This window comes from Burkholderia sp. IT-111MI5 (assembly GCF_949752865.1).
GTDB lineage: Bacteria > Pseudomonadota > Gammaproteobacteria > Burkholderiales > Burkholderiaceae > Burkholderia > Burkholderia pyrrocinia_C.
Genome location: NZ_CATKIF010000013.1, coordinates 1 through 111,736, shown reverse-complemented (window position 1 = coordinate 111,736; position 111,736 = coordinate 1). Strand labels below are relative to the sequence as shown.

The window sequence follows — 111,736 nt, the reverse complement described above, 5'->3', positions numbered from 1 at the left end:
AGAACGGTCTCGATACTGATCACCTCTCTGCCGGTGCCAGAGACGTAGTCATGCAACGCTTGCGCAAGGCGCATCGCCTCGATTCGCCCGCGCGGCACTCCCCTCGCCTTAAGTTTGCGGGCGAAAGCTTCAACATCGTCTGTCGGCATCATCGTGCTCTTCGTAATTTCCATTTGGATTCCTTAATTTTGTAAATTGACATCCATCGAATTCTCATCGACTTCGACTACGTCACAACTTTCCCAGAAGCGGTTCCGCCTCGATCAGCCAAGCTCTGATATTTGCGTCACGGGGCTGATGGGTAGACAGAAGCCATCGTTGTATCGCTTGTAGATTCACCCCCCTCGATCAACGCACGGACAAGATCGGCTCTCCAGTACAGCCGACGATTTGCCGCTTTCCGTGGAATTACATTTAAATAGCAGCCGAAGTTGCAATATGCCTTGCGCAGAGTCTGAGGACGGAGACCAAGGAAATCTGCAGCCTCTTCAGTCGTGAGGTATTCACGCCCGTTCGAAGCTGGGGAAGTGTGTATCGAGGTGTCGTTCCGGGAACGAGCAGATTCGATCTCATCGGAACAGTTGTCGGCGTAGTGGACAACCGGACGCGGCGGCTCAATTACAGGTTGACGGCGATCAGGAATGGTCGCTGGCTTGATGGCGTTCTGGCGCATCTATCGCTCCTAGCAAAGTACGAAACAAGAGGGGTTTCGCGCCGCAAGAGCTGGGTGTAGATCAACTTCATTCGATCTAGATCGTCCCAGATCACTTGCGATCAGCTTGGAGCGAAGCTTACCGATCTCGCCTCGAATATAGAGCCTTATGTCTGGTTATGTTGGTTTATGTATTGCGACTTACGGATTACCCGCATCCGGCTCTGCATGTCGTCGATCGTAAACGACTGAGTCTTACCTTTACGGTTCATCCAATAGACCTCTTGTCCGTCGTCGCTTACCCCCATGAGTGGTATGGGCGGTGGAGCCTGTTTGGCGAGGTTCGCAAGCGCAAATAGCATGGAATGAACATCGTTTCGGTCGCGCGCGGCCTCCCACGCCCTAACGAGAACCTCAGCCAACATCCCGCGAAATCGAGGAGGTTCGTCCGCCCGAGGTTGCACGCGCGCAGAATTCAGAGATGGGACGAGTTCCTGCTCGACTATAGGAAGCACCGACACCAGCGTGTTCGGAATTCGTTGCACCAGGAGAAAGTCGATGAGTTCGTCTGGATCGAAACCGATCAATCGGATCCGCGGAGTCGTCGGCAGATCACGGAACCGCGGGGCAGACGAAGGCTCATGGGCCGACCAGCGCGAACCATTGAACATGGCTTGGCGACGTTGCGCTTCGCGCGCCGAGGACTCCCATTTCGCCATGTCCGCCAGAAGCGCTAGCCCCTCTTCGCGCGCCGCGGTACTCTGCCAATAGGTTTCCCCTCTTCCAGTCGTCACGTCGAACCAGCGCAAGCGGTGACCAGCCGGTGTGTTGGCAATGTTCACGCCAAGTATGTCGGCTGCTCGTGAGGTTCGAAATAGCTGTTTGCGGGAAGTTGCAGCAACTCTTGCTTCAAAGGCGGCAACATCCCCCAGCTCCTTGTCCGCCAGTACAACCTGATCGAGTTCATTATCCGAAATTTGGATGCAATTGGCGACCATCTGTATCGTTTCGGATAAAGACAGAAAATTGCGATAGAGAGACTCTCGCTCCCCCATCCTCTTCCGTTCACCTGCCTCTGCTCTAGCGGCAGCAATGCGTTCTTGTTGCGATTTTGTATCTGTCATGGCCCCGTCGTCGCATTGGAATAATTGGCGGCGCCGGGTCGGCACCGTCATCCACGGATTTTACGTGTGCCAAACTAACAATGAGACGAGCTACGGTCGGCCAGCGAGCGTCTTCTCGCTGGCAGCAGCAAGTGCGCTTGGGGACGGGTAGCGCTCAAGCAGATCGAGCACCGCAGGATGGTCGAGGCGCGGTCCGAGAACTCGCTCGAGCGCCGGATGGATTTGAGTAAGCAAGCCGCGAATGCGGTTGCTGGTCTGCGTGACCTGAGCGGCGAGGTCGTCATCGAAGCCGCACAGCATGGTGAGCTCGGCGAGTTGCTCGTCGGCCAGTCGAAGCGAGCGCAGCGTATGCGGCATCGAGCGAGCGGCTTCGGCGATGATCGCGGCATCGCGGGCATCGGTCTTGGCTTCGCCAGTGTGCAGATCGGCAATGCGGCGCATGGCCAGTCCGGGTAGATAGGCGACGAGTACGCCCTCAGCTCGGGCGACGGCTACAGGAAGTGCACCGATGGTGGAAGGCTGATCGACGACGAATAGCGTGGATCAAGGCAGACCGAAAATGCCTACACAACACCTACACCGAACTCATAAAACAAAAAGCCCAGCCATGTAGGCTGGGCTAAGTGCTTGTTTTATATGGTGCCGGCTGCAGGACTCGAACCCGCCACCTGATGATTACAAATCAACTGCTCTACCAGATGAGCTAAGCCGGCGTAAGCGCGAGATTCTACCTCATTTCACGATCTTGAGGCGAGGTCTGCTGCCGCCTTTCGAGCCGTCGCCGTCGGTTTTCGGCGGTTCGTCGGCACCTTCGGAGGGTTCCTCGTTCGCGCCGCTGTCGGCGACCGGCGTCAGCGTGGCCGAAGACTCGTCGCGCTGCACGTCATCCGCCTGCGCGGCTTCATCGTCGAACGTGCCCGAATCCTCACCTTCGCCCGCGACCGCATCGACCTGGAACGCCATCCCCTGCCCGTTCTCGCGCGCATAGATCGCGAGCACGTTGGCAACCGGAATCTCGATCTTGTGCGCCTTCCCGGAGAACCGGGCAGTGAACTCGATCCACTCGTTGCCCATCTGCAACTGGCTCGTCGCCTCGAAGCTGATGTTGAGCACGATCTCGCCGTCACGCACGAACTGACGCGGCACGCGCGTCGAGTTGTCGACCCTCACCGCGATATGCGGCGTGTAACCGTTATCGGTGCACCACTCGTACAACGCGCGCAGCAGATAAGGCTTCGTTGAAATCTCTTGCATCACAATCCTCGAACCCGGAGCGGGCGCGCGGCACGCCGCGCCGCCCGCTCCGTCTTGCCTTCATTGCATCATCAACGACGCATGACCTTTTCGGACGGCGTCAGTGCTTCGATATAGGCCGGACGGCTGAAGATCCGCTCCGCGTACTTCATCAGCGGCGCAGCGTTCTTCGACAGCTCGATGCCGTAGTGATCCAGACGCCACAGCAGCGGCGCGATCGCGACGTCGAGCATCGAGAACTCCTCGCCGAGCATGTACTTGTTCTTCACGAAGATCGGCGCGAGCTGCGTCAGGCGATCGCGGATCGCGAGGCGTGCCTTCTCGTGATTCTTCTCCGCTGCCTTGCCCTTCTCGTTCTCGAGCGTGCTGACGTGAACGAACAGCTCCTTCTCGAAGTTGAGCAGGAACAGGCGCGCGCGTGCGCGCTGCACGGGGTCGGCCGGCATCAGTTGCGGATGCGGGAAGCGCTCGTCGATGTACTCGTTGATGATGTTCGATTCGTACAGGATCAGGTCGCGCTCGACCAGGATCGGCACCTGACCGTACGGGTTCATCACCGAAATGTCTTCCGGCTTGTTGAACAGGTCGACGTCACGGATTTCGAAGTCCATGCCCTTCTCGAACAGCACCAGCCGGCAACGCTGGGAGAACGGGCAAGTTGTGCCGGAATACAGAACCATCATATTTGCGTTTCCTCAAAAAAGCCGAGGGCCGGCACGCGGCGAAACCCCTTTCACGGGTTCCGCGTTGCGCCGGCCCCACGCCGGTCAGGCGTGTTTACTTGATATCTTTCCAGTACGCGGCATTGAGCCGCCAGGCCAGGAAAGTCAGGACACCGAGAAAGACCAGCACCCACACGCCGAGGCGCTTGCGGGTCTGCTGGGCCGGCTCGGACATCCATGTCATATAGGCCACCAGGTCGGCAACCGCAGCGTCGTAGTCCGGCGACGACAGCGTCCCCGGCGTGACCTGCTGGAAGCCGACGAGCGTGTGGACCTTCTCGCCCGTCTCCTCGTCCGTCTTGTCTTCGAATTTGGCAATGCGCTGCCCCTGCAGTTGCCACAATACATGGGGCATGCCGACGTTCTCGAACACCGCGTTGTTCCAGCCGGTCGGCCGCGTATCGTCACGGTAGAAACTCCGCAGATACGTATACAGCCAGTCGCGGCCGCGCGCGCGCTCCACGACCGACAGGTCGGGCGGCGAGGTGCCGAGCCAGTTCTTCGCGTCTTCGGGCCGCATCGCGACGGACATCGTGTTCCCGACCTTGTCGGTCGTGAACAGGAGATTCGTTTCGATCTCCTTCTGGGATATGCCCAGATCCGTCAGACGGTTGTAGCGCATCAGGTTCGCGCTGTGGCAGTTCAGGCAATAGTTTACAAACAATTGCGCGCCGTGCTGAAGCGAAACGAGATTTTCCGTGTTATCGGGCGCCCGGTCGAGCGGAAAATTACCTTCCGCCCGCACGGCCGGCGCCGCCAGCAGCGCACACGCGGTCGCCCCGATAAGCGCGAGTGTCGAAAGCAGTTTCTTCATGTCGTTCTCTCCTCGCTCACGTTAATGGGGCTTGAAGCGCACCCGCTCCGGCGGCTGCTTGAACGTGCCAAGCGGCGTCCAGACGGGCATGCCGAGGAAGAACGCGAAGTAGATCAGCGCGCAGGCCTGCGCGATCAGCGTCGCAGCCGGCGATGGCGGCCGCGTGCCGAGGAACGCGAGGGTCAGGAACGCCGCGACGAAGATCCCGAGGAACACCTTGTGGAACAGCGGCCGGTAGCGGATCGACTTCACCGGGCTGCGGTCGAGCCACGGCAGGAAGAACAGCGTGATCACCGCCGAGCCCATCACGACGACGCCCCAGAACTTCGACTCCGTCAGGTACATGAACACGACGATCGCCGCGGCCAGCACCGGCAGCCCGGCCTTCCACTTGCCGCGTGCGCGGATCAGCGCAAGCACGCCGAGCACCGCGATCACGATCATCAGCACGAGCTTGAACGGGTCGGTGGTCGCGCGCAGCATCGCGTAGAACGCGGTGAAGTACCAGACCGGCGCGATCTCGGGCGGCGTCTGCAGCGGGTTCGCCGGGACGAAGTTGTTCGCCTCGAGGAAGTAGCCGCCCATCTCCGGCGAGAAGAACACGATCAGCGCGAACACCATCAGGAACACGCACACGCCGAGGAAATCGTGCACCGAGTAGTACGGATGGAACGGAATGCCGTCGAGCGGAATGCCGTTCTCATCCTTCTTCGCCTTGATCTCGATGCCGTCCGGATTATTCGACCCCACTTCGTGCAGCGCGACGAGGTGCGCGATCACGAGGCCGACCAGCACCAGCGGAATCGCGATCACGTGGAACGCGAAGAAGCGGTTCAGCGTGACGTCGGACACGACGTAGTCGCCGCGAATCCACAGCGACAGGTCCGGGCCGACGAACGGGATCGCCGAGAACAGGTTCACGATCACCTGCGCGCCCCAGAACGACATCTGGCCCCACGGCAGCAGATAGCCGAAGAACGCCTCGGCCATCAGGCACAGGAAGATCGCGCAGCCGAAGATCCACACGAGCTCGCGCGGCTTGCGGTACGACCCGTACAGCAGCCCGCGGAACATGTGCAGGTAGACGACCACGAAGAACATCGACGCACCGGTCGAGTGCATGTAGCGAATCAGCCAGCCCCACGGCACCTCGCGCATGATGTACTCGACCGACGCGAACGCGAGCGTCGAGTCGGGCTTGTAGTTCATCGTCAGGAAGATGCCCGTGACGATCTGGTTGACGAGCACGAGCAGCGCGAGGGAGCCGAAGAAGTACCAGAAGTTGAAGTTCTTCGGCGCGTAGTACTCGGAAACGTGCTTCTTCCACGTGGACGTGAGCGGGAAGCGCTGGTCGATCCAGCCGGTGAGACCTGTCGTGGAGACTTCCTTGTTGTCGGCGGCCATCACGCTTCTCCTTTCTCGTCCTTGCCGATCACGAGGGTCGTCGCCGACGTGAACATGTAGGGCGGGATGTCGAGATTCTGAGGCGCCGGCTTGTTCTTGAACACACGGCCGGCGAGGTCGTAGGTCGAACCGTGGCACGGGCACAGGAAACCGCCCGGCCAGTCGTCCGGCAGGTTCGGCTGCGGCCCCGGCGTGAAGCGTTGGCTAGGCGTGCAGCCGAGGTGCGTACATACGGCCATCACGACGAGAATGTTCTTGCGATCGGTCCGCGCGCGATATTCGTTCGCGCAATACGCGGGCAACGGCATCGAATACGGGGACTTCGTGGTCGGATCGGCCACTTCCTTGTCGGCCTTGACCACGTCGGCCAGCATCGAATCGGTGCGATTCAGGATCCAGACGGGCTTGCCGCGCCACGGCACGGTGACCATCTCGCCGGGCTTCAGGCTGCTGATGTCGACCTCGACCGGTGCACCGGCCGCTTTCGCTTTCGCGGACGGCGCAAGCGACGCCGCGAAAGGTATGACGGTGGCTACGCCTCCCACGCCACCTGCTACGGATGTCGCAATCAGCCAGGTACGGCGGCCGCTGTCGACGCGTTTCTCTTCCTTGTCTCGCATCACACGCCCCACTTCTGAGTTGGATTTTCCGTCACGACTTTCCATTCCGCCGCTAGTTTGCTCGAATGGAGTCGTCATTTACAAGGCCCGGAGATGAAAATCCCTTCGAAGTGTTTGATAGTTAAGGGTTATCCCCCACTATCGGAGCGATTAAATCATTCCTCTTTTAAGCGCCTGCTACATTTCGGAATTTCGATGCGCTGCCGCAAATCCGGCGTTCAGACCGGATTATGAATATCGATAAAAAGGTGTTCGAGATCGAATTCTTCCGACAAGTGGGCGCCAAGCGCCTGGATTCCGTAACGTTCGGTCGCATGGTGCCCTGCCGCAACGAACGCGACACCGCTTTCGGCGGCCGTGTGCGTCACGTATTCGGACACCTCGCCCGTCAGGAACACGTCCGCGCCGGCGTCGATCGCCGCGTCGAAATAGCTCTGCGCAGCACCCGTGCACCACGCGATGCGGCGCAATTGCAGGTCCGGATCGCCGAACACGAGCGGCGTGCGGCCGAGCGTGCGCTCGACCTTCGCGACGAAGTGCTCGAGCGTGACGGGCATCGGCAGCGTCGCCATCCAGCCGAGGTCGCCGTCGCCGAAACGCTGCTCGCCGATCAGCCCGAGCTTCTCGCCGAGCTGCGCGTTGTTGCCGAATTCGGGATGCGCGTCGAGCGGCAGGTGGAACGCGAACAGGTTCAGGTCGTTCGCGAGCAGCAGCTTCAGGCGCTGGTACTTGCGGCCCGTGATCTGCGGCGCCTCATTGCGCCAGAAATAGCCGTGATGGACGAGCACGGCATCTGCCCCCCATTCGAGCGCGGCTTCGAGGAACGCGAGCGACGCCGTCACGCCGGTGGCGATCTTCTCGATCTTGCGGCGCCCTTCGACCTGGAGACCGTTCGGGCAATAGTCCTTGAAGCGCGCGGTTTCAAGGGTATTGTTCAAGTACAATTCAAGTTCGATCCGATCCATATAAACCTCTAATCCATTCAGATGCTTAGACGCTTCTGGCTGTTCTTCGCGCAGGCGGTTACCGTGCTGCTCGCGCTGATGTTCATCGTCGTGACGCTCAAGCCGCAATGGCTGCAACGGCAAGGACAGCTCGGCAAGCAGCTCGCGACGCCGATCGTTGCGCTGCGGGAAGTCGCGCCGGGCATCGGCGGCGCGCCGGCGACCACGTCGTACGCCGAAGCCGCGCAGAAGGCGATGCCGGCCGTCGTCAACGTATTCTCCAGCAAGGACGGCTCGCTGCCGCCCGACCCGCGCGCGAAAGATCCGCTGTTCCGCTACTTCTTCGGCGACCGCAACGCCCGCAAGCAGCAGGACGAACCGGCAGCCAACCTTGGCTCGGGCGTTATCGTGAGCCCTGAAGGTTACATTCTAACGAACCAGCACGTCGTGGACGGCGCCGACCAGATCGAGGTCGCGCTCGCCGACGGGCGCACGGCCACGGCGAAGGTGATCGGCAGCGATCCTGAGACCGACCTCGCCGTGCTGAAGATCAACATGACGAACCTGCCGACGATCACGCTCGGCCGCTCCGACCAGTCGCGGGTCGGCGACGTCGTGCTCGCGATCGGCAACCCGTTCGGAGTCGGCCAGACGGTTACGATGGGGATCATCAGCGCGCTCGGCCGCAACCACCTCGGCATCAACACGTTCGAGAACTTCATCCAGACCGACGCACCGATCAACCCCGGCAACTCGGGCGGCGCGCTGGTCGACGTGAACGGCAACCTGCTCGGCATCAACACGGCGATCTACTCGCGCTCGGGCGGCTCGCTCGGCATCGGCTTCGCGATTCCGGTATCGACTGCGCGCACCGTGCTCGAAAGCATCATCACGACGGGTTCGGTCACGCGCGGCTGGATCGGCGTCGAGCCGCAGGACGTCACGCCGGAGATCGCCGAGTCGTTCGGGCTCCAGCAGAAATCGGGCGCGATCGTCGCGGGCGTGCTGCAGGGCGGCCCGGCCGACAAGGCCGGTATCAAGCCGGGCGACATCCTGGTCACGGTCAACGGCGAGGAAATCACCGATACGACGAAGCTGCTGAACGTCGTCGCGCAGATCAAGCCGGGCACGCCGACCAAGGTGCACGTCGTGCGCAAGGGCAAGGAGTTCGACGTGAACGTCGTGATCGGCAAGCGCCCGCCGCCGCCGAAGCAGGCGCTCGACGAACAGGACAGTGATACCGAATGACGTTCGGCGGGCGGCGCGTCGACGCGTGCCGCCCGCCAACGGAAATGAAAAAAGGGCAGCCGGTGGCTGCCCTTTTGCTTTGCATCGAAGACCTTGTTGCCGCGGACATGGCTTCAACGCCCGCTTTCCCGCCCACAACGCCACCGGGCCGCACAGGCATGGCCGGAAGAAGGCCATCCGCCGCGCGCTGCCCGGCGCACCGTCGTCAACTCGCGGCTTCGCCGTTCTCCGCCTCGCCCTCTTCGGCCCGCTTTTTCGGTACGAAGAACCGCGCGGCCAGGATCCCGGCCTCGTACAGCACGATCAGCGGCAGCGCGAGCATCAGTTGCGAGAACACGTCCGGCGGTGTGACGACCGCGGCGACGACGAACGCGCCGACGATCACGTACGGCCGGATCTCCTTCAGCTTCTTCACCGTCAGCACGCCCATCCGGACGAGCAGCACGACGACGATCGGCACCTCGAACGTGACCCCGAACGCGATGAACATCCCGAGCACGAAGCTCAGATAGTTGTCGATGTCGGTCGTCATCTCGGCGCCGAGCGGCGCGTTGTAGTGCGCCATCACGCGGAAGATCGTCGGGAACACGAAGAAGTACGCGAACGCCATCCCGCACAGGAACAGGAAGTAGCTGCTGCCGACGAGCGGCACGACGAGCTTCTTCTCGTGCTGGTACAGCCCCGGCGCGACGAACGCCCAGATCTGGTACAGCACGACCGGCAGCGCGATCACGAGCGCGACGAGCATCGTGACCTTCATCGGCACGAAGAACGAGCCGGTGACGTCGGTGACGATCATCTTGCCGTCCTTCGGCAGGTTCTGCATCAGCGGCCGCGCGAGCAGCTTGAAGATGTCGGGCGCCCAGTAGACGAGCCCGAGGAACACGACGATCACGGCCAGCCCCGCGCGAATGATGCGATCGCGAAGCTCGACGAGATGGGAAATGAAGGTTTCTTCCGGGGCGTCGCCCGGGTTCTGCTGGGGGTCGCTCACACCGGCCCTCGGTAGGATTGACGAGCGAGCATGCGCTCGACTCAGAAGAAGCGCGTCGGCCGGCGCAGGCTGGCCGGCTGGTGGCGCGCGACACGCGCGGCGCCCGACTGCACGTGCGTGCGGCGGGTGATCGCGCGCTTGTACCAGACAGGCGTCGCCGCCTGCTTGACACGCCAATTGCGGCGCTTCGGCGCGAGCGCGGCCGTACTGCCGCGCCACGACGGCGCCGCCGGCGTATCGGAACCGTACGACCCGGCATCGCCGGAAGCGTCGTTAAGACCGCCGACCGCGGAATGCCACGTGTCGTTCAGTTCCTTCTCGTGCTCGCGCAGGTTGTCGTGAATCGTCGTCTCGACATTGCGCGCGGCCGACTCGAAATCGGTCTTCATCGTCCGCAGCGCGTCGAGTTCGATTTCGCGCGAGACCTCGGCCTTCACGTCGTTGATGTACCGCTGCGCGCGGCCGAACAATGCGCCTGCCGTACGCGCGACGCGCGGCAGGCGCTCGGGGCCGAGCACCACGAGCGCGACGACGCCGATCAGCGCCATCTTCGTAAGACCGAGATCCAGCATCGCGAATGTCTGTCAGCGTGCCGGCGTTACGCCTTGTTCGAATCGGAACGCGTCGTTTCCTTCGCGTTGACGTCGACCGAGCCCGAGCGCGGCAGTTGCTGCGCGTCGGCCGGCGTTTCGCCTTCCTTCATGCCGTCCTTGAAGCCCTTAACCGCGCTGCCGAGATCGTTGCCGATGTTGCGCAGCTTCTTCGTACCGAAAACCAGCGCGACGATCAGCAGCACGATCAGCCAGTGCCAAATGCTCAATCCACCCATGATGAAACCTCTCCTCAACCACGCCGCTGCGCGGCGCAAATCGCCGGCGACGCGCCGGCTTCGACTATCGATGCGGGGAAAACGCCCCGCGCCGTCAACCCATCCGATGCCACGGACGCGGGCCGGCCAGGATATGCGCGTGCAGGTGGTAAACCTCCTGCCCGCCGCCGGGGCCCGTGTTGATCACCGTGCGAAAACCGGTTTCGCCTCCCGTATACGCGACGCCGAGCTGGTCGGCGAGGCGCGCGACGAACAACATCAGCCGGCCGAGCATCGGCGCATCGCCGTCGCTCACCGCCGACAGCGTCGGCAGGTGCCGACGCGGAATCACGAGCACGTGCGTCTCGGCCGCCGGGCGGATGTCGCGGAACGCGACGAATTCGTCGTCCTCGTGCACCTTCGTGCTCGGGATCTCGCCTGCCGCGATCTTGCAGAACAGGCAATTCGGATCGTGACTCATGTTGCTCCTGCGAAACGCCCGCCGCGGCCGGTCAGAACCACGCCTGCGGATCGAGCGTCTTGTTGTCGTTCAGGTACAGCCAACCTTTGATGATACGGTACAGCGTCCAAATCCATGTGACAAACATCACTGCGAATCCGACCACCACGAACGCCAGCGCGAACCCGATCACATAGGCGATCAGCGCGCGCCAGAACGTGCGGATCTGCCACTCGAAGTGATCGGCGTACGGCGTGCCGGCCACATCACCGCGCTTCACGTAGTTGATGATGATCGCGATGATGCCCGTGACGCCGCCCGTCAGCCAATGAAACGCATAGAGGCCATAGAGCACGTGAGTCAGCGTGCGCAACCCGTTCAGGCGTTCGGCGTCCGCGGCCCCCGGCACCGACGGCGGCGGAAACTGGCTTGGCGTATCGGTCATGATGCTACCCCCGTTAGATGACAATTCTTACAGCTTACCGCACTGTCGCCACCGCGGCGGGCCGATGCGTGTCACCCGCCGTTTTCCTCGCGCTCGCGGCGCTTGCGCAGCGCCTTCTCCTCGATGCCCGACAACCCTTCGCGGCGCTCGAGCTCGGCGATCACGTCGGCCGGGCTCAGGTCGAAGTGCGACAGCATCACGAGGCAGTGGAACCACAGGTCGGCCACCTCGCCGACGAGCGCGGTCGGCGCGCCGCCCTGGCGCACGTCTTTCGCGGCCAGCACGACTTCCGTCGCCTCTTCGCCGATTTTCTTCAGCACCGCGTCGTCGCCCTTGTGGAACAGGCGCGATACGTACGATTGATCGGGGTCGCCGCCCTTGCGGCTATCGATCACGGCCGCGAGGCGCAGCAGCGTGTCTTCGGTCGATTGCGTCATTTGTAGATGTGTTCGGGATCTTTCAGCACCGGTTCGACCGCGACCCAGTCGCCGTCGTCGACGGTGCCCTCGAATTTCTGGAAGAAGCACGAATGCCGGCCGGTGTGGCACGCGATGCCCGACACCTGCTCGACCTTCAGCAGCACGACGTCCTCGTCGCAGTCGAGCCGCACCTCGTGCACGTGCTGCACGTGGCCCGACTCCTCGCCCTTGAACCACAGGCGCTTGCGCGAGCGCGAATAGTAGACCGCGCGCTGCGTCTCGATCGTCTTCGCCAGCGCCTCGCGGTTCATCCACGCGAACATCAGCACGTCGTTCGTCGATGCTTCCTGTGCGATCACCGGCACGAGGCCGTGGTCGTCCCAGCGGACCTTGTCGAGCCACGCGGGCAGGGATTTCGTTTCCGTATTCATCACAGCCTCACCGGGATGCCCTGGTCGGCCATGAAGCGCTTCGCCTCGCCGACCGTGTGCTCGCCGTAGTGGAAGATGCTCGCGGCCAGCACCGCGTCGGCACGGCCGTCCTTGATGCCGTCCGCGAGATCCTGCAGCGAGCCGACGCCGCCCGATGCGATCACCGGCACCGGCACCGCGTCCGACACGCCGCGCGTGAGCGCGAGGTCGAAACCCGATTTCGTGCCGTCGCGGTCCATGCTCGTGAGCAGGATCTCGCCCGCGCCGAGCTCGGCCATCTTGCGCGCCCATTCGATCGCGTCGAGGCCCGTGCCCTTGCGGCCGCCGTGCGTGAACACTTCCCAGCGCGGCGTCTCGCCGTCGGCCGATACGCGCTTCGCGTCGATCGCGACGACGATGCACTGCGAGCCGTACTTGTCGGCCGCGTCGCGCACGAGTTGCGGGTTCGCGACCGCCGACGAATTCATGCTGACCTTGTCCGCGCCCGCATTCAGCAGGCGCCGCACGTCCTCGACGGCGCGCACGCCGCCGCCGACGGTCAGCGGAATGAACACCTGCGACGCCACCGCCTCGATGATCGGCAGGATCAGGTCGCGCTGGTCGGACGTCGCGGTGATGTCGAGGAACGTCAGTTCGTCGGCGCCCTGGTCGTCGTAACGGCGGGCGATTTCGACGGGGTCGCCCGCGTCGCGCAGCTCGACGAAATTGACGCCCTTGACGACACGCCCGGCGGTCACGTCCAGGCAGGGGATGATGCGTTTAGCTAGAGCCATGATGTTGCGCCAAATGCCGCGATGGGACGGCCGGTTACGGAAGCCTCGCGCGAGGCTTCCGGTCGGGGCCGCCCTGCGGGCAGCCCCGGCGAACGGGACAACCGCGCTTACGCGTTGTCGAGCTCGCCGTTCAGTTCGTCCGCGCGCTTTTGCGCGGCCGCGAAATCGAGATCGCCGGAGTAGATCGCACGGCCGCAGATCACGCCTTCGACGCCGTGCTCTTCCACTTCGCACAGGTTCTCGATGTCCGTGAGGTTCGACAGGCCGCCGCTCGCGATCACCGGAATGCCGACCGCCTGCGCAAGCTTCACGGTCGCCTCGATGTTGATGCCCTGCAGCATCCCGTCGCGGCCGATGTCCGTGTAGACGATCGACTCGACGCCGTAGTCCTCGAACTTCTGCGCGAGATCGATCACTTCGTGGCCCGTCAGCTTGCTCCAGCCGTCGGTCGCGACCTTGCCGTCCTTCGCATCCAGCCCGACGATGATGTTGCCGGCGAACGCGGTGCATGCGTCCTGCAGGAAGCCCGGATCCTTCACGGCCGCCGTGCCGATGATCACGTAGGACAGGCCCGCGTCGAGATACTTCTCGATCGTCTCGAGGCTGCGGATGCCGCCGCCGAGCTGTACGGGGATTTCATCGCCGACTTCGTCGAGGATCGCTTCGATCGCCTCGAGATTCTTCGGCTTGCCGGCGAACGCGCCGTTCAGGTCGACCAGATGGAGCCGCCGGGCGCCGAGATCGACCCATTTGCGGGCCATCGCCGCCGGGTCCTCGGAGAAAATCGTGGCCTGGTCCATATCGCCCTGTTTCAGGCGCACACACTGACCGTCTTTGAGATCGATGGCCGGAATCAGCAACATAGCAATCGGGTATCGTCGTGGAGGAAGAAAAGAATCCGGCGCGTACCGGCCAATCCGGTACCGCGCCGTCTCGCTAGTTTAGTACAACTCTTTCGGCGCTTAGGCGCGCGAGCCCCGCAAGACGGGCCTCTCCGGCCCGCCGATTGTGACACGCACGCGACGTTCACGGTTTCCAGTGTACGAAGTTGCGATACAGACGCAACCCGACCTCCGCGCTTTTCTCGGGGTGAAATTGGGTCGCGAAGAGGTTATCCCGCGCGACCGCGGACGTAAACGGCGCACCGTAGGCCGTTTCGCCGACCGTATGCGCCGGGTTGTCCGGCGTCACGTAATAGCTGTGCACGAAGTAGAAATACGCGTCGTCGGGCACGCCGTCCCACAGCGGGTGCGGCTGCGTCTGACGCACGCGGTTCCAGCCCATCTGCGGCACCTTGAAGCGCGAGCCGTCGTCCTGCAGCCGGCCGTCGAGCTCGAAGCGCACGACCTTGCCCGGCAGCAGGCCGAGGCCCTTCGTGTCGCCCTCCGCGCTCCAGTCGAACAGCATCTGCTCGCCGACGCACACGCCGAGCAGCGGCTTCGTGCGCGACGCCTCGATCACGGCCTCCTGCAGGCCCGATTCGCCGAGGCAGCGCATGCAGTCGGGCATCGCGCCCTGGCCGGGCAGCACGACGCGGTCGGCCGCGCGAATCGCGGCCGGCGTGTCGACGATCGCCACGTCGGCGGCCGGTTCGGCCTTCTTGAGCGCCTGCGCGACCGAGCGCAGGTTGCCCATCCCATAATCCACAATCGCAATCGAAGTTTTCATCTCAGTGCAGGCAGTAGCGCCCTCAGTCCATTGACGATGAATTCCACCGCCAGCGCCGACAGCATCAGACCCATCAGCCGCGTGGCGATGTTGATGCCCGTGCGGCCGATCCAGTTCGCGATCGGCTCGGCGAGCCGCATCGCGACGAAACACAGCAAAGCCAGGACCGCGCCGATCGCAATCAGCCCCGCCCGCTCATACCAGTGACGCGAGTTCGCCGCATAGATGATCACCGTGCTGATCGAGCCGGGGCCCGTGAGCAGCGGAATCGCCAGCGGCACGACCGCGATGTTGTCCTTCAGCTCGGCCTCGTGGCGCTCCTCCGGCGTCGATCGCGTGTTGCCGATCTGCGCGTTCAGCATGTTGATCGCCATCAGCAGCATGATGATCCCGCCGCCCACTTCGAGCGAGCCGACCGAAATGCCGAAGAAGTCGATGATCTGCTGCCCGAGCAGCGTCGTCACCGTCATCACGCAGAACACCGACACCGACGCGATCCGGATCGTGCGGCGCCGCTCGATGTCCGTCTGCTGCGCCGTCAGGCTCAGGAAGAACGGCACCGCGCCGATCGGATTGATCAGCGCAAGCAGCGAAATGAACGATTTGAGCAGATCCATCGCAAGCCGGCGCGCGCGCCGAAGCCGTGAGGTTGTCCTTGGCGTCCGTCCGTTCGGAAGTTCAGAGGCTGCCCTTCGTCGACGGGATCTGCCCCGCCGCACGCTCGTCCAGCTCCACCGCCGCGCGCAGCGCACGGCCGAAAGCCTTGAACACCGTCTCGAGCTGATGGTGCGCGTTGATCCCGCGCAGGTTGTCGATGTGCAGCGTGACGCCCGCGTGGTTCACGAAACCGCGGAAGAACTCGATCGACAGGTCGACGTCGAACGTGCCGATCCGCGCACGCGTGAACGGCACGTGGAATTCGAGGCCCGGCCGGCCCGAGAAGTCGATCACGACGCGCGACAGCGCCTCGTCGAGCGGCACGTACGAATGGCCGTAGCGGCGAATGCCCTTGCGGTCGCCGATCGCCTTCGCGACGGCCTGCCCGAGCGTGATGCCGACATCCTCGACCGTGTGGTGGTCGTCGATATGCGTGTCGCCATGCGCTTCGACCTCGAGATCGACCAGACCGTGTCGCGCGATCTGGTCGAGCATATGGTCGAGAAACGGCACGCCGGTGGCCAGCTTCTGCCGGCCGGTGCCGTCGAGATCGAGCTTCACACGGATCTGCGTTTCGCTGGTATTGCGAACGACTTCCGCCACACGCATGGCAATTCCTTGATTGAGTCTGATGTAAATGGGGATTGATCGTCGCGCGCCGCCGCGCCCTGGGCTCAACCGGGCAGCGCGAGTTTCAAAGCGGCCAGCAGGCGGGCGTTTTCGTCGGGAGAACCGACGGTCAGCCGCACGCATTCGGCCAGTAACGGATGCATTTTACTCACGTTTTTGACCAGCACCCGCTCGGTGAGCAGCGCGTCGAACACGGCGGCCGCGTCCGGCACGCGCACCAGCAGGAAATTGCCGGCGCTCGGGAACACCGTCGCGCCCGGCAGCGCGGCCACGGCCTGCGCGAGGCGCGTGCGTTCCGCGCGCAGTTCGGCCGCCTGCGCGTCGAGCACGTCGAGGTGGTCGAGCAGGAAATCGGCGGTCGCCTGGGTCAGCACGTTGATGTTGTAAGGCGGGCGCACCTTGTCGAATTCGGTCAGCCACGCGTGCCGCCCGACCAGATAACCGAGGCGGATGCCCGCGAGGCCGAGCTTCGACACCGTGCGCATCACGACGACGTTGTCGAATTCGGCGGCGCGCGGCAGCCACGAGCGCTCGGCGAACGGCTGGTACGCCTCGTCGATCACGATCAGGCTGTGCCGCGCGGCCGCGACGATCCGCTCGACGTCGGCATCGTCGTACAGCGTGCCGGTCGGGTTGTTCGGGTACGCGAGATAGACGATCGCCGGGCGGTGCTCGGCGATCGCCGCGAGCATCGCGTCGACGTCGAGCGTCAGGTCGGCCTTCAGCGGCACGCCGACGAATTCGAGCTGCGCGAGCTTCGCGGACAGTTCATACATCACGAAGCCCGGCACCGGCGCGAGCACCTTCGCGCCCGGCTGCGCGCACGCGACCGAGATCATGCTGATGATTTCGTCCGACCCGTTGCCGAGCAGCACGTCGCATGCGGCCGGCACGCCCATCGCGTGGCGCAGCTTGTCGAGCAGCGCGGCCGGGCGCGGTGCCGGATAGCGGTTCAGCGCGACCTGCGCGAGACGCTCGCCGAGCGCCGCGGCGAGCGGTTCGGGCAGCGGATACGGGTTCTCCATCGCGTCGAGCTTCACGAACCCGCTCGCGTCCGGCACCGGGTAGCTCGTCATCGCGAGCACGTCGCGGCGGATGATGTCTTGTGGCGTCGTCATGGTTTCAAGCCGGCGTGCGTCGCGCCGGCATCAAATGGTCGGCAAGGCGGCGGCTGCCGCCCTGCGCTGCGTCTCCTCAACCGGGGGCGGCGCGTCGGCGCCCGCCCCGGCCCCGCGCAGAGCGCGCGGGTTACCCCTTCATCCGGAATTCGGCGCTCTTCGCGTGCGCCTGCAGCCCCTCGCCGTACGCGAGTTCGGACGCGATCTCGCCGAGCGTCTGCGCGCCTTCGGCGCTGACCTCGATCAGGCTCGAGCGCTTGATGAAGTCGTACACGCCGAGCGGCGACGAGAAGCGCGCGGTGCGCGACGTCGGCAGCACGTGGTTCGGGCCCGCGCAGTAGTCGCCGAGACTCTCGCTCGTGTAGCGGCCGAGGAAGATCGCGCCCGCGTGGCGGATCTGCTGGCCCCATTGCTGCGGCTCCAGTGCCGAGATTTCCAGGTGCTCGGGCGCGATGTCGTTCGCGATCCGGCATGCCTCGGCCATGTCGCGCACCTTGATCAGCGCGCCGCGGCCTTCGAGCGACGCGCGGATCACGTCCTGGCGCGGCATCGACGGCAGCAGCTCGTTGATCGCCTTCTCGACGCGCTCGAGGAACGCGGCGTCCGGGCACAGCAGGATCGACTGCGCGAGTTCGTCGTGCTCGGCCTGCGAAAACAGGTCCATCGCGACCCAGTTCGGATCGGTCGTGCCGTCGCACAGCACGAGGATTTCCGACGGCCCCGCGATCATGTCGATGCCGACCGTGCCGAACACGCGGCGCTTCGCCGACGCGACATACGCATTGCCGGGCCCGCAGATCTTGTCGACGGGCGGCACCGTTGCCGTGCCGTACGCGAGCGCGCCGACCGCCTGCGCGCCGCCGATCGTGAACACGCGATCGACGCCGCCGAGCAGCGCCGCGGCGAGCACGAGGTCGTTCTTCACGCCGTCCGGCGTCGGCACGACCATCACGATCTCGCCGACGCCCGCGACGCGCGCGGGAATCGCGTTCATCAGCACCGACGACGGATACGCGGCCTTTCCGCCCGGCACGTACAGGCCGACGCGGTCGAGCGGCGTGACCTTCTGGCCGAGCACCGTGCCGTCGCTTTCCGTGTATTGCCAGCTATGCGTGCCGCACTCGATCTTCTGCTTCTCGTGGTACGCGCGCACGCGCGCCGCGGCCGCTTCCAGCGCCGCGCGCGCCTTCGGCGCGAGGCCGTCGAGCGCCGTCTGCAGTTCATCCTGCGGCAGTTCGAGCGCGGCGACGCTGTCCGCGTTCAGCCGGTCGAAACGGTTCGTGTACTCGAGCACCGCGGCGTCGCCGCGCGATTTCACGTCGGCGAGTATCTGCGCGACCGATTGCTCGATCGCCTCGTCTTCGCTCGCTTCGAATGCGAGCACCGCACGCAGCGCGGCGTCGAAGCCGTCGCTCGTCGAATCGAGTTTGCGGATGGTGATGGCCATGGGAGTTCCGTTACGGTGATGCGCTCAACCGCCATTCTGCGACGCGCGTTCGAACGCGTCGAGGATCGGCTTGAGCGCCGCGCGCTTCAACTTCAGCGCAGCCTGGTTCACGACGAGGCGCGACGAGATCGCCATGATCTCCTCGACCTCGACCAGATTGTTCGCCTTCAGTGTGCCGCCCGAGCTGACGAGGTCGACGATCGCGTCGGCCAGGCCGACCAGCGGCGCGAGTTCCATCGAGCCGTACAGCTTGATCAGGTCGACGTGCACGCCCTTCGCCGCGAAGTGCTCGCGCGCCGTTTCGACGTACTTCGTCGCGACCCGCAGGCGCGCGCCCTGGCGCACCGCGTTCGCATAGTCGAAGCCGGCCGGCACGGCCACCGACATCCGGCAGCGCGCAATGTTCAGATCGATCGGCTGGTACAGGCCCGAGCCGCCGTGCTCGACCAGCACGTCCTTGCCGGCCACGCCGAAATCGGCCGCGCCGTATTCGACATAGGTCGGCACGTCGCTCGCGCGCACGATGATCACGCGCAGGTTCGGGTCGGTCGTCGGCAGGATCAGCTTGCGCGACGTTTCCGGATCCTCGGCCACCTGCACGCCGGCTGCGGCGAGCAGCGGCAGGGTTTCCTCGAAAATCCGGCCCTTCGACAGGGCGAGGGTCAGCGGCACGCTCATGCTTGGCTCCCGGAGAGGCGGCGCACGTTCGCGCCGACGGCGGTCAGTTTGGCTTCCATGCGGTCGTAACCGCGGTCCAGGTGATAGATGCGGTCGACGATCGTTTCGCCGTCGGCACGCAGCCCGGCGATCACGAGGCTCGCCGACGCGCGCAGGTCGGTCGCCATCACGTTCGCGCCCGACAGTTTCTCGACGCCCGTCACGAGCGCGGTGTTGCCGTCGATCGTGATGTTCGCGCCGAGCCGGTTCAGCTCCTGCACGTGCATGAAGCGGTTCTCGAAAATCGTCTCGACGACCTGCGCGGTGCCCGTCGCGACCGTATTGAGGGCCATGAACTGCGCCTGCATGTCGGTCGGGAACGCCGGGTATTCCGACGTGCGGATCGTCACCGCCGACGGCCGGCGGTCCATCTTCACGCGCAGCCAGCTGTCGCCTTCCTCGATCGATACGCCGGCTTCGCGCAGCTTGTCGATCACCGCGTCGAGGATATGCGGGCGCACGCCCGTCAGCATCACGTCGCCGCCCGCCGCCGCGACCGCGCACAGGAACGTGCCGGCCTCGATGCGGTCGGGAATCACCGAATGGCGCGCGCCGTGCAGGCGCTCGACGCCCTGGATCACGAGGCGATCGGTGCCGATGCCGTCGATTTTCGCGCCCATCCCGACCAGCAAGTGTGCGAGATCGCTCACTTCCGGTTCGCGGGCCGCGTTCTCGATCACCGTTTCGCCGTCCGCGAGCGTCGCGGCCATCAGCAGGTTTTCCGTCCCCGTCACCGTGATCATGTCGGTCACGATGCGCGCGCCCTTCAGGCGCTTCGCGCGCGCTTCGATGAAGCCGTGCTCGATGCTGATCTCGGCGCCCATCGCCTGCAGGCCCTTGATGTGCTGGTCGACCGGACGCGCGCCGATCGCGCAGCCGCCCGGCAGCGACACCTTCGCCTCGCCGAAGCGCGCGAGCAGCGGCCCGAGCACCAGGATCGACGCGCGCATCGTCTTCACGAGCTCGTACGGCGCCACGAGGTTGTCGACGCGCGACGCGTCGAGCTGCACGCGGCAGCCGTCGGTCTCGCTCTTCACGCCCATCTGGTTCAGCACCTTCAGCGTGGTGCGCACGTCCTTGAGGTTCGGCACGTTGTCGAGATCGACCGGATCGGCGGTGAGCAGCCCCGCGCACAGGATCGGCAGCGCGGCGTTCTTCGCGCCCGACACGACGATCTCGCCGGACAGGCGGCGGCCGCCTTCGATCGCGAGCTTGTCCATCCCATGTCCCTGCAATTCCCCGTTGGCGGCCGGGTGTGCCGTGGCGACGCTCTGGACGGCGTCGCGCTCGTTGACGGTGACTTGCACTCAGTGAATTCCGGTTATGCGTTCTGCCATTCGGCGGGCGTCAGCGTCTTCATGCTGAGCGCGTGGATTTCCTGCTTCATGCGATCGCCGAGCGCCGCATAGACGAGCTGGTGCCGCTGGATCGGCCGCTTGCCTTCGAAGGCCGCCGACACGATCGTCGCGAAGAAATGCTGGCCGTCGCCTTCGACTTCCAGATGCGTGCAGGCGAGACCGCCGGCGATGTATTGCTTGACCTGTTCGGGAGTCGGCAACATGGTGTAAGGCTCCTGTCGGCGCGCGCCGCCCCGGGGCGGCCGCTGCCTGTCGATATCAATGACGCAGTTTGTAGCCGGTCGCGAGCAGCCGCATCGCGACCATCGCGAGCAGCACGAAGAAACCGGCAACGATCGCGAGGCTCGCGAACGGGTTGATGTCGGACGCGCCGAAGAACCCGAAGCGGAAGCCGTCGATCATGTAGAAAAACGGATTGAGACGCGAGATCTCGCGCCACACGGGCGGCAGCGAGTGCGTCGAATAGAACACGCCGGACAGAAACGTCAGCGGCATGATCAGGAAGTTCTGGAACGCGGCGAGCTGGTCGAACTTCTCGGCCCAGATCCCGGCGATCAAGCCGAGCGTGCCGAGGATCGCCGAGCCGAGCAGCGCGAACGCAATGATGAACAGCGGCGCCGCGAAATGCATCGGGATAAACCAGATCGTCACGACGAATACGCCCGCGCCGACCGCGAGCCCGCGCACGACGGACGCGAGCACGTACGCGCCGAAGATGTCGCGGTACGACAGCGGCGGCAGCAGCATGAACACCAGGTTGCCGGTGATCTTCGACTGGATCAGCGACGACGAGCTGTTCGCGAACGCGTTCTGCAGCACGCTCATCATCACGAGGCCCGGCACGAGAAAGCTCACGTACTCGACGCCCGGATACACCTCGACGCGGCCCGACAGCGCTTGGCCGAAGATCGTCAGATACAGCAGCGCCGTCACGATCGGCGCGCACACGGTCTGGAACGACACCTTCCAGAAGCGCAGCAGTTCCTTGTAGAACAGCGTTTGAAAACCGCTCATGCCAGACCCTCGATCACCTCGGCCCCGTTCATCACCTGGACGAACACATCCTCGAGGTCGGCCTTGCGGACCTCGATCTCGTCGAACGTGCAGCCCGCCGCGCGGCACTGCGCGAGGATGCGTTCGACATCGTCGTAGCTCGTGAGGCGCAGCAGGTGCTCGCCCGGCGCGCGTGCGGCCGGATCGGTCTCCAGCCCGCGCAGCTCGGCCGGCAGCGCGCCGGTCGCCAGGCGCAGGTAGAGTTGCAGCCCCGCGAAGCGGCGCAGCAGCGCGTCGGTGCGGTCGAGCGCGACCACTTCGCCACGGCGCAGCATCGCGATGCGGTCGCACAGCGACTCGGCTTCCTCGAGGTAATGGGTGGTCAGCACGATCGTGTGACCCTCGCGGTTCAGGCGCGAGATGAATTTCCACAGCGTCTGGCGCAATTCGACGTCGACGCCGGCGGTCGGCTCGTCGAGCACGATCACCGGCGGCCGGTGCACGAGCGCCTGCGCGACGAGCACGCGGCGCTTCATCCCGCCCGACAGCGCGCGCATGTTCGCATCGGCCTTCTCGGTGAGGTCGAGATTGGCCATCACTTCGTCGATCCAGTCGTCGTTGCGACGCAGCCCGAAATAGCCGGACTGGATGCGCAGCGTCTCGCGGACGGTGAAGAACGGGTCGAAAACGAGTTCCTGCGGCACGACGCCGAGTGCGCGGCGCGCACCACGGAAGTCCTTGACGACGTCGTGGCCAAGCACCGAGATACTGCCTTCGTCGGCCCGGGCAAGCCCGGCGAGGATGCTGATGAGCGTGGTCTTGCCTGCGCCGTTGGGGCCGAGCAGACCGAAAAACTCGCCTTCCTCGACCGACAGGCTGACGCCCTTGAGCGCCTGAAGCGACTTGTAGCGCTTCTTGACGTGACGGATTTCTATGGCTGACATGACTGTGCGCGACGCAATGGCCGCGACGCCTATTCTGTGCTTGCTGCGAAAGAAAATGGGGGCCGGACGCCGATTGGCTGCCCCGCAAAACGCTTGATTATAGGGCAAACCGGCTGGTGGAGCCGGCGCAGAAGGCGCGCGGCCTGAAGCTTGCACGCGCCGGCTGGCGCGGCAGGCTCCGGTCGGACAGCGTCAATGTCGCTCGGCGCCTTCGATGAGCGCGTCGACGCCATAGGCGCGCGCGAGGCTGGCGAGCTTCGGGGGGAGATTGAGGATGTCGAGGGTCGCGCCGCGCGATTTGGCGGCGCGTTGCCATGCAAGCAGCACGGCGAGCGCGGACGAATCGAACTGCGTCAGCGCCGCGCAATCGACGGCGGTCGCACCCGCGCCGACGCGCGCAAGACCGTCCGCGAGCGCGGACTTCGCGCTCGCGACGGTCAGCGAGGAGCCGGCTTCGAAGCCGCTCACGACGCTTGCTTGCCGGAGGCAAGCTGCTGGTTGCGCTGCGTCAGGAACTGGATCAGGCCGTCCACGCCGCTTTGCTGGATCTTCTCGTTGAACTGCTGCTGGTACGTCTGGATCAGCCACGCGCCGAGCACGTTCAGGTCATACACCTTCCAGCCGTTCGACGACTTGTACAGGCGGTAATCGATCTGGACCGGCTGGCCGTTGTTCATCGCGACCGTCTTGACCACGACGTCGGTATCGGCCGGATCCGCGCGGAACGGCGGGTACTGGATCTGCTGGTCCGGCTTCAGCTGCGCGAGCGCGCCCGAATACGTGCGGATCAGCAGCAGCTTGAACTGCTCCTGAATCTGCTGCTGCTGCTCGGCCGTCGCCGTGCGCCAGTTGCGGCCCATCGCGAGCTGCGTGGTGCGGCGGAAATCGGTGTACGGCAGGATGTCCTTGTTGACGATCGTAATGATGCGATTGGTGTCGCCCTGCTTGATCGTCTGCTGCTTGACTTCGTCGAGCACTTGCTGCGTCGCCGTCTTGATCAGCGCCTGCGGGTTCGACTGGTCGACTTGCGCGTGAGCTGCGCCGCCGAACGAGAACAGCGCCGCGAAAACGGGGATCAGGAACAGTTTTTTCATCATAGTGACCTGCATGAATGAGTCGATGCAAAGATTGGAGAAGGTAGCTTACGCGCAAGTTCGCGTGCGCTACCGACTGAATCGTTTCCGGCTGTAACGAATGTAAATCCGTCAGTGCAGCCGGATGCTCGGGAAGCGGAACCCGCCCGGAGACGGCGGCGCCACCTGCATCGCCGGCACGTTCGTTTCGCTGGCCGGGTTCGGCGAAACGGCCGCGCCCGATGCCGGGGCAGCAACCGCCGTGCCCGATGCGCCCGCCGGTGCCACCGCACCACCCACCGCCGCTGCACCCGCCGAACCGGCCGCGCCGGCCGCCGCCGGTGCCGCGCCGTCGTCCGGCAGGTCGTACTTCGGCAGCGCATCGTTGCTTGCCGTCGAGCCTGCCTCGCCGCGCGCGTTGTCGATCAGCATCTGGCGGCGCTGCAGGTACGCGTTGCGCACGAACGAATACTTGTCGAGCGCCGCGGCGTCCAGCACGTCGCCCGCGCCGAGCAGGTTCGAGCGCGTGTTGACGAGATTCACGCCGAACAGGCCCCAGCTCAGGCCGTCCGGCTTCACATAGGTCAGCGGGTTGCCGACGTAGTCGACACCGAGGCCGGCCGTGTCGCGCACCGTGCTCGGGCCGAGCAGCGGCAGCACGAGATACGGGCCCGACGGCACGCCGTAGCGGCCCATCGTGACCCCGAAGTCGGCCGTGTGTTTCGGCAGCTTCGCGATCGTCGCGACGTCGAACAGGCCGCCGACGCCGAACACCGTGTTGATCACGACGCGCATGATGTCGCCGACGCCGTCCGCGATCCGCAACTGCACGATGTTGTTGGCGGCGACGTAGACGTCGCCGATGTTCGAGAAGAAGTTCGTCACGCTGTCGCGCACCGGCTGCGGCACGACCTTCTGGTAACCCTGCGCGACCGGCTTCAGCGCGTACGTGTCGACCGTGTCGTTGAACTTGTACATCGTCCGGTTGAAGCCTTCGAGCGGATCGCCCTTGGTCGGCGTCTGCACGGTCGCGCAACCGCTCAACGCGGCGACTGCCGCCACCGCGAGCGCGGCGTGCCTGATGCGGATCGTCTGCATGGTCATTCCCCTCTTGTATTCTCTCGTGTGGTTATTGCGCTGCCGAACCGGACGCAGCGGACACGGCGGACGCCGGCACCGCCACCGGAGCGGGCGCGGCCGACGCGCCGGCTGCCGGCTTCGCGCCGCCCGCATCGGCGGCCTTGCTGTACAGGAACTGGCCGATCAGGTTCTCGAGCACGATCGCCGACTGCGTCATCGTGATCGTGTCGCCTGCCTTCAGCATTTCGGTGTCGCCGCCCGGATCGAGGCCGATATATTGCTCGCCGAGCAGGCCCGACGTCAGGATCTTCGCCGACGAATCCTTCGGGAACTGATACTGGCCGTCGACATCGATCGTCACGAGCGCCTGGTAGGTGTTCGTGTCGAAGCCGATCGACTTCACGCGGCCGACCACGACGCCGGCACTCTTCACGGCCGCGCGCGGCTTCAGCCCGCCGATATTGTCGAATTTCATCCTCACCGCATAGGTCGGCTGAAACGACAGCGAGCTCATGTTGCCGACCTTCAGCGCCAGGAACAGCACCGCAAGGAAGCCCACCACCACGAACAGGCCGACCCAGAAGTCGAGAGCAGTCTTTTTCATCGTCATCCCAAAATATGGCTTGGCTGAGGCCTAGCTGAACATCAGCGCGGTCAGCAGGAAATCGAGGCCGAGTACGGCGAGCGACGCGAACACGACCGTCTTGGTGGTCGCGCGCGACACGCCCTCGGGCGTGGGCTTCGCTTCATACCCCTGGTACAGCGCAATGAAGGTCACGGCGAACCCGAACACGATGCTCTTCAGCACGCCGTTGCCGACGTCGGCCCAGACCTCGACCCCGCCCTGCATCTGCGACCAGAACGCGCCCGGATCGACGCCGATCAGCACGACGCCGACGAAGTAGCCGCCGAGCACGCCGACCGCGTTGAAGATCGCGGCCAGGAACGGCATCGCGATGATGCCCGCCCACATGCGCGGCGCGATCACCGTCTTGATCGGGTCGACCGCCATCATCTCGAGCGCGGTGAGCTGCTCGCCGGCCTTCATCAGGCCGATCTCGGCGGTGAGCGACGTGCCCGCCCGGCCCGCGAACAGCAGCGCGGTGACGACCGGCCCAAGCTCGCGCACGAGCGACAGCGCGACCAGCAGGCCGAGCGCCTGCTCGGATCCGTAGCGGTTCAGCGTGTAATACCCCTGCAGGCCGAGCACGAAGCCGACGAACAGCCCCGACACGGCAATGATCACGAACGAATAGTTGCCGAGGAAGTGGATCTGCTTCGTGACAAGCCGCGGCCGGCGCAGCAGCGGGAAGAATTCCAGCACGAGGCGCACGAACAGGCGCGTGCCGTAGCCCGTGCGCTCGAGGCCGCCGATGACGTAACGTCCGATCGCGCTGATCATGCGCGCCCTCCGCCGAGCCCGAAATCCGCTGCAAGCGGCGGGCTCGTGTAATGAAATTTGAACGGGCCGTCCGGCGCGCCGTCGATGAACTGCCGCACGCTCGGGTCGGTCGACGCGCGCAGCTCGTCGGGCGTGCCCTGCGCGAGCACGCCGCCGTTGGCCAGGAAATACACGTAGTCGGCGATCGCGAACGATTCCGGCACATCGTGCGTGACGAGGATCGACGTCGCGCCGAGTGCCTGGTTCAGCGTGCGGATCAGGTTTGCGGTGATGCCGAGCGAGATCGGATCGAGGCCCGCGAACGGTTCGTCGTACATGATGAGCTGCGGATCGAGCGCGATCGCGCGCGCTAGCGCGATGCGGCGCGCCATCCCGCCCGACACCTCGGACGGCATCAGGTCGCGCGCGCCGCGCAGGCCGACCGCGTTGAGCTTCATCAGCACGAGGTCGCGGATCAGGTCTTCGGGCAGGTCGGTGTGCTCGCGCAGCGCGAACGCGACGTTCTCGAACACCGACATGTCGGTGAACAGCGCGCCGAACTGGAACAGCATGCCCATCTTGCGGCGCAGCGCATACAGGCCGTCGCGCGTTTGCGCGCCGACATCGGCGCCGTCGAACAGCACCTGGCCACGGCGCGCGCGCACGAGGCCGCCGATCAGGCGCAGCACGGTCGTCTTGCCGCAACCCGACCCGCCCATGACCGCGACGACCTGCCCGCGCCCGAAACGCAGGTTCAGGTTGGACAGGACGAGGCGGTCGCCGTAGCCAAAGTCGACATCGCGAAGTTCCAGCAGGGTCTCGGTAGGAGTGGGGCTCACGGAGCTGACAGTCCTTTTACGCAGAACGCCGAATTATAGGGCCTGCATTGGAATGATGTCGTGACGCCGTTCCGGGCCCTGCGGTCAATGATTGTCAAATTGTCCGGGAAAACATTGCTGCAATGCAATAAGCGCTGTTCGATAGTCGGCTGCTCCCGTGACCGCACTGACCACCGCGACGCTGCCGACGCCCGTCGCCAGCACGCCCGGCAGCCTGTCGAGCCCCACTCCGCCGATCGCGACGAGCGGCGTCCGCGCGCCCGCGAAGCGCGCGTAGCGGGCAATCCGTGCGAGGCCCTGCGGCGGCGCGGCAACTGCCTTGGTCGCGGTCGCGTACACGGGGCCGAGCGCGAGATAGCTCGGGCGCTCGTGCAGCGCCCGCAATATTTCGTAATAACCATGGCTCGACAGCCCGAGCCGCAGGCCCGCGCGCGCGATCGCGGCCAGATCGGCCGTCTCGAGGTCTTCCTGACCCAGATGAACGCCGTACGCGCCTTCATCTGCAGCGATCTGCCAGTGATCGTTGATGAACACGCGCGCATCGGGATAACGACGCCCGGCCGCGGCCGCGCGCGCGATTTCCCGGCGCAGCGCGTCCGGCGCCGCGCCTTTCACGCGCAGTTGCACGGTCCGCACGCCGCAATCGAGCACACGTTCGACCCATTCGGCGTCCGGCACGACCGGATAGAGGCCGAGCTGCGCCGGGCATGGCGCGAACGCGGGCTCGGGCGCGGCCGGCAGCCCGGCGACGCGCGGGAACCGCGCGGCGTCGACCGGCCACGCGTCGGCCGCGCGCGTCTCGTCGCCGTCGCGCCACGCCAGCGCGAGCACCAGTGCGTCGACCGGCGCGAAGCCGCAATCGAGGAATGCGGCGAGCGCCGCGATCCAGTCGTCCGCGAGCGGATGCGCGGCGTCGAGCGCGTAGCGCGCGCCCGCCGCATGCAGCGCCGCGCCCTGCTCGTCGAATTCGATCGCGACCGCATCGGGCGACGCCGGCCGCGACGCGGCCGACGCGCGCGCCTGCGCGGTACGGTCGCCGGCCGACACGATCAGCACGTCGCCGTCGGCCGGCATGTCGGGCGCCGCCATGCAAAGCCGCCACGGTGCCGCAGTGCCCGGCCAGTCGCCGAGCCGTGCGCGAATCCGCTCGGCCGCTTCGGCCAGTTCATCGGCCGGCGGCCAGAATGTGTCGGCGAAACGCGCGCTCATGCGTCGCCCCCGTCCTGGTGCCAGAACGGCATCCCGACGACCGGCGTGCTCGCGTGCGCGGTTTCGCGTGCGTCCATCGGCCCGGCGAGATACGCGGCACGGCCGGCCTCGACGCCCTGCGCAAACGCGCGCGCCATGATCTCGGGGTGCGTGGCCTGCGACACGGCCGTGTTCAGCAGCACGCCGTCGAAACCCCACTCCATCACCTGGCACGCGTGCGACGGCACGCCGAGCCCCGCGTCGACGATCAGCGGCACGTCGGGCAACCGCTCGCGCAGCACGCGCAAGCCGTACGGGTTCACAACGCCCTTGCCCGTGCCGATCGGCGCGCCCCACGGCATCAGCGCCTCGCAGCCGACGTCGAGCAGGCGCCGGCCGATCACGAGATCCTCGGTGCAGTACGGCAGCACCTTGAAACCGTCCTTCACCAGTTGCGCGGCGGCCTCGATCAGCCCGACCGGGTCGGGCTGCAGCGTGTAGTCGTCGCCGATCAGCTCGAGCTTGATCCAGTCGGTGCCGAACACCTCGCGCGCCATGTGCGCGGTCGTCACGGCCTCGGCGACGGTCTGGCAGCCGGCCGTGTTCGGCAGCAGCGGCACCGCGTGGCGCTTGAGCAGGTCGAAGAAGCCGGCTTCGGCCGTGCCGCCCGTCATCTGGCGGCGCAGCGCGACCGTCACCATCCCCGGCCGCGACGCGGCGATCGAATCGGACAGCGACTGCAGCGACGGATAGCGCGACGTGCCGAGCAGCACGCGGCTCGCGAAGGTTTCGCCGTACAGCGTCAGCGCGTCGGCGGATGTGAGGGACGTCATGTCGTTTTCCTGGAAATGCGGGGACGAACCGGCGGCGCTCAGCCGCCCGCGACGGGGTGCACGACGTCGAGCTTGTCGCCCGCCGCGAGCGCGCGCGCCGCATGCTGCGTGCGCGCGACGAAGTTGCCGTTCAGCGCGACCGCGTACGGCGGACGCGCGCCGTACGCGGCGAGCGCGTCGGCCACCGTCGCGCCGTCGGGCAGCGTCAGGGTCTGTTGGTTGATCTGGATATCCATGAGGCTTGGTCGGATTCGGTCGGCGGCGCGCGTCAGGCCGGCTGGCGCGCGTCGTTGCGGTGATGAAGGAGCGTCGGCCAGCGCGCGGCAGCGCGCCACGCGGCAAACGCGTCGGCATCGCCGAACGCGCCGCCGAGTGCGGCTTCGGCGAACGCCGCCGCCGCGTGCGCGACTTCCGGCGCGATCATGAAGCCGTGCCGGTACAGGCCGTTGACGGCGAGCGTCGACGCGCCGTCCCAGATCACCGCCGGGCGATGATCGGGCAGCGTCGGCCGGCACTGCGCATTGAGTTCGAGGATGCGCGCCTCGCCGAACGCCGGATGCACGGAGAACGCCGCGCTCAGCAGTTCGAGCGCGGAGCGCACGCTGACGGGCGACATGTCCTCGCCCTCCACCTCGGTCGCGCCGATTACGTAGAGATCGTCCTGCTTCGGCGCGATATACAGCGGATAGCGCGGATGCAGCAGCCGCACGGGCCGGGTGAGCCCGATGCCGGGCGCATGCACGCGCGCGACTTCGCCGCGGATGCCGCGCAGCGCGGGCAGCGCGGATTTCGCGCCGAGCCCGCGGCAATCGATCGTGAAATGCGCGGCGGGCAGGTTCGCGTCGTCGATCGCGACGTGCCAGTGCAGCTCGACGCCGCGCTCGGCGAGGCCCGCCGCGAGCGCGCGCAGCGCCTGGCGGTTGTCGAGCTGGCCTTCGCGCGGCAGCAGCAGGCCGCGCGCGAAGCGACCCGCGAGCGCGGGCTCCGCCGCATCGACCTGTGCGCCCGCGAGCGTCACGAAGCCGCCGTCGAACAGGTCGGCCGGCGCGTTCGCGCGCACCCGCCGCTCGAACAGCGGCGCCTCCGCACGGTCCGCGTGATGCCAGACGACGAGCGTGCCGTGATGCTGGAAGAAGACGGGTTCGGGCAGCTCGGCGAGCCACTGCGGCCAGCGTGCGAGCGACGCGACGCCGAGCTCGGTGATCAGCAACTCCGCGCTCGCCGCTTCCGCGAGCGGCGCGAGCATCGCGGCCGCGATCCACGCGGCCGACTGCTCGCCGTCCGGGCCGCCGCGCTCGTAGAGCGCGACGCGATGCCCGTCGCCCGCGAGCCGCCATGCGATCAGGCGGCCGACGAGACCGCCGCCGAGCACCGCGAAATCGGGCCGTGCGGGCCGTGAATCCTGGACGTTCATCGCGCACGCTCCTCGCGAACCGCGCGGGCGCGCACGACGAACGTCGACGCACACGCGCCGCCCCGTGCGAACGCACGCGACATCGGGCCGGGAGCCATGCAAAAGACTGAAGATTGTGCGGTCATCATTCCTTCCGTAACGCGCAATGCGCGTACCCAAAGGACGAAACCGGCAGCAAAGGCCGGCCGGGCGGGACTCGGGCGCTGACCATGTGGGATGGCAGCCAGCGCGGCCCGGCGGGATCAGAAACTTCCCTCGCCGGTATTACCCGGATCGGGTGCGAAGGGTCTTTCTCAGCCTCGCCGCACCGCGCTGAACTTCCGCCGGCCGCATGCAAAGCACCCCTGTTTCGTCGTCGGCCATTAGACCATAAAAGCGGAAAGCGCCGCAAACTGTCCCCCTGCGGCAAATTCGCCGGCGCGCTGCGCCGCTCTGGCACAATGCCCGCAGGCCGGCCGCGCGAGCGGCCGGTTGCCGCGTCACCGCCGGCCCTTAAGCGCCGTTTAAGACGCGCGGGCGACCATCCGCAACGCCTGCCGTCAGTCGGCGCCTCGCCCCGGCATGCCGTATCGCGGCGCGCACCCGGCTTCGCCCGGCCCGCGCGCCGGCTACTCATCAGGAAGCACATGACCCAATCGATCGACCCCGTCCGCTCCGCCGCCTCCGACGCGCCGCAGGACGAGCGCCCGGTATCCGCATGGAGCCTCATCAAGCCCTACTGGGTATCGTCCGAATGGAAAGTCGCGTGGGGGCTGCTGGTCACGATCATCGCGATCAACCTCTGCGTGGTGTGGATCAACGTCCGGCTGAACAAGTGGAACGCCGAGTTCTACAACGCGCTGCAGTCGAAGGACGTCCACGACTTCCCGCACCTGCTGATGCAGTTCTCCGCACTCGCGTTCGCGTTCATCATCCTCGCGGTGTACGGCCGCTACCTGCGGCAGATGCTCGGCTTCCGCTGGCGCCAGTGGCTCACCGACCGTTTTCTCGGCCAGTGGCTCGGCGATCGCGCGTTCTACCGGATCGAACGCGACCGCCTCGCGGACAACCCCGACCAGCGGATCACCGACGATCTCCAGTCGTTCTCGACCACGACGCTCGCGCTGTCGCTCGACCTGCTGTCGACGGTCGTCACGCTCGTGTCGTTCATCACGATCCTGTGGTCGCTCGCCGGTGCGCTGACGTTCACGCTCGGCGCCACGCCGATCTCGATTCCCGGCTACATGGTGTGGGCGGCCGCGCTGTACGCGGTGGTCGGCTCGCTGATCATCCAGAAGGTCGGCCATCCGCTCGTGTCGATCAACTACCAGCAGCAGCGCGTCGAGGCCGATTTCCGCTTCGGGCTGATCCGCGTGCGCGAGAACGCCGAGCAGATCGCGTTCTACGACGGCGAGAAAACCGAGACCGGCAACGCGCAAAACCTCTTCATGCGCATCCGCGACAACTGGTGGCGCGTGATGAAGTACACGAAGCGCCTCACGTTCGTGCTGAGCTTCTACGGGCAGATCGCGATCATCTTCCCGCTCGTCGTCGCCGCGCCGCGGTACTTCGCGGGCGCGTTCTCGTTCGGCGTGCTGATGCAGATCTCGTCCGCGTTCGGCACCGTCAGCGATTCGTTCTCGTGGTTCATCAACAGCTACTCGACCCTCGTCGAATGGCGCGCCACCGTCAACCGTCTGCGCGAATTCAAGCGCGTGATGGGCACGTCGCACCTGAAGGAAAGCCTGTCGCCCGCGACCGAGCACGGCGGCATCAACCTGCACTACGTCGACGCGGCCAAGCTGTCGACGTCGTCGCTCAAGCTCGCGCTGCCGAACGGCAACGCGCTCGCGGACATCGGCAACGTGACGATCGAGCCGGGTTCGCGCTGGCTCGTGATCGGCAAGTCGGGTTCCGGCAAGAGCACGTTCATGCGCGCGCTCGCGGGCCTGTGGCCGTTCGGCGACGGCGCGATCGACGCGCCGGTGGGCGCGCGGATGATGTTCGTGCCGCAGACGAGCTATTTGCCGATCGGCACGTTGAAGGCCGCGCTCACCTACCCGGCGACACCCGACACGTTCAGCGACGACGCGTGCCGCGACGCGCTGCGCGCATGCCGCCTCGAGGATTACGTCGAGCGCCTCGACGAAACCGCGCACTGGACACGCGTGCTGTCGCCGGGCGAGCAGCAACGCCTTGCCGGCGCACGCGTGCTGCTGCACAAGCCCGACTTCCTGTTCCTCGACGAAGCGACCAGCGCGCTCGACGCCGACAACGAGGCACGCCTGTACCACCTGTTCGCCGAACGGCTGCCGAAAGCCGCGATCGTCAGCATCGCGCATCGCGAGTCGCTGGCCGCGTTCCACGTCGGCACGATCAACGTCGAGCGCGTAAACGCCGGCGACAAGGTGGCTGCGTGAGCGCACGCGCCGCGCACATCGTGCGGATCGTGCTGATCACCGGCGCAGGCTCGGGGATCGGCGCGGCGCTCGCGCGGCGGCTCGCGGCGCCCGGCATCGCGCTGGCGCTGCACGCGCGCGGCGCCGACGAGGCGGCACGGGCCCGGCTCGCCGAAGTCGAACGCGCCTGCACGGCGGCCGGCGCGCAATGCATCACGCTCACCGGCGATCTCGCCGAGCCGGGCGTCGCGGCCACGCTCGTCAACGCAACCGCCACGCGCTTCGGCGGGCTCGACCAGCTCGTCGCGAATGCGGGCTTCGCCGCGCGGCAGGCCTTTTCCGATCTTTCCGCGGACACGCTCGCGTCCGCCTTCGCGGCGATGCCCGGCGCGTTCTCCGCGCTCGCGGGCCGCGCGCGGCCGCTGCTCGAAGCGTCGGCCGCGCCGCGGATCGTCGCGCTCAGTTCGTTCGTCGCGCACCGCTACCGCGCCGATGCGCCGTTCGCGGCCACCGCCGCCGCGAAAGCCGCGCTCGAGTCGCTGGTGCGCACCGCGGCCGCCGAATTCGCCGCGCGCGGCATCACCGTCAACGCGGTCGCGCCCGGCTTCACGCGCAAGGACCACGGGCCGAGCGCCGGCAACGCCGCCGCGTGGGCGCAGGCCGAACAGGCGACACCGCTCGGCCGGATCGCCGAACCCGACGATGTCGCCGCATTGATCGCGTTCCTGCTGTCGGACGCGGCGCGGCAGATCACCGGCCAGGTCATCCACGTCGACGGCGGCCTGACGCTCTGAAGCGGCATCGCCCCCTCCTTCCCGTCTACCCGCTTTCCCGCACGAACCTGCATCGGCCTTTTTGGCCGGCCGCATCGCGACCGTAAAATAACCGCCACGCGGCAGCGCGATACGAGACGAGAGGGGGCGGCAAGCATGCAGGCATTCCAGTGGTTCAACGAATTGTCGTCGCGCGAGCGCAAGACGCTGTACGCCGGATTCGGCGGCTACGCGGTCGATGCGTTCGACTTCATGATCTACTCGTTCCTGATCCCGACGCTGATCGCCACGTGGGGAATGACGAAGAGCGAGGCCGGGATGATCGCGACGAGTTCGCTGATCTCGTCGGCAGTCGGCGGCTGGGCCGCCGGCATCCTCGCCGACCGCTACGGCCGCGTGCGCGTGCTGCAGTGGACGATCGCGACGTTCGCGCTGTTCACGTGCCTGTCCGGTTTCACGCATTCGTTCTGGCAGCTGCTCGCGACGCGCACGCTGCAGGGCTTCGGTTTCGGCGGCGAATGGTCGGTCGTGACGATCATGATGGCCGAGACGATCCGCTCGCCCGAGCATCGCGCGAAGGCCGTCGGCACCGTGCAAAGCAGCTGGTCGTTCGGCTGGGCCGCGGCCGCGATCCTGTACTGGGCGTTCTTCGCGCTGCTGCCCGAGCAGGTCGCGTGGCGCGCATGCTTCTGGATCGGCATCGTGCCCGCGCTGTGGATCCTGTACATCCGCCGCAACGTCAGCGATCCCGACATCTACACGGCCACGCGCCGCGCCCGCGACGAAGGCCGCGTGTCGGGCCACTTCCTCGAGATCTTCTCGCCGCCGCACCTGCGCGCGACGCTGTTCGGCAGCGCGCTGTGCACCGGGATGCTCGGTGGCTACTACGCGATCACGACGTGGCTGCCCACCTACCTGAAAACCGTCCGCCACCTGTCCGTGTTCAACACGAGCGGTTATCTCGTCGTGCTGATCGTCGGCTCGTTCGTCGGCTACGTGGTCGGTGCGATCCTGTCCGACCGGCTCGGCCGCCGCGCGTCGTTCATCCTGTTCGCGATCGGCTCGTTCTCGCTCGGCATGGCGTACACGATGCTGCCGATCACCGATACCGCGATGCTGCTGCTCGGCTTCCCGCTCGGCATCGTCGTGCAGGGGATCTTCGCGGGCGTCGGCGCGTATCTGTCGGAGCTGTATCCGGGTGCGATCCGCGGCTCGGGCCAGGGCTTCTGCTACAACCTCGGCCGCGGGCTCGGCTCGTTCTTCCCGATCCTCGTCGGCTCGCTTTCGCAATCGATGTCGCTCGTGAAGGCGATCGGCCTCGTCGCGGGCGGCGGCTACCTGCTCGTGATCGTCGCCGCGCTCGTGCTGCCGGAAACGCGCGGCAAGTCGCTCGTCGACGATCCGGCCGTCGCGTCGTGAGCGCCCTCTTCGTTCCGGAAACCGCATGCACGTGATCGTTCTCGGCGCCGGCGTGATCGGCGTCACCACCGCGTGGCACCTGCGCGAAGCTGGCTGCGACGTCACCGTGATCGAGCGCGAGGCCGACGTCGCACAGGCGACGAGCCTCGGCAACGCGGGCGTGATCGCGCCCGGCTACGTGACGCCGTGGGCCGCGCCGGGAATGCCCGGCAAGATCATCAAGTACCTGTTCAAGCCCGCTTCGCCGCTGATCTTCCGGCCGACGCTCGACGCCGCGCAGTGGCGCTGGATCGCGCGCTGGCTGCGCGAATGCGAGTTCGAGCGGTTCCGCGTGAACAAGCAGCGCATGCAGCGCATCGCGTATTACAGCCGCGCGTGCCTGCATGCGTTTCGCGACCGTTATCCGTTCGACTACGGCGCGAGTCGCGGCTACCTGCAACTGTTGCGCGGCGCATTCGACGTCGAGATGGTGCAGCCCGCGCTGAAGGTGCTGCGCGATGCCGGCATCGCGTTTCGCGAACTCGACGCGGCCGGCTGCACGGCGATCGAGCCGGGCCTGCGCTGGGCACGGCAGGCGCCCGTCTGCGGCATCTACCTGCCCGACGACGAAGCCGGCGACTGCGCACGCTTCACGCGCGAACTGCGCGCGCTGTGCGAAGCGAATGGCGTCACGTTCCGCTTTCGCACCGCGATCCGCGCGCTCGACGTCGCCGGCAACAGCGTGCGCGGCGTGAGGATCGATTCACTGGACGAAGGCGCCGCCGCACGAAGTGATGCCCCGCTCGCCGCCGACGCGATCGTCGTCGCGCTCGGCGTCGACAGCGCCGGCCTGCTGCGGCCGCACGGCATCGACGTGCCGCTGTATCCGGTGAAAGGCTACTCGGCGACGCTCGCGGTCGTCGACGATGAAAAGGCGCCGCACGCCGCGCTGATGGACGAATCGCTGAAGACGGCGATCACGCGCTTCGGCCCGACGCTGCGCGTCGCGGGCACCGCGGAGCTCGGCAACCGGCACGCGGCGCTGCGGCAGCAGGCGCTCGATACGCTGATGAAGGTGCTCGACGACTGGTTCCCGCACGCGGCCGATCGCGCATCGGCGCGTTTCTGGGTCGGCCGCCGGCCAATGACGCCCGACGGGCCGCCGCTGCTCGGCGCGAGCGGGATCGACGGGCTCTGGCTCAACGTCGGCCACGGCTCGACGGGCTGGGCGATGTCGATGGGTTCGGGCAAGGTGGTCGCGAATCTCGTCACCGGACGCGAGCCGGAGATCGACCTGTCGGGCCTGACGCTCGCGCGCTACGGCCGGTAGGCTCGGCGCCGGGCGACACCGTCGACGCGATGCGCTGGCGCGATACGCGCAGCCATCGCCATGCATCGCGAGCACCGCTCACCGCACCGCCCGGCCGTCCGCCCATGCGATCGGCGCCGATACGATCGGCCGATGCGACACACCCTCGTGCGACAGCCGGCTTTCGAACAGCGTCAGCGCTTCGATGCGCAGCACGACCGGCCGCCCGGGCGCGCCGCCGTGCGCGGGCTGTCCGACCGCGTCACGCGGCAGCCGCGCGAGCGTCACGTGCGGCCTGAACGGCCGCCGGTCGACCGGCACGCCGAGTTCAGCCAGCAGCGCCGCCAGCCCGGCATTCAGCGCGACGCAGGCCGGATCGGCCTCGAGTTCCGCGACGATCAGCCTCGCGCGCGGCAGGCTCGGCCACCACGCGATCCGCTCGACCGGCAGCAGCGGCAGCGCATGCGCGGCTGCGAGCGCGGGCAGGTGCGCGGCCAGCGCGTCGCACCGTTCCCGTTCGATCGCGCCGATGAACGCGAGCGTCAGGTGCAGTTGCGCGGGCAGCGTGCGCCGCGCACCGCGGGTGACCGGCAACGCGTGCAGTGCGTCGCGCGACACCGCATCGGGCATCAGCGCGACGAACGCACGGAGCCGGTCGCCGTTCATGACTCGCTCACCGCGGCACGCGGCGCGCTCGCCGCTTCGGCCGAAACCGGACGCTGCGGCAGCGGACCGTGCTCGCCCCACACGTCGGCCGGCAGCACGCGCGCGAGTTCCGGGATCGTGTTGCGCGTGAACACCGGATCGGCGATACCTGCCGCGCGCTGGCGGCGATAGTCGGCCCACGCGGCGTGCGCATACTTGCCGAGCGCGAGGATCGCGATCAGGTTGACGATCGCCATCAGCCCCATGCTCGTATCGGCCATCGCCCACACGAGCGGCAGTTGCCCGACGCTGCCGAACATCACCATCCCGAGCACCGCGACGCGAAACAGCGGCAGCACGCCGCGCCGCTTCGTGATGAATTCGACGTTGCCTTCCGCATACGCGTAGTTGCCGATCACCGACGAGAACGCGAGGAAGAAGATCGCGACGGCCATGTAGATGCCGCCCCAGTCGCCGACGTGGCTCGAGATCGCGCGCTGCGTGAGCGCCGCGCCTTCCATGCCGGTGCCGAGCTCGTACTGGCCCGACAGCAGGATCACGAACGCGGTCGCGCTGCAGATCACGATCGTGTCGACGAACACGCCGAGCATCTGGATCAGCCCCTGCGTGACGGGGTGCCGCGTGCTCGCGGTCGCGGCCGCGTTCGGCGCGCTGCCCATCCCTGCTTCGTTCGAGAACAGCCCGCGCTTCACGCCGATCGCGATCGCCTGGCTGACCGCATATCCCGTCAGGCCGCCCGCCGCCTGCTCGAGGCCGAATGCGCTCTTCACGATCAGCGCGATCACGTCCGGCACCAATGCGATGTGCGTCGCGACCGCGTAGACCGCGAGCCCGAGATAGCCGATCGCCATCAGCGGCACGATCACCTGCGCGACCGTCGCGATGCGGCGGATGCCGCCGAAGATGATCGGCGCGCTCAGCAGCACGAGACCGAGGCCGACCGTCTCGCGGCTCCAGCCGAATGACGTATGGAACGCATCGGCGATCGCATTGGCCTGCACCGCGTTGAACACGAAGCCGAACGCGAGGATCAGCGACAGCGAGAACAGCACGCCGAAGCCGCGCGAACGCAGGCCGGTCTGGATGTAGTAAGCGGGGCCGCCGCGATAGCTGCCGTCCGGGTGCGACACCTTGAAGATCTGCGCGAGCGTCGCCTCGACGAACGCGGACGACATCCCGACCAGCGCCGTCATCCACATCCAGAAGATCGCCCCCGGCCCGCCGACCGTCAGCGCGACCGCGACGCCGGCGATGTTGCCGGTGCCGACGCGGCTCGCGAGCCCGGTCGCGAACGCCTGGAACGACGAGATGCTGCCCGGCTCGCCCTTGCTGCCGACCAGTTTCATGCTGAGGAATAGCGCCTTCAGCTGGATCATCCGGAACCGCACCGTGAACCACACACCGGCACCGAGCAGCAGCGCAATCAGCACGTAGTTCCACAACACGCCGTTGACGGCGTCGATCAGCCCATGCACGAATGCTTCCATCCAGAGTCCTTGTAAATAGAGTCAGTCACATGCGACCACCGCGAACGCGGCCCGAGGGGCGACATGATATGACAGTTTTCAAGGATTATTACAAAACGAAAGGATATGAGATGTCGAAAAATCGCGGCTGGATGTCATCAGGTTAGACGACACTTCGCGAAATTGCGTGTTGTCGGCGCGACCATACAACCGAACTTGGCAGCAGGTTCGCTCACTCGGCTGGAAAATCCGGACGTCGAAATATCTTTCAGATGCCGCTCGCCCGACACCAGACCCGGACACCGTTCCGGATCGCCGAAACGGGGTGCGAGGGGGATTCAACTTCACCGACCAGAACAATCTCCGGACGCGCTCATGATCTCGACCTTCACTCGCCACGCCATTCGTCTCGTACTGATTCTCGGCGCTTCAGCCATCGCGCTCGTCGTGTTGTTCCTCGTCGTCGGGACTGCCAGATACGAGCGGGACGACGGCTATTGTCCCGACGCCTCCGTCGCGGAACTCGAGGCGAAAATTCTCACGTTCGTCAAAGTGCACGGCATCGATCCGGACGCAATCGAATTCGCCGGCATGCCCCGCTACCATGCCGACAAGCTCGGCTGGTGGGCATTCGATCTGAAGTCGCGCGAAGCAAGCTACGTGGCTACGATCGATTGCGAGCATCGCGTCACGGGCTTCGGGAAGATTCAAATGTTTCCGCTCAACCCGGCAGCGCCGATGCAATGACGTCGCTCGCCGGCCGGCATCGAACCGCATGCGGTCGGTCCATCGCCGCCCGCCGGCCCCACAAAAAAACCGGGCGCCCTTTCGGACGCCCGGCTCTCGTCGAAACCCGCTCGCGGTATTCAGCTCAGCGCGGCAGTTCCGAATGCCCCATCAGGTACGCATCGACCGAGCGCGCGCACTGGCGGCCTTCGCGGATCGCCCACACCACCAGCGACTGGCCGCGACGCATGTCGCCTGCCGCGAACACCTTGTCGACCGACGTGTAGTACGAACGATCGCCTTCGGTCGCCGCACGCGCATTGCCGCGCGCGTCCTTCGCGACGCCGAACGCGTCGAGCACGGGCGCTGCCGGCTGCGTGAAGCCCATCGCGAGCAGCACGAGATCGGCCTTCATCTCGAACTCGGAGCCCGGCACCTCCTGCATCTTGCCGTCCTTCCACTCGACGCGCACCGCGATCAGCTTCTCGACCTTGCCGTTCTTGCCTTCGAGACGCTTCGTCGCGACCGCCCAGTCGCGCTCGCAGCCTTCCTCGTGCGACGACGACGTGCGCAGCTTGATCGGCCAGTACGGCCACACCAGCGGCTTGTTTTCCTCTTCCGGCGGCTGCGGCAGCAGTTCGAACTGCGTGACCTGCTTCGCACCGTGACGGTTCGACGTGCCGACGCAGTCCGAACCCGTATCGCCGCCGCCGATCACGATCACGTGCTTGCCCTTCGCGAGCAGCTGGTCGACGAGCTTGTCGCCCGCGTTCACGCGGTTCTGCTGCGGCAGGAAGTCCATCGCGAAATGAACGCCCGCGAGCTCGCGGCCCGGCACCGGCAGGTCGCGCGGCGTTTCCGAACCGCCGGCGATCACGACCGCGTCGAATTCTTCCTTCAGCGTGTCCGGCGAAATGGTTTCCTTCGCGAGGCTGCCGATCGACTCGGGCAGCGGATCCTTGCCGATGAACACGCTGGTGCGGAACGTCACGCCTTCCGCTTCCATCTGGCGCATGCGGCGGTCGATCAGCCACTTCTCGAGCTTGAAGTCGGGAATCCCGTAGCGCAGCAGGCCGCCGACACGGTCGTTCTTCTCGAACACCGTCACGTCGTGGCCCGCGCGCGCGAGCTGCTGCGCGGCGGCGAGGCCCGCAGGGCCCGAGCCGACGACGGCAACCTTCTTGCCTGTCTTGTGCGCAGCCGGCTCAGGCTTCACCCAGCCTTCCGCCCAGGCCTTGTCGATGATCGCGTGCTCGATCGACTTGATGCCGACCGGGTCTTCGTTGATCCCGAGCGTACACGCGGCCTCGCACGGCGCCGGGCAGATGCGGCCCGTGAATTCCGGGAAGTTGTTGGTCGAGTGCAGGACTTCGATCGCCTGCTGCCAGTCCTGGCGGTAAACGAGATCGTTGAAGTCCGGGATGATGTTGTTGACCGGGCAGCCGTTGTTGCAGAACGGGATGCCGCAATCCATGCAGCGCGCGCCCTGGACCTTCGCGTCCGCGTCGGTCAGTGCCGCGACGAATTCCTTGTAGTGCTTCACGCGCGTGAGCGGTGCTTCGTACGCCTCGTGGCGGCGTTCGAACTCCAGAAAACCGGTTGCCTTGCCCATAAGGTGCTCTTCTGTTCGGTGTATCGGGTGGGGGAGCCGCGCGCGGCAATCATGCGCGCGCGGCATTCGCTATGTCGTTCGTCGCTCAGGCGGCCAGCACTTCCTTCGCCGCCTTCTTCGCACCGATCTCGCCCAGCGCGCGCTTGTATTCGTGCGGGAACACCTTCACGAACTGGCGGCGCGCCGCGTCCCAGTTTTCCAGCAGCGACTTCGCGCGCGGCGAACCCGTGAACTGGAAATGACGCTCGACGAGCCCCTTGAGCAGCGCTTCGTCCGTCGTGCCTGCGTGCCAGAGTGCGCGATCGACCGTGCGCTCCTGCTCGGCCTGCTGCAGCACCGGCTCGAGCGCGACCATCGACTTGTTGCACTTCGCCGCGAACATGCCTTCCGGATCGTAGATGTACGCGAGGCCGCCCGACATGCCGGCCGCGAAGTTGCGCCCCGTCTCGCCGAGCACGACGACCGTGCCGCCCGTCATGTATTCGCAGCCGTGGTCGCCCGTGCCTTCGACGACCGCCGTCGCGCCCGAGTTGCGCACGCAGAAGCGCTCGCCCGCGACGCCGCGGAAAAACGCTTCGCCTTCGATCGCGCCGTACATCACCGTGTTGCCGCAGATGATGTTTTCCTCGGACTTGCCGCGGAAGTCGTTGGTCGGCCGGATAATGATCCGGCCGCCCGACAGGCCCTTGCCGACGTAGTCGTTGCCGTCGCCGACGAGGTCGAGCGTCACGCCCTTCGCGAGGAACGCGCCGAAGCTCTGGCCGGCCGTGCCCTTCAGCTGGATGTGCACCGCGTCGTCCGCCAGGCCGTCATGGCCGTGCTTCTTCGCGATCACGCCCGACAGCATCGCGCCGACCGTACGGTTCACGTTGCGCACCGGCTGGATGAACGACACATGCTCGCCGTTCTCGATCGCGGCTTTCGCCTTCTCGATCAGCACGTGGTCGAGCGCACGCTCGAGGCCGTGATCCTGCACGTCGACGTGACGCGGCGCGACGTCCTCGCATTCTTCCGGCTGGTAGAACACGCGCGAAAAGTCGAGGCCCTTCGCCTTCCAGTGCTCGACGCCCTTGCGCGTATCGAGCAGGTCGGCGCGGCCGATCAGGTCGTCGAACTTCGCGATGCCGAGCTGCGCCATGATCTCGCGCACTTCCTCGGCGACGAAGAAGAAGTAGTTCACGACGTGCTCGGGCTGGCCCTTGAACTTCGCACGCAGCACCGGATCCTGCGTCGCGACGCCGACCGGGCACGTGTTCAGGTGGCACTTGCGCATCATGATGCAGCCTTCGACGACGAGCGGTGCCGTCGCGAAGCCGAATTCGTCCGCGCCGAGCAGCGCGCCGATCACGACGTCGCGGCCCGTCTTCATCTGGCCGTCGGCCTGCACGCGGATGCGGCCGCGCAGGCGGTTCAGCACCAGCGTCTGCTGCGTTTCGGCGAGGCCGAGTTCCCACGGCGTACCCGCGTGCTTGACCGACGACAGCGGCGATGCGCCCGTGCCGCCGTCATGGCCGGCGATCACGACGTGATCGGCCTTCGCCTTCGCGACACCGGCCGCGACCGTGCCGACGCCCACTTCCGACACCAGCTTCACCGAGATGCTCGAGCTCGGGTTCACGTTCTTCAGGTCGTGGATCAGCTGCGCCAGATCCTCGATCGAGTAGATGTCGTGGTGCGGCGGCGGCGAGATCAGGCCGACGCCCGGCACCGAGTAACGCAGCTTGCCGATGTATTCGGACACCTTGTGGCCCGGCAGCTGGCCGCCTTCGCCCGGCTTCGCGCCCTGCGCCATCTTGATCTGGATCTGGTCGGCCGACGCGAGGTACTCGGCGGTGACGCCGAAGCGGCCCGACGCGACCTGCTTGATCTTCGAGCGCAGCGAATCGCCGTCCTTCAGCGGAATGTCGCTGACGATCTCGTCGCCGATCACCGACTTTAGCGTCTCGCCCGACTTGATCGGAATGCCGCGCAGTTCGTTGCGATAGCGCTTTTCGTCCTCGCCGCCTTCGCCGGTGTTCGACTTGCCGCCGATCCGGTTCATCGCGATCGCGAGTGTCGCGTGCGCTTCGGTGCTGATCGAACCGAGCGACATCGCACCCGTCGCAAAGCGCTTGACGATGTCCTTCGCCGGTTCGACTTCGTCGATCGAAATCGCCTTCGCCGGCGACACCTTGAACTCGAACAGGCCGCGGAACGTCATGTGACGCTTGGTCTGGTCGTTGATCAGGTGCGCGTATTCCTTGTACGTCTGGTACGAGTTGCTGCGCGTCGCGTGCTGCAGCTTCGCGATCGAATCCGGCGTCCACATGTGGTCTTCGCCGCGCACGCGGTACGCGTACTCGCCGCCCGCGTCGAGCATGTCGCGCAGGACCGGGCTGTCGCCGAACGCGTCGCGGTGCAGGCGGATCGCCTCTTCCGCGACTTCGAACAGGCCGATGCCGCCGACCTTCGACGCCGTGCCCTTGAAGTACTTCTCGACGAGGTCGCTCGACAGGCCGAGCGCTTCGAAGATCTGCGCGCCCGTGTACGACATGTACGTCGAGATGCCCATCTTCGACATCACCTTCTGCAGGCCCTTGCCGACTGCCTTCGTGAAGTTGTAGACGGCCTTCTCCGGCGACAGGTCGCCCGACAGGCCCTCGGCCATCTTCGCGAGCGTTTCCATCGCGAGGTACGGGTGCACGGCTTCCGCGCCGTAGCCCGCGAGCAGCGCGAAGTGGTGCGTTTCACGCGCGGAGCCCGTCTCGACGACGAGGCCCGTGCTCGTGCGCAGCCCTTGCTGCACGAGGTGCGTGTGGATCGCCGACGTGGCGAGCAGCGCCGGAATCGCGACGTGCTCGGCGTCCGTCTTGCGGTCCGACACGATCAGCATGTTGTAGCCCGACTTCACCGCGTCGACGGCTTCCGCGCACAGCGACGCGAGGCGCGCCTCGATGCCTTCCTTGCCCCACGCGACCGGGTAGCAGATGTTCAGCTCGTACGCGCTGAACTTGCCGCCCGTGTACTGGTCGATCGCGCGGATCTTCGCGATGTCCTTGAAGTCGAGCACCGGCTGCGACACTTCGAGACGCATCGGCGGGTTGATGTTGTTCGTGTCGAGCAGGTTCGGCTTCGGGCCGATGAACGACACGAGCGACATGACCATGTTCTCGCGGATCGGGTCGATCGGCGGGTTCGTGACCTGCGCGAACAGCTGCTTGAAGTAGTGATAGAGCGTCTTGTTCTTGTTCGACATCACCGCCAGCGGCGAGTCGTTGCCCATCGAACCGACGGCCTCTTCGCCCTGCAGCGCCATCGGCGCCATCAGGAACTTCAGGTCTTCCTGCGTATAGCCGAACGCCTGCTGGCGGTCGAGCAGCGCGGCGCCTTGCGTGCGGCCGGCCGCGACTTCCTCGGCCTTCGGCTCGATCTCGTCGAGCTTGATGCGCACGGCGTCGATCCAGCTCTTGTACGGCTTCGCATTCGCAAGGTTGTCCTTCAGTTCCTTGTCGTCGATGATGCGGCCGTGTTCCATGTCGATCAGGAACATCTTGCCCGGCTGCAGGCGCCACTTCTTGACGATCTTCGATTCGGGGATCGGCAGCGTGCCGGCTTCCGACGCCATGATGACGAGGTCGTCGTCCGTGACGATGTAGCGCGCCGGACGCAGGCCGTTACGGTCGAGCGTCGCGCCGATCTGGCGGCCGTCGGTGAACGCGATCGCGGCCGGGCCGTCCCACGGCTCCATCATCGCGGCGTGGTATTCGTAGAACGCGCGGCGGTTCTCGTCCATCAGCGTGTGCTGTTCCCACGCTTCCGGGATCATCATCATCACCGCGTGCACGAGCGGGTAGCCTGCCATCACCAGCAGTTCGAGACAGTTGTCGAACGATGCGGTGTCCGACTGGCCCGGGTAGATCAGCGGCCACAGCTTCGGCAGATCGTCGGCGAGCACGTGCGACGCGATCGCGCCGGTACGCGCGTTCAGCCAGTTCACGTTGCCCTTCACGGTGTTGATCTCGCCGTTGTGCGCGATCATCCGGTACGGGTGGGCCAGTTCCCACGCCGGGAACGTGTTGGTCGAGAAGCGCTGGTGCACGAGCGCGAGCGCCGACACGACGCGCGCGTCCTGCAGGTCGCGGTAATACACGCCGACCTGGCCGGCCAGCAGCAGCCCCTTGTAGACGACCGTGCGCGCCGACATCGACGGCACGAAGTATTCCTTGCCGTGCTTGAGCTTCAGCGCCTGGATGCGGTGGCTCGCCGTCTTGCGGATCACGTACAGCTTCCGCTCGAGCGCGTCCGTCACCATGATGTCCTTGCCGCGGCCGATGAAGATCTGGCGGATCAGCGGCTCGCTCGCCTTCACGGTCGGCGAAATCGGCATCGCATGGTCGACCGGCACGTCGCGCCAGCCGAGCACGACCTGGCCTTCGGCCTTCACCGTGCGCTCGAGCTCCTGCTCGCACGCGAGACGCGACGCGTTTTCCTTCGGCAGGAAGATCATCCCGACCCCGTATTCGCCGGCGGGCGGCAGCATCACGCCCTGCTTCGACATTTCCTCGCGATAGAACGCGTCCGGAATCTGGATCAGGATGCCCGCGCCGTCGCCCATCAGCGGATCCGCGCCGACCGCGCCGCGGTGATCGAGGTTCTCGAGGATCTTCAGACCCTGCTGGATGATCTCGTGGCTCTTCTTGCCCTTGATGTGAGCGACGAAGCCGACGCCACAGGCGTCGTGTTCGTTTTGCGGGTCGTACAGACCTTGTGCGGCGGGCACCGCGGCGAGCGGCTGCTGGTGGTCGTTCATGGGGACACCGTCGTAAAGGGGGCCTGGAGGGCCGTTGAACCGTTTTGTTGTTGCCGTCGATCCCGCTCCCGACGGGAGACGGCGCGGCCGACAGTGGGTGGGCATGCTTCGCCCGGGCCACCGGAATTCGGAATATACGCGACGAATCAAAGGAATAGCAACAAAAACCGCTTGATCGAACCCCAATTAAACGGATGCTTCGATCTGGTGCTGTTTTATTGGGGCTGTATCGTTTTGGTGCAAAAAGAAGCGGCGCCCGCAGCGCCGCTTCCCGGCCGCCGTTCCCGCGTTATTGCTGGATCGGCGGCGTGTTCTCGCGCACCTTTCTGGGGCGTCCGCGCGGCAGCGGCGACACGCGCCGGTTCGCGGTGCGCGCCGCCCACTCGCGGTAGTTCTCGCCGCCGAGCACCCAGCCCTTCAGCGTCGCCTGCTGCAACTGGTCGGCCTGCCGCTCGTCGAGCGGCTGCTCGCACAGCTCCTTGTACGCACGCTGGCGGTCGAACGGTGTGTTGCCGAGCGCCCAGTAGAGCGGATGGTCGGTGATCAGGCTGTCGACGGTGAGCCCGACGTGATGCCGGTAGCTCGACCAGCGATAGGCTTCGGGCGTCGCGACGAGCTGCGAGCGCACCGGGCTCATCTCGACCACGCGGCTCGCGAGCAGGAAATAGCGCTCGCCTTCGATCACGGTCGCGCGATAGCGGCCTTCCCACAGGGTGCCGCGCCGCGAATAGCGCCGGTTGAAATGCGCGACGTAGCGGCGACCGACGGCCTGCATCGCTTTCGGCAGGCTCGCCTCGTCGCTCGGCGTCACGAGGAGTTGCACCTGGCGCGGCAGCAGCACATAGGCATGCACCGACAGGTGATGATCGCGCGCGGCGGCCTTCAGGCAATCGATGAAGAGTTCGTAGTCCTGGTCGTCGACGAACGCGGGTTGCTGATCCAGGCCGCGCAGTATCACGTGCTGCGGCTGGTCGGGAACGTAGAGTCGTGCTAACCGTGCCATGCTGAATGTCCGTTTGAACGCGTTAGGAAATACCCGGAGGTCCGAAAATGCGCACCTGCGTAGAATGCCCGTCCTGTCGGTGCGCGGATACGTACGGTCGTACTAATCCTAGGGTGAAAACTCTAACTTACGAGCTTGTTTGGTTTTAAACGCAGTCGTCATAATGAGCACGCCTTTGATCGGAGGAGACACAATGAAACGAAAACTGGCCATTACGGGGGCCGCAGCGCTCGCATTCACGTTTGCGGGCGGTACGGCACACGCACAATCCGCAGGTGATTTCTACGTCAGCACCGGCTGGCTCCACCTGTCGCCGCAGGACAGCAGCGACCCGCTGTTCGTGTACCGCGTTGGCGGCACGCCCATCAACCAATCGATTCCCAACACGGGCGCCGGCATCAACGACGCCGACACGCTTGGGCTCGCAACTGGCTACTTCGTCACCGACCACATCTCCACCGAGCTCGTTATGGGGATACCGCCGAAGTTCGACATTACCGGCAAGGGTCAGTTCGAAAAGTTCGGCGTACTCGGCCGTGCGTACCAGTGGAGCCCCGCCGTATTGCTTCGCTACCACTTCAACGACGCCAACGCGAAGTTCCGTCCATATGTCGGCGTCGGCGCGACGTATGTCTGGTTCACCGGCGCAAAGATCACGAACGGCACGTTCGAGAACGGCGTGCTCGGCGGCCCGACCAGCGCAACGACCAGCAACCAGTGGGCACCCGTCTTCAACGCCGGCTTCTCGTACAACTTCACGAAACACTGGTTCGCAGGCCTGTCGATCTCGTACATCCCGGTCAGCGTGACCGCGACCTTCACGACGGCCCGCCGGACGCCGGTCGGCACCCTGACCGAAACGTCGAAAGCGAAGATCTCGCTCAACCCGATCGTCACGTATCTGAACGTCGGCTACCGCTTCTAAGCGTAGTCGAATATTTGGGGAATGGTTAATCCTGCTGCAATTTGTAGCGGAATTTTCGTGACGTAACGTCTCCACGATGCAAAACGCCCCGGCGGGATTCCCGTCGGGGCGTCGTTTTTTTGTCTCAGGGTCTTCCCGCACCCGCCATCGCGCGGGACCGGCCCCGCTACGCGATATCGTCCAGCGCATCGGGGGCGATCAGGTCGATCCGGTCAGTGCAGACCGCGTCGACGCCCCAGCGCGCGAGTTCGCGCGCCCGTTCGAGGTCGTTCACCGTGTACACCAGGATGCGCAGCCCGGCCGCCTTGATCGCGCGCACGAGCGGTTCATCGAGCCGTTTGTGGTCTGCATGCAACGATATGCAGCCGAGCGCGTCGACGACCTGCGCATGCCAGTCGTCCGGCACGGCCTCGTAGAGCATCCCGCGCGGCAGCGCCGGCACGGTCGCGCGCGCCTGCTGCAGCGCATCGAACGAGAACGACGACAGCAGCGGTGGGATCTCGGCATCGCGCCAGTACGCGGCCGCGTCGGCCGCCACGCGCTGCCCCGTCTCGCGCTCGCGCCCCGGGCACGGCTTGATCTCGACATTCGCGGCCAGGCCGTGCGCGATGCAGCGCGCCGCCGCCGCCTCGAGCGTCGGCATCCGCTCGCCCGCGAAGCGCGCGTCGAGCCATGCGCCCGCGTCGAGCGCGGCCAGCGCCGCATAACGCATGCCCGCCGCTGCCCCCTGGCCGTTCGAGGTCCGGTCGACCGTGTCGTCGTGCAGCAGGAACGTCACGTCGTCGGCCGACAGCTTCGCGTCGAACTCGACCATCCGGTGACCGCGTCGCGCCCCCTCGTCGAGCGCGGCGAGCGTGTTCTCCGGCGCGAGCGTGCCGCCGCCGCGATGGGCGACGACGCGCGGATAAGGCCAGTCGGTACGGGAAGTCATCGTCAGCCTCTCGGCAAATGCAGCAGGTTCAGCCGGCACGCTTGCCGGTTTCGGGATCGAAGAAATGCAGCCGGTGCGCGGGCAGCGCGGCCGCCAGCGCCGTGCCGCGCGCCGGACGGTCCGCGTGCGGCAGGCGCACCGCGACGTCGTGGTTGCCCCAGCGGCCGTGCGCGAGATTGTCGGCGCCGAGCAGCTCGCACGAGTCGACGGGCAGCGTCGCCTGCGCGACGCCCGGCTGCGGCGTCATGTGTTCGGGGCGTACGCCGAGCACCCAGTCGCGCCCGGTGGCGATCTCCGCGCCGATACCGGGCGCGCCGGCGACCGGCAGCGCGGGGCCGCCGCCCGCGACCGTAAAGGTCGCGCCGTCGTCCGACAGCCGGCCGTGCATCAGGTTCATCGCGGGCGAGCCGATGAAGCCCGCGACGAACACCGTCGCCGGCTTCTCGTACACGTCGACCGGTGCACCGATCTGCTCCGCGTAGCCGCGGTTCATCACGATCACGCGCTGCGCGAGCGTCATCGCCTCGATCTGGTCGTGCGTCACGTAGACGCTCGTCGTCGCGAGCCGCGCATGCAGCCGCTGGATCTCGAGCCGCATCTGCACGCGCAGCTTCGCGTCGAGGTTCGACAACGGTTCGTCGAACAGGAACACCGACGGCTCGCGCACGATCGCGCGCCCCATCGCGACGCGCTGCCGCTGGCCGCCCGACAGCTCGCGCGGCCGCCGCGCGAGCAGCGGCTCGAGCTCGAGGATCTTCGCGGCCGCGGCCACCCGCGAGTCGATCGCCGCACGCTCGATCCCGCGGATCTTCAGCCCGTAGCCCATGTTCTGCGCGACCGTCATGTGCGGGTACAGCGCATAGTTCTGGAACACCATCGCGATGTCACGATCCTTCGGTTCCAGCGCGTTGACGACGCGCTCGCCGATCGCGATCTCGCCATCCGTCACGCTCTCGAGCCCCGCGATCATCCGCAGTAACGTCGATTTGCCACAGCCCGACGGGCCGACCAGCACGATGAATTCGCCGTCGGCGATCTCGACGTCGATGCCATGCAGCACATGCTGCTTGCCGTCGTAGGATTTCCTGACGCCCTTCAAGCTCAGCGCAGCCATACTTGGTCTTTCTCCCGGTTGCCGTCCGTCATTCATTTCTCGGAATCGACGAGGCCGCGCACGAACCAGCGCTGCATCGCCAGCACGACGACGAGCGGCGGAATCATCGCCAGCAGCGTCGCCGCCATCACGTATTGCCATTCGGTCGCGGCGTCGCCGCTCGCGATCATCGTCTTGATGCCCACCACCGCGGTCGACAGCGATGCCTCCGTCGTGATCAGGATCGGCCACAGATACTGGTTCCAGCCGTAGATGAACGTGATCACGAACAGCGCCGCGATGCTCGTCTTCGACAGCGGCAGCACGACGTCCCAGAAGAAGCGCAGCGCGCCCGCGCCGTCGATGCGCGCGGCATCCATCAGCTCGTCGGGCAGCGTCATGAAGAACTGGCGGAACAGGAACGTCGCGGTCGCCGATGCGATCAGCGGCAGCGTGAGCCCCGCGTAGGTGTTCGTCAGGTGCAGCGTCGACACGACCTGCACGGTCGGGAAGATCCGCACTTCCACCGGCAGCATCAGCGTGACGAAGATCAGCCAGAACGCCGTGTTGCGGAACGGGAAGCGGAAATAGACGATCGCGTATGCGGACAGGATCGACATCGCGATCTTGCCGACCGCGATGCCGAGCGCCATCGCGAAGCTGTTCACGAGCAGGCGGCCGAACGGCGCCGTCGTGCCGCCGCTGCCGTGCCCCCAGATGTACGCGATGTTCTCGAACAGATGCGTGCTCGGCACCAGCGACAGCGGCACCGTGAACACTTCCTGCGCATTCATCGTCGCCGCGCAGAACGCGACGTAGACGGGGAACACGATCAGCACGATGCCCGCGACCAGCACCGCGTGGCAGAACAGGTCGAAGCCCTTGCGATTTTCGATCATGCGTATTGCACCCTGCGTTCGACGAAGCGGAACTGGATCACCGTAAGCCCGACGACGATGATCATCAGCACGACCGACTGTGCGCCCGAGCTGCCGATGTCGAGCCCCTGGAAGCCCTCCGCGAAGATCTTGTAGATCAGCGTCTTCGTGCTCTGCGCCGGGCCGCCGCCGGTGGCCGCGTCGATCACCGGGAAGGTGTCGAAGAACGCGTAGACGAGGTTCACGACCAGCAGGAAGAAACTCGTCGGCGACAGCAATGGCAGCACGATGTTGAAGAAGCGCCGCACCGGCCCCGCGCCGTCGATCGCCGCCGCCTCGATCAGCGAGCGCGGGATCGCCTGCAGGCCCGCGTAGAAGAACAGGAAGTTGTAGCTCACCTGTTTCCACACCGACGCGAGCACGACGAGGAACATCGCCTGCCCGCCGTTCAGCGCGTGGTTCCACACGATGCCGCCCTTCGCGAGCGCATAGGTGATCAGGCCGATGCTCGGGTTGAACAGGAATGCCCACAGCACGGCCGCGATCGTCGGTGCGACCGCATACGGCCAGATCAGCAGCGTGCGGTACACGCGCGCGCCGCGGATCACGCGGTCGGCGCACGCGGCGAGCAGCAGCGACACGACGAGCCCGCTCACCGTGACGAGCGAGCTGAACACGAGCGTCGTGCGAAACGAATCGAGGTACAGCGGATCGGCGAACAGGTGCGTGAAGTTCGCGAAGCCGACGAATTCGCTCGACGTGCCGAACGCGTCCTGCATCTGCGTCGACTGCCACAGCGCGACGCCGGCCGGCCACAGGAAGAACACGGCGGTGATCGCGAGCTGCGGCGCGATCAGCAGGTACGGCACCAGGCTCGTACCGAAGCGGGAACGGGATTGCATCGCGGATATCCGGTCAGGCGAAACGGAAAGGAAACCGCGCCGCCGGACCGCACGCACGCATGCGCGGCGCGGCCGGCGGCACGAAGCGATGCGTGCTCAGCCGCCCGACTTCTCGAAGCGGCGCAGCAGTTCGTCGCCGCGCGAGGCCGCCGAATCGAGCGCGTCCTTCGGCGACTTCTTCTGCGCCCAGACCTGCTCGAACTCCTCGTCGACGATCGTGCGGATCTGCGGCATGTTGCCCAGACGCAGCCCCTTCGTGTAAGGCAGCGGCGGCTTGTTCAGCATCTGCTTGATCGCGGTTTCGGCGCTCGGGTTCTTCGCGTAGAAGCCCTGCTGGCGCGTGAGGTCGTACGCGGCAGTCGTGACCGGCAGGTAGCCCGTGTCCTGGTGCCACTTCGCGGCGACGGCCGGCGATGCGAGGTATGCGAGGAATTTCGCGACGCCCTTGTAGGTCGCCGGATCCTTGCCGGCCAGCACCCACAGGCTCGCGCCGCCGATGATCGCGTTCTGCGGCGCGCCCTTCACGTTCGCGTCGTACGGCATCATGCCCGTGCCGTAGCTGAACTTCGCGAATTTCTGCACGTTCGCGAGCGCGCCCGACGACGTCGTCAGGATCCCGCAGTCGCCGCTGTAGAACTTCGCCGATGCTTCATCCTTGCGGCCCGCGTACGTGAACGTGCCGTCCTTCGCCATCTGCTGCAGGAACGCGACGTGCGCGATCTGCTGCGGCTTGTTGAATTCGAGCGCCGCGTCGGTGCCGTCGAAACCGTTGTTGCGGCTCGCGAACGGCAGCCCGTGCCATGCGCTGTAGTTCTCGAGCTGGATCCAGCCCTGCCAGCCTGTCGTGAAGCCGCACGCCATCCCCGACTTGCGCAGCTTCTCGGCATCGGCCTTCACGTCGTCCCACGTCTTCGGCGGCTGGTTCGGGTCGAGCCCGGCCTTCTTGAACGCGTCCTTGTTGTAGTACAGCACCGGCGTCGAGCTGTTGAACGGCATCGACACGAGATGGCCCGTCTTCGCGTCGCTGTAATAGCTCGAGATGGTCGGCACGAAAGCCTTTTCGTCGAGCGGCACACCGGCCTGCTTGAACACGTCGTAGACGGGCACGACGGCCTTCTTCGCCTGCATCATCGTGGCCGTGCCGACTTCATAGACCTGGAGGATCGCCGGCGCGTTGCCGCTGCGATAGGCGGCGATGCCGGCAGCAAGCGCCTGGTCGTAGGTGCCCTTGAAGACCGGCACGATCTTGTAGTCGCTCTGCGACGCGTTGAACTGCTCGGCAATCGCGTTGACCCGCTCGCCGAGCGCGGCCTCCATCGCATGCCAGAACTGGATCTCCGTCGCGGCGAACGCCACGTGCTGCACCCCGAACATCAGCGCGCCGCCGAGCGCGATCGAACGAACCATGGTCCCCGCAGGCTTCTTCTTCATCGACCTCTCCTATGAAAACGTTACCAACAGCGTATGCAACATTCCCGTCGCCATTGAACCGGCGAAGTCTAGTGATCGTTTGTGACAGTCAGTTGTCGTTGATGACGAACAGGCGCTGATATTCCTTCAGCGCGAAGCGGTCGGTCATTCCGGCGATGTAGTGCGCGACGAGACGCGGCTGCTGCGCTGTGTCGTCCGACTGGTACGGCGGCGGCAACAGGCGCGGATCGTCGATGAACGCGTCGAACAGCCCCGTGACGACGCGCTGCGCCTTGCTCGCCATGCGCATCACCTTGTAGTGGCGATACAGGTTCTTGAAGAGGAAACGCTTGAGGGCGGCCGCCTGCGCGGCGACCGTCGCGCTGTGCGACACGAGCGGCGGCGCGGCGCGCACGTCGTCGAGCGACGCGGGCGCGACACGCGCGAGATTGCGCGTCGTCTCGTCGATCAGGTCGACGATCAGCGTGTTGATGATGCGGCGTACCGTCTCGTGCACGAGACGGCGGCCTTCGAGGTGCGGGAATTCGGCGAGCGCCGCTTCGTAGTGGCGCTGCCACAGCTCGACTTCCGCGAGCTGCTCGATCGTGATCAGGCCGGAACGCAGGCCGTCGTCGACGTCGTGATTGTTGTAGGCAATTTCGTCCGCGATGTTCGCGAGCTGCGCTTCGAGCGACGGCTGCCGGCCCTGCAAGAAGCGCTCGCCGAGCGCGCCGAGCTTGCGTGCGTTCTCGCGCGAGCAGTGCTTCAGAATGCCTTCGCGGGTCTCGAAGCACAGGTTCAGCCCGTCGAACGCGCCGTAATGTTCCTCGAGCTCGTCGACGACGGCAAGGCTCTGCAGGTTGTGCTCGAAGCCGCCGTGGTCACGCATGCATGCATTCAACGCGTCCTGGCCGGCATGGCCGAACGGCGTATGGCCGAGATCGTGCGCGAGCGAGATCGCCTCGACGAGATCCTCGTTCAGGCGCAGGTTGCGCGCGACCGAGCGCGCGATCTGCGCGACTTCGAGGCTGTGCGTGAGGCGCGTGCGGAACAGGTCGCCTTCGTGATTGACGAAGACCTGCGTCTTGTATTCGAGCCGGCGAAACGCGGTCGAATGGACGATGCGATCGCGGTCGCGCTGGAATTCGGTGCGCGCCGCCGGCGGCGTTTCCGGATGGCGGCGGCCGCGCGACTGCGACGCGTGTGCGGCATACGGAGCGAGATGGGCTTCCAGCGCCGCCAGCGTCGGCGGCTCGGCCACCGGCGCAGCGGATGCGCGGCCGGCTTCGGGCAGTGTGCTGCTGGATGTCTCGCTCACGTCTCCTCCATGTCAGGGGCGCCGGGGCATCCGGGCCGCCGTTACCGGGTTGTCTGCGCCAGTGTAGCGAATACGGCTTCGTCCGGCGCCTGCATGATCAGCGTATCGCCGAATCGCTTCAGCAGGATGAATTTGATCGCGCCGGCTTCAGCCTTCTTGTCGACGCGCATCAAATCCATGTAGCGCGCGTCGCCGAGCGCGGGCGCGCGGGTCGGCAGGTGCGCGGCCGCGATCACCGCGTCGAGCCGCTGCCGCGACGCTTCGTCGAGCATGCCGAGCCGTACCGACAAGTCGCCCGCCATCACCATCCCGCAGCCGACCGCCTCGCCGTGCAGCCACTCGCCGTAGCCGAGCCCGGCCTCGATCGCATGGCCGAACGTGTGGCCGAAGTTCAGGATCGCGCGCAGGCCGCCTTCGCGCTCGTCGGCCGCGACCACGCTCGCCTTGATCTCGCACGAGCGCTTCACGGCGTGCGCGAGCGCTGCCGGCTCGCGACGGTTCAGCGCGTCGACGTTCGCCTCGATCCAGTCGAAGAATTCCGCATCGGCGATCGCGCCGGTCTTGATGATCTCGGCGACGCCGGCCGCCAGTTCGCGGTCGGGCAGCGTCGCCAGCGCGCCGATGTCCGCGATCACGGCTTGCGGCTGATAGAACGCGCCGATCATGTTCTTGCCGAGCGGGTGGTTGATGCCCGTCTTGCCGCCGACCGACGAATCGACCTGCGACAGCAGTGTGGTCGGCACCTGGATGAACGGCACGCCGCGCATGTAGCACGCGGCGGCAAAGCCCGTCATGTCGCCGACCACGCCGCCGCCGAGCGCGACGAGCGTCGTCTTGCGATCCGCGCGCCCGGTCAGCAGGCCGTCGAAGATCAGGTTCAGCGTTTCCCAGTTCTTGTACGCCTCGCCGTCCGGCAGCACGACCGTCGACACCTGCTTGCCAAGCGGCGCGAGCGCCGCGCGCAGCGTGTCGCCGTAAAGCGGATCGACCGTCGTGTTCGTGACGATCGTGACGGACGAACCCTTGATGTGAGGCGCGAACAGCTCCGCGCGGCCGATCAGGCCGGCGCCAATATGAATCGGATAGGCGCGGTCGCCCAGATCGACGTTGACAGTAATCATGCTTGTAGCGGCTTGGCGATGACGCCCGCCAGTTCGAGTTGCATCAGCACCATGTTGACGAGACCGTTGACCGACGGCCGGCCGGTCTCGATGACGAAATCCGCGCATTCGCGGTACAGCGGGTCGCGCACTTCGTAGAGCGCTTCGAGGCGCCCCTTCGGATCTTCGGTCTGCAGCAGCGGGCGGTTCTTGTCCTTGCGCGTGCGCAGCCACAGATCGTGCGGATTGGCACGCAGATAGACGACGATGCCATTGCTTTTCAGGCAGTCGCGATTTTCCGGGCGCAGCACCGCGCCGCCGCCCGTCGCGAGCACGATGTTCTCGCGCTGCGTGAGCTCGGCGATCACCTGCGTTTCGCGATCGCGAAACCCGGCCTCGCCCTCCAGCTCGAAGATCACCGGAATGCGCGCGCCCGTGCGGGCCTCGATTTCGTGGTCGGAGTCGAAGAACGTCCTGTCGAGACGACGCGCGACCGCACGGCCCACGGTGGTCTTACCCGCTCCCATAAGGCCGACGAAAAATACGTTTGCATGTGGGTCCCGCGCTTGCAACGGCTTCCTCTGCTTCAATCTTGCTGGTGTGTGGCGCAGCTTACTGGCAAAGCGGCTGCCTTGTCGAGCCTGCGCCGGCGGCTTCCGGCCCCGTTTTGTCGGGATCCGCGCCAGCCGCGCCGCGCGCATCGCAGCGCGCATCGACGACGGTCGGCGTGATGAAGACGACCAGTTCGCTGCGCTGGTCGCGCTGCGCGCGGTGCCGGAAAAGCGCGCCCAGAATCGGTATTTTGCCCAAGAGCGGCACCCGCGTCACATCGTTCCGGCGCAACTGCTCGTAGATCCCGCCGATCGCGACCGTCCCGCCGTCCTCGACCTCGACGCGCGTCTGCACGTGCTTCGTATGGATCGCCGGGCCGGCCGCCGTCGGCTCGCCGACGCTGTCCTTCGTCACGTCCAGGTCGAGCACCACGCGCCCGTCGGGCGTGATCTGCGGCTCGACCTCGAGCTTGAGCGTCGCGCGGCGGAACTGCACGCCGCTCACGCCGTTGCCGACCTTCGCCTGGTACGGCAGCTCCGAACCCTGCTCGACGATGGCCTTGACGCGATCGGCGGTCACCACGCGCGGACGCGAAACGATCTGTCCCCGCCCTTGCGCTTCGAGTGCGCTCAGTTCGATGTCGAGTACGCGGCTGAGCGGCGCGGCGAACAGCGTGAAGCCGGCGGTTGCCGCCTCGAAGCCGCCGAGCGGCCGCGCGGCAAGGTCGAGCGCGTTGCGCGCATCCGCCGTGAACGTGGTGCCGTCGCCCGACGGCGGGCGCCCCTGCGCACGCAGCGCGACGCGTGCGCCGAGGTTGCGCGAGAAGCCCTGTTCGCCCTCGACGATGCGCGCCTCGATCCGGACCTGCCGCGACGGCCGGTCGATCGCGTCGATCAGGCCCGCGATCTGCGCGATACGCGGTTCGAGATCGGTGACGAACAGCAGGTTCGTGCGCGGATCGGCCGCCGCGGCGCCGCGCTTCGACAGCAGGCGCTGGCCGGTCGCGCCGGCCAGCAGCCGTTGCACGTCCTGCGCGCGCGGGTAGTGCAGCGCGAACGTACGGCTCGCGAGCGGCTCCAGATCGGCCGCCCGCGCGTGCATCTCGAAGCGCTCGCGTTCGCGCGCGGCCAGTTCGGCCGCCGGTGTGACCCATATCACGTTGCCGCGCCGCGACATCGCGAGCCCGTGCGTGTCGAGCAGCGTGTCGAATGCATCGCGCCAGCGAACATTGTTCAGACGTAACGTGACGGTGCCGCGCACCTGCTCGCCGACGACGATATTGAGCCCCGTGAACCGGGCGAACGCGTCGAATGCGGCCGCGAGACCGACGCCCTGCAGATTCAGCGAGATCCGCCGCGTGTCGTCCGCATCGCCCGGTTGCCGTGACGCGTCGTCGCTGATCCGGGCCGGCGGCGCCAACGGGATCGGCGGCCCCTCCAGCCGGGGAGCCGGAGCGGCGGTTTCCGCCTGAAGCGCCGCGTGAGCCGCGTGATCGAACCGTTGCGGGCCGACCTCCGCCGACACGGCATCATCCACGCCATCGGCCAAGCCTCCGGGCGGCGGCAGGCCCGGCACCTGCGCATCCATCACCGCTGCTGGCCAGACGGCCGGCAGCGGTGGCAATGACGCACTTGCCCCGGCCGCCATCAATCCGGCCCAGACGACGGCGAGTGCCCGACATCCATACTTCATCATGGCCGGCCTCCGTCATCGAGGACGAGCCGGTGCGCCCCGTCCGCCGTCGCGAGCGTCACGGCCGCAGGCTCGACACGCACCACGCGCGCAGCCCCGAGCGCTTCGCCGGGCGCCACGGCGGTGAACGTGCCGTCGCCGCCGTCGAACAGCGCGAGACCGGCGCGCGCGTCGCGAATCGTGCCGGCCAGGCGGGCCGCCTGATCATCCGCTGCGGACGAGCCAGCCGTGTCGAACGGGTCCTCGTCGAGCGCCGCTGCCGGAACCGACACCGTGCCGCCAGCGCCAGTTGCCGCCGGCAGCGCCGGAAAAACGTCGACGGACATTTCCACGCGCGCCGCCTGCAATCCTCGCTCGACACGCAGCGCCGACGGCACCGCCAGCACCGGGAAGCTCGCCAGTCCGCCGACCACGTGCAACAACGCGCGAAAACCGCCATCCGCGGCGATACGCACCGTGCGCCGGCCGTCCGGCGCCGCGCCGCCGGCTTGCTGCGGTTCGATCGATACGCGACGCAGCCCGCTCGACGCTGCGAGATCGGCCAGTTCGAGCATCAGCGCGCCCCATTCCGGCGCAGGCGACAAGCGGTCATCGCGCGCTGGTGCCGGATCTGCGTCGCGCCGCTGCCCGGCGACCGCAAGCACGCGCTGTGCATCGGCCTCACGCACCTGCGCCTCTGCCAGCAACGTGCGACTGTGCGCGAGCCCGCTCCAGTCGGCGGCATTCGCCAGATGAATCCCGCCTGCCAGCACGGTTGCGAACGCGAACATGCAGCCGGCCGCATGGGCAGCCTCGGGCGACACGCGCCGCATGCCGCGCAGCCATGCTTCACCGCGCGACGCAGGCCGATGCGCGATCGCCATCATGCTCCTCCTCCCGCCGCCTTCCGCGACGACATCGCATCGCGCCAGCGCAGTTGGACCGAGAACCGGAACGGCATCCCCGTCGACGCGACCGGCGCATCCGAAGCAGGCTTCAACGCGTCGATATCGATCCGCCAGTCCCGCTGCTCGCGCGCCATCCCAGCGAGCCATCGCTCGGCCGCCCGGTAACTCGTGGCGCGCACATCGAGCTCGGCACCCGTCGGTGTCGTGCGCAGCGTGTCGAGCCGAACCGCGTCGTCTCGCACCTGCGCCAGCGTCGCCAGCAGCGCTGCGACGCGCCGGTAAGGCGCGGCGAGCTCGGCTGCCCGCGCGCCGCGCCGAGCGGCGGCGGCCGCTGCACCGGCGGCGCGCGTCGCAACTTCCACCCGCGGCTGCAACTGCCGCAGCCGCGTCTCCACGCTTGCGCGCTCGGCGTCCGCGCGCCACCGCAGCCATGCGGCAGCGCCCGTCCACAGACCGGCGCCGAGCACGCCGAGCAGGATTGCCGTCCCGCACTGCGCGGCCCGGCGACGTCGCAACGCCTGCGCCAGCCGCTCGCGGTACGGCAGCAGGTTGAAACCGCCGAGCCCCGCACGATCGACCGCAGCCGGCCCGAACACGCGTGCCGGCATGCGGCTGGTCATCATTCCCACACCCCGCGCAACGCCAACCCGAACGCGACGGCGAATGCCGGGCCGCCCGGCATGCCGGCGGGCGGGCACGGCTGCCCATCCCAGCCCGTGCAGTCGAACGGCACCGCAACTACGCCGAGTACGTCGCCGATATCGGCGACGGACGTCCCGAAGCGGGCGATGCACCGCTCGTCCCCGGCCACGAGTACGCAACGCACGGCCCCGAGCACGCGCTGGCGCAATGCGTCGGAGAACGCCTCCGGCACCCCGCCCGACAGCGCGAGCACCTGCGCGGCCAGCGCACCGTCGACCCGCCACGCTCGCACGCCCGAGTCGCTGAACCAGAGCGCGGCATAGGGACCATGCGCGTCGAGCTCGAACTGCGCCGCATAACGCAACGCGCGCAGCGCGGCCGCCGACTCGCCGTCGACGGCCGTCAGGTCGACACCGGCCTGGGCGGCCACGTCGATCCGCCGTTCGAGCAGCGCCAGCGGGGCCACCGCGACCTCGATCTCGCCAGACTGCGCGCCGTCATCCTGCCGCCAGTCGAACGCGAGGCTGTCCGGCGCCAGCCCCGAAATGCGCTCGGCCGCCTGCCGCGCGGCATCCTCGACGTCGTCACGCCCGGCCAGGTCGAGCGTCGCGGTGCGGATCTCTTCATCGCACAGCGCCATCACGCCGCACGCCTCGCACCGCACACCCGCCGCCGACAGCCGCGACACGGCCGCCGCCAGCGAGCGCGCGACCGCCGCCCAGCGCGCGTCTTCCGGCCCGCCCGCCAACCCGACCGGCTCCCGCTCGAGCCCCTCGACGCGCACATCGACAGCACGGGCGCGCCGGCTCAGTGCGACCACCCTCACCTCCTCCGCCCCGACGTCGATTCCCGTCGCCCCGTGCCTGCCCTGCGCGAACCGCGCCATCCATCGTCCCGCCATCCCGGCCTCCCGCGATCGTCGCGGCCCACGCCGCGTTTCCGAGACCAGATTCTGCAAAGCGGCGCGTTCGGCCGACAGTCGGCCGAACGGCCAGCATCGGCTCGAAAGGGCCGCGCGCGGGCTATGCTGAAGACACGGCAACCCGCGGCTTTTCGGCGGGCAGCCCCCGTGTCAGGACCGGTCTTACCGGGCAGCTATAATCGCGAGACTGTTTTCCGGTATGCCTATGCAATCCACGACTCCTACGTCCCCGCCTCCCGCCCCGGAGCCGAAGAAGCGTCCCTGGTGGCAAAAAGTCCTGCTCGGCTTCGCCGCGATGTGCGTGGCCCTCGTCGTGGCCGGCGGCCTCGTGCTCGGCTACGCGCTCGTCGTCGCGTGGCCGAACATGCCGTCGCTCGACGCGCTGACCGACTATCGCCCGAAAGTGCCGCTGCGCATCTATACGTCCGATCACGTGCTGATCGGCGAATTCGGCGAAGAGCGCCGCGACGTCGTCCATTTCAAGGACGTGCCCGACTCGCTGAAGAAGGCGATCCTCGCGATCGAGGACGCACGCTTCTACGATCACGGCGGCGTCGACCTCACCGGCATCATCCGCGCCGGCTTCGTCGCGCTGACGAACGGCCATGCATCGCAGGGCGCGAGCACGATCACGATGCAGGTCGCGCGCAACTTCTTCCTGTCGAGCGAGAAGACCTACACGCGCAAGATCTACGAGATGCTGCTCGCGTACCGAATCGAGCGCGCGCTGACGAAGGATCAGATTCTCGAGGTCTACATGAATCAGATCTATCTCGGCCAGCGCGCGTACGGCTTCGCGAGCGCCGCGCGGGTCTATTTCGGCAAGGACCTGAAGGACATCACGCTCGCGGAGGCGGCGATGCTCGCGGGGCTGCCGAAGGCGCCGTCCGCGTATAACCCGGTCGTGAACCCGAAGCGCGCGAAGGTGCGCCAGGAATACATCCTGCAGCGGATGCTCGAGCTGAACTTCATCACGCGCGAGCAGTACGACGAGGCCGTCGCGCAGCCGCTCGTCGTCAAGGGCCCGGGCCGCGATTTCAGCGTGCACGCCGAGTACGTCGCGGAAATGGTCAGACAGATGATGTACGCGCAGTACCGCGAGGAAACCTACACGCGCGGCTTCAACGTCGTCACGACGATCGATTCCGCGGACCAGCAGGTCGCGTACACCGCGCTGCGCAAGGGCATCATGGATTACGAGCGCCGGCACGGCTATCGCGGGCCGGAAGGCTTCATCGAGCTGCCGGCCGGTGCGGACGACCGCGAACAGGCGATCGACGACGCGCTGCTCGAGCACCCCGACAACGGCGAACTGATTGCCGCGGTCGTCACGGCCGCGAGCCCGCGCCAGATCACGGTCGCGTTCATCGACGGCAGCACGGCGACGATCGAAGGCGACAACCTGCGCTTCGCGTCGGGCGCGCTGTCGACCAACGCGCAGCCGAACCGCCGCATCCGCCCCGGTGCGATCGTCCGCGTCGTGAAGAACGACGCCGGCAAATGGTCGATCACGCAGTTGCCGCAGGTCGAAGGCGCGTTCCTGTCGATCATCCCGCAGGACGGCGCGATCCGCTCGCTCGTCGGCGGCTTCGACTACAACAAGAACAAGTTCAACCACGTCACGCAGGCGTGGCGGCAGCCGGGTTCGTCGTTCAAGCCGTTCATCTACTCGGCGTCGCTCGACAAGGGCCTCGGGCCGGCAACCGTGATCAACGACGGCCCGCTGTATTTCAGCGCCGCCGAAACGGGCGGCCAGCCGTGGGAGCCGAAGAACTACGGCGGCGGCTTCGAAGGCCCGATGTCGATGCGCACCGCGCTGCAGCGCTCGCGCAACCTCGTGTCGATCCGGATCCTGAACCACATCGGCACGAAGTACGCGCAGCAGTACATCACGCGCTTCGGCTTCGACGCCGAGCGCCATCCGGCCTACCTGCCGATGGCGCTCGGCGCGGGCCAGGTCACGCCGCTGCAGATGGCCGGTGCGTACTCGGTCTTCGCGAACGGCGGCTACCGCGTCAATCCGTACCTGATCGCCGAAGTCACCGATCCGAACGGCGCGATCGTCGCACGCGCGCAGCCGCTCGTCGCCGAGCAGAACGCGCCGCGCGCGATCGACGCGCGCAACGCATACGTGATGAACAGCCTGCTGCAGAGCGTCGCGCAGCGCGGCACGGGCGCGCGGACCAACGTCCTGAAGCGCACCGACCTCGCGGGCAAGACCGGCACGACGAACGATTCGCACGACGCGTGGTTCGCCGGCTACCAGCACACACTCGCCGCGATCGCGTGGATCGGCTACGATAACCCGCGCAGCCTCGGCGATCGCGAAACCGGCGGTGGCCTGTCGCTGCCCGTCTGGATCGACTACATGGGCGCGGCGCTGAAGGGCGTGCCGGAGTTCAAGCCGACGGTGCCGGACGGCGTCGAGTCGCTCGGCAGCGAGCTGTACTTCACCGACTTCACGCCGGGGCACGGTTTCGTGTCGACGGTCGGTGTGCCGCAGGCGCCGGCCGCGCAGAACGTCGACGAAGCGGCGCCGGCGCCGCACGTCGACGAGCAGGAAAAGCAGGACATCATGAACCTGTTCCGGGGCCACTGACCCGCGGCCCCGGACATGAAAAAAGCGCCCCGTGAATGAACCGCGGGGCGCTTTTTCTTTTGGTACGACGTTCGGGGCCCGGCGCCCCGGCCGTCACGCGCTGAACGTGATCGGCAGGCCGGCCTGCTGCGTCGCGTATTCGGTGAGCGCCGCGTAGAACTCGGTGCCGGTGCGCGTATCGCGCCATTCGCCGTCGATGAAACGGTAGTGGAATCCGCCCGCCTTCGCGGCGATCCACACTTCCTTCATCGGCGGCTGCAGGTTGACGATGATCTTCGAGCCATTCTCGAACGTCAGCGTCAGGACGCTGCCGTTGCGCTCCAGATCGATGTCGTGGTCGCCGTCGTTCGCGGTGTCGACAGTACGCTCGACGGCCGTCAGCACGGCCTCGGCACGGGTCAGGTATTCGGTATCGGACATGCTAAACTCTATCGGTTCAATTGTTCAGGGACGATCATGCGAGTCGTTTTCCGGATGAGCGCGATTGTAGCGGCTTTGGCGATTCTTGCCGGCTGCGGTCAAAGCGGCCCGCTCTATCTGCCTACCGTGCCTCCGCTGCCCAAGCCGATCCAGCAGCAGGACACACCGCCGTCGGACGTGAAGCCGACCGATGAAAACGCGTCATCCGACAGTGTGCCCGATTCGTCCGGCACGCCGCTCACGCTGACGCCCGAACTGTCGAGCGACGCATCGAAAATGCCCGCGCCGGCGTCAGGCTCGGCCGTCGCGCAGTAACGACGCGACGGCGTCCGCGCAGATCGCGAAACAAGGCGATGACTTCCCGGTCATCGCCTTTTGTTTTTGCAGGCCGTGCCGTCACGCGCGCACGCGCCGCCATCCCCATGCGGCCAGCCGCCAGCCGAGCAGCACGGCGACGATCGCCGCGTAGAGCTTCGGCTGCGCGAGATCGTGCTTGCCGGCCCTCATCCACCAGAAGTGCAGCGCGCCGAACAGCGCGATCGCGTAGATCGCGCCGTGCAGCGTCGCCCAGTGGCGGCCGAGCCGGCGCACCATCGCACGCGGCGACGTCGCGGCGAGCGGGATCAGCAGCACGAATGCGGCAAAGCCGACCGTGATGAACGGGCGCTTGCCGACGTCCTTCAGGATCGCGACGACATCGAACCACTTGTCGAACCACAGGTAGGTCGTGAAGTGCAGCGTCGCGTAAAAGAACGCGAACAGCCCGATCATCCGGCGAAAACGCAGCAGCGTCGCGAAGCCCGTCATGCGCCGGAGCGGCGTGACGGCCAGCGTGATGCAAAGCATCACGAGCGTCCACAGGCCGGTCGAACGCGTGATGAATTCGATCGGGTTCGCGCCGAGCCGGTCGGTCAGCCCGAACAGCACGAGACGCGCAAGCGGATAGAGGCCGGCCGCGAAAACCAGCACCTTGGCCGGCATGAGCCAGCGCGGCGCGCCCGTACGAATCGCACCGGCCCGGGTCGCGCGTGCGGTCGATCCGGTGCCGGCTGCGCGCGCGGGCGTCAGCGTCGAAGGAGGCATGTCGTTTCTCACCGTCGCGCTCAGAAGTTCTTTTTCAGGTCCATGCCCTGATACATCGACGCGACCAGATCGCCGTAGCCGTTGAACATCAGCGTCTTGCGCTTCGGCGTGAAGAAACCGTCCTCGCCGATGCGCCGCTCGGTCGCCTGGCTCCAGCGCGGATGATCGACGTTCGGGTTCACGTTCGAATAAAAGCCGTATTCGTTCGACGCGTACGTGTTCCAGCTCGTCTTCGGCTGCTTGTCGACGAAGCGGATCTTCACGAGCGACTTCGCGCTCTTGAAGCCGTACTTCCACGGCACGACGATTCGCACCGGCGCGCCGTTCTGGTTCGGCAGCACCTGTCCGTAGACGCCCATCGTCAACAGCGTCAGCGGATTCATCGCCTCGTCCATCCGCAGCCCTTCCGAATACGGCCAGTCGAGCACGGGCGTCGAGAGGCCCGGCATCTGCGACGGATCGGCCAGTGTGACGAACTGCACGTATTTCGCGTTACCGGTCGGCTGCACACGCTTGATCAGCTCGGACAGCGGCACGCCGATCCACGGGATCACCATCGACCAGCCTTCGACGCAGCGCAGCCGGTACACGCGCTCCTCGAGCGGTGCGAGCTTCAGCAGCTCGTCGAGATCGAACATCTTCGGGTGCAGCACCTCGCCCTCGACGCTCACGCGCCACGGGCGCGGCCGCAGCGTGCCGGCGTTCTGCGCCGGGTCGCTCTTGTCGGTGCCGAATTCGTAGAAGTTGTTGTAGGACGTGATGTCCTTGAACGGCGTCACCTTGTCGGCCGCGACGAACTTCGGGTTCGTTTTCGCCGCGAGCTTCGCCGCCCGCGCGTCGGGCGACGCATACGCGGCAAATGCCGCGCCGCTGCCGCCGAGCAGCCCGCCCGCCGCCGCGAGACCGGCCGCCTGCAAGACGCGCCGCCGGTTCTCGAACACCGCGCGCGGCGTGATCTCGCTGTGCGCAATATCACCGCCGGTCAGTACGTTCCGCAAAGGGCGTTTGATCCACATCGTGCTGCTCCTCCTGCATGCGCCGCGCGCACGCTTCATCAGCGTTCGACCCGGCCCGTCATGCGCCGTTCGACGCCCGGATCGCCCGCCCGTTACAAAAGAAAACCGCCGGGCACGCAGTGCACCGGCGGTCTTGTAGTCGGACGAGCGGCCGAAATCTTACAGCTTGCCGTAGCTGTGCAGCCCGGACAGGAACATGTTGACGCCGAGAAATGCAAACGTCGTCACGAGCAGGCCCGTGAGTGCCCACCAGGCGGCAACCGCGCCGCGCAGGCCCTTCATCAGCCGCATGTGCAGCCACGCCGCGTAGTTGAGCCACACGATCAGCGCCCAGGTTTCCTTCGGGTCCCAGCTCCAGTAGCCGCCCCATGCCTCGGCCGCCCACAGCGCGCCGAGGATCGTCGCGATCGTGAAGAACGCGAAACCGACCGCGATCGACTTGTACATCACGTCGTCGAGCACTTCGAGCGTCGGCAGGCGATCGGCGAGCACGCCGCGCTCCTTCATCAGGTACGCGACCGACACCATCGCCGACAGCGCGAAGCTGCCGTAGCCGATGAAGTTCGCCGGCACGTGGATCTTCATCCACCAGCTCTGCAGCGCAGGCACGAGCGGCTGGATCTGCTGCGCATCGCGCGCGACCGAGTACCACATCAGGAAGCCGACCGCCGCGCTGATGACCAGCAGCACGAACGCGCCGAGTGAACGCGTGCCGTAGTGGCCTTCGTAATACAGGTAGAGCAGCGCGGTGATCAGGCTGAACAGGACGAACACTTCGTAGAGGTTCGATACGGGGATATGCCCGACGTCGGCGCCGATCAGGTAGGACTCGTACCAGCGCACCATCAGCCCCGTGAAGCCCATCAGCACGGCGACCCACGTGAGCTTCTGGCCGATCGCGGCGCCCGTTTCCGAGCGCGCGAGCAAGCCGATCCAGTAGAAGATCGTCGCGAGCACGAACAACGCGCTCATCCACAGGATCGCCGACTGGCTCGACAGGAAGTACTTGAGGAAGAACGCCGAATCGGCGCGCGCGAGATCGCCCTGGTAGATCTGGATCGACAGCAGCGACAGCACGGCGATCGACGCCATCATCAGCCGCGCGGGCTTCCAGCGCCAGCCGAGCGCGACGAGCGCCGGCACGGTGCCGAGCATCACCGCCTTGTCGTAGTAATCCATGTGCGCGTTGTAGTGCACGAGCGCATAACCCGCTCCCGCCACGAGCGCCAGTGCGAACAGCCAGTCGATCAGCGACAGGCGCGCGAGAAACGGACGGTCGTCGAACAGCGGCGCCGAAACCGGGGCCTGGGCCGACGCCCGGGGGGAAGAGGAAACTTGCGTGAGATCCATGATGTTACCGGGTGGAATTCTCGGAATCGGAACCGCCGCCGGCAGGCGGGCGGGCCGTCGATGCCGCACCGGCGGGCGCGGCGTCGCGAGGTGCGGCGCGCAAGGCGACGCCGGCCGCGTCGCGCGTCTGCACGAATTCTTTCTCGAAATCGAAGGTCTTGCGGGCCGTGGACATCGCCATCACCACCTCGACACCCGGGCCGGCATCCTTGAGCCAGAACCAGAGGCGCCGTTCGCGCACGTAGAACATCGAGAAGATGCCGGCGACCAGCAGCAGGCTGCCAAGATACACCAGATTCTTGCCGGGTGCGCGCGTCAGCTGAAATACCGAAGCTTGCACCTGCTTGAATGAGTCTAGCTGCAGATAGACGGGCGATCCATACAGAAAGCTGTCGGATAGCGCATTGATCGCGTTCTGCACGAATCGGATCGTGTCGGTGCCCTGCTGGGCGGACGGCTCGCCGGCCCGCTCGCGCGCGATCTGCCACACCTCCCACATCGAGCCCTCGAGCATCCGCAGCAGCAGGCTCGCGGCCTTCTCCTGCTCGGCCTTCGGCACCGAGCGGTCGATGAACGTCGCCACGGCCTGGAAGCCGCCGATCGGCTGGCCGTCGGCGCCGCGGCCGACGCTGTCGTCGCTGGCGGCAAACAGGGTCAGCACCTTCGCTGCGCTGTCCTGCAGGCGGCCGCGCAGCGATGCGTCGGTGCCCGGCAGCGAACGCTGCGCGAAGCGCGCGGCGGCTTCGGCGCGCACGGCCGGATCTTCGAGCGCGGCGCGCAGGTGCATCCATTCGCCGATCGAATCCTGGCTGTCGGCCGGAATCCGCATGTAGCGGAATGGGTCGTTCGGGCTCGCGCGCACGCCGGCGAGGAACACGCGCACGCCGTTCATGTCGACGGGCAACATGTAGTTGTTGAATTCGCGCGCCTGGCCGTCCTTGCCGCGGATCTTGTACTGCACGGACGGGCCGATGTTGTGGAGCTGCACCGGCTTCGACGTCTTCGCGCCGGAGCCGAGCCGTTCGTCGAACGCCTCCTTCAGCGACGCCGTCTTCGCGACGCCGCGCACGTCCGGCTTGCCGTTCGCGTCGATCATGTTCTCGACGTTGATCGCGCGGAAATCGGAGAACTCGATCGTATCGCCGTCGGCGCCCGGCATCTGCAGCGGCGCCGAACTGCCGATCGTGCCCTGCACGGGGAAGGTCTTCGCATTGCCGCCCGTCATCGGGTAGGCCGTCATCTGCATCTGCGAGCCGCCGTCCTGGAAGCTCGACTGGTAGATCGACACGCCCTTGTACGTGAACGGCTTGTTGACCTCGACGCGCGCCGGGATCTTCTGGCCGGTCTCGCGATCGATCACGACGATGTCGCTCGCGAACAGCTTCGGCATGCCGGTCGTGTAGTAGTCGACGATGAACTTGTTGAGCTGGATCGAGAACGGCAGGTCCTGGATCAGCGAGCCGCTCGGCTGGTTCAGGATCGCGGTCGACACGAACTGGCCCTCGGGCACCCACGCATAACCGCGGAACGTCGGGTTCGACGCGGACAGGCGATGGTCGGGCGAGATCTCGCTGATCGTCGCGCTCGTGTTGACCGGGCTCTTGCCGAACATCCACATCTGGAATTTGATCGGCAGGTTGCTGTCGAGCAGGCCGCCGATACAGATCACGACGATCGCGAGGTGCGCGGAGATATAGCCCCACTTGGTCATCGCACCGCGCTTCGCGGAGATCAGCGTCGCGCCGTCGGTTTCACGCACGACGTGCTTGTAGCCGGCCTTGGTGACGAACGTGGCGAGTGTCGCCGCAACGGTCGCGCGCGTGCCGGAAGCCGTGTACTCGGCCTTGTGGTGGAACGCGCGCAGGCTGCCTTCGCGGACCTTGTCCTTCCAGCTCTTCGCATCGGCGAGCATCTTCGGCGCGTTGCGGATCACGCACAGCGAGATCGACACGACGAGGAAGATCAGGATCAGCATGAACCACCACGCGCTGTACACGTTGTACAGGCCGAGCGAGCGGAAGATGTCCGCCCAGAACGGCCCGAACTGGTTCACGTAATTCGGATACGGATCGTCCTGGGTCAGGACCGTGCCGACGATGCTCGCGATCGACAGCACCACCAGCAGCGCGATCGCAAAACGCATCGAGCTCAGCAGCTCGACCGCGCGCTTCGACGCACCCTGACTCGACTTCGACTGCAACCCCGACGTGGTAACGCTCATTCAAACTCCGACTAAGGGGAAACAGCCCCCACGCTCACTGTGTTCGCCTGGGGGGCGCAGCCCCCCATCGCCTGCAAGCCTCTTCATCCCGGCTTGGCCCGGCGAGTGCTGACAAAAAAGGGCGAGGCAACCGCAACGGTGCGGCGCCCCACCCTTTTCTTGTTCTGACTCCGGACGCCCTTCGGGCGCCCGGTCATTCCATTCGCGACCGACCGCTCAACGCAGGCCCGCGATGTAATCCGAGACGGCCTTGATCTCGTTGTCCGACAGGCGCGTCGCGATCTGATGCATCGCGTCGTTGTTGTTGCGCGCGCCAACTCCCTGCTGGAACGCGGTCAACTGCGCGACCGTGTAATCGGCCCACTGCCCCGACAGACGCGGGTACTGGACCGGAAGCCCCTGCCCGGTCGGCCCGTGGCAGCTCGCGCAGGCGGGCACGCCCTTCTCCGCGATGCCGCCGCGATAGATCTTCTGGCCGATCGGCACGGTCGCCGCATCGCGTGCGGTACCGAGCTTCGTCGTCTGCGACCCGTAGTACGCGGCGACGTTGCGCATGTCGTCCGCGCTCAGCGCACTCGCGAATCCGACCATCACCGCGTTGGTACGCACCGGCCCCTTCGCGCCCGGCTGCGTCTTGAAGTCGTTCAACTGCTTGACCAGATACTCGGGATGCTGGCCGGCAAGCTTCGGGAAACTGCCCGACGCGCTATTGCCGTCGGCGCCGTGACACGACGCGCAGACCTGCCCGGCAATCGCCTTGCCGCGGTCGAGATCCGGCTTTGCCGCATCCGCCGCGTTTGCCTCCGCTACGAAACCTACGAACCCTGCTGCAACCTGAAGCACCATCAGAGACTTGCACAGTCGATTCATTCGCACACCCTGTTTCGTCTTGTGGGAATTTGAGGTTCTGCAAAAAACGACGGCGACCAGTCTACCGCAGAAGCCACATAAAAGCGCGAGGCAGGCGCCCGGTGGCCTTCGGTAAAACCGCCGTATTGTACAATATCGTGTTGAAAGCTCCCGCGCCTATCGGGGCTACCCCGCCTCCACCAAGCGGCTCGCGCCGCCCGTCCTTCCGGTTCCCATGGCCTTTCTGCTCCATCAAGCCCGCTTCTACACGACCGTCAACCATCTGCGCGACCTGCCGCCGACGGTACAGCCGGAAATCGCGTTCGCGGGCCGCTCGAACGCCGGCAAGTCGACGGCGATCAACGTGCTGTGCAACCAGAAGCGGCTGGCCTTCGCATCGAAGACGCCCGGCCGCACGCAGCATATCAACTACTTCTCCGTCGGCCCGGCCGCCGAGCCCGTCGCGAACCTCGTCGACCTGCCCGGCTACGGCTACGCGGAAGTGCCGGGCGCCGCGAAGGCGCACTGGGAAATGCTGCTGTCGTCCTACCTCGCGACCCGCTCGCAGCTCTGCGGCCTGATCCTGATGATGGATTCGCGCCGTCCGCTGACCGATCTCGATCGCCGCATGATCGAGTGGTTCACGCCGACCGGCAAGCCGATCCACACGCTGCTGACGAAGTGCGACAAATTGACGCGGCAGGAAAGCATCAACGCGCTGCGGACCACGCAAAAGGGGCTGGATGCGTATCGCGACCAGGGCGTCCAGGGCAAGCTGACGGTCCAGCTGTTCTCCGCGCTGAAGCGCACGGGGCTCGACGAGGCGCATGAGCTGATCGAGAGCTGGGTACGGCCGTCCGTCGCCGACGAAAAAAGCGAGCCTGTAGCACAATGATCGGGCAACGCGCGGCCGGGATCGGCGGCGCGCACCTGACGGCGCCTGCGGATTCGGCCGGCTCATAAAAAAACCCGCCGTTTAACGGCGGGTCAAACAGCCTAATCGAAAAACGACAGGCACCCGCTCAGGGAGGAGAAGCGGGGAGTTGCACGCGACGCGTGCCGCTCGATCGCTATCATATACCAACGCTCCCGAAAATGACCTAAGGGTTCCGTAAGGTCCTTACTGCCCTGATTTCTGCCCAATCGACATGAGCTTCCATCCGCTTCATCGTCCGCGCCGGATGCGCCGCGACGACTTCTCCCGGCGCCTGATGCGCGAAAACCGCCTGACCACCGACGACCTGATCTATCCGGTGTTCGTCGTCGACGGCACCAACGAACGGCAGCCGGTGCCGTCGATGCCCGGCGTCGAGCGCGTGTCCGTCGATCTGCTGATGCGCGTCGCCGAGCAATGCGTCGAACTCGGCGTGCCCGTGCTGTCGCTGTTCCCGGCCATCGAGCCGTCGCTGAAAACGCCTGACGGCCGCGAGGCAGCCAATCCGGAAGGCCTGATCCCGCGTGCGGTGCGCGAGCTGAAGAAGCGCTTCCCCGAGCTCGGCGTGCTGACCGACGTCGCACTCGATCCGTACACGAGCCACGGCCAGGACGGCGTGCTCGACGAGAACGGCTACGTGATCAACGACGACACGATCGAGATCCTGGTCGACCAGGCGCGTGCGCAGGCCGAAGCCGGCGTCGACATCGTCGCGCCGTCGGACATGATGGACGGCCGCATCGGCGCGGTCCGCGAGATGCTGGAAAGCGACGGCCATATCCATACGCGCATCATGGCCTACTCGGCCAAGTTCGCGTCGGCGTTCTACGGCCCGTTCCGCGACGCGGTCGGCTCGGCATCCAACCTGGGCAAGGGCAACAAGATGACCTACCAGATGGATCCGGCGAACAGTGACGAAGCGCTGCGCGAAGTGCGCCTCGACATCGACGAAGGCGCCGACATGGTGATGGTCAAGCCCGGCATGCCGTACCTCGACATCGTGCGTCGCGTGAAGGACGAGTTCCGCTTCCCGACCTACGTGTACCAGGTGAGCGGCGAATACGCGATGCTGAAGGCTGCCGCGATGAACGGCTGGCTCGACCACGACAAGGTCGTGCTCGAGTCGCTGCTCGCGTTCAAGCGCGCGGGCGCAGACGGCGTGCTCACGTACTTCGCGCTCGACGCCGCGCGTCTGCTGAAAGCGCAACGCTGATCGCGCGCCGGCAGGCGTAAGGAAAAACGGCGGGACACCTCGGTGTTCCGCCGTTTTTTTTGCCGCCGATCGAGGCCGCCTGCCAGCCGACGTCGAATCGTCAGCTCATGCCGCGCGAGCGCCCCGGTTCACCGCCGCCCCCAGTGGGCAGCGTCATACCGTCGGGACAGCGGCCCGATCGAGGCTGCGCAGGAACGTCTCGGCCGCCTGATAGCCGACCACGCGCCCGATTTCGTTGCCGCTGCGGTCGAAGAAGATGATGCCCGGCGGTCCGAACAGGTTGAAGCGCTTGAGCAGCGCCTGGTCATCCGGGTTGTTCGCGGTGACATCCGCGCGCACGAGGTGAAGCTTCGCGAGCCGCGCCTGCACGCGCGCGTCGGTAAACGTCAGATGCTCCATCTCCTTGCAGCTCACGCACCAGTCGGCGTAGAAGTCGAGCATCACGGGCCGGCCCGACGTCTTCAGCAGCGCGTCGAGCTCGCTACTGGAGCGCACCGATGCGAACGCGGGCCCGTCCTGCGCGGCTGCCGCGCCCGCCGCCGCACCGCCCGACGCAACCGTGCGAGCCGCAAGCACGGCCAGCGGCTTGACGGGATCGGTCGACCCTGCAGCCAGACCGACGAGCAGCGTCGCCGCCCAGATCGCGAGCGCGGCGCCCACGCCGCGGCCCAGGCGGCGCCAGATCGACGCGGCGCCGGCATTCGGCGTGAACAACCCGAGCGCCGCGGCCGCGATGAGCAGCCACAACGCGGCGAGCACCATCTTCAGGCCGCCCGCAAGCACGGGCCACACGATCCACAGCGCGGCCGCGAGCAGCACGATGCCGAAGAACACCTTCACGCCATCCATCCACGCGCCCGCACGCGGCAGCACCGTCCCGGCACCGACGCCGACGACCAGCAGCGGCACGCCGAGCCCCAGCCCCATCGCGAACAGCGCCGCACCGCCGAGCAGCGCATTGCCGGTGTGCGCGATGAAGGCGAGCACCGCGAACAGCGGCGCCGTCATGCATGCGCCGACGACCAGCGCCGACAATGCGCCCATCGCGGCAACCGCGGCGAAATGGCCGCCCTGGCGCGCGCTGGATGCCCCGGCCGCGCCGTTCTGCCAGCGCTCGGGCAGAGCGATGTCCTTGCCCGAAATCAGCGATACGGCGAATGCGGTGAGCAGCACGCCGAACGCGCCGAGCACCCACGGATTCTGCAGCCACGCGCCGAGACTCTGGCCGACCAGCGCCGCGGCGATGCCGAGCACCGTATAGACCAGCGCCATGCCGACCACGTAGGTCAGCGACAGCGCGAAGCCGCGCGCATGCGTCGCGCGCGTACCCTGGCCGATGATGATCGCGGACACGATCGGAATCATCGGGTACGAACAGGGCAGGAGGCTCAGCACGACGCCAGCGACGAAGTACAGCGCGACGATCGTGAAGAAGCCGTGCCCTTCGAGCAGCGACTGCGCGAAATCGGCGCTCGTGACCTTGTCGAGCCAGCTGCCCGCGGCAGCCGTTTCGCCGGACGACGATGCGGCTGCACCCAGCGCGGCGCCGTCGACCTTCACGACGTGCTCCGCCGGCGGATAGCAGATCCCTTCGTCCGCGCACCCCTGCGACGTCACCGCGAGCTCGAACGGCCCCGACGCCTGCTTGACCGGCACGTGCACCACGACTTCGTCACGATAGGTCTCGACGTCCTTCTGGAACGTCTGGTCGAACTTCACGTGGCCGGCCGGCAATTGGGGCTCGCCGAGCGTCGCCTGCCCGCTCTTCACCGCGAACGCGAACCGCTCGCGATACAGGTAATAACCGTTGGCGACCTTGAAGCGGACGTCCACCTGTCCCGGCGATTCGCTCGTGCTGAACTTGAAAGCGACCGCCGGATCGAGGAAATCGTCGGCCGCGCGCGCGACGGACAGCCCGCCCAGCAAGAGCGCGAACGACAACAGGACTGCAAGAAGCCGCAGCGCGCGCACGCGCACGCGCACGGGAAGCACCATACCGTTAAACATGAAATAGACGTTGAGTTTCGCTGGTCACCCACTGGCCGTACGCGGCCGATGCCGTCGCCTGCCACGAGACGATTTCGGGCGTCTCGTACGGATGATGCGCAAGAATAAATCGCTCCAGTTCGAGCGCCCGCACGGGGCTCGTCTTGAACAGCAACTGGATCTCGTCGGCGGTTTCGACCTTGCCCTGCCAGTGATAGCGCGACTTGATCGCACCGAGCTCCGACACGCACGCGGCAAGCCGCGCGTCGAGCGCGCCGTCGGCGAGTGCTGTTGCCGTCGCCGCATCGGGTACCGTCGTCAGCATCAGCACCACTATCATCCGTGCACTCCTGGCTGGTCTACCGGCTCCTGCCGGCGCGGGTTACCCATCTGGGAACTACGCCGATTGCCCCGTATCGTAGCGCAGCCCGCGCAACGCTGCCGGGGCCGGCCTGCGACAATCGATCGCAGCCGGCGTCTCAAAAACAAAAAGGGCCAAGCAATCGCTCGGCCCCTTTCAGATACTGCTGCGTACCGGAAGCTTATTCAGCTTCTTGCACGTTTTCCGTTTCGTCGACTTCCGGACGGTCGAGCAGCTCGACCAGTGCCATCGGTGCGTTGTCGCCGACGCGGAAGCCGAACTTCAGCACGCGCAGGTAGCCGCCCGGACGGTTCGCGAAACGCGGACCGAGCACGTCGAACAGCTTCGCCACCGAGTCACGATCGCGCAGGCGGTTGAACGCCAGGCGACGGTTTGCCAGCGACGGCTTCTTGCCGAGCGTGATCAGCGGCTCGACGACTTTACGGAGTTCCTTCGCCTTCGGCAGCGTCGTCTTGATGACTTCGTGCTCGATCAGCGAGTTGGACATGTTACGGAGCATAGCCAGACGGTGGCTGCTCGTGCGGTTCAGTTTCCGCAGACCATGACGATGGCGCATTTCAGTTTCCTTGATTCAAAGTTTTGATCCAGCTCTTCTATCGCACCTCAAAGGGTGCACGGGCCGGTAACGAAAAAAGCAAGATGCGGATTTTAAAGGAAAATCCGCATCTTTGCCAACTGCAGCAACAACCGGGCTTACTTGTCGAGACCAGCCGGCGGCCAGTTCTCGAGCTTCATGCCCAGCGTGAGACCGCGCGAAGCGAGCACTTCCTTGATCTCGTTGAGCGACTTGCGACCGAGGTTCGGCGTCTTCAGCAGCTCGTTTTCCGTGCGCTGGATCAGATCGCCGATGTAGTAGATGTTCTCGGCCTTCAGGCAGTTCGCAGAACGAACCGTCAGCTCGAGATCGTCCACCGGACGCAGCAGGATCGGATCGATCTGCGGTGCGCGCGACGGTGCCTCGGCAGCCGTTTCCGTGCCTTCCAGTGCCGCGAACACGGACAGCTGGTCGACCAGGATGCGGGCCGATTGACGGATCGCTTCTTCCGGCGTGATCACGCCGCTCGTCTCGATGTTCATCACGAGCTTGTCGAGGTCGGTACGCTGCTCGACACGTGCGCTTTCGACAGCGTAGCTCACGCGGCGAACCGGCGAGAACGATGCGTCGAGGACGATGCGGCCGATGATCTTGGCCGTGTCTTCGCCGTAGCGACGGACGTTGCCGGGCACATAGCCGCGGCCCTTCTCGATCTTGATCTGAACGTCGAGCTTGCCGCCCTTCGACAGGTGCGCGATCACGTGATTCGGGTTGATGACTTCGCAATCGTGAGCCAGCTCGATATCGCCGGCCGTGACGACGCCTTCGCCTTCCTTGCGCAGCGTAACCGTCACTTCGTCACGGTTATGCAGCTTGAACACCACACCCTTCAGGTTCAGCAGCAGGTTGACGACGTCTTCTTGCACGCCATCAAGCGTCGAGTACTCGTGCACCACGCCCGCGATCGTGACTTCGGTCGGCGCGTAGCCAACCATCGACGACAGCAGCACGCGGCGAAGCGCATTGCCCAAGGTATGGCCGTAACCGCGTTCGAACGGCTCCATGACCACCCTCGCGTGGTTCTCGCCAAGCGATTCCACGGCGATGATCTTGGGTTTCAGCAAACTGGTTTGCATGGGCTTTCCTTTTCAATACCCTCGGCTCGTTACACCGATAAGGCTGACCGGTAACAACCAGAAAATAAACAGCCGAGGCCCTTCCTTGCGCAACGCAATCGGGGTACCTCGGCCGTCAATCGGATTAACGCGAATACAATTCGACGATCAGGCTTTCGTTGATGTCGCCTGCGATGTCAGCGCGTTCCGGCATTTGCTTGAACGTGCCTTCGAACTTCTTCGCATCGACTGCAACCCAGCTCGGCATGCCGCCTTGCTCGGCCAGCGACAGCGCTTCGACGATACGCGCCTGCTTCTTCGCCTTTTCGCGGATCGCGACGATGTCACCCGCCTTCACTTGCTGCGACGGGACGTTCGCGACGACGCCGTTCACCGTGATCGACTTGTGGCTCACGAGCTGACGCGCTTCAGCGCGGGTCGAGCCGAAGCCCATGCGATACACGACGTTGTCGAGGCGCGACTCGAGCAGTTGCAGCAGGTTTTCACCCGTGTTGCCCTTGCGGCGGTCGGCTTCAGCGAAGTAGCGGCGGAACTGACGCTCCAGCACGCCGTAGATACGCTTGACCTTCTGCTTTTCGCGCAGCTGCGTACCGTAGTCGGACGTACGTGCGCCCGAGGTACGGCCGTGCTGACCCGGCTTGCTGTCGAGCTTGCACTTGTCGGCGAGCGAGCGGCGCGCGCTCTTCAGGAACAGGTCGGTGCCTTCACGGCGGGACAGCTTGGCTTTGGGGCCGATATAACGTGCCACTTTGCATTCCTTTATCAATCAGTCACGCGGATCGAAATCCGCGCTAGTCCGCTCCCTTTGGGGCGAACGGTGGGCTTAGTCAATCAAAAAAGCAACGCCCGTCGACGCTGAGCGGCGACAGGCAATGCGCTAGCACGTGCGTGCCAGCACATTCTTAGATACGACGACGCTTCGGCGGGCGGCAGCCGTTGTGCGGAATCGGGGTGACGTCCGAAATCGCGGTGATCTTGATGCCGAGGCCATGCAGTGCACGCACTGCCGACTCGCGACCCGGGCCCGGGCCCTTGATCCGCACTTCCAGATTCTTCACGCCATATTCCATCGCGACGCGGCCAGCCGACTCGGCTGCGACCTGAGCAGCGAACGGCGTCGATTTGCGCGAGCCCTTGAAGCCCTGGCCGCCCGACGTCGCCCATGCCAGCGCGTTGCCTTGGCGATCGGTGATCGTGATGATCGTGTTGTTGAACGACGCGTGGACGTGAACCACACCTTCAGCGACGTTCTTCTTAACCTTCTTGCGAACGCGTTGCGCCGCGGTGTTCGAAGCCTTAGCCATTACGTTTTCCTGTAACTGTCAGTTCCGCTTACTTCTTCAGCGCTTGCGCTGCACGACGCGGACCCTTACGGGTACGTGCGTTCGTACGCGTACGCTGACCGCGCATCGGCAGGCCCTTGCGATGACGGACGCCACGGTAGCAACCGAGGTCCATCAGGCGCTTGATGTTCATCGTCACTTCACGGCGCAGATCGCCTTCGACGACAAACTTGCCCACTTCTTCACGCAGCTTTTCGAGATCTGCGTCGGTCAGGTCCTTGACCTTCTTCGAGAATTCCACGCCAGCTGCCACGCAGATGCTGCGCGAGCGCGTGCGGCCGACACCGAAGATTGCCGTCAGGCCAATCTCGGTATGCTGGTGATTCGGGATGTTAACCCCTGCGATACGAGCCATTGTTTTTCCTCAAACAAAAAGCGCAAACAAACGCGCGGTCAGCCTTGGCGCTGCTTGTGGCGCGGATCCGAGCTGCAGATCACGCGAACGACGCCTTTGCGCTTGATGATCTTGCAATTGCGGCAAATGCGCTTAACCGATGCCATCACTTTCATGATAATACCCTTTTTTCAAATCACTTCGCCCGGAACACGATCCGCGCACGAGACAGATCGTAAGGCGTCAACTCAACCGTCACCTTGTCGCCCGGGAGAATGCGGATGTAGTGCATCCGCATCTTTCCGGAGATATGCCCCAACACGACATGGCCGTTTTCCAGCTTCACACGGAAGGTCGCATTCGGGAGGTTTTCGATCACCTCACCCTGCATCTGGATTACATCGTCTTTGGCCATAGTCCTTATTAACGCATTGGGATGTTGCCGCCCTTGAAGTTGGCCTTCTTGAGCAGCGACTCATACTGTTGCGACATAACGTACGACTGCACCTGCGCCATAAAGTCCATCGTGACGACGACAATGATCAGCAGCGACGTTCCACCAAAATAAAACGGCACGTTCCAGCGCAGCACCAGGAATTCCGGCAGCAGACACACGAAGACGATGTAGATCGCACCGGCCAGCGTCAGACGCGTGAGGATGCGGTCGATATATCGTGCGGTCTGATCGCCCGGACGGATGCCCGGAACAAACGCGCCGCTCTTCTTCAGGTTGTCCGCGGTTTCCCTGCTGTTGAACACCAGTGCGGTGTAGAAGAAGCAGAAAAACACGATTGCCAGCGTGTACAGCAGCACATAGACCGGCTGGCCCGGCTTCAGCGCTTCCGCAACGTTATGCAACGTATTGGAAATCCAGCTTCCCGTCGGCTGACCGGTACTGAACCAGCCGAGAATCGTTGCCGGGAACAGGATGATCGACGATGCGAAGATCGGCGGAATCACGCCCGACATGTTCAGCTTCAGCGGCAGGTGCGACGACTGCCCGCCGTAGATCTTGTTGCCGACCTGGCGCTTCGCGTAGTTCACGAGGATCTTCCGCTGACCGCGTTCGATGAACACGACCAGGTAAGTCACCGCGGCAATCAGAACGACGATGATGATCGCCGAAATGATGCTCATCGAACCCGTACGCACCAGCTCGAACAGCCCACCGACGGCATTCGGGAACCCTGCTGCGATCCCGCCGAAGATGATGATCGAGATACCGTTGCCCAGACCACGCTCGGTAATCTGCTCGCCGAGCCACATCAGGAACATCGTGCCGGTAACCAGCGTCACGACCGTCGTCAGACGGAACAGCATGCCGGGATCGGTGACGAGGCCCGGCTGGTTTTCCAGCGCAGCCGCGATACCGAACGCCTGGAAGGTCGCGAGCACCACGGTGAAATACCGCGTGTACTGCGTGATCTTCCGTTGCCCTGCCTGCCCTTCCTTCTTCAGCGCCTCGAGCTGCGGCGAGACGATCGCCAGCAACTGCATGATGATCGACGCCGAAATGTACGGCATGATCCCCAGCGCAAAGATCGTGAAGCGGGAAAGTGCGCCACCCGAGAACATGTTGAACATGCCCAGGATGCCACCCGCCTGGCTCTGGAACAGCTTAGCCAGTTGATCCGGATCGATGCCCGGCACGGGAATGTGCGCGCCGATGCGATAGACGATCAGCGCCAGGAGCAGGAACATCGCTCGCCGACGCAGATCGCCGAATTTCGCCGTGCTTCGACCGGGTTTTGCAAGACTCGGGCTGTTAGCCAAGTACCTTCTCCGATGAATGCAAGTGACGACGCGCTACGCGTGTCACTCGGCGAACGAACCGCCAGCCGCTTCGATCGCAGCGCGCGCACCCTTGGTGGCACCGAGACCCTTCACGACGATCTTGCGCTTCAGTTCACCCGTCGCGATGATCTTTGCGCTCTTCGTCAGCTCGCCGACCAGGCCGGCTTGCTTCAGTGCGAGCAGATCGATCTCGTCGACCGGCAGCTTCTCGAGGTCGCCCAGGCGCACTTCACCGACGAATTCCTTCGTCAGCGACGTGAAGCCGCGCTTCGGCAGACGACGTTGCAGCGGCATCTGACCGCCTTCGAAACCGACTTTGTGGAAGCCGCCCGAACGCGATTTCTGACCCTTGTGACCACGGCCAGCCGTCTTGCCGAGGCCCGAACCGATGCCACGGCCGACGCGACGCTTGGCGTGCTTGGCGCCAGCTGCCGGCTTCAGGTTATTCAATTCCATATCAACTCCTTGATCCGTAGGGCCGCTTACGCGATGACCTTAACGAGGTACGAGACCTTGTTGATCATGCCGCGGACCGCCGGCGTGTCCTGCAGCTCGCTGACCGAGTTGAGTCGGCGCAGGCCCAGGCCACGCACGGTCGCGCGGTGCGATTCGCGGGTCCCGATCAGGCTCTTAACGAGCTGAACCTTGACAGTTTTTTCAGACATGGTGACCACCCGGGCTTAGCCCAAAATTTCTTCGACGGACTTGCCGCGCTTCGCCGCGATGTCTGCCGGGGTGGACTGCTTGCGCAGGCCGTCCAGCGTGGCGCGAACGAGGTTGTACGGGTTCGTCGAACCGTGGCTCTTAGCCACAACGTTCTGAACGCCCATCACGTCGAACACTGCGCGCATCGGGCCGCCGGCGATCACGCCCGTACCTGCCTTCGCCGGAGCGAGGAGGACGGCCGATGCACCGTGCTTGCCGTGCACTTCGTGCTGCAGCGTGCCGTTCTTGAGCGGCACCTTGAACATGTTGCGGCGAGCTTGTTCCATTGCCTTCTGGACAGCGACCGGCACTTCCTTCGCCTTGCCCTTGCCCATACCGATGCGGCCATCACCATCGCCAACCACGGTCAGTGCGGCGAAGCCGAGAATACGGCCACCCTTCACGACCTTGGTCACGCGATTGACCGAAATCATCTTTTCACGAAGGCCGTCGTCGCGCTCGTCAGCCTGAACTTTCGCTTGCATCTTTGCCATGACGAATTCCTTCCTTAGAACTTGAGCCCAGCTTCGCGAGCTGCCTCAGCCAGCGCTTTAACGCGGCCGTGGTAGCGGAAGCCCGAGCGGTCGAAGGCGACGGATTCGATGCCGGCGGCCTTTGCCTTCTCGGCAATACGCTTGCCGATCAGCGTCGCGGCGTTAACGTTGCCGCCCTTGCCCGACTTGTCGGCGAGCTCGGCGCGCACTTCTGCCTCGAGCGTCGACGCACTGGCCAGCACCTTGGTGCCGCAGGGCGAGAACACTTGAGCGTAGATGTGCGTGTTCGTGCGATGCACGGCGAGACGCGCGACCTGCAGCTCAGCGATCTTGATACGCGTCTGGCGAGCGCGGCGCAGGCGAGATTGAGTCTTATCCATGATTGCGCACCCTTACTTCTTCTTCGTTTCTTTGAGGATCACAACCTCGTCGGAATAGCGCACGCCCTTGCCCTTGTAGGGCTCCGGCGGACGGTAACCGCGAACTTCCGCAGCTACTTGACCGACTTGTTGCTTGTTGATCCCCTTGATCACGATTTCGGTTTGCGTCGGGGTTTCAGCCTTGACGCCTTCCGGCATCTGGTGCACCACCGGGTGCGAGAAACCCAGCGACAGGTTCAGCTTGTCGCCTTGCGCTTGCGCACGGTAACCGACGCCAACCAGCGTCAGCTTGCGCTCGAAACCCTTGGTCACGCCGTGCACGGCATTCGCGATGATCGCGCGCATCGTGCCCGACAGTGCATTTGCTTCGCGGCTTTCGTCGACCGGCGACAGATTCAGCGTGCCGTCGTTGTTCGCCACGTTCACGAGCGGATTGATCGCTTGCGTGATGGTGCCCAGCGGGCCCTTGACGGTGATTGCACCGTCGGCCAGCTTGACTTCCGCGCCTTGCAGCGCGATCGGGCTCTTACCTACTCGAGACATGTTTCTCTCTCCTCGGCTTTAAGCGACGTAGCAGATGACTTCGCCGCCGACGCCGGTAGCGCGCGCCTTGCGGTCGGTCATCACGCCCTTCGGCGTCGACACGATTGCCACGCCGAGGCCATTCATGACCTGCGGAATGTCGTTACGACCGCGGTAGACGCGCAGGCCAGGCTTCGACACGCGCTCGAGGCGTTCGATGACCGGACGGCCAGCGTAGTACTTCAGCGCGATGTTCAGTTCTGCCTTCGCGCCTTCAGCCTTCACCGCGAAATCGTCGATATAACCTTCGTCCTTCAGGACTTGCGCGATTGCAACCTTGACCTTCGACGAGGGCATCGCGACCGATACCTTCTCGACCATCTGCGCGTTGCGGATGCGAGTCAGCATATCGGCGATAGGATCACTCATGCTCATTTACGTTTCTCCTATTACCAGCTCGCCTTGGTCAGGCCAGGAATCTCGCCACGGAATGCGATTTCACGAATCTTGTTACGCGCGAGGCCGAATTTACGGAACGTGCCACGCGGACGGCCCGTGATCGCGCAGCGGTTACGCTGGCGGGTCGGGTTTGCGTTGCGGGGCAGTTGCTGCAGCTCCAGGCGTGCTTCGTAGCGCTCTTCTTCCGACTTGCTTTGGTCTTCGACGATCGCCTTCAGCGCTTCGCGCTTTGCTGCGAACTTCGCGACCAGGCGGGCGCGCTTCTTTTCACGTTCGATCAGTGCCAGTTTAGCCACGGTAACCTCAGTTTCTGAACGGGAACTTGAAGCTGGCGAGCAGAGCCTTTGCTTCGTCGTCGGTCTTCGCAGTCGTCGTGATGCTGATGTTCAGCCCACGCAGTGCGTCGATCTTGTCGTAGTCGATTTCGGGGAAAATGATCTGCTCTTTCACACCGATGTTGTAGTTGCCACGGCCATCGAAAGCACGACCCGACACGCCGCGGAAGTCACGCACGCGGGGCAGGGCAACGGTCACGAAACGGTCGAGGAATTCATACATCGCACGACCGCGCAGCGTCACCATCGCGCCGATGGGATAACCCTGGCGGATCTTGAAGCCTGCGATTGCCTTGCGCGCCTTCGTCACGACCGGCTTCTGACCAGCGATCTTCGTGAGGTCGCCAACGGCGTTCTCGATGATCTTCTTGTCAGCGATCGCTTCGCCAAGACCCATGTTCAGCGTGATCTTGGTGATGCGCGGCACTTCCATGACCGACTTGTAACCGAACTTCTCGATCAGGCCGGGCACAACCTTTTCTTTGTAAAACTCTTGAAAACGAGCCATTTTTTACTCCGCTGCGTCAGGCGCTCAGTACGGCACCGGTCGTCTTCAGGAAGCGAACCTTCTTGCCTTCCTCGACCTTGATGCCAACACGCGACGCCTTGCCATTCGCGTCGACCAGTGCGACGTTCGAAATATGCAGGGGCATCGTCTTCGCTTCCACGCCGCCCGTCGTACCCTTCATCGGGTTCGGCTTCACATGCTTCTTGACGAGGTTGATACCTTCAACCGTCACATGCTCAGCACCGACAGCCAGCACGACGCCGCGCTTGCCCTTGTCCTTGCCGGTAACGACGATCACTTCGTCACCCTTGCGAATCTTGTTCATCGCGACTCCTTACAGCACTTCCGGCGCCAGCGAAACGATCTTCATGAATCGTTCGCTACGCAGCTCACGCGTCACCGGCCCGAAGATACGGGTGCCGATCGGCTCGAGCTTGTTATTCAAAAGCACAGCGGCGTTGCCGTCGAACTTGATCAGCGAGCCGTCTTGACGGCGCACACCCTTGGCGGTGCGGACCACCACGGCGTTGTAAATTTCGCCTTTCTTCACGCGCCCGCGCGGCGTTGCCTCTTTGACGCTCACCTTGATGATGTCGCCAATGCCGGCATAACGACGCTTCGAGCCGCCGAGCACCTTGATGCACAGGACTTCACGTGCACCCGTGTTGTCGGCTACTTCGAGCCGAGATTCGGTCTGGATCATGGTTTGTCTTTCCCAACTTAATCCGGATGCACCACCATGATGCATTCGGTCAGTCTTGGTCCCGTCAGCCAATCGGCTGCTTGGGTTGGAACAGCAGCGACGGCAAACGAAACCCGCCATCGCAATTCGGTGAATCTTTCGGACAGGCTGGCGCCAGTCCGCTTCCCCCACCAACTTCGCCCGCGACGGGGCTCCCATAAAGAGGGAAGACCAGGATTATAACAAATAACCCTGGTCACGCAAGCAAAAACTTTGCGATTTCAAGCACTTCGTGGAGAAGTGCCTGTTACTGCCTACCGCACGGCCCGCTTAGATGACGCGAGCTGCTTCGACGAGGCGCGACACCGTCCAGGCCTTCGTCTTCGAAACAGGACGAGTTTCCTGGATTTCGACGAGATCGCCTTCGTTGCAGGTGTTCGTTTCATCGTGCGCGTGGTACTTCTTCGAGCGCACGACATACTTGCCGTAGATCGGGTGCTTGACGCGGTGCTCGATCAGCACGGTGACGGTCTTGTCCATCTTGTTGCTGACGACCCGACCGACCAGCGTCCGCTTCAGCGAGGTTTTCACGCTATCGTTCATTTCTGGTTCGCCTTCTGAGTCATGACGGTCCGCACACGTGCGATGTCGCGACGAACCTTCTTCAGCTGGCTCGTGTTCGTGAGCTGCTGGGTCGCGAGTTGCATGCGCAGGCCGAATTGCGCCTTCAGCAGGTCCGCCAGCTCCTTGTTGAGCGCGGCCTGGTCTTTCTGGAGAAGTTCGGAAGCCTTCATGTTTTCTCCTTAGGCGCCGAGCTGGCGCACGATGAATGCCGTCTTCAGCGGCAGCTTGGCTGCAGCCAGACGGAACGCTTCGCGTGCCAGTTCTTCGGTTACGCCGTCCATTTCATAGAGCATCTTGCCCGGCTGAATCTCGGCGACGTAGTACTCCGGGTTACCCTTACCGTTACCCATACGCACTTCGGCCGGCTTCTGCGAAATCGGCTTGTCCGGGAAGATCCGGATCCAGATGCGGCCGCCACGCTTGATGTGACGCGTCATTGCACGACGCGCCGCTTCAATTTGACGTGCGGTCAGACGACCGCGACCGATCGCCTTCAGGCCGAATTCACCGAACGACACTGCGTTGCCGCGCGTCGCCTTGCCGGTGTTACGACCCTTCTGCTCTTTACGATACTTTCTGCGTTTCGGTTGCAGCATCGTTATTCTCCAGTCTTGCCGTCTTCGGGCTTGCCGGCGCCACGGCGCGGTGCGCCACGGCGAGCACCCGGAGCACCGCCTTCGCCGTCACGGCGCGGACGACGATCGCCCGGACGCGCATTGCGACGCGGACGCTTGTCTTCGGCTACTTCTTCCACCACCGGTGCGTCATTGCGGCCGAGCGTGTCGCCCTTGTACACCCACACCTTGACGCCGATGATCCCGTAGGTCGTCTTCGCTTCCGAAGTCGCGTAGTCGATATCGGCACGCAGCGTGTGAAGGGGCACGCGACCTTCGCGATACCACTCCGTACGAGCGATTTCAATACCGTTCAGACGGCCGGCGCTCATGATCTTGATGCCCTGGGCACCCAGACGCATCGCGTTCTGCATCGCACGCTTCATCGCGCGACGGAACATGATCCGGCGCTCAAGCTGTTGCGTGATCGAGTCAGCGATCAGTTGCGCATCGGTTTCCGGCTTGCGGATCTCTTCGATGTTGACGTGGACCGGAACGCCCATGCGGCGTTGCAGTTCCGTCTTCAGCTGTTCGATATCCTCGCCCTTCTTGCCGATGACGACGCCCGGACGCGAGCTGTAAATCGTGATGCGCGCGTTCTTTGCCGGACGCTCGATGACGACCCGACCGACCGAAGCGTTCTTCAGCTTCTTCTTCAGGTACTCACGAACACCGATGTCTTCCTGCAGCATCGCCGCGAAATTGTTGTTGTTCGCGTACCAACGCGAAGCCCAATTACGGCTGACAGCCAGGCGGAAGCCAGTCGGATGAATTTTCTGTCCCATCGTATGGCTCCTTAATTCCCGACCGTCACAGTGATGTGACAGGATTGCTTCTCGATGCGGTTACCGCGGCCCTTGGCGCGCGCGGTGAAACGCTTGAGCGATGCAGCCTTGTCGACGTAGATGCTCTTGATCTTGAGCTCGTCGATATCGGCGCCTTCGTTGTGCTCCGCATTCGCGATTGCCGACAGCACAACCTTCTTCACGATGCCAGCCGCCTTCTTCGGCGAGAACGTCAGAACGTTCAGCGCCTTGTCGACCGGCAAACCGCGGATCTGGTCAGCCACAAGGCGCGTTTTTTGCGCCGAGATGCGGGCACCGCGATGAATTGCTTTCACTTCCATCTTGATTGCCCCTTATTTCTTGGCCTTCTTGTCGGCTGCGTGACCCTTGAACGTACGGGTCAGTGCGAACTCGCCAAGCTTGTGGCCGACCATGTTTTCCGAGATGTACACCGGAACGTGTTGACGGCCGTTGTGAACAGCGATCGTCAGGCCGATGAAATCCGGCAGAATCGTCGAGCGACGCGACCAGGTCTTGATCGGCTTTTTGTCGCGCGAAGCTGCAGCCGCCTCAACTTTCTTCAGCAAATGGGCGTCGCAGAACGGACCTTTTTTAACAGAACGTGCCATTGCCTACTCCTTAACGCTTGTGACGGCGCTGGACGATCATCGTCGTCGTGCGCTTGTTGCTGCGGGTGCGGTAACCCTTAGCCGGCGTACCCCACGGGCTCACCGGGTCGCGACCTGCAGCCGTCTTGCCCTCACCACCACCGTGCGGGTGATCGACCGGGTTCATCGCAACGCCACGCACCGTCGGGCGGATACCGCGCCAGCGGTTCGCGCCAGCCTTGCCGATCTGGCGCAGGCTATGCTCTTCGTTGCCGACTTCACCGATCGTTGCACGGCACTCGATGTGCACGCGGCGGATTTCGCCCGAACGCAGGCGAACCTGCGCGTAGACGCCTTCGCGCGCCAGCAGCATGGCCGACGTGCCAGCCGAACGCGCCATTTGCGCGCCCTTGCCCGGCAGCATCTCGATGCAGTGGATCGTCGTACCGACCGGAATGTTGCGGATCGGCAGCGTGTTGCCTGCACGGATCGGCGCTTCCGAACCCGACATCAGCTGTTGGCCGACGGTCAGGCCCTTCGGGGCGATGATGTAGCGACGCTCGCCGTCTGCGTAGAGCACCAGCGCGATGTTCGCGCTGCGGTTCGGGTCGTACTCGAGACGCTCGACCTTTGCCGGGATGCCATCCTTCGTGCGACGGAAATCGACGATACGATAGTGCTGCTTGTGGCCACCGCCCTTATGGCGCGTGGTGATGCGGCCGTTGTTGTTACGGCCGGCGGTCGAGCTCTGCGAGTCGAGCAGTGCCGCGAACGGCTTGCCCTGGTGCAGGTTCTTGTTGACCACCTTGACCATCGCGCGGCGACCCGGCGAAGTCGGTTTAACTTTAACGATTGCCATGATTACTTGGCCTCCGCTTCAAAGTTGATTTCCTGGCCGGGCTTCAGGCAAACGTACGCCTTCTTCACGTCCTTGCGGCGGCCCATCGAACGGCCAAAGCGCTTCTGCTTGCCCTTCTGAACCAGCACGTTGACGGAGTCAACTTCAACCTTGAACAGCAGCTCGACAGCCGCCTTCACTTCCTGCTTCGTGGCATCCGGCGCGACTTCGAACACGACTTGCTCGTTCTTGTCGGCAACCAGCGTCGCCTTTTCCGAGATCACCGGTGCGAGCAGGACCTGCATCAAACGATGATCGTTCTTGCGAATCTCGCTCATGACAGCAACTCCTCGATCTGGGCGACCGCAGCCTTCGTGACCAGCACTTTCTTGAAGTAGATCAGCGACAGCGGGTCAGCGTAGCGCGGCTCGACAATTGCCACGTGCGGCAGGTTGCGCGAAGCCAGGTACAGGTTTTCGTCAACCGTGTCGGTGATGATCAGCACGGAGTCGAGACCCATGGTCTTGAATTTTTCGGCCAGCAGCTTGGTCTTCGGCGCTTCGAGGATGATGTCCTCGACGACCGACAGACGGCCTTCACGGGCCAGCTGCGAGAAGATCGAGCAGAGACCTGCGCGATGCATCTTCTTGTTGACCTTGTGCGAGAAGTTTTCTTCCGGCGAGTTCGGGAAGATACGACCACCGCCACGCCACAGCGGGCTCGACGACATACCGGCACGAGCACGGCCCGTACCCTTCTGGCGCCACGGCTTCTTGGTGGTGTGCTTGACCTGCTCGCGGTCCTTCTGCGCGCGGTTACCCTGGCGAGCATTCGCCTGGTAAGCGACGACGACCTGGTGGATCAGCGCTTCGTTGTAGTCACGACCGAACACGACGTCCGATGCGTTGACCACTGCACCTTCCTGACCATTTTCGTTCAGGAGCTTGAGTTCCATTATTTCGCCCCCTTGGTCTTGACGGCCGGCGTGACAAAAACCTTGCCACCCTTCGCGCCCGGAATCGCACCCTTGACGAGCAGCAGCTTGCGCTCTGCGTCGATACGAGCGATTTCGAGGTTCTGCACCGTCACGGTCACGTCACCCATGTGACCCGTCATGCGTTTACCCGGGAACACGCGACCCGGATCCTGCGCCATACCGATCGAGCCCGGCACGTTGTGCGAGCGCGAGTTACCGTGCGTGGCACGGCCGGAGGAGAAGTTGTAACGCTTGATCGTACCGGCGTAGCCCTTACCGATCGACACGCCTTGCACGTCGACCTTCTGGCCCACTTCGAAAAGATCTGCACCGACCACGGCGCCATTCGACAGCTCGGCTGCCTTGGCCGCGTCAATGCGGAATTCCTTGAGGATTTCACCGGCTTCGACACCGGCTTTGGCGAGATGACCTGCCAGCGGCTTCGTCACGCGCGAGGCGCGGCGGGAGCCGAATGCAACCTGCACGGCCGTGTAGCCGTCGGTTTCAACAGTCTTGATCTGCGTCACGCGGTTGTCCGACACGTCCAGCACGGTGACGGGAATCGAATCCCCTTCAGCCGTGAAGATACGGGTCATGCCAACCTTGCGACCTACGAGTCCAAGGCTCATCATTTTCTCCATTCCCGACTGCGATTGGTCGGGGCTGATTTACAAAATGCCGGGCACGCAAGGCCCAACTTTTTTACGCGAATACGCGAAAAGCCAAGCAGTATAGCCCGACCTCTCGATTTCCGCAAGCAATACAAAGACTTAGCACCGCCCGGCAAGCCGTTCGGTGCTGGAAGCCTTACTGCAGCTTGATTTCCACGTCGACGCCAGCCGGCAGATCGAGCTTCATCAGCGCGTCAACCGTCTTGTCGGTCGGATCGACGATGTCCATCAGGCGCTGGTGGGTGCGGATTTCGAGCTGATCGCGCGACGTCTTGTTGACGTGCGGCGAACGCAGGATGTCAAAACGCTGAATGCGCGTCGGCAGCGGCACCGGGCCACGGACGATTGCGCCAGTCCGCTTCGCGGTATCGACGATCTCGGCAGCCGATTGATCGATCAGACGATAGTCGAAAGCCTTCAGGCGAATGCGGATTTTCTGTTGCTGCATGACGATTCCTTGAAAAGAGCGAGGCGATGTTGCATCGCCGGACACTAAAAGAACGTGAAACATGACGCCTGCGGGGAGCGAGACATCAGGTTCCGGACAGTACTTCCACTGCTAAGTCCGCGATTCTACACGAAATTCTGGAGCGGTGGTGCGGGTTTCTCGGCCCATGCAACGAAGCACCGGAAAAACAAAACCGGGTGCCAGCGCAAGCTGGACACCCGGTTTCGACGGTACAACCACATACCGTGGAATCGCGGACCCCGTCGGGATCCGCGGATCGTCGATATTACTCGATGATCTTGGCGACGACGCCGGCGCCGACGGTACGGCCGCCTTCGCGGATTGCGAAGCGCAGACCTTCTTCCATCGCGATCGGAGCGATCAGCTTCACCGTGATCGACACGTTGTCGCCCGGCATCACCATTTCCTTGTCCTTCGGCAGCTCGATCGAGCCCGTCACGTCCGTCGTACGGAAGTAGAACTGCGGACGGTAGTTGTTGAAGAACGGCGTGTGACGGCCGCCTTCGTCCTTGCTCAGCACGTACACTTCAGCCGTGAAGTGCGTGTGCGGCGTGATCGAACCCGGCTTCGCCAGAACCTGGCCACGCTCCACGTCTTCACGCTTCGTGCCGCGCAGCAGGATACCAACGTTGTCGCCTGCCTGACCTTGGTCCAGCAGCTTGCGGAACATTTCAACGCCCGTGCAGGTCGTCTTCACCGTCGGCTTGATACCGACGATTTCGATTTCTTCGCCGACCTTCACGATGCCGCGCTCGACACGACCCGTCACCACCGTACCACGGCCCGAGATCGAGAACACGTCTTCCACCGGCATCAGGAACGCGCCGTCAACTGCACGCTCCGGCGTCGGGATGTACGTGTCCAGCGCGTCGGCCAGGCTCATGATCGCCACTTCACCCAGCTCGCCCGTGTCGCCTTCCAGCGCCAGCTTCGCCGAACCCTTCACGATCGGCGTGTCGTCGCCCGGGAAGTCGTACTTCGACAGGAGTTCGCGAACTTCCATCTCGACCAGCTCGAGCAGTTCAGCGTCGTCCACCATGTCGCACTTGTTCAGGAACACGATGATGTACGGAACGCCAACCTGACGCGCCAGCAGGATGTGCTCACGCGTTTGCGGCATCGGGCCGTCTGCTGCCGAGCAAACCAGGATCGCGCCGTCCATCTGTGCCGCGCCCGTGATCATGTTCTTCACATAGTCAGCGTGGCCCGGGCAGTCGACGTGTGCGTAGTGGCGGTTAGCCGTTTCGTACTCGACGTGTGCCGTGTTGATCGTGATGCCGCGCGCCTTTTCTTCCGGTGCCGCGTCGATCTGGTCGTATGCCTTCGCTTCGCCGCCGAACTTCTTCGTCAGAACCGTCGTGATCGCTGCCGTCAGCGTCGTCTTGCCGTGGTCAACGTGACCAATCGTACCAACGTTCACGTGCGGCTTGGTCCGCTCAAACTTTTCCTTTGCCATGATTCTCTTCTTTCAAAAAATAATCGGTTGATAGCTTCAGATTTACTTCGACTTCGCGCTGATGATCGCGTCGGCAACGTTGCGCGGAGCTTCAGCGTAGTGCTTGAACTCCATCGTGTACGTTGCACGACCTTGCGTCAGCGAGCGCAGCGACGTCGAATAACCGAACATTTCCGACAGCGGCACCTCGGCGCGCACGATCTTGCCGCCGCCAACCATGTCTTCCATGCCCTGGACGATACCGCGACGGCCCGACAGGTCGCCCATCACGTTGCCCATGTAGTCTTCCGGCGTCTCGACTTCGACAGCCATCATCGGCTCGAGCACGACCGGGTTCGCCTTGCGCATCGCTTCCTTGAACGCCATCGAACCGGCCATCCGGAACGCGTTTTCGTTCGAGTCAACGTCGTGGTACGAACCGAACGTCAGGTGAACCTTCACGTCGACGACCGGGAAGCCTGCCAGCACGCCCGACTTCAGCGTGTCCTGGATACCCTTGTCGACCGCCGGGATGTATTCACGCGGAATCACACCACCCTTGATCTCGTCGAAGAACTCGTAGCCCTTGCCCTGTTCGTTCGGCTCGAGCGTGATGACCGCGTGACCGTACTGGCCGCGACCACCCGACTGCTTGACGAACTTGCCGTCGACATCCTTCGCCGTCGAACGGATCGTTTCGCGGTAGGCAACCTGCGGCTTGCCGACGGTTGCTTCCACGCCGAATTCACGCTTCATCCGGTCGACCAGAATTTCGAGGTGGAGCTCGCCCATGCCCGAAATGATGGTCTGGCCCGACTCTTCGTCGGTCTGCACGCGGAACGACGGATCTTCCTGCGCCAGGCGGTTCAGCGCGAGGCCCATCTTTTCCTGGTCAGCCTTGGTTTTCGGCTCGACAGCCTGCGAAATCACCGGCTCCGGGAACACCATGCGCTCGAGAATGATCGGGTTCGCCGGATCGCACAGCGTGTCGCCCGTGGTCGCTTCCTTCAGGCCGACCGCAGCAGCGATGTCGCCTGCGCGCACTTCCTTGATTTCTTCGCGCTGGTTCGCGTGCATCTGCAGAATACGACCCAGACGTTCCTTCTTGTCCTTCGTCGAGTTCAGCAGCGTATCGCCCGAATTCACCACGCCCGAGTACACACGGAAGAAGATCAGCTGGCCGACGAACGGGTCGGTCATGATCTTGAACGCGAGCGCCGAGAACTTCTCGTCGTCCGCCGCACGGCGCTCTGCGGAATCGCCGTTTTCGAGTTCGCCCTTGACCGGCGGGATGTCGACCGGCGACGGCAGGAAATCGATCACGGCGTCGAGCATGCGCTGCACGCCCTTGTTCTTGAACGCGGTACCGCACAGCATCGGCTGGATTTCGCACGCGATCGTACGGTCGCGCAGCGCCTTGACGATGTCGGCTTCCGGCAGATCGCCTTCTTCCAGGTACTTGTTCATCAGGTCTTCGTTGGCTTCAGCAGCCGCCTCGACCATCTTTTCGCGCCATTCCTTGCAGGTCTCGGCGAGTTCGGCCGGGATGTCGACGTAGTCGAACTTCGTGCCTTGCGACGCTTCGTCCCAAATGATCGCCTTCATCTTGATCAGGTCGACCACGCCCTTGAAGTTTTCTTCCGAGCCGATCGGCACCACGACCGGAACCGGGTTCGCCTTCAGGCGCAGACGGAGCTGGTCGTAGACCTTGAAGAAGTTCGCGCCGGTACGGTCCATCTTGTTGACGAACGCGAGACGCGGCACCTTGTACTTGTTCGCCTGGCGCCACACCGTTTCCGACTGCGGCTGCACGCCGCCCACTGCGCAGTACACCATGCACGCGCCGTCGAGCACGCGCATCGAGCGCTCCACTTCGATCGTGAAGTCGACGTGGCCCGGGGTGTCGATGATGTTGATGCGGTGTTCCGGATAGTTGCCGCCCATGCCCTTCCAGAAGGCCGTGGTAGCAGCGGACGTGATCGTGATGCCACGCTCCTGTTCCTGCTCCATCCAGTCCATCGTGGCTGCGCCGTCGTGAACTTCACCGATCTTGTGGTTCACACCGGTGTAAAACAGAATGCGCTCGGTCGTCGTCGTCTTGCCGGCGTCGATGTGAGCGCTAATACCGATATTGCGGTAGCGCTCGATAGGAGTCTTGCGAGCCACTTTGATCCTCTACTGGGATGACATGATGCAGCCCTGCTGCATCATGCTTCAACACAAACGGGCGAGGCGCCTGAAAAGCGCACCCGCCCGGAATTTATTTCCGCTAACAGCCCAGCCAGGCGCTTAGAAACGGAAATGCGAGAACGCGCGGTTGGCTTCTGCCATGCGGTGAACTTCATCGCGCTTCTTCATCGCGCCGCCACGGCCTTCGGCCGCTTCGGAGAGTTCACCTGCCAGACGCAGGGCCATCGACTTCTCGCTGCGCTTCTTCGCAGCCTCGCGCAGCCAGCGCATCGCCAATGCCATACGACGCGACGGGCGCACTTCGACCGGAACTTGATAGTTGGCACCACCAACGCGACGGCTCTTCACTTCGACCACCGGCTTCACGTTGTTGAGCGCAACCGTGAACACTTCCAGCGGGTCCTTGCCACCCTTGGTCTGGATCTGTTCGAATGCGCCATAAACGATGCGCTCTGCGACCGACTTCTTGCCGGACAGCATCAGCATGTTCATGAACTTGGCTACATCAACGTTGCCGAACTTCGGATCCGGCAACACTTCCCGCTTGGGGACTTCGCGACGACGCGGCATGATTCTTCCTTTACTTGTTCAGTTGGAGCTGTATCCAGCTCCGCGGCCACCAACAAACCCGATCACATCTTCACGACTAACCAGCTTGGCCGGGTGACCACTTACTCGACAGCACCGGCAATCCGGCACTCCCGCCTTGACCGCCCAGAGGCGATCCCTGATCAAAAACTGCTTACTTGGCAGCCTTTGCACGCTTCGCGCCGTACTTCGAGCGCGCTTGCTTACGGTCCTTGACGCCCTGGGTATCCAGCGAGCCGCGAACCATGTGGTAACGCACACCCGGCAAGTCCTTCACACGGCCGCCGCGGATCAGCACAACCGAGTGTTCCTGCAGGTTGTGGCCTTCACCACCGATGTACGAAATCACTTCGAAGCCGTTCGTCAGACGAACCTTGGCAACCTTACGGAGTGCCGAGTTAGGCTTCTTCGGCGTCGTCGTGTACACACGGGTGCACACGCCGCGACGCTGGGGGCAGTCCTGCAGGGCCGGGCTCTTGCTCTTCGTCGTTTCCGACTGACGGCCTTTGCGAACCAGTTGGTTGATGGTTGGCATTGTTTATTCCTGAAATTGAACAAAATCTGCACATCGATTTCGGGCAAAGCGAAAATCGGCGCACAGTTGACTTCCGAACCGGCGAAACGGACGCGAACCTTCGAACGCGACTCGGCCCACCGAATACCGGAACCAAACATGATATTCCGGAAATACCAACTAAGTCAACGGCTTGCGTGATTCGCCGGCCGGCCGCGCGGTTTACCGGAAGGGTCGGAACACCTGTGTCAGGCCGATTCGACGACGTCGATGATCTCGTCGCCGAAGCGTTCGAGCTTGCGCACGCCCATGCCGGGGATATGGCGCAGGTCGTCGATCGTCTCCGGCGCGTTGCGCGCGATTTCGGCGAGCGTCGCGTCGTGGAAGATCACGTAGGCCGGCACGCCGTCCGTCTTCGCGGTTTCCGCGCGCCACTCGCGCAGTGCATCCCACCGTGCGCGCTCGCGCGTGCCCATGCCGGCCGTCGGATCGACGCGCGTGCCGCTGCGGCTCGACGACTGGCGCGTGCGCTGCGGCTTCACGTAGCGGCGCAGCGTGACCTTCTCCTCGTTCTTCAGCACGGGCTTCGCGGCCTCGGTCAGCATCAGCGCGCCGAAGCCGCCATGATCGACCGCCAGGTAGCCGTACGCGACGAGCTGCCGGAAAATCGCGCGCCACTCGGGCTCGGATAGCGACGCACCGATCCCGAACGTGCTGAGCTGGTCATGCCCGCGCTGCAACACCTTCTCGGTGCGCCCGCCGCGCAGGATTTCGATCAGATGGCTCGAACCGAAGTTGAAGCCGCTCGAACGCTGCGCGCGGAACACGCACGACAGCGCCATCTGCGCCTCGCGCGTCGCGTCCCACGAATCGGGCGGCTCGAGGCACGTGTCGCAGTTGCCGCACGGCTGGCTCGCCTCGCCGAAGTAGTTCAGCAGCCGCACGCGGCGGCACGAGATCGTCTCGCACAGCCCGAGCAGCGCGTCGAGCTTCGACGTCTGCACGCGCTTGTGCGCGTCATCGGCGTCGGACTCGTCGATCATCTTGCGCTGCTGGACGACGTCGCCGAGGCCGTACGCCATCCACGCATTCGCGGGCATCCCGTCGCGGCCCGCGCGACCGGTTTCCTGGTAATAGCCCTCGACGCTCTTCGGCAGATCCAGGTGCGCGACGAAGCGCACGTCGGGCTTGTCGATGCCCATGCCGAACGCGATCGTCGCGCACATCACGATGCCCTCCTCGCGCTGGAACATTTCCTGGTGCTTCTGCCGCACCTCGAACTCCATTCCGGCGTGATACGGCAGCGCGCGCACGCCCTGCGCCTTCAGCCACTCGGCCGTTTCCTCGACCTTGCGGCGCGACAGGCAATAGACGACGCCTGCGTCAGTCGTGCCGTCGGCATTCGTGTGTTCGGCGCGGATGAAGTCGAGCAATTGCGAACGCGCGTTGTCCTTTTCGACGATCCGGTAGCGGATGTTCGGGCGATCGAAGCTCGATATGAACACGCGCGCGTCGTCGAGCGCGAGGCGATGGATGATCTCGTCGCGCGTGATCGCGTCGGCCGTGGCGGTCAGCGCGATGCGGGGTACCGACGGAAACCGCTCGTGCAGCACCGACAACTGAATGTATTCCGGACGGAAATCGTGCCCCCATTGCGACACGCAGTGCGCTTCGTCGATCGCGAACAGGCCGATCTTCGCGCGCTCGAGCAACTCGAGGAAACGCCCCGTCATCAGCCGTTCAGGCGCGACATACAGCAGGTCGATCTCGCCCTCGCGCAGCGCGCGCTCGGTCGCCGCGGCTTCGGCGCCCGACAGCGTCGAATTCAGGTAGGCCGCGCGCACGCCGACTTCGCGCAGCGCGGCGACCTGGTCCTGCATCAGCGCGATCAGCGGCGACACGACGATGCCGGCGCCCTGCCCGGTCTCGCGGCGCAGCAGCGCCGGGATCTGGTAGCACAGCGACTTGCCGCCGCCGGTCGGCATCAGCACGAGGCAATCGCCGCCGCCGGCGACGTGCTCGACGATCTCGCCCTGCTGGCCGCGAAATGCGGAATAACCAAAGACTTCGTCGAGAATTTCGAGGGCGCGGGACATGAGTGAGAACGAGGACGGCGGAAGGATGACCGCAATTTTAACAACCCGCTCACGCTACGCGTGGCGAATCGTGCAACGTTGGTCGATCGGACAGGGTTCGTTCGCGCGCATGACGGGCCTGCGGAGGCCGCGCCGCAAGCGATCGCGATGCCTGCGACAGCACCTGCAGCCATGTGGAGCGCCGCTCGCAGGCAGCCGGTGCCGGCGATGCGCAAGCGCGTCATGCGCGTGAACGACGGATAAAAAAAACCGCCCGGCAAAACCGGGCGGTTTCGATGACAGCGAGGCGAGGCGGCTCGCGCCGCCCGCGCTTATTCGGCTGCCGGGTGCTGTTGCGGCTCTTCCGCAGCAGGCGTGCTCGGCGTGCCGAAATCGAACGCCTCTTCTGCTGCGATCTGGTCGAAACGCTCGCGATCCGACGATTCCTTCGCCTTGCGTGCCTTGTGGAACGCGAGACCCGTACCGGCCGGAATCAGACGGCCGACGATCACGTTTTCCTTCAGGCCGCGCAGATCGTCGCGCTTGCCCATGATCGCCGCTTCGGTCAGCACGCGGGTCGTTTCCTGGAACGATGCCGCGGAGATGAACGAGTCGGTCGACAGCGACGCCTTCGTGATACCGAGCAGCACGTTGTCGTACGAAGCCGGACGCTTGTCCTCGGCGATCATGCGATCGTTCTCGTCCAGCATGTCGGAACGTTCGACCTGTTCGCCCGGGATGAAGCGCGTATCGCCGTTGTCGGTGATCTGCACACGACGCAGCATCTGGCGAACGATCACCTCGATGTGCTTGTCGTTGATCTTCACGCCCTGCAGACGATACACGTCCTGCACTTCGTCGACGATGTAGCGCGACAGCGCCTCGATACCCTGCAGACGCAGGATGTCGTGCGGATCGGCCGGACCGTCCACGATCATTTCGCCCTTGTTGACGACCTGAGCATCGTGGACCAGCACCTGCTTTTCCTTCGCGATCAGGAACTCGTGCTGGTTGCCCTCGAGATCCGTGATGACGAGACGCTGCTTGCCCTTCGTGTCCTTACCGAACGACGTCGTACCGGTGACTTCCGCGAGAATGCCGGCATCCTTCGGCGAACGCGCTTCGAACAGTTCCGCCACCCGCGGCAGACCGCCGGTAATGTCACGCGTCTTCTGCGCTTCGGTCGGGATACGTGCGAGCACTTCACCGACCTGCACCTGCTGGCCATCCTTCACGGTAATCAGTGCGCCGACCTGGAAGCCGATCTGCACTGCGTGTTCCGTGCCCGGAATCTTCACTTCTTCGCCGTTCGCGTCGAGCAGCTTCACCTGCGGACGCACGCTCTTCGAAGCCTGCGAACCGCGACGCTTCACGTCGATCACGACCAGCGTCGACAGGCCGGTCACGTCGTCGATCTGCTTCGCGACCGTCACGCCTTCCTCGACGTTCTCGAACTTCACCGTACCACCGTACTCGGTGATGATCGGACGCGTCAGCGGATCCCACGTGGCGAGCTGCGTGCCTGCCTTGATGGTCGCGCCGTCGAGCTGCAGCAGCGTCGCGCCGTACGGCACTTTGTGACGCTCGCGCTCGCGACCGAAGTCGTCGGTGATCATCGCTTCGCCCGAACGGGAAATGACGATCTGCTCGCCCTTCGCGTTCGTGACGTAGCGCATCGTCGCCGTGAAGCGCACGATACCGTTGCTCTTCGCTTCGACCGACGAGGCCACTGCCGCACGCGATGCCGCACCACCGATGTGGAACGTACGCATCGTCAGCTGCGTGCCCGGTTCACCGATCGACTGTGCCGCGATCACGCCGACTGCTTCGCCGACGTTCACGAGCGAGCCGCGGCCGAGGTCACGGCCGTAGCAGGCCGCGCACAGACCGTAACGCGTTTCGCAGGTCAGCGGCGTGCGCACGCGCACTTCGTCGATGCCGAGGCGTTCGATTTCCTCGACCGCCGTTTCGTCGAGCAGCGTGCCCGATTCGTACAGCGTTTCCTGCGTTTCCGGGTTCACGACGTCCGCGACCGCGACGCGGCCGAGGATACGGTCGCGCAGTGCTTCGACGACTTCACCGCCTTCGACCAGCGCCTTCATCGCGACGCCGTTCGACGTGCCGCAATCGTCTTCCACCACGACCAGATCCTGCGTGACGTCAACCAGACGACGCGTCAGGTAACCCGAGTTCGCGGTCTTCAGTGCCGTATCAGCCAGACCCTTACGTGCACCGTGGGTCGAGATGAAGTACTGCAACACGTTCAGGCCTTCGCGGAAGTTCGCGGTAATCGGCGTCTCGATAATCGAGCCGTCCGGCTTCGCCATCAGGCCACGCATACCGGCCAGCTGACGAATCTGCACCGCCGAACCCCGGGCGCCCGAGTCGGCCATCATGTAGATCGAGTTGAACGACTCCTGGCGCGTCTCGTTGCCGTCGCGGTCCGTCACCGGCTCCGTCGACAGCTGCTCCATCATCGCCTTGCCGACCGCTTCCGACGTCGCCGACCAGATGTCGACCACGTTGTTGTAGCGTTCCTGCGCGGTGACGAGACCCGACATGTACTGGCGGTCGTATTCCTTCACCTTCTTCGCGGCGTCGCCGACGATCGTTTCCTTCTGCGGCGGCACGAGCATGTCGTCCACGCAGATCGAAATGCCGGCGCGCGTCGCGAGACGGAAACCCGACTGCATCAGCTGGTCGGCGAACACCACCGTCGCGCGCAGACCGCACTTGCGGAACGCCGTGTTGATCAGGCGCGAGATTTCCTTCTTCTTCAGCGGCTTGTTCAGCACCGAGAACGGCAGGCCGTGCGGCAGGATCTCCGACAGGATCGCGCGACCGACGGTCGTCGCGTACAGCGAGATCTTCGGCACGAATGCCGGTGCGCCTTCCGACTTGTCTTCGTTGTGGACCATTTCGGTGATCCGCACGTTGACGCGCGATGCCAGCTCGACTTCCTTGTTCTCGTACGCGCGGATCACTTCCGACACGCCCGTGAACGACAGGCCTTCGCCCTTGCCGTTGATCGCTTCGCGGGTCGCGTAGTACAGACCCAGCACGATATCCTGCGACGGCACGATCGACGGATCGCCGTTGGCCGGGAACAGCACGTTGTTCGACGCCAGCATCAGCGTACGCGCTTCCATCTGCGCTTCGAGCGACAGCGGCACGTGGACGGCCATCTGGTCACCGTCGAAGTCGGCGTTGAACGCCGCGCAGACGAGCGGGTGCAGTTGGATCGCCTTGCCTTCGATCAGCACGGGCTCGAACGCCTGGATACCGAGACGGTGCAGCGTCGGCGCACGGTTCAGCATCACCGGGTGCTCGCGGATCACCTCTTCGAGGATGTCCCACACCACCGGCGTCTGGTTCTCGACTTCCTTCTTCGCAGCCTTGATGGTCGTCGCGACGCCCATCACTTCCAGCTTGTTGAAGATGAACGGCTTGAACAGCTCGAGCGCCATCAGCTTCGGCAGACCGCACTGATGCAGCTTCAGCGTCGGGCCGACCACGATGACCGAACGGCCCGAGTAGTCGACGCGCTTGCCCAGCAGGTTCTGACGGAAACGACCGCCCTTGCCCTTGATCATGTCGGCGAGCGACTTCAGCGGACGCTTGTTCGCGCCCGTCATCGCCTTGCCGCGACGACCGTTGTCGAGCAGCGAGTCGACGGCTTCCTGCAGCATCCGCTTTTCGTTGCGGACGATGATTTCAGGTGCCTTCAGCTCGAGCAGACGCTTCAACCGGTTGTTACGGTTGATCACGCGGCGGTACAGGTCGTTCAGGTCCGACGTCGCGAAACGGCCGCCGTCCAGCGGCACGAGCGGACGCAGTTCCGGCGGCAGCACCGGCAGCACTTCGAGGATCATCCACTCGGGCTTGATGCCCGAGCGCTGGAATGCCTCGAGGACCTTCAGGCGCTTCGCGTACTTCTTGATCTTCGCTTCCGAGCCGGTGTTCTTCAGCTCGGTGCGCAGCGTCTCGACTTGCTCGTCGATGTTGATCGCGCGCAGCAGTTCACGCACGCCTTCCGCACCCATCTCGGCACGGAATTCGTCGCCGTATTCCTCGACCTTGTTGTAGTAATCCTCTTCGGTCATGATCTGCCGCGCCTTCAGCGGCGTCATGCCCGGTTCGATCACCACGTACGCTTCGAAGTACAGCACGCGTTCGATGTCGCGCAGCGTCATGTCGAGCACCATGCCCAGACGCGACGGCAGCGACTTCAGGAACCAGATGTGCGCGACCGGCGAGGCCAGTTCGATGTGGCCCATGCGCTCGCGGCGCACCTTCGCCAGCGTCACTTCGACGCCGCACTTCTCGCAGATCACGCCGCGATGCTTCAGACGCTTGTACTTGCCGCACAGGCACTCGTAGTCCTTGATCGGCCCGAAGATCTTCGCGCAGAAGAGACCATCGCGTTCCGGCTTGAACGTACGGTAGTTGATGGTCTCCGGCTTCTTCACTTCGCCGAACGACCACGAACGGATCTTGTCAGGCGAAGCCAGACCGATCTTGATCGCGTCGAAAACTTCTTCCTGTTGGACTTGCTTGAATAGATCGAGCAGAGCTTTCATTGCTTTCTCTCCGTAGTCCGATTAATTGCGGTCGAGATCGATATCGATACCGAGCGAGCGGATTTCCTTCACGAGCACGTTGAAGGATTCCGGCATGCCTGCATCGATCACGTGATCGCCCTTGACCAGGTTTTCGTACACCTTCGTCCGGCCGGTCACGTCGTCCGACTTCACCGTCAGCATTTCCTGCAGCACGTAGGACGCGCCGTACGCTTCGAGTGCCCACACTTCCATTTCACCGAAACGCTGGCCACCGAACTGCGCCTTACCACCCAGCGGCTGCTGCGTGACGAGCGAGTACGGACCGGTCGAACGCGCGTGCATCTTGTCGTCGACCAAGTGGTGCAGCTTCAGGTAGTGCATGTAGCCAAGCGTCACGCGACGTTCGAACATTTCACCCGTGCGGCCATCGTACAGACGGACCTGGTTCTTCGACGGGTTCATGCCGAGCTGTTCCGCGATGTCGTCCGGGAACGCGAGATCGAGCATCTTGCCCATTTCTTCCTCGGTCGCACCGTCGAACACCGGCGTTGCAAACGGCACGCCTTCGCGCAGGTTCTTCGCGAGTTCGAGGATCTCGTCGTCGGTGAAGCTTTCCAGATCTTCCTGGCGGCCCGACTCGTTGTAGATCTTCGTCAGGAACACGCGCAGTTCCTCGATCTTCGCCTGACGCTGCAGCATTTCGCCGATACGCCAGCCGAGGCCCTTCGCAGCCCAGCCGAGGTGCACTTCCAGAACCTGACCCACGTTCATCCGCGACGGCACGCCGAGCGGGTTCAGCACGACGTCTGCCGGACGGCCGTCGGCCATGTACGGCATGTCTTCGATCGGGACGATCTTCGACACGACACCCTTGTTACCGTGACGGCCTGCCATCTTGTCGCCAGGCTGCAGACGGCGCTTCACCGCGAGGTACACCTTGACCATCTTCAGCACGCCCGGCGGCAGTTCGTCGCCTTGCGTGAGCTTCTTGCGCTTCTCTTCGAACGCGAGGTCGAACTGGTGACGCTTTTCCTCGATCGAGTTCTTGATCGCTTCGAGCTGCGCCGCTGCTTCGTCGTCCGCCAGGCGGATGTCGAACCAGTGGTAGTGGTCGAGGTCTTCCAGGTAAGCCTGGTCGATCTTCGTGCCCTTCGCGAGCTTCTTCGGACCGCCGTTCGCGACCTTGCCCACGAGCATGCGCGCGAGACGCTGGAACGCGTCGCCTTCCACGATGCGGAGCTGGTCGTTCAGGTCGAGACGGTAGCGCTTCAGTTCGTCGTCGATGATCTGTTGCGCACGCTTGTCGCGCTGGATGCCTTCACGCGTGAACACCTGGACGTCGATCACGGTACCGCTCATGCCCGACGGCACGCGCAGCGACGTGTCCTTCACGTCCGAGGCCTTCTCGCCGAAGATCGCGCGCAGCAGCTTCTCTTCCGGCGTCAGCTGGGTCTCGCCCTTCGGCGTGACCTTGCCGACCAGCACGTCGCCCGCTTCGACTTCAGCACCGATGTACACGATGCCCGATTCGTCGAGACGGCCGAGCTGGACTTCCGCCAGGTTCGAGATGTCGCGCGTGATTTCTTCCGGCCCGAGCTTCGTGTCGCGTGCAACGACGTTCAGCTCTTCGATGTGGATCGACGTGTAGCGATCGTCGGCCACGACCTTCTCCGAGATCAGGATCGAATCTTCGAAGTTGTAGCCGTTCCACGGCATGAACGCGATCAGCATGTTCTGGCCGAGCGCGAGCTCGCCCAGGTCCGTCGAGGCGCCGTCGGCCAGCACGTCGCCGCGCGAGACCTTGTCGCCCATCTTCACGATCGGACGCTGGTTGATGTTCGTGTTCTGGTTCGAACGCGTGTACTTGATCAGGTTGTAGATGTCGACACCGACTTCACCCGCGACCGCTTCTTCGTCGTTCACGCGAATCACGATACGGCCAGCATCGACATAGTCGACGACGCCGCCACGGAACGCCTGAACCGTCGTGCCCGAGTCGACCGCGCAGGTGCGCTCGATGCCCGTACCGACGACCGGCTTTTCCGGACGCAGACACGGCACGGCCTGACGCTGCATGTTCGAGCCCATCAGTGCACGGTTCGCATCGTCGTGCTCGAGGAACGGGATCAGCGAGGCTGCGACCGACACGATCTGCGACGGTGCAACGTCCATGTACTGGATACGGTCCGGCGTGACCATCATCGTTTCGCCGGCTTCACGCGACGACACGAGTTCGTCGATCAGCGTGCCGTTCTCGTCGATCGCGGCGTTCGCCTGCGCGATCATGTAGCGGCCTTCCTCGATCGCCGACAGGTAGTCGATCTGGTCGGTCACCTTGCTGTCCACGACCTTGCGGTACGGCGTCTCGAGGAAGCCGTACTCGTTCAGGTGCGCGTACAGTGCGAGCGAGTTGATCAGGCCGATGTTCGGACCTTCCGGCGTTTCGATCGGGCACACGCGGCCGTAGTGGGTCGGGTGCACGTCGCGGACTTCGAAGCCTGCACGCTCGCGCGTCAGACCGCCCGGGCCCAGTGCGGAAACACGGCGCTTGTGCGTGATTTCCGACAGCGGGTTGGTCTGGTCCATGAACTGCGAAAGCTGCGACGAACCGAAGAACTCGCGAATTGCCGACGAAATCGGCTTCGAGTTGATCAGGTCGTGCGGCATCAGGTTTTCGCTTTCGGCCTGGCCGAGGCGTTCCTTGACCGCGCGCTCGACACGCACGAGACCGGCGCGGAACTGGTTTTCCGCCAGTTCGCCGACGCAACGCACGCGGCGGTTGCCGAGGTGGTCGATGTCGTCCACTTCGCCCTTGCCGTTGCGAAGCTCGACGAGGATCTTGATCGTCGCGAGGATGTCGTCGTCCTGCAGCGTCATCGGGCCGGTGATCTCGTCACGGCTGACGCGGCGGTTGAACTTCATGCGGCCGACCTTCGACAGGTCGTACGCTTCTTCGCTGTAGAACAGACGGTTGAACAGTGCCTCGACCGCTTCTTCGGTCGGCGGCTCGCCCGGACGCATCATGCGGTAGATCGCGATGCGCGCGGCCGTCCTGTCGGTCGTTTCGTCGACACGCAGCGTCGACGAGATGTACGGACCCTGGTCCAGATCGTTCGTGTAGAGCGTCTGGATGTCCTTGATGCCCGCTTCGCGCAGCTTCTCGAGCACGCTTTCCGTGACTTCGTCGTTCGCGCTCGCGATCACTTCGCCGGTATCGCCGTCGACGACGTTCTTCGCCAGCACGCGGCCGAGCAGATAGTCTTCCGGCACCGAGATGAACTTGGTCTTCGCGGCTTCGAGGTCGCGAATGTGCTTCGCGTTGATCCGCTTGTCCTTCTGGACGATGACCTTGCCATCGCGATCCGTGATGTCGAAACGCGCGACTTCACCACGCAGGCGCTCGGGCACGAACTCGAGTTGCGCGCCTTCGTCCATCAGCGTGAAGTTGTCGAACACGAAGAAGTTCGCGAGGATCTGTTCCGGCGTCAGGCCGATGGCCTTCAGCAGGATCGTGACCGGCATCTTGCGGCGGCGGTCGACGCGGAAGTACAGGATGTCCTTCGGATCGAATTCGAAGTCGAGCCACGAGCCGCGGTACGGAATGATCCGTGCCGAGAACAGCAGCTTGCCCGAGCTGTGCGTCTTGCCCTTGTCGTGTTCGAAGAACACGCCCGGCGAACGGTGCAGCTGCGAGACGATGACACGCTCGGTGCCGTTGATGACGAACGAGCCCGTCGGCGTCATGAGCGGAAGTTCGCCCATGTACACTTCCTGCTCCTTCACTTCCTTGACGACCGGCTTGTTCGGCGATTCCTTGTCGAGGATGACGAGGCGGACCTTCGCGCGCAGCGCGGAGCAGTACGTCAGGCCGCGCTGCTGGCATTCCTTGATGTTGAATGCCGGCGCGGACAGCGCATAGCTCACGAACTCGAGGCGCGCGAAGCCGTTGTGCGAAACAATGGGAAATACCGATGTGAACGCGGCCTGCAAACCTTCAGGCTTGCGTTGCGTCGCGAGCACATCGGCTTGCAGAAACGTGCTGAATGATTCAAGCTGGGTAGCCAGCAAGAAAGGAACTTGGTGAACGATGGGGCGCTTCGCGAAACTCTTGCGAATGCGCTTCTTCTCGGTGAAGGAATATTGCATACGATCTCCGAATCACGGCGGGTGCTATCGAGGCGGAATACCTGGACGTTTCAAACCCGAGTGTTCACCGACTGAGACCCGATGGCCGTCCGACGGCTTGAACGAGCCGAGAAGCTTGGTGGTTGGCCGCTACCAACCGCTGGCTGACGGCAGCGGATGCCTGTGTTGCCCGCTACCCGACCAAACTTGCCTTCTGCAGTCGCTTCAGAAGACAAAGAGAACCGCCAATCGTGACCAATGACAACGATCAGGCGGTTTTCTTTGGCCTCTGGGGCCGATTATTCGTGCTCCCGAATGAGTGCCAGAATAACGTCCCCACAAAGCACAAAAAGGCCGGCGGTGAAAATACCGCCAGCCTTCGCACAGCGCGTCGAAACTTACTTGATTTCGACCTTCGCGCCCGCGTCTTCCAGCTTCTTCTTGGCTTCTTCCGATGCAGCCTTGTCGACGCCTTCCTTGACAGCCTTCGGTGCGCCGTCAACCAGGTCCTTCGCTTCCTTCAGGCCCAGGCCCGTCAGTTCGCGAACTGCCTTGATGACTGCAACCTTGTTGCCGCCTGCTTCAGCCAGAACGACCGTGAACTCGGTCTTCTCTTCAGCAGCGGCAGCAGCGCCGCCGCCTGCCGGGCCAGCGACTGCCACTGCAGCTGCCGACACGCCAAACTTCTCTTCGAACGCCTTGACCAGTTCGTTCAGTTCCAGAACGGTCATCCCTTCGACTGCTGCCAGGATGTCTTCTTTTGCGATTGCCATTTGAAATACTCCTAAATTGAATTCGGATACAGCCAGCGATCAATGACGCTGATGCACGTTCGATTACGCAGCTTCCGCTTGCTTCTTCTCGGCCAGCGCGGCCAGAGCACGCGCGAAGCCCGAAACAGGCGATTGCATAACGAACAGCAGCTTCGAGAGCAGTTCTTCGCGGCTCGGGATGCTTGCCAGCGCTTGCACGCCAGCCTTGTCCATCACCTTGCCATCGAACGAACCAGCCTTGATGACCAACTTGTCATTGCTCTTGCTGAAGTCGTTGACGACCTTAGCAGCAGCAATTGCATCTTCCGAGATGCCGTAGATCAGCGGACCAGTCATCTGCTCTGCCAGCGGAGCAAACGGCGTACCTTCGACAGCGCGACGCGCCAGCGTGTTCTTCAACACGCGCAGGTAAACCTTTTGCTCACGCGCTTGCGCGCGCAGCTTGGTCAGATCGCCAACCGCAATTCCACGATACTCAGCCAGCACAACGGTCTGGGCCTTCGCGACTTGCGCGGAAACCTCAGCTACGACGGCTTGCTTGTCTTCTCTATTAAGCGGCACGGTTAGCCTCCAGAAACGATACGTTCGGCACGAAACCTCACGTACCTCGTTCAACAACGGCGTCCGACCTCGTTAGGAGTATTTCCACCTCACGCCGCGAATCGCTTCACGGCCTGCGGCTTCACCACTGCAAAACTTTTTCGGGTTCGCCATCTGCGTTGGCTTGAATTAAGGGATCGCCTGCCTGCTGCGCCCCACCAACGGTCTTTGATAACCGGTTGCCCGCCTTGCTGCACGAACAACCGCCCAAAGCCCATGAAGGCCGCTTCGCAAGCGAAGCGGCCTGAATACTTGCTTACTGTGCTGCCAGCGTAGCCTGGTCGACACGCACGCCGACGCCCATCGTGCTCGACAGTGCGATCTTGCGCAGGTACACGCCCTTGCTCGTTGCCGGCTTTGCCTTCTGCAGCGCTTCGATCAGCGCCGACAGGTTCGAACGCAGCGCGGTCGGCTCGAACGATGCACGGCCGATGGTCGCGTGGATGATACCGGCCTTGTCGACACGGAATTGCACCTGACCAGCCTTCGCGTTCTTGACGGCGGTTGCGACGTCCGGCGTGACCGTACCGACCTTCGGGTTCGGCATCAGGCCGCGCGGGCCAAGGATCTGGCCGAGCGTACCGACGATACGCATCGTGTCCGGCGAAGCGATCACGATGTCGAAGTCCATCTGGCCAGCCTTGATCTGCTCAGCCAGGTCTTCCATACCGACGATTTCCGCGCCTGCTGCACGAGCCTGCTCGGCCTTTTCGCCTTGCGCGAACACGGCAACGCGAACCGACTTGCCCGTACCGGCCGGCAGAACGACCGAACCACGAACGACCTGGTCCGACTTCTTTGCATCGATGCCGAGCTGGACTGCGACGTCGATCGACTCGTCGAACTTCGCGCTCGCGCATTCCTTCACGAGGCTCAGTGCGTCTTCGATCGCGTACAGCTTCTGACGATCAACCTTGGCGGCAAATGCCTGACGGCGCTTGGAGATCTTAGCCATTTACACGCCCTCCACAGTGATGCCCATCGAGCGTGCGCTACCAGCGATGGTGCGAACGGCTGCGTCCAGATCAGCTGCCGTAAGGTCCGGCATCTTGGTCTTCGCGATTTCTTCGGCTTGAGCGCGCGTGATCGAACCGACCTTGTCGGTGTGCGGCTTGCTCGAGCCCTTGTCCACCTTCGCCGCCTTCTTGATCAGGACGGTCGCCGGCGGCGTCTTCATCACGAACGTGAAGCTCTTGTCAGCGAATGCCGTGATGACCACCGGCACCGGCAGACCCGGCTCCATGCCTTGAGTCTGCGCGTTGAACGCCTTGCAGAACTCCATGATGTTCAGGCCGCGCTGGCCCAGTGCCGGACCGACCGGCGGCGACGGATTGGCTTTACCTGCAGGGATCTGCAGCTTGATAAAGCCGACAATCTTCTTTGCCATTTGAAAACCTCGTTGGAACGCCTGGCGGCGTTCGGTGAGTGATAACGCGCTTTCGCCGCTGGCTACTGACGCTCCTCAACGGCCGTAACGCGGGCCGTAAGCGCGAAGGTGGGCAGCCGAGGCTGCCCACCGAATCGGGATCAAACTTTTTCGACCTGGCCGAACTCGAGTTCGACCGGGGTTGAGCGGCCAAAGATGGTGACCGACACACGCACGCGCGATTTTTCGTAGTTGACTTCTTCGACGGTGCCGTTGAAGTCCGTGAAGGGGCCTTCCTTGACACGCACCATCTCGCCAACTTCGAACAGGGTCTTCGGGCGCGGCTTTTCGACGCCCTCCTGCATCTGCGACATGATCTTCTCGACTTCCTTCGGGGAAATCGGGGTCGGGCGGTTACGCGCACCGCCGACGAAGCCGGTGACCTTCGCGGTGTTCTTCACGAGGTGCCACGTTTCGTCCGTCATTTCCATTTCCACCAGCACGTAGCCGGGGAAGAAACGACGCTCGGTCACAGCCTTGTGGCCGCCTTTGACTTCGACCACTTCTTCGGTCGGAACCAGGATCTGACCGAATTTGTCCTGCATGCCAGCACGTTCGATGCGCTCCTGAAGCGCACGTTGCACGCTCTTCTCCATACCGGAGTAGGCGTGCACGACGTACCAACGTTTTCCGCTCGGGGATGCCGGAGTATCGCTCATATCATTTCCAACCCAGAATCGCCGAGAAAATTACCCACTCGATCGATTTGTCACTCAACCAGAGGAAAATCGCCATCACGAGCACGAAACCGAACACGACGAGTGTTGTTTGCGTTGCTTCCTTGCGGGTGGGCCAAACGACCTTCCGGACTTCCTTGTACGAATCCTTGGCAAACGCGATGAGGCTCTTGCCAGGTGCGGACATCAGCCCGACGGCCACGCCAGCGATGATACCTACCGCCAACGCGGCACCGCGGACATACCACTGCTGATTGGCCAGCCAGAAGAAGCCCACGAATCCGGCCAACACCAGCAATACGCCCAGGGCCAGCACTAGCTTATCGCCGGAGGTATTTACAGTTTCGACGGATGGATTCGCCATAACACCTTAAAACAAATGCCACGTAGGACACGTGGCTATTTTTTGGCAGGGGCAGAGGGAATCGAACCCCCAACCTTCGGTTTTGGAGACCGACGCTCTGCCAGTTGAGCTATACCCCTAAACCATGCTGGGGCCGGCTATTGCCAGCCCCAAAACTGTCGATCAACGAATAACTGGCTTACTCGATGATCTTGGCGACGACGCCGGCGCCGACGGTACGGCCGCCTTCGCGGATTGCGAAGCGCAGACCTTCTTCCATCGCGATCGGAGCGATCAGCTTCACCGTGATCGACACGTTGTCGCCCGGCATCACCATTTCCTTGTCCTTCGGCAGCTCGATCGAGCCCGTCACGTCCGTCGTACGGAAGTAGAACTGCGGACGGTAGTTGTTGAAGAACGGCGTGTGACGGCCGCCTTCGTCCTTGCTCAGCACGTACACTTCAGCCGTGAAGTGCGTGTGCGGCGTGATCGAACCCGGCTTCGCCAGAACCTGGCCACGCTCCACGTCTTCACGCTTCGTGCCGCGCAGCAGGATACCAACGTTGTCGCCTGCCTGACCTTGGTCCAGCAGCTTGCGGAACATTTCAACGCCCGTGCAGGTCGTCTTCACCGTCGGCTTGATACCGACGATTTCGATTTCTTCGCCGACCTTCACGATGCCGCGCTCGACACGACCCGTCACCACCGTACCACGGCCCGAGATCGAGAACACGTCTTCCACCGGCATCAGGAACGCGCCGTCAACTGCACGCTCCGGCGTCGGGATGTACGTGTCCAGCGCGTCGGCCAGGCTCATGATCGCCACTTCACCCAGCTCGCCCGTGTCGCCTTCCAGCGCCAGCTTCGCCGAACCCTTCACGATCGGCGTGTCGTCGCCCGGGAAGTCGTACTTCGACAGGAGTTCGCGAACTTCCATCTCGACCAGCTCGAGCAGTTCAGCGTCGTCCACCATGTCGCACTTGTTCAGGAACACGATGATGTACGGAACGCCAACCTGACGCGCCAGCAGGATGTGCTCACGCGTTTGCGGCATCGGGCCGTCTGCTGCCGAGCAAACCAGGATCGCGCCGTCCATCTGTGCCGCGCCCGTGATCATGTTCTTCACATAGTCAGCGTGGCCCGGGCAGTCGACGTGTGCGTAGTGGCGGTTAGCCGTTTCGTACTCGACGTGTGCCGTGTTGATCGTGATGCCGCGCGCCTTTTCTTCCGGTGCCGCGTCGATCTGGTCGTATGCCTTCGCTTCGCCGCCGAACTTCTTCGTCAGAACCGTCGTGATCGCTGCCGTCAGCGTCGTCTTGCCGTGGTCAACGTGACCAATCGTACCAACGTTCACGTGCGGCTTGGTCCGCTCAAACTTTTCCTTGGCCATTTTCAACTCCCAAAAGGAATTTCACAGGTTGCGCCGCGCGCAAACAAGACACTGACTTTTTGCTACTGGTGCCCATGGGCAGGATCGAACTGCCGACCTCTCCCTTACCAAGGGAGTGCTCTACCACTGAGCCACATGGGCGCTTTACGCTTCAACTTCGCGGTCTGGAGCGGGTGAAGGGAATCGAACCCTCGTCGTAAGCTTGGAAGGCTTCTGCTCTACCATTGAGCTACACCCGCACGGGCTACTAACGATTCCCTACCGCTCAACTACGCTGATATCTTGGTGGAGGAGGTTGGATTCGAACCAACGTAGGCGTAAGCCAACAGATTTACAGTCTGCCCCCTTTAGCCACTCGGGCACCCCTCCGTAGAGAACTGACGATTATGGGGGTGCATCGCACTCTTGTCAAGCACATCAGGAAGATTATTTTCAACCCTCTTCCCGACACTTGCGCTACCACCGATCCTCCGCCCTTGCCCGGCTAAGGCAAGCACGAGATATTGCCGATCGGCGCCACATCTTCGTCAGACTCCGCCTTCAGCGCCGATCTGCATCTGCGCTAAAAACGAAAGACCGCCATCATACGACCTCTCGCGCACAATGCCAAGCGGGTAGACGCAAAATTTCCGCAAATTTCGTGCCGGGCAGCTTCGATGATCCCCGCTCAGTGTTCGTGAGGGCCTTTAGCCTCTCTATCGATGGAAAACAGAGGCTTCGTATCCGGTACTGCAGGCTGCCTGTTCGCAACCTGCAGGCGGTACGCACAACAGGACCCTCGCGCGTTTTCGGTAGTTGCATCTGAGACCAGGCGCGGGCTTCCGGCACGGAATCGTGGCCCCTCCCCCCTGTCTTAGCCGGCTTCACCGGAAGGCGCGATGCATGCCGAGTCGCCTGCCCGTTCCCGGTACGAATCCTGATACGCCGCCTCGCTCTTGTGATGGTCGTCATGTGCCTCCGGTCCAGCAGATGCCTGATGTCACTCGAGCACGATCGTGAAGATCCGCCAACAGGCATTGGCCGACCAGCCACGCCTCGGGGACGCCCGAAGGAGGCCGCCGCACTTGCCGCCTATGAGCGGCTGAAACCTGTCCTCGACGCTGGCGCCGGCCACCTTGGCTCGACGGGCGTCGCTGGCGCGCGCGACGAGCCTGGATGCGACCGCATATTCGTGGCTGCTCGATGATGTATCGGTGTACCTCGTCGCAGTAGGCTCCGGAAATGACGCGCGACAAGATCAGTCCGACCACGGCCAGCCTCGACGTGCTGCGGCCGCTGCTTGGCAACGATATGCACCCCACGCACCCGATTGCCTCGCGCCGCGGCGGCGCCGTCGCGGCGGACGCTCAGCAATGCAGCATTGCTCCAGCCGATCCGTCGCGCAAACCAGCCAACAGCAGCAACTTGTCGGCCTGTCGCAACGAATCCGCGGGCGTTCACACGGCATCCCGCCCGTCCGTGCCATGCCCGCCTCGCTCAACTGAACGCGGATGTCTGCGCTGGCTTCGGCGCAGGAGCTTTCGCCGCGCCTCATACATCCGAGGACGCCGGAAAGCTGACCTGCGACGCGCAGTTGTCGACGTCCGTCACTTGCTGCCCGGCGATGCTCGTGCCGATTCTGGATCAAGATCGGAATACGACCCACCGGTTTCCGCCGGCCGAACACTTCGCGCTCGGCGATCGAAGTACTACATGCACGGTACGATCAACCACCGTAGATATCGGTGGCGCGCACTTCACGCTAACGGGAGAAGGTCGGGGCTGCCTCGGCGGTACCGTCTATTCGCTCGCCGAGGAGATCTACGTGTTGCAAGACAGCCGACCAGTGCCGGTCAAGAGCAACCGTGTGGGTTTCTAAGGACGGCCACCTCACGAGCCCGCGGGTGTTGCTGCCTGACGCTGCCTGACTTCTTGCAGCCTGCCGCCCGGCCACATACCTCCACTGCGCCCAAGGAAGCAACTTTGCAGAAAAATCAGTGATTTTGAATACGAAATAACGCCCGATAGCGACTTGACGCTATACAACCGCGCGGCTTTACGTGGCGCTGGTTGTTCACAACTTGCAGCAAAAACACTCCGAAAATCTGGCGTGCGACAGTTGATGTTTGGCTCATGCGAATGGCGCAAGTCGATCAGTGATCGCTGGATGATTCTTCATGTTGACCGCTGCGGGCAATCGATACGGCGATTGGAGACACAAGCGGCACCCTGAAACCGTTGAACGACAATTGTGATTTTGGCCGAGGATGCGCCCAAGATGCCGGCGATCACGATTTGCCAGCCGCCTGATCAGCCAGGGTGCAGAATTAATCGCCGTCGCGGCGAGCAGCAGATGGGGTGATGATGGGT

The 111,736-nt window shown here is 64.5% G+C and carries 118 protein-coding genes, 5 tRNA genes, 1 pseudogene and 1 riboswitch (1 of these 125 cut by a window edge); of the genes and pseudogenes, 11 read left to right on the top strand and 113 right to left on the bottom strand.

Translation table 11 applies throughout. The annotated features are described in order from the left end of the window. The 11 genes and pseudogenes from ACM6JT_RS15760 to ACM6JT_RS15710 all read right to left on the bottom strand — a co-directional run. Positions 1–173 carry the beginning of a hypothetical protein gene (locus tag ACM6JT_RS15760; RefSeq protein WP_414856802.1) on the bottom strand. 187 nt of this gene lie to the left of the window's left edge, so the window shows 173 of its 360 coding nt (coding positions 1–173); the start codon lies at positions 171–173; its stop codon lies off the left edge, out of view. Between the two features lie 113 nt (positions 174–286). Then, the gene (locus tag ACM6JT_RS15755) at positions 287–673 is read right to left on the bottom strand and encodes a hypothetical protein (protein WP_414856801.1); all 387 of its coding nucleotides are present in this window, start codon (positions 671–673) and stop codon (positions 287–289) included. A gap of 146 nt (positions 674–819) precedes the next feature. Then, positions 820–1,776: a hypothetical protein gene (locus tag ACM6JT_RS15750; protein WP_414856800.1), complete on the bottom strand. Its 957-nt coding sequence runs from the start codon at positions 1,774–1,776 to the stop codon at positions 820–822. A gap of 96 nt (positions 1,777–1,872) precedes the next feature. After that, positions 1,873–2,313: pseudogene (locus ACM6JT_RS15745) on the bottom strand (IS110 family transposase); the annotation flags it as partial. 100 nt (positions 2,314–2,413) lie between these two features. Beyond that, a tRNA-Thr gene (locus ACM6JT_RS15740) sits at positions 2,414–2,489 on the bottom strand. Between the two features lie 19 nt (positions 2,490–2,508). Next, a complete protein-coding gene (locus tag ACM6JT_RS15735; RefSeq protein ID WP_105391626.1) occupies positions 2,509–3,030 on the bottom strand; it encodes a ClpXP protease specificity-enhancing factor in 522 nt (173 codons plus the stop codon). 71 nt (positions 3,031–3,101) lie between these two features. Beyond that, complete coding sequence (locus tag ACM6JT_RS15730) at positions 3,102–3,713, bottom strand: glutathione S-transferase N-terminal domain-containing protein (protein WP_006400565.1); 612 nt, start codon at positions 3,711–3,713, stop codon at positions 3,102–3,104. Between the two features lie 94 nt (positions 3,714–3,807). Further along, a complete protein-coding gene (locus ACM6JT_RS15725) occupies positions 3,808–4,566 on the bottom strand; it encodes a cytochrome c1 (protein ID WP_105391627.1) in 759 nt (252 codons plus the stop codon). Positions 4,567–4,587: 21 nt separating this feature from the next. Further along, complete coding sequence (locus ACM6JT_RS15720) at positions 4,588–5,970, bottom strand: cytochrome b (protein WP_105391628.1); 1,383 nt, start codon at positions 5,968–5,970, stop codon at positions 4,588–4,590. After that, on the bottom strand, positions 5,970–6,590 hold the full coding sequence (petA, locus tag ACM6JT_RS15715) for a ubiquinol-cytochrome c reductase iron-sulfur subunit (RefSeq protein ID WP_034183663.1): 621 nt from the start codon (positions 6,588–6,590) through the stop codon (positions 5,970–5,972). The genes ACM6JT_RS15720 and petA overlap by 1 nt, the downstream gene beginning before the upstream one ends. Before the next feature lie 218 nt (positions 6,591–6,808). Continuing rightward, complete coding sequence (locus ACM6JT_RS15710) at positions 6,809–7,555, bottom strand: Nif3-like dinuclear metal center hexameric protein (protein ID WP_034183662.1); 747 nt, start codon at positions 7,553–7,555, stop codon at positions 6,809–6,811. Between the two features lie 21 nt (positions 7,556–7,576). Here ACM6JT_RS15710 and ACM6JT_RS15705 point away from each other — a divergent pair, with 21 nt between their 5' ends. Then, on the top strand, positions 7,577–8,782 hold the full coding sequence (locus tag ACM6JT_RS15705) for a S1C family serine protease (RefSeq protein WP_034183661.1): 1,206 nt from the start codon (positions 7,577–7,579) through the stop codon (positions 8,780–8,782). Positions 8,783–8,987: 205 nt separating this feature from the next. Here the strand turns inward: ACM6JT_RS15705 and tatC are convergent, their stop codons facing one another. The 29 genes from tatC to ACM6JT_RS15560 form a co-directional block, all read right to left on the bottom strand. Beyond that, positions 8,988–9,776, bottom strand: a complete 789-nt coding sequence (tatC, locus tag ACM6JT_RS15700; protein ID WP_034183660.1) for a twin-arginine translocase subunit TatC — start codon at positions 9,774–9,776, stop codon at positions 8,988–8,990. A 41-nt stretch (positions 9,777–9,817) separates the two neighbouring features. Further along, positions 9,818–10,348 carry a Sec-independent protein translocase protein TatB gene (gene tatB / locus ACM6JT_RS15695; protein ID WP_034183659.1) on the bottom strand — a complete coding sequence of 177 codons (531 nt, stop codon included), beginning with the start codon at positions 10,346–10,348 and terminating at the stop codon, positions 9,818–9,820. A 26-nt stretch (positions 10,349–10,374) separates the two neighbouring features. Continuing rightward, the gene (tatA, locus tag ACM6JT_RS15690; RefSeq protein ID WP_034183658.1) at positions 10,375–10,605 is read right to left on the bottom strand and encodes a Sec-independent protein translocase subunit TatA; all 231 of its coding nucleotides are present in this window, start codon (positions 10,603–10,605) and stop codon (positions 10,375–10,377) included. 94 nt (positions 10,606–10,699) lie between these two features. Further along, positions 10,700–11,065, bottom strand: coding sequence for a histidine triad nucleotide-binding protein (locus ACM6JT_RS15685; protein ID WP_034183657.1), 366 nt, complete (start codon positions 11,063–11,065; stop codon positions 10,700–10,702). 31 nt (positions 11,066–11,096) lie between these two features. Further along, complete coding sequence (locus tag ACM6JT_RS15680) at positions 11,097–11,489, bottom strand: DUF4870 family protein (RefSeq protein ID WP_034183656.1); 393 nt, start codon at positions 11,487–11,489, stop codon at positions 11,097–11,099. Between the two features lie 71 nt (positions 11,490–11,560). Continuing rightward, positions 11,561–11,926 (bottom strand): phosphoribosyl-ATP diphosphatase, encoded by a 366-nt coding sequence (locus ACM6JT_RS15675; protein ID WP_006485344.1) that lies wholly within the window; start codon positions 11,924–11,926, stop codon positions 11,561–11,563. Beyond that, on the bottom strand, positions 11,923–12,339 hold the full coding sequence (hisI, locus tag ACM6JT_RS15670; protein WP_105391630.1) for a phosphoribosyl-AMP cyclohydrolase: 417 nt from the start codon (positions 12,337–12,339) through the stop codon (positions 11,923–11,925). The genes ACM6JT_RS15675 and hisI overlap by 4 nt, the downstream gene beginning before the upstream one ends. Further along, positions 12,339–13,112, bottom strand: a complete 774-nt coding sequence (gene hisF / locus ACM6JT_RS15665; protein ID WP_034183654.1) for an imidazole glycerol phosphate synthase subunit HisF — start codon at positions 13,110–13,112, stop codon at positions 12,339–12,341. The genes hisI and hisF overlap by 1 nt, the downstream gene beginning before the upstream one ends. Before the next feature lie 107 nt (positions 13,113–13,219). Beyond that, positions 13,220–13,975 carry a 1-(5-phosphoribosyl)-5-[(5-phosphoribosylamino)methylideneamino]imidazole-4-carboxamide isomerase gene (gene hisA, locus ACM6JT_RS15660; RefSeq protein ID WP_034183653.1) on the bottom strand — a complete coding sequence of 252 codons (756 nt, stop codon included), beginning with the start codon at positions 13,973–13,975 and terminating at the stop codon, positions 13,220–13,222. A gap of 163 nt (positions 13,976–14,138) precedes the next feature. Continuing rightward, a complete protein-coding gene (hisH, locus tag ACM6JT_RS15655) occupies positions 14,139–14,780 on the bottom strand; it encodes an imidazole glycerol phosphate synthase subunit HisH (RefSeq protein ID WP_175750211.1) in 642 nt (213 codons plus the stop codon). Further along, complete coding sequence (locus ACM6JT_RS15650) at positions 14,777–15,397, bottom strand: MarC family protein (protein WP_034183651.1); 621 nt, start codon at positions 15,395–15,397, stop codon at positions 14,777–14,779. Before ACM6JT_RS15650 ends, hisH begins: the two co-directional genes overlap by 4 nt. Positions 15,398–15,458: 61 nt before the next feature. Beyond that, positions 15,459–16,046, bottom strand: coding sequence for an imidazoleglycerol-phosphate dehydratase HisB (gene hisB / locus ACM6JT_RS15645; RefSeq protein WP_011546606.1), 588 nt, complete (start codon positions 16,044–16,046; stop codon positions 15,459–15,461). A 65-nt stretch (positions 16,047–16,111) separates the two neighbouring features. Next, positions 16,112–17,185, bottom strand: coding sequence for a histidinol-phosphate transaminase (gene hisC, locus ACM6JT_RS15640; protein ID WP_105391631.1), 1,074 nt, complete (start codon positions 17,183–17,185; stop codon positions 16,112–16,114). Between the two features lie 130 nt (positions 17,186–17,315). Continuing rightward, positions 17,316–18,632 carry a histidinol dehydrogenase gene (hisD, locus tag ACM6JT_RS15635; RefSeq protein ID WP_034183649.1) on the bottom strand — a complete coding sequence of 439 codons (1,317 nt, stop codon included), beginning with the start codon at positions 18,630–18,632 and terminating at the stop codon, positions 17,316–17,318. 24 nt (positions 18,633–18,656) lie between these two features. Then, entirely contained in the window at positions 18,657–19,310 is a 654-nt protein-coding gene (hisG, locus tag ACM6JT_RS15630; RefSeq protein WP_034183648.1) for an ATP phosphoribosyltransferase, read from the bottom strand. Further along, entirely contained in the window at positions 19,307–20,656 is a 1,350-nt protein-coding gene (gene murA / locus ACM6JT_RS15625; protein ID WP_105391632.1) for a UDP-N-acetylglucosamine 1-carboxyvinyltransferase, read from the bottom strand. Before murA ends, hisG begins: the two co-directional genes overlap by 4 nt. Before the next feature lie 14 nt (positions 20,657–20,670). Next, positions 20,671–20,910, bottom strand: coding sequence for a BolA family protein (locus tag ACM6JT_RS15620; RefSeq protein WP_006477131.1), 240 nt, complete (start codon positions 20,908–20,910; stop codon positions 20,671–20,673). Between the two features lie 55 nt (positions 20,911–20,965). After that, positions 20,966–21,721, bottom strand: coding sequence for an ABC transporter permease (locus ACM6JT_RS15615; RefSeq protein ID WP_414856799.1), 756 nt, complete (start codon positions 21,719–21,721; stop codon positions 20,966–20,968). Continuing rightward, positions 21,718–22,644: an ABC transporter ATP-binding protein gene (locus ACM6JT_RS15610; protein ID WP_034183645.1), complete on the bottom strand. Its 927-nt coding sequence runs from the start codon at positions 22,642–22,644 to the stop codon at positions 21,718–21,720. The genes ACM6JT_RS15615 and ACM6JT_RS15610 overlap by 4 nt, the downstream gene beginning before the upstream one ends. 192 nt (positions 22,645–22,836) lie before the next feature. Further along, positions 22,837–23,112: a lipid asymmetry maintenance protein MlaB gene (locus ACM6JT_RS15605; protein WP_174417397.1), complete on the bottom strand. Its 276-nt coding sequence runs from the start codon at positions 23,110–23,112 to the stop codon at positions 22,837–22,839. Then, positions 23,109–23,738 carry a phospholipid-binding protein MlaC gene (locus tag ACM6JT_RS15600; RefSeq protein ID WP_034183742.1) on the bottom strand — a complete coding sequence of 210 codons (630 nt, stop codon included), beginning with the start codon at positions 23,736–23,738 and terminating at the stop codon, positions 23,109–23,111. Before ACM6JT_RS15600 ends, ACM6JT_RS15605 begins: the two co-directional genes overlap by 4 nt. Before the next feature lie 111 nt (positions 23,739–23,849). Continuing rightward, entirely contained in the window at positions 23,850–24,815 is a 966-nt protein-coding gene (locus ACM6JT_RS15595) for a VacJ family lipoprotein (RefSeq protein WP_034183741.1), read from the bottom strand. 31 nt (positions 24,816–24,846) lie between these two features. Beyond that, positions 24,847–25,407 carry an outer membrane lipid asymmetry maintenance protein MlaD gene (gene mlaD / locus ACM6JT_RS15590; protein WP_034183643.1) on the bottom strand — a complete coding sequence of 187 codons (561 nt, stop codon included), beginning with the start codon at positions 25,405–25,407 and terminating at the stop codon, positions 24,847–24,849. A gap of 24 nt (positions 25,408–25,431) precedes the next feature. Continuing rightward, positions 25,432–26,199 carry a lipid asymmetry maintenance ABC transporter permease subunit MlaE gene (gene mlaE, locus ACM6JT_RS15585; protein WP_034183642.1) on the bottom strand — a complete coding sequence of 256 codons (768 nt, stop codon included), beginning with the start codon at positions 26,197–26,199 and terminating at the stop codon, positions 25,432–25,434. Continuing rightward, positions 26,196–27,017: an ABC transporter ATP-binding protein gene (locus ACM6JT_RS15580; RefSeq protein ID WP_006477138.1), complete on the bottom strand. Its 822-nt coding sequence runs from the start codon at positions 27,015–27,017 to the stop codon at positions 26,196–26,198. Before ACM6JT_RS15580 ends, mlaE begins: the two co-directional genes overlap by 4 nt. A gap of 84 nt (positions 27,018–27,101) precedes the next feature. Continuing rightward, positions 27,102–28,226 (bottom strand): thiamine phosphate synthase, encoded by a 1,125-nt coding sequence (thiE, locus tag ACM6JT_RS15575; protein ID WP_414856798.1) that lies wholly within the window; start codon positions 28,224–28,226, stop codon positions 27,102–27,104. Continuing rightward, positions 28,223–29,038, bottom strand: coding sequence for a thiazole synthase (locus tag ACM6JT_RS15570; protein ID WP_243565135.1), 816 nt, complete (start codon positions 29,036–29,038; stop codon positions 28,223–28,225). Before ACM6JT_RS15570 ends, thiE begins: the two co-directional genes overlap by 4 nt. 38 nt (positions 29,039–29,076) lie before the next feature. Next, positions 29,077–29,274 (bottom strand): sulfur carrier protein ThiS, encoded by a 198-nt coding sequence (thiS, locus tag ACM6JT_RS15565; protein WP_027783340.1) that lies wholly within the window; start codon positions 29,272–29,274, stop codon positions 29,077–29,079. 32 nt (positions 29,275–29,306) lie between these two features. Then, positions 29,307–30,452 carry an FAD-dependent oxidoreductase gene (locus ACM6JT_RS15560; RefSeq protein WP_414856797.1) on the bottom strand — a complete coding sequence of 382 codons (1,146 nt, stop codon included), beginning with the start codon at positions 30,450–30,452 and terminating at the stop codon, positions 29,307–29,309. A 233-nt stretch (positions 30,453–30,685) separates the two neighbouring features. Next, a riboswitch (TPP riboswitch) is annotated at positions 30,686–30,808 on the bottom strand. Positions 30,809–31,078: 270 nt separating this feature from the next. On the opposite strand from ACM6JT_RS15560, the gene ACM6JT_RS15555 reads away from it, so the two are divergent. The 4 genes from ACM6JT_RS15555 (at position 31,079) to ACM6JT_RS15540 (ending at position 36,331) form a co-directional block, all read left to right on the top strand. Next, a complete protein-coding gene (locus ACM6JT_RS15555; protein ID WP_105391637.1) occupies positions 31,079–32,851 on the top strand; it encodes an ABC transporter ATP-binding protein/permease in 1,773 nt (590 codons plus the stop codon). Further along, the gene (locus tag ACM6JT_RS15550; RefSeq protein ID WP_034183637.1) at positions 32,848–33,624 is read left to right on the top strand and encodes an SDR family NAD(P)-dependent oxidoreductase; all 777 of its coding nucleotides are present in this window, start codon (positions 32,848–32,850) and stop codon (positions 33,622–33,624) included. The genes ACM6JT_RS15555 and ACM6JT_RS15550 overlap by 4 nt, the downstream gene beginning before the upstream one ends. A gap of 135 nt (positions 33,625–33,759) precedes the next feature. Beyond that, positions 33,760–35,022: an MFS transporter gene (locus ACM6JT_RS15545; protein WP_034183636.1), complete on the top strand. Its 1,263-nt coding sequence runs from the start codon at positions 33,760–33,762 to the stop codon at positions 35,020–35,022. Positions 35,023–35,047: 25 nt separating this feature from the next. Continuing rightward, positions 35,048–36,331: a D-amino acid dehydrogenase gene (locus tag ACM6JT_RS15540; RefSeq protein ID WP_414856796.1), complete on the top strand. Its 1,284-nt coding sequence runs from the start codon at positions 35,048–35,050 to the stop codon at positions 36,329–36,331. Between the two features lie 78 nt (positions 36,332–36,409). Here ACM6JT_RS15540 and thpR read toward each other — a convergent pair whose 3' ends face one another. Both thpR and ACM6JT_RS15530 read right to left on the bottom strand, forming a co-directional pair. Then, positions 36,410–36,976, bottom strand: coding sequence for an RNA 2',3'-cyclic phosphodiesterase (gene thpR, locus ACM6JT_RS15535; RefSeq protein ID WP_414856795.1), 567 nt, complete (start codon positions 36,974–36,976; stop codon positions 36,410–36,412). Continuing rightward, entirely contained in the window at positions 36,973–38,463 is a 1,491-nt protein-coding gene (locus tag ACM6JT_RS15530) for an alanine/glycine:cation symporter family protein (protein WP_414856794.1), read from the bottom strand. The genes thpR and ACM6JT_RS15530 overlap by 4 nt, the downstream gene beginning before the upstream one ends. 354 nt (positions 38,464–38,817) lie before the next feature. Between ACM6JT_RS15530 and ACM6JT_RS15525 the strand changes: the two genes are divergently transcribed. Further along, the gene (locus ACM6JT_RS15525; RefSeq protein ID WP_414856793.1) at positions 38,818–39,189 is read left to right on the top strand and encodes a hypothetical protein; all 372 of its coding nucleotides are present in this window, start codon (positions 38,818–38,820) and stop codon (positions 39,187–39,189) included. 124 nt (positions 39,190–39,313) lie between these two features. On the opposite strand, the gene ACM6JT_RS15520 is transcribed toward ACM6JT_RS15525, so the two are convergent. The 3 genes from ACM6JT_RS15520 to ACM6JT_RS15510 all read right to left on the bottom strand — a co-directional run bounded on the left by ACM6JT_RS15520 (position 39,314) and on the right by ACM6JT_RS15510 (position 46,572). Continuing rightward, positions 39,314–40,780, bottom strand: a complete 1,467-nt coding sequence (locus ACM6JT_RS15520; protein WP_034183631.1) for a glutamate synthase subunit beta — start codon at positions 40,778–40,780, stop codon at positions 39,314–39,316. An 85-nt stretch (positions 40,781–40,865) separates the two neighbouring features. Beyond that, complete coding sequence (locus ACM6JT_RS15515) at positions 40,866–45,569, bottom strand: glutamate synthase-related protein (RefSeq protein ID WP_217590722.1); 4,704 nt, start codon at positions 45,567–45,569, stop codon at positions 40,866–40,868. A gap of 289 nt (positions 45,570–45,858) precedes the next feature. After that, positions 45,859–46,572, bottom strand: a complete 714-nt coding sequence (locus ACM6JT_RS15510) for a transposase (protein WP_027783329.1) — start codon at positions 46,570–46,572, stop codon at positions 45,859–45,861. Positions 46,573–46,765: 193 nt separating this feature from the next. Between ACM6JT_RS15510 and ACM6JT_RS15505 the strand changes: the two genes are divergently transcribed. Next, entirely contained in the window at positions 46,766–47,497 is a 732-nt protein-coding gene (locus ACM6JT_RS15505) for an OmpW/AlkL family protein (RefSeq protein WP_034183629.1), read from the top strand. A 166-nt stretch (positions 47,498–47,663) separates the two neighbouring features. Here the strand turns inward: ACM6JT_RS15505 and ugpQ are convergent, their stop codons facing one another. From ugpQ to ACM6JT_RS15445, 12 genes are all read right to left on the bottom strand, one after another. Beyond that, positions 47,664–48,428, bottom strand: coding sequence for a glycerophosphodiester phosphodiesterase (ugpQ, locus tag ACM6JT_RS15500; protein WP_034183628.1), 765 nt, complete (start codon positions 48,426–48,428; stop codon positions 47,664–47,666). A 28-nt stretch (positions 48,429–48,456) separates the two neighbouring features. After that, positions 48,457–49,542 (bottom strand): sn-glycerol-3-phosphate import ATP-binding protein UgpC, encoded by a 1,086-nt coding sequence (locus ACM6JT_RS15495; RefSeq protein ID WP_034183627.1) that lies wholly within the window; start codon positions 49,540–49,542, stop codon positions 48,457–48,459. A 32-nt stretch (positions 49,543–49,574) separates the two neighbouring features. After that, positions 49,575–50,420 carry a sn-glycerol-3-phosphate ABC transporter permease UgpE gene (gene ugpE / locus ACM6JT_RS15490; protein WP_217590725.1) on the bottom strand — a complete coding sequence of 282 codons (846 nt, stop codon included), beginning with the start codon at positions 50,418–50,420 and terminating at the stop codon, positions 49,575–49,577. Then, a complete protein-coding gene (ugpA, locus tag ACM6JT_RS15485) occupies positions 50,417–51,301 on the bottom strand; it encodes a sn-glycerol-3-phosphate ABC transporter permease UgpA (protein WP_031400119.1) in 885 nt (294 codons plus the stop codon). Before ugpA ends, ugpE begins: the two co-directional genes overlap by 4 nt. A 96-nt stretch (positions 51,302–51,397) precedes the next feature. Continuing rightward, complete coding sequence (gene ugpB / locus ACM6JT_RS15480; RefSeq protein ID WP_034183624.1) at positions 51,398–52,732, bottom strand: sn-glycerol-3-phosphate ABC transporter substrate-binding protein UgpB; 1,335 nt, start codon at positions 52,730–52,732, stop codon at positions 51,398–51,400. 88 nt (positions 52,733–52,820) lie between these two features. Then, complete coding sequence (locus ACM6JT_RS15475; RefSeq protein WP_175750217.1) at positions 52,821–54,029, bottom strand: deoxyguanosinetriphosphate triphosphohydrolase; 1,209 nt, start codon at positions 54,027–54,029, stop codon at positions 52,821–52,823. 41 nt (positions 54,030–54,070) lie between these two features. Then, positions 54,071–55,150, bottom strand: coding sequence for a 3-dehydroquinate synthase (gene aroB, locus ACM6JT_RS15470; protein WP_414856792.1), 1,080 nt, complete (start codon positions 55,148–55,150; stop codon positions 54,071–54,073). Further along, a complete protein-coding gene (aroK, locus tag ACM6JT_RS15465) occupies positions 55,147–55,701 on the bottom strand; it encodes a shikimate kinase AroK (protein ID WP_131947953.1) in 555 nt (184 codons plus the stop codon). The genes aroB and aroK overlap by 4 nt, the downstream gene beginning before the upstream one ends. Positions 55,702–55,741: 40 nt before the next feature. Continuing rightward, entirely contained in the window at positions 55,742–57,376 is a 1,635-nt protein-coding gene (locus ACM6JT_RS15460; RefSeq protein ID WP_034183620.1) for a type IV pilus secretin PilQ, read from the bottom strand. Then, on the bottom strand, positions 57,373–58,239 hold the full coding sequence (locus ACM6JT_RS15455; protein ID WP_414856791.1) for a pilus assembly protein: 867 nt from the start codon (positions 58,237–58,239) through the stop codon (positions 57,373–57,375). Before ACM6JT_RS15455 ends, ACM6JT_RS15460 begins: the two co-directional genes overlap by 4 nt. After that, a complete protein-coding gene (locus tag ACM6JT_RS15450) occupies positions 58,236–58,880 on the bottom strand; it encodes a fimbrial protein (RefSeq protein WP_414856806.1) in 645 nt (214 codons plus the stop codon). The genes ACM6JT_RS15455 and ACM6JT_RS15450 overlap by 4 nt, the downstream gene beginning before the upstream one ends. Continuing rightward, complete coding sequence (locus ACM6JT_RS15445) at positions 58,880–59,803, bottom strand: competence protein ComA (RefSeq protein ID WP_414856790.1); 924 nt, start codon at positions 59,801–59,803, stop codon at positions 58,880–58,882. Before ACM6JT_RS15445 ends, ACM6JT_RS15450 begins: the two co-directional genes overlap by 1 nt. A 220-nt stretch (positions 59,804–60,023) precedes the next feature. Here ACM6JT_RS15445 and ACM6JT_RS15440 point away from each other — a divergent pair, with 220 nt between their 5' ends. Then, a complete protein-coding gene (locus ACM6JT_RS15440; protein ID WP_034183617.1) occupies positions 60,024–62,423 on the top strand; it encodes a penicillin-binding protein 1A in 2,400 nt (799 codons plus the stop codon). A gap of 93 nt (positions 62,424–62,516) precedes the next feature. On the opposite strand, the gene cyaY is transcribed toward ACM6JT_RS15440, so the two are convergent. Next, positions 62,517–62,843 carry an iron donor protein CyaY gene (cyaY, locus tag ACM6JT_RS15435; protein ID WP_034183616.1) on the bottom strand — a complete coding sequence of 109 codons (327 nt, stop codon included), beginning with the start codon at positions 62,841–62,843 and terminating at the stop codon, positions 62,517–62,519. 36 nt (positions 62,844–62,879) lie between these two features. Here cyaY and lptM point away from each other — a divergent pair, with 36 nt between their 5' ends. Continuing rightward, on the top strand, positions 62,880–63,158 hold the full coding sequence (gene lptM / locus ACM6JT_RS15430) for an LPS translocon maturation chaperone LptM (RefSeq protein WP_347064293.1): 279 nt from the start codon (positions 62,880–62,882) through the stop codon (positions 63,156–63,158). Between the two features lie 81 nt (positions 63,159–63,239). Here the strand turns inward: lptM and msrQ are convergent, their stop codons facing one another. From msrQ to ACM6JT_RS15405, 5 genes are all read right to left on the bottom strand, one after another. After that, positions 63,240–63,926 carry a protein-methionine-sulfoxide reductase heme-binding subunit MsrQ gene (msrQ, locus tag ACM6JT_RS15425; RefSeq protein ID WP_414856789.1) on the bottom strand — a complete coding sequence of 229 codons (687 nt, stop codon included), beginning with the start codon at positions 63,924–63,926 and terminating at the stop codon, positions 63,240–63,242. Positions 63,927–63,946: 20 nt separating this feature from the next. Next, complete coding sequence (gene msrP / locus ACM6JT_RS15420) at positions 63,947–64,942, bottom strand: protein-methionine-sulfoxide reductase catalytic subunit MsrP (protein WP_414856788.1); 996 nt, start codon at positions 64,940–64,942, stop codon at positions 63,947–63,949. Between the two features lie 159 nt (positions 64,943–65,101). Next, positions 65,102–66,292 carry a c-type cytochrome biogenesis protein CcsB gene (gene ccsB, locus ACM6JT_RS15415; protein WP_131947928.1) on the bottom strand — a complete coding sequence of 397 codons (1,191 nt, stop codon included), beginning with the start codon at positions 66,290–66,292 and terminating at the stop codon, positions 65,102–65,104. Positions 66,293–66,296: 4 nt separating this feature from the next. Further along, positions 66,297–68,513, bottom strand: a complete 2,217-nt coding sequence (locus ACM6JT_RS15410) for a cytochrome c biogenesis protein ResB (RefSeq protein WP_414856787.1) — start codon at positions 68,511–68,513, stop codon at positions 66,297–66,299. A 216-nt stretch (positions 68,514–68,729) separates the two neighbouring features. After that, a complete protein-coding gene (locus ACM6JT_RS15405) occupies positions 68,730–69,383 on the bottom strand; it encodes a c-type cytochrome (protein ID WP_034183611.1) in 654 nt (217 codons plus the stop codon). A gap of 214 nt (positions 69,384–69,597) precedes the next feature. Between ACM6JT_RS15405 and yihA the strand changes: the two genes are divergently transcribed. After that, the gene (yihA, locus tag ACM6JT_RS15400; RefSeq protein WP_034183610.1) at positions 69,598–70,257 is read left to right on the top strand and encodes a ribosome biogenesis GTP-binding protein YihA/YsxC; all 660 of its coding nucleotides are present in this window, start codon (positions 69,598–69,600) and stop codon (positions 70,255–70,257) included. Positions 70,258–70,510: 253 nt separating this feature from the next. Continuing rightward, a complete protein-coding gene (hemB, locus tag ACM6JT_RS15395; RefSeq protein WP_414856786.1) occupies positions 70,511–71,509 on the top strand; it encodes a porphobilinogen synthase in 999 nt (332 codons plus the stop codon). Between the two features lie 153 nt (positions 71,510–71,662). Here the strand turns inward: hemB and dsbD are convergent, their stop codons facing one another. The 50 genes from dsbD to ACM6JT_RS15145 form a co-directional block, all read right to left on the bottom strand. After that, on the bottom strand, positions 71,663–73,516 hold the full coding sequence (gene dsbD / locus ACM6JT_RS15390) for a protein-disulfide reductase DsbD (RefSeq protein ID WP_414856785.1): 1,854 nt from the start codon (positions 73,514–73,516) through the stop codon (positions 71,663–71,665). Further along, the gene (gene cutA, locus ACM6JT_RS15385) at positions 73,509–73,835 is read right to left on the bottom strand and encodes a divalent-cation tolerance protein CutA (protein WP_034183607.1); all 327 of its coding nucleotides are present in this window, start codon (positions 73,833–73,835) and stop codon (positions 73,509–73,511) included. The genes dsbD and cutA overlap by 8 nt, the downstream gene beginning before the upstream one ends. 202 nt (positions 73,836–74,037) lie before the next feature. Further along, positions 74,038–74,433: a 50S ribosomal protein L17 gene (rplQ, locus tag ACM6JT_RS15380; RefSeq protein ID WP_006477175.1), complete on the bottom strand. Its 396-nt coding sequence runs from the start codon at positions 74,431–74,433 to the stop codon at positions 74,038–74,040. Between the two features lie 137 nt (positions 74,434–74,570). After that, positions 74,571–75,548: a DNA-directed RNA polymerase subunit alpha gene (locus tag ACM6JT_RS15375; protein ID WP_006477176.1), complete on the bottom strand. Its 978-nt coding sequence runs from the start codon at positions 75,546–75,548 to the stop codon at positions 74,571–74,573. A 124-nt stretch (positions 75,549–75,672) separates the two neighbouring features. Then, positions 75,673–76,296, bottom strand: coding sequence for a 30S ribosomal protein S4 (gene rpsD / locus ACM6JT_RS15370; RefSeq protein WP_006752934.1), 624 nt, complete (start codon positions 76,294–76,296; stop codon positions 75,673–75,675). A 154-nt stretch (positions 76,297–76,450) separates the two neighbouring features. Further along, positions 76,451–76,852 carry a 30S ribosomal protein S11 gene (rpsK, locus tag ACM6JT_RS15365; RefSeq protein ID WP_004197937.1) on the bottom strand — a complete coding sequence of 134 codons (402 nt, stop codon included), beginning with the start codon at positions 76,850–76,852 and terminating at the stop codon, positions 76,451–76,453. Between the two features lie 28 nt (positions 76,853–76,880). Further along, positions 76,881–77,246, bottom strand: a complete 366-nt coding sequence (gene rpsM / locus ACM6JT_RS15360) for a 30S ribosomal protein S13 (protein WP_034183606.1) — start codon at positions 77,244–77,246, stop codon at positions 76,881–76,883. Positions 77,247–77,284: 38 nt separating this feature from the next. Beyond that, on the bottom strand, positions 77,285–77,401 hold the full coding sequence (gene rpmJ / locus ACM6JT_RS15355; protein WP_004199844.1) for a 50S ribosomal protein L36: 117 nt from the start codon (positions 77,399–77,401) through the stop codon (positions 77,285–77,287). A gap of 20 nt (positions 77,402–77,421) precedes the next feature. Then, positions 77,422–77,640, bottom strand: coding sequence for a translation initiation factor IF-1 (gene infA / locus ACM6JT_RS15350; RefSeq protein ID WP_004521905.1), 219 nt, complete (start codon positions 77,638–77,640; stop codon positions 77,422–77,424). Positions 77,641–77,648: 8 nt separating this feature from the next. Then, positions 77,649–78,998: a preprotein translocase subunit SecY gene (secY, locus tag ACM6JT_RS15345; protein WP_006482915.1), complete on the bottom strand. Its 1,350-nt coding sequence runs from the start codon at positions 78,996–78,998 to the stop codon at positions 77,649–77,651. A gap of 42 nt (positions 78,999–79,040) precedes the next feature. Beyond that, positions 79,041–79,475, bottom strand: coding sequence for a 50S ribosomal protein L15 (gene rplO / locus ACM6JT_RS15340; protein ID WP_006482880.1), 435 nt, complete (start codon positions 79,473–79,475; stop codon positions 79,041–79,043). Between the two features lie 26 nt (positions 79,476–79,501). After that, complete coding sequence (gene rpmD, locus ACM6JT_RS15335) at positions 79,502–79,684, bottom strand: 50S ribosomal protein L30 (protein WP_006400644.1); 183 nt, start codon at positions 79,682–79,684, stop codon at positions 79,502–79,504. A 15-nt stretch (positions 79,685–79,699) separates the two neighbouring features. Continuing rightward, positions 79,700–80,218, bottom strand: coding sequence for a 30S ribosomal protein S5 (gene rpsE / locus ACM6JT_RS15330; RefSeq protein WP_006482895.1), 519 nt, complete (start codon positions 80,216–80,218; stop codon positions 79,700–79,702). Positions 80,219–80,232: 14 nt separating this feature from the next. After that, positions 80,233–80,598: a 50S ribosomal protein L18 gene (gene rplR, locus ACM6JT_RS15325; protein ID WP_006477183.1), complete on the bottom strand. Its 366-nt coding sequence runs from the start codon at positions 80,596–80,598 to the stop codon at positions 80,233–80,235. A 12-nt stretch (positions 80,599–80,610) separates the two neighbouring features. After that, positions 80,611–81,141, bottom strand: coding sequence for a 50S ribosomal protein L6 (gene rplF, locus ACM6JT_RS15320; RefSeq protein WP_006758786.1), 531 nt, complete (start codon positions 81,139–81,141; stop codon positions 80,611–80,613). An 18-nt stretch (positions 81,142–81,159) separates the two neighbouring features. Next, on the bottom strand, positions 81,160–81,555 hold the full coding sequence (gene rpsH / locus ACM6JT_RS15315; RefSeq protein WP_034183605.1) for a 30S ribosomal protein S8: 396 nt from the start codon (positions 81,553–81,555) through the stop codon (positions 81,160–81,162). 14 nt (positions 81,556–81,569) lie between these two features. Further along, complete coding sequence (gene rpsN, locus ACM6JT_RS15310; protein ID WP_006482884.1) at positions 81,570–81,875, bottom strand: 30S ribosomal protein S14; 306 nt, start codon at positions 81,873–81,875, stop codon at positions 81,570–81,572. Between the two features lie 7 nt (positions 81,876–81,882). Next, positions 81,883–82,422, bottom strand: a complete 540-nt coding sequence (gene rplE / locus ACM6JT_RS15305) for a 50S ribosomal protein L5 (protein ID WP_006482882.1) — start codon at positions 82,420–82,422, stop codon at positions 81,883–81,885. Between the two features lie 16 nt (positions 82,423–82,438). Next, on the bottom strand, positions 82,439–82,747 hold the full coding sequence (gene rplX / locus ACM6JT_RS15300; RefSeq protein WP_006477187.1) for a 50S ribosomal protein L24: 309 nt from the start codon (positions 82,745–82,747) through the stop codon (positions 82,439–82,441). A gap of 9 nt (positions 82,748–82,756) precedes the next feature. Continuing rightward, positions 82,757–83,125 (bottom strand): 50S ribosomal protein L14, encoded by a 369-nt coding sequence (gene rplN / locus ACM6JT_RS15295; protein ID WP_006482918.1) that lies wholly within the window; start codon positions 83,123–83,125, stop codon positions 82,757–82,759. 309 nt (positions 83,126–83,434) lie between these two features. After that, complete coding sequence (rpsQ, locus tag ACM6JT_RS15290; RefSeq protein WP_414856784.1) at positions 83,435–83,707, bottom strand: 30S ribosomal protein S17; 273 nt, start codon at positions 83,705–83,707, stop codon at positions 83,435–83,437. Continuing rightward, positions 83,704–83,898 (bottom strand): 50S ribosomal protein L29, encoded by a 195-nt coding sequence (rpmC, locus tag ACM6JT_RS15285; RefSeq protein WP_006400652.1) that lies wholly within the window; start codon positions 83,896–83,898, stop codon positions 83,704–83,706. The genes rpsQ and rpmC overlap by 4 nt, the downstream gene beginning before the upstream one ends. A 9-nt stretch (positions 83,899–83,907) precedes the next feature. Further along, positions 83,908–84,324: a 50S ribosomal protein L16 gene (gene rplP / locus ACM6JT_RS15280; protein WP_006482873.1), complete on the bottom strand. Its 417-nt coding sequence runs from the start codon at positions 84,322–84,324 to the stop codon at positions 83,908–83,910. Between the two features lie 2 nt (positions 84,325–84,326). Beyond that, positions 84,327–85,127 carry a 30S ribosomal protein S3 gene (rpsC, locus tag ACM6JT_RS15275; protein ID WP_006482899.1) on the bottom strand — a complete coding sequence of 267 codons (801 nt, stop codon included), beginning with the start codon at positions 85,125–85,127 and terminating at the stop codon, positions 84,327–84,329. Between the two features lie 11 nt (positions 85,128–85,138). Further along, positions 85,139–85,468, bottom strand: a complete 330-nt coding sequence (rplV, locus tag ACM6JT_RS15270; RefSeq protein WP_004199272.1) for a 50S ribosomal protein L22 — start codon at positions 85,466–85,468, stop codon at positions 85,139–85,141. Positions 85,469–85,480: 12 nt separating this feature from the next. Continuing rightward, complete coding sequence (rpsS, locus tag ACM6JT_RS15265) at positions 85,481–85,756, bottom strand: 30S ribosomal protein S19 (RefSeq protein WP_004199273.1); 276 nt, start codon at positions 85,754–85,756, stop codon at positions 85,481–85,483. 10 nt (positions 85,757–85,766) lie between these two features. Beyond that, positions 85,767–86,594, bottom strand: a complete 828-nt coding sequence (gene rplB, locus ACM6JT_RS15260) for a 50S ribosomal protein L2 (RefSeq protein WP_006482900.1) — start codon at positions 86,592–86,594, stop codon at positions 85,767–85,769. Positions 86,595–86,596: 2 nt separating this feature from the next. Beyond that, the gene (rplW, locus tag ACM6JT_RS15255) at positions 86,597–86,911 is read right to left on the bottom strand and encodes a 50S ribosomal protein L23 (RefSeq protein ID WP_004199275.1); all 315 of its coding nucleotides are present in this window, start codon (positions 86,909–86,911) and stop codon (positions 86,597–86,599) included. Beyond that, positions 86,908–87,528, bottom strand: a complete 621-nt coding sequence (gene rplD, locus ACM6JT_RS15250) for a 50S ribosomal protein L4 (RefSeq protein ID WP_011350675.1) — start codon at positions 87,526–87,528, stop codon at positions 86,908–86,910. The genes rplW and rplD overlap by 4 nt, the downstream gene beginning before the upstream one ends. Next, on the bottom strand, positions 87,528–88,178 hold the full coding sequence (gene rplC / locus ACM6JT_RS15245) for a 50S ribosomal protein L3 (RefSeq protein WP_006482922.1): 651 nt from the start codon (positions 88,176–88,178) through the stop codon (positions 87,528–87,530). Before rplC ends, rplD begins: the two co-directional genes overlap by 1 nt. Before the next feature lie 178 nt (positions 88,179–88,356). After that, the gene (gene rpsJ / locus ACM6JT_RS15240) at positions 88,357–88,668 is read right to left on the bottom strand and encodes a 30S ribosomal protein S10 (protein ID WP_004199280.1); all 312 of its coding nucleotides are present in this window, start codon (positions 88,666–88,668) and stop codon (positions 88,357–88,359) included. 286 nt (positions 88,669–88,954) lie between these two features. After that, a complete protein-coding gene (tuf, locus tag ACM6JT_RS15235) occupies positions 88,955–90,145 on the bottom strand; it encodes an elongation factor Tu (RefSeq protein WP_006482910.1) in 1,191 nt (396 codons plus the stop codon). A 42-nt stretch (positions 90,146–90,187) separates the two neighbouring features. Next, positions 90,188–92,290, bottom strand: a complete 2,103-nt coding sequence (gene fusA / locus ACM6JT_RS15230) for an elongation factor G (RefSeq protein WP_072445391.1) — start codon at positions 92,288–92,290, stop codon at positions 90,188–90,190. Positions 92,291–92,413: 123 nt separating this feature from the next. Continuing rightward, on the bottom strand, positions 92,414–92,884 hold the full coding sequence (rpsG, locus tag ACM6JT_RS15225) for a 30S ribosomal protein S7 (protein ID WP_006477195.1): 471 nt from the start codon (positions 92,882–92,884) through the stop codon (positions 92,414–92,416). A 172-nt stretch (positions 92,885–93,056) separates the two neighbouring features. Continuing rightward, on the bottom strand, positions 93,057–93,437 hold the full coding sequence (rpsL, locus tag ACM6JT_RS15220) for a 30S ribosomal protein S12 (RefSeq protein WP_006400662.1): 381 nt from the start codon (positions 93,435–93,437) through the stop codon (positions 93,057–93,059). Positions 93,438–93,664: 227 nt separating this feature from the next. Continuing rightward, complete coding sequence (gene recQ / locus ACM6JT_RS15215; RefSeq protein WP_414856783.1) at positions 93,665–95,512, bottom strand: DNA helicase RecQ; 1,848 nt, start codon at positions 95,510–95,512, stop codon at positions 93,665–93,667. A gap of 311 nt (positions 95,513–95,823) precedes the next feature. Next, positions 95,824–100,071, bottom strand: a complete 4,248-nt coding sequence (rpoC, locus tag ACM6JT_RS15210; RefSeq protein WP_034183757.1) for a DNA-directed RNA polymerase subunit beta' — start codon at positions 100,069–100,071, stop codon at positions 95,824–95,826. Between the two features lie 21 nt (positions 100,072–100,092). Beyond that, complete coding sequence (gene rpoB, locus ACM6JT_RS15205; RefSeq protein WP_034183756.1) at positions 100,093–104,199, bottom strand: DNA-directed RNA polymerase subunit beta; 4,107 nt, start codon at positions 104,197–104,199, stop codon at positions 100,093–100,095. A gap of 377 nt (positions 104,200–104,576) precedes the next feature. Further along, entirely contained in the window at positions 104,577–104,951 is a 375-nt protein-coding gene (rplL, locus tag ACM6JT_RS15200; RefSeq protein WP_034183755.1) for a 50S ribosomal protein L7/L12, read from the bottom strand. 63 nt (positions 104,952–105,014) lie between these two features. Beyond that, on the bottom strand, positions 105,015–105,512 hold the full coding sequence (gene rplJ, locus ACM6JT_RS15195; RefSeq protein ID WP_034183754.1) for a 50S ribosomal protein L10: 498 nt from the start codon (positions 105,510–105,512) through the stop codon (positions 105,015–105,017). Positions 105,513–105,807: 295 nt separating this feature from the next. Further along, entirely contained in the window at positions 105,808–106,506 is a 699-nt protein-coding gene (gene rplA / locus ACM6JT_RS15190) for a 50S ribosomal protein L1 (RefSeq protein ID WP_006482906.1), read from the bottom strand. Next, a complete protein-coding gene (rplK, locus tag ACM6JT_RS15185; protein WP_006753591.1) occupies positions 106,507–106,938 on the bottom strand; it encodes a 50S ribosomal protein L11 in 432 nt (143 codons plus the stop codon). A 140-nt stretch (positions 106,939–107,078) separates the two neighbouring features. Then, complete coding sequence (gene nusG, locus ACM6JT_RS15180) at positions 107,079–107,636, bottom strand: transcription termination/antitermination protein NusG (RefSeq protein ID WP_006400672.1); 558 nt, start codon at positions 107,634–107,636, stop codon at positions 107,079–107,081. A 1-nt stretch (position 107,637) separates the two neighbouring features. Beyond that, a complete protein-coding gene (gene secE / locus ACM6JT_RS15175; protein WP_034183753.1) occupies positions 107,638–108,018 on the bottom strand; it encodes a preprotein translocase subunit SecE in 381 nt (126 codons plus the stop codon). A 43-nt stretch (positions 108,019–108,061) separates the two neighbouring features. Then, positions 108,062–108,137: transfer RNA gene (locus tag ACM6JT_RS15170), tRNA-Trp, on the bottom strand. A 59-nt stretch (positions 108,138–108,196) separates the two neighbouring features. After that, complete coding sequence (gene tuf, locus ACM6JT_RS15165; RefSeq protein WP_006482910.1) at positions 108,197–109,387, bottom strand: elongation factor Tu; 1,191 nt, start codon at positions 109,385–109,387, stop codon at positions 108,197–108,199. 66 nt (positions 109,388–109,453) lie between these two features. Next, positions 109,454–109,528: transfer RNA gene (locus ACM6JT_RS15160), tRNA-Thr, on the bottom strand. Between the two features lie 24 nt (positions 109,529–109,552). Further along, positions 109,553–109,626, bottom strand: a tRNA-Gly gene (locus ACM6JT_RS15155). 44 nt (positions 109,627–109,670) lie between these two features. Next, positions 109,671–109,756, bottom strand: a tRNA-Tyr gene (locus tag ACM6JT_RS15150). Positions 109,757–111,497: 1,741 nt separating this feature from the next. After that, positions 111,498–111,736 (bottom strand): hypothetical protein (locus ACM6JT_RS15145; RefSeq protein ID WP_414856782.1); only part of this gene is annotated, 239 nt, incomplete at its 5' end.

Bases quoted from the DNA above. Each gene is read 5' to 3' on its own strand.
- ACM6JT_RS15755 (WP_414856801.1), bottom strand. From the start codon at position 673: ATGCGCCAGAACGCCATCAAGCCAGCGACCATTCCTGATCGCCGTCAA.
- ACM6JT_RS15750 (WP_414856800.1), bottom strand. From the start codon at position 1,776: ATGACAGATACAAAATCGCAACAAGAACGCATTGCTGCCGCTAGAGCA.
- ACM6JT_RS15735 (WP_105391626.1), bottom strand. From the start codon at position 3,030: ATGCAAGAGATTTCAACGAAGCCTTATCTGCTGCGCGCGTTGTACGAG.
- ACM6JT_RS15730 (WP_006400565.1), bottom strand. From the start codon at position 3,713: ATGATGGTTCTGTATTCCGGCACAACTTGCCCGTTCTCCCAGCGTTGC.
- ACM6JT_RS15725 (WP_105391627.1), bottom strand. From the start codon at position 4,566: ATGAAGAAACTGCTTTCGACACTCGCGCTTATCGGGGCGACCGCGTGT.
- ACM6JT_RS15720 (WP_105391628.1), bottom strand. From the start codon at position 5,970: ATGGCCGCCGACAACAAGGAAGTCTCCACGACAGGTCTCACCGGCTGG.
- petA (WP_034183663.1), bottom strand. From the start codon at position 6,590: ATGCGAGACAAGGAAGAGAAACGCGTCGACAGCGGCCGCCGTACCTGG.
- ACM6JT_RS15710 (WP_034183662.1), bottom strand. From the start codon at position 7,555: ATGGATCGGATCGAACTTGAATTGTACTTGAACAATACCCTTGAAACC.
- ACM6JT_RS15705 (WP_034183661.1), top strand. From the start codon at position 7,577: ATGCTTAGACGCTTCTGGCTGTTCTTCGCGCAGGCGGTTACCGTGCTG.
- tatB (WP_034183659.1), bottom strand. From the start codon at position 10,348: ATGCTGGATCTCGGTCTTACGAAGATGGCGCTGATCGGCGTCGTCGCG.
- tatA (WP_034183658.1), bottom strand. From the start codon at position 10,605: ATGGGTGGATTGAGCATTTGGCACTGGCTGATCGTGCTGCTGATCGTC.
- ACM6JT_RS15685 (WP_034183657.1), bottom strand. From the start codon at position 11,065: ATGAGTCACGATCCGAATTGCCTGTTCTGCAAGATCGCGGCAGGCGAG.
- ACM6JT_RS15680 (WP_034183656.1), bottom strand. From the start codon at position 11,489: ATGACCGATACGCCAAGCCAGTTTCCGCCGCCGTCGGTGCCGGGGGCC.
- ACM6JT_RS15675 (WP_006485344.1), bottom strand. From the start codon at position 11,926: ATGACGCAATCGACCGAAGACACGCTGCTGCGCCTCGCGGCCGTGATC.
- hisI (WP_105391630.1), bottom strand. From the start codon at position 12,339: ATGAATACGGAAACGAAATCCCTGCCCGCGTGGCTCGACAAGGTCCGC.
- hisF (WP_034183654.1), bottom strand. From the start codon at position 13,112: ATGGCTCTAGCTAAACGCATCATCCCCTGCCTGGACGTGACCGCCGGG.
- hisA (WP_034183653.1), bottom strand. From the start codon at position 13,975: ATGTTGCTGATTCCGGCCATCGATCTCAAAGACGGTCAGTGTGTGCGC.
- hisH (WP_175750211.1), bottom strand. From the start codon at position 14,780: ATGAAAACTTCGATTGCGATTGTGGATTATGGGATGGGCAACCTGCGC.
- ACM6JT_RS15650 (WP_034183651.1), bottom strand. From the start codon at position 15,397: ATGGATCTGCTCAAATCGTTCATTTCGCTGCTTGCGCTGATCAATCCG.
- hisB (WP_011546606.1), bottom strand. From the start codon at position 16,046: ATGCGTGTGGCGGAAGTCGTTCGCAATACCAGCGAAACGCAGATCCGT.
- hisC (WP_105391631.1), bottom strand. From the start codon at position 17,185: ATGACGACGCCACAAGACATCATCCGCCGCGACGTGCTCGCGATGACG.
- hisD (WP_034183649.1), bottom strand. From the start codon at position 18,632: ATGGCCATCACCATCCGCAAACTCGATTCGACGAGCGACGGCTTCGAC.
- hisG (WP_034183648.1), bottom strand. From the start codon at position 19,310: ATGAGCGTGCCGCTGACCCTCGCCCTGTCGAAGGGCCGGATTTTCGAG.
- ACM6JT_RS15620 (WP_006477131.1), bottom strand. From the start codon at position 20,910: ATGTTGCCGACTCCCGAACAGGTCAAGCAATACATCGCCGGCGGTCTC.
- ACM6JT_RS15615 (WP_414856799.1), bottom strand. From the start codon at position 21,721: ATGAGCGGTTTTCAAACGCTGTTCTACAAGGAACTGCTGCGCTTCTGG.
- ACM6JT_RS15610 (WP_034183645.1), bottom strand. From the start codon at position 22,644: ATGTCAGCCATAGAAATCCGTCACGTCAAGAAGCGCTACAAGTCGCTT.
- ACM6JT_RS15600 (WP_034183742.1), bottom strand. From the start codon at position 23,738: ATGAAAAAACTGTTCCTGATCCCCGTTTTCGCGGCGCTGTTCTCGTTC.
- ACM6JT_RS15595 (WP_034183741.1), bottom strand. From the start codon at position 24,815: ATGCAGACGATCCGCATCAGGCACGCCGCGCTCGCGGTGGCGGCAGTC.
- mlaD (WP_034183643.1), bottom strand. From the start codon at position 25,407: ATGACGATGAAAAAGACTGCTCTCGACTTCTGGGTCGGCCTGTTCGTG.
- mlaE (WP_034183642.1), bottom strand. From the start codon at position 26,199: ATGATCAGCGCGATCGGACGTTACGTCATCGGCGGCCTCGAGCGCACG.
- thiE (WP_414856798.1), bottom strand. From the start codon at position 28,226: ATGAGCGCGCGTTTCGCCGACACATTCTGGCCGCCGGCCGATGAACTG.
- ACM6JT_RS15570 (WP_243565135.1), bottom strand. From the start codon at position 29,038: ATGACGTCCCTCACATCCGCCGACGCGCTGACGCTGTACGGCGAAACC.
- thiS (WP_027783340.1), bottom strand. From the start codon at position 29,274: ATGGATATCCAGATCAACCAACAGACCCTGACGCTGCCCGACGGCGCG.
- ACM6JT_RS15560 (WP_414856797.1), bottom strand. From the start codon at position 30,452: ATGAACGTCCAGGATTCACGGCCCGCACGGCCCGATTTCGCGGTGCTC.
- ACM6JT_RS15555 (WP_105391637.1), top strand. From the start codon at position 31,079: ATGACCCAATCGATCGACCCCGTCCGCTCCGCCGCCTCCGACGCGCCG.
- ACM6JT_RS15545 (WP_034183636.1), top strand. From the start codon at position 33,760: ATGCAGGCATTCCAGTGGTTCAACGAATTGTCGTCGCGCGAGCGCAAG.
- ACM6JT_RS15540 (WP_414856796.1), top strand. From the start codon at position 35,048: ATGCACGTGATCGTTCTCGGCGCCGGCGTGATCGGCGTCACCACCGCG.
- thpR (WP_414856795.1), bottom strand. From the start codon at position 36,976: ATGAACGGCGACCGGCTCCGTGCGTTCGTCGCGCTGATGCCCGATGCG.
- ACM6JT_RS15530 (WP_414856794.1), bottom strand. From the start codon at position 38,463: ATGGAAGCATTCGTGCATGGGCTGATCGACGCCGTCAACGGCGTGTTG.
- ACM6JT_RS15525 (WP_414856793.1), top strand. From the start codon at position 38,818: ATGATCTCGACCTTCACTCGCCACGCCATTCGTCTCGTACTGATTCTC.
- ACM6JT_RS15520 (WP_034183631.1), bottom strand. From the start codon at position 40,780: ATGGGCAAGGCAACCGGTTTTCTGGAGTTCGAACGCCGCCACGAGGCG.
- ACM6JT_RS15515 (WP_217590722.1), bottom strand. From the start codon at position 45,569: ATGAACGACCACCAGCAGCCGCTCGCCGCGGTGCCCGCCGCACAAGGT.
- ACM6JT_RS15510 (WP_027783329.1), bottom strand. From the start codon at position 46,572: ATGGCACGGTTAGCACGACTCTACGTTCCCGACCAGCCGCAGCACGTG.
- ACM6JT_RS15505 (WP_034183629.1), top strand. From the start codon at position 46,766: ATGAAACGAAAACTGGCCATTACGGGGGCCGCAGCGCTCGCATTCACG.
- ugpQ (WP_034183628.1), bottom strand. From the start codon at position 48,428: ATGACTTCCCGTACCGACTGGCCTTATCCGCGCGTCGTCGCCCATCGC.
- ACM6JT_RS15495 (WP_034183627.1), bottom strand. From the start codon at position 49,542: ATGGCTGCGCTGAGCTTGAAGGGCGTCAGGAAATCCTACGACGGCAAG.
- ugpE (WP_217590725.1), bottom strand. From the start codon at position 50,420: ATGATCGAAAATCGCAAGGGCTTCGACCTGTTCTGCCACGCGGTGCTG.
- ugpA (WP_031400119.1), bottom strand. From the start codon at position 51,301: ATGCAATCCCGTTCCCGCTTCGGTACGAGCCTGGTGCCGTACCTGCTG.
- ugpB (WP_034183624.1), bottom strand. From the start codon at position 52,732: ATGAAGAAGAAGCCTGCGGGGACCATGGTTCGTTCGATCGCGCTCGGC.
- aroB (WP_414856792.1), bottom strand. From the start codon at position 55,150: ATGATTACTGTCAACGTCGATCTGGGCGACCGCGCCTATCCGATTCAT.
- ACM6JT_RS15460 (WP_034183620.1), bottom strand. From the start codon at position 57,376: ATGATGAAGTATGGATGTCGGGCACTCGCCGTCGTCTGGGCCGGATTG.
- ACM6JT_RS15455 (WP_414856791.1), bottom strand. From the start codon at position 58,239: ATGATGGCGATCGCGCATCGGCCTGCGTCGCGCGGTGAAGCATGGCTG.
- ACM6JT_RS15450 (WP_414856806.1), bottom strand. From the start codon at position 58,880: ATGACCAGCCGCATGCCGGCACGCGTGTTCGGGCCGGCTGCGGTCGAT.
- ACM6JT_RS15445 (WP_414856790.1), bottom strand. From the start codon at position 59,803: ATGGCGGGACGATGGATGGCGCGGTTCGCGCAGGGCAGGCACGGGGCG.
- ACM6JT_RS15440 (WP_034183617.1), top strand. From the start codon at position 60,024: ATGCCTATGCAATCCACGACTCCTACGTCCCCGCCTCCCGCCCCGGAG.
- cyaY (WP_034183616.1), bottom strand. From the start codon at position 62,843: ATGTCCGATACCGAATACCTGACCCGTGCCGAGGCCGTGCTGACGGCC.
- lptM (WP_347064293.1), top strand. From the start codon at position 62,880: ATGCGAGTCGTTTTCCGGATGAGCGCGATTGTAGCGGCTTTGGCGATT.
- msrQ (WP_414856789.1), bottom strand. From the start codon at position 63,926: ATGCCTCCTTCGACGCTGACGCCCGCGCGCGCAGCCGGCACCGGATCG.
- msrP (WP_414856788.1), bottom strand. From the start codon at position 64,942: ATGTGGATCAAACGCCCTTTGCGGAACGTACTGACCGGCGGTGATATT.
- ccsB (WP_131947928.1), bottom strand. From the start codon at position 66,292: ATGGATCTCACGCAAGTTTCCTCTTCCCCCCGGGCGTCGGCCCAGGCC.
- ACM6JT_RS15410 (WP_414856787.1), bottom strand. From the start codon at position 68,513: ATGAGCGTTACCACGTCGGGGTTGCAGTCGAAGTCGAGTCAGGGTGCG.
- ACM6JT_RS15405 (WP_034183611.1), bottom strand. From the start codon at position 69,383: ATGAATCGACTGTGCAAGTCTCTGATGGTGCTTCAGGTTGCAGCAGGG.
- yihA (WP_034183610.1), top strand. From the start codon at position 69,598: ATGGCCTTTCTGCTCCATCAAGCCCGCTTCTACACGACCGTCAACCAT.
- hemB (WP_414856786.1), top strand. From the start codon at position 70,511: ATGAGCTTCCATCCGCTTCATCGTCCGCGCCGGATGCGCCGCGACGAC.
- dsbD (WP_414856785.1), bottom strand. From the start codon at position 73,516: ATGTTTAACGGTATGGTGCTTCCCGTGCGCGTGCGCGTGCGCGCGCTG.
- cutA (WP_034183607.1), bottom strand. From the start codon at position 73,835: ATGATAGTGGTGCTGATGCTGACGACGGTACCCGATGCGGCGACGGCA.
- rplQ (WP_006477175.1), bottom strand. From the start codon at position 74,433: ATGCGCCATCGTCATGGTCTGCGGAAACTGAACCGCACGAGCAGCCAC.
- ACM6JT_RS15375 (WP_006477176.1), bottom strand. From the start codon at position 75,548: ATGCAAACCAGTTTGCTGAAACCCAAGATCATCGCCGTGGAATCGCTT.
- rpsK (WP_004197937.1), bottom strand. From the start codon at position 76,852: ATGGCTAAGGCTTCGAACACCGCGGCGCAACGCGTTCGCAAGAAGGTT.
- rpsM (WP_034183606.1), bottom strand. From the start codon at position 77,246: ATGGCTCGTATCGCAGGGGTTAACATCCCGAATCACCAGCATACCGAG.
- rpmJ (WP_004199844.1), bottom strand. From the start codon at position 77,401: ATGAAAGTGATGGCATCGGTTAAGCGCATTTGCCGCAATTGCAAGATC.
- infA (WP_004521905.1), bottom strand. From the start codon at position 77,640: ATGGCCAAAGACGATGTAATCCAGATGCAGGGTGAGGTGATCGAAAAC.
- rplO (WP_006482880.1), bottom strand. From the start codon at position 79,475: ATGGAATTGAATAACCTGAAGCCGGCAGCTGGCGCCAAGCACGCCAAG.
- rpmD (WP_006400644.1), bottom strand. From the start codon at position 79,684: ATGTCTGAAAAAACTGTCAAGGTTCAGCTCGTTAAGAGCCTGATCGGG.
- rpsE (WP_006482895.1), bottom strand. From the start codon at position 80,218: ATGGCAAAGATGCAAGCGAAAGTTCAGGCTGACGAGCGCGACGACGGC.
- rplR (WP_006477183.1), bottom strand. From the start codon at position 80,598: ATGGATAAGACTCAATCTCGCCTGCGCCGCGCTCGCCAGACGCGTATC.
- rplF (WP_006758786.1), bottom strand. From the start codon at position 81,141: ATGTCTCGAGTAGGTAAGAGCCCGATCGCGCTGCAAGGCGCGGAAGTC.
- rpsH (WP_034183605.1), bottom strand. From the start codon at position 81,555: ATGAGCATGAGTGATCCTATCGCCGATATGCTGACTCGCATCCGCAAC.
- rplE (WP_006482882.1), bottom strand. From the start codon at position 82,422: ATGGCTCGTTTTCAAGAGTTTTACAAAGAAAAGGTTGTGCCCGGCCTG.
- rplX (WP_006477187.1), bottom strand. From the start codon at position 82,747: ATGAACAAGATTCGCAAGGGTGACGAAGTGATCGTCGTTACCGGCAAG.
- rplN (WP_006482918.1), bottom strand. From the start codon at position 83,125: ATGATCCAGACCGAATCTCGGCTCGAAGTAGCCGACAACACGGGTGCA.
- rpsQ (WP_414856784.1), bottom strand. From the start codon at position 83,707: ATGAACGATAGCGTGAAAACCTCGCTGAAGCGGACGCTGGTCGGTCGG.
- rpmC (WP_006400652.1), bottom strand. From the start codon at position 83,898: ATGAAGGCTTCCGAACTTCTCCAGAAAGACCAGGCCGCGCTCAACAAG.
- rplP (WP_006482873.1), bottom strand. From the start codon at position 84,324: ATGCTGCAACCGAAACGCAGAAAGTATCGTAAAGAGCAGAAGGGTCGT.
- rpsC (WP_006482899.1), bottom strand. From the start codon at position 85,127: ATGGGACAGAAAATTCATCCGACTGGCTTCCGCCTGGCTGTCAGCCGT.
- rplV (WP_004199272.1), bottom strand. From the start codon at position 85,468: ATGGAAGTGAAAGCAATTCATCGCGGTGCCCGCATCTCGGCGCAAAAA.
- rpsS (WP_004199273.1), bottom strand. From the start codon at position 85,756: ATGGCACGTTCTGTTAAAAAAGGTCCGTTCTGCGACGCCCATTTGCTG.
- rplB (WP_006482900.1), bottom strand. From the start codon at position 86,594: ATGGCAATCGTTAAAGTTAAACCGACTTCGCCGGGTCGCCGCGCGATG.
- rplW (WP_004199275.1), bottom strand. From the start codon at position 86,911: ATGAGCGAGATTCGCAAGAACGATCATCGTTTGATGCAGGTCCTGCTC.
- rplD (WP_011350675.1), bottom strand. From the start codon at position 87,528: ATGGAACTCAAGCTCCTGAACGAAAATGGTCAGGAAGGTGCAGTGGTC.
- rplC (WP_006482922.1), bottom strand. From the start codon at position 88,178: ATGAGCCTTGGACTCGTAGGTCGCAAGGTTGGCATGACCCGTATCTTC.
- rpsJ (WP_004199280.1), bottom strand. From the start codon at position 88,668: ATGCAGCAACAGAAAATCCGCATTCGCCTGAAGGCTTTCGACTATCGT.
- tuf (WP_006482910.1), bottom strand. From the start codon at position 90,145: ATGGCAAAGGAAAAGTTTGAGCGGACCAAGCCGCACGTGAACGTTGGT.
- rpsG (WP_006477195.1), bottom strand. From the start codon at position 92,884: ATGCCGCGTCGTCGCGAAGTCCCCAAGCGGGAAGTGTTGCCGGATCCG.
- rpsL (WP_006400662.1), bottom strand. From the start codon at position 93,437: ATGCCAACCATCAACCAACTGGTTCGCAAAGGCCGTCAGTCGGAAACG.
- recQ (WP_414856783.1), bottom strand. From the start codon at position 95,512: ATGTCCCGCGCCCTCGAAATTCTCGACGAAGTCTTTGGTTATTCCGCA.
- rpoC (WP_034183757.1), bottom strand. From the start codon at position 100,071: ATGAAAGCTCTGCTCGATCTATTCAAGCAAGTCCAACAGGAAGAAGTT.
- rpoB (WP_034183756.1), bottom strand. From the start codon at position 104,199: ATGCAATATTCCTTCACCGAGAAGAAGCGCATTCGCAAGAGTTTCGCG.
- rplL (WP_034183755.1), bottom strand. From the start codon at position 104,951: ATGGCAATCGCAAAAGAAGACATCCTGGCAGCAGTCGAAGGGATGACC.
- rplA (WP_006482906.1), bottom strand. From the start codon at position 106,506: ATGGCTAAGATCTCCAAGCGCCGTCAGGCATTTGCCGCCAAGGTTGAT.
- rplK (WP_006753591.1), bottom strand. From the start codon at position 106,938: ATGGCAAAGAAGATTGTCGGCTTTATCAAGCTGCAGATCCCTGCAGGT.
- nusG (WP_006400672.1), bottom strand. From the start codon at position 107,636: ATGAGCGATACTCCGGCATCCCCGAGCGGAAAACGTTGGTACGTCGTG.
- secE (WP_034183753.1), bottom strand. From the start codon at position 108,018: ATGGCGAATCCATCCGTCGAAACTGTAAATACCTCCGGCGATAAGCTA.
- tuf (WP_006482910.1), bottom strand. From the start codon at position 109,387: ATGGCCAAGGAAAAGTTTGAGCGGACCAAGCCGCACGTGAACGTTGGT.